The 115,343-nt window shown below is 74.3% G+C and carries 89 protein-coding genes and 1 pseudogene (2 of these 90 only partly in view); 48 read left to right on the top strand and 42 right to left on the bottom strand.

Features of this window, described 5'->3' with window-relative positions; all coding sequences use genetic code 11:
* Window positions 1-496, top strand: partial view of a GntR family transcriptional regulator gene (locus tag ACRRSS_RS14705; RefSeq protein WP_435971657.1) — the 3' portion only. It extends 260 nt beyond the left edge of the window; 496 of the gene's 756 nt are visible here — the last part of the coding sequence; its start codon lies off the left edge, out of view; the stop codon is at window positions 494-496.
* 165 nt (window positions 497-661) lie between these two features.
* Here the strand turns inward: ACRRSS_RS14705 and ACRRSS_RS14700 are convergent, their stop codons facing one another.
* Both ACRRSS_RS14700 and ACRRSS_RS14695 read right to left on the bottom strand, forming a co-directional pair.
* Window positions 662-2,191 (bottom strand): amino acid permease, encoded by a 1,530-nt coding sequence (locus ACRRSS_RS14700; RefSeq protein WP_435971656.1) that lies wholly within the window; start codon window positions 2,189-2,191, stop codon window positions 662-664.
* A gap of 157 nt (window positions 2,192-2,348) precedes the next feature.
* On the bottom strand, window positions 2,349-3,323 hold the full coding sequence (locus ACRRSS_RS14695; RefSeq protein WP_435971655.1) for a hypothetical protein: 975 nt from the start codon (window positions 3,321-3,323) through the stop codon (window positions 2,349-2,351).
* Window positions 3,324-3,626: 303 nt separating this feature from the next.
* Here ACRRSS_RS14695 and ACRRSS_RS14690 point away from each other — a divergent pair, with 303 nt between their 5' ends.
* The 5 genes and pseudogenes from ACRRSS_RS14690 (at window position 3,627) to ACRRSS_RS14670 (ending at window position 8,399) form a co-directional block, all read left to right on the top strand.
* The gene (locus ACRRSS_RS14690; protein ID WP_435971654.1) at window positions 3,627-5,168 is read left to right on the top strand and encodes an FGGY family carbohydrate kinase; all 1,542 of its coding nucleotides are present in this window, start codon (window positions 3,627-3,629) and stop codon (window positions 5,166-5,168) included.
* Window positions 5,165-6,586 (top strand): FAD-dependent oxidoreductase, encoded by a 1,422-nt coding sequence (locus ACRRSS_RS14685; protein WP_435971653.1) that lies wholly within the window; start codon window positions 5,165-5,167, stop codon window positions 6,584-6,586. The genes ACRRSS_RS14690 and ACRRSS_RS14685 overlap by 4 nt, the downstream gene beginning before the upstream one ends.
* Window positions 6,583-7,524, top strand: a pseudogene (locus ACRRSS_RS14680) (FAD-dependent oxidoreductase); the annotation flags it as partial. The gene ACRRSS_RS14685 and the pseudogene ACRRSS_RS14680, both read left to right, overlap by 4 nt.
* Before the next feature lie 90 nt (window positions 7,525-7,614).
* On the top strand, window positions 7,615-8,091 hold the full coding sequence (locus ACRRSS_RS14675) for an NUDIX domain-containing protein (RefSeq protein ID WP_435971652.1): 477 nt from the start codon (window positions 7,615-7,617) through the stop codon (window positions 8,089-8,091).
* A gap of 62 nt (window positions 8,092-8,153) precedes the next feature.
* Window positions 8,154-8,399 (top strand): hypothetical protein, encoded by a 246-nt coding sequence (locus tag ACRRSS_RS14670; RefSeq protein WP_435971651.1) that lies wholly within the window; start codon window positions 8,154-8,156, stop codon window positions 8,397-8,399.
* A gap of 39 nt (window positions 8,400-8,438) precedes the next feature.
* Here the strand turns inward: ACRRSS_RS14670 and ACRRSS_RS14665 are convergent, their stop codons facing one another.
* On the bottom strand, window positions 8,439-9,644 hold the full coding sequence (locus tag ACRRSS_RS14665) for a cytochrome P450 family protein (protein WP_435975333.1): 1,206 nt from the start codon (window positions 9,642-9,644) through the stop codon (window positions 8,439-8,441).
* A gap of 136 nt (window positions 9,645-9,780) precedes the next feature.
* A complete protein-coding gene (locus ACRRSS_RS14660; protein WP_435975332.1) occupies window positions 9,781-11,715 on the bottom strand; it encodes an NAD-binding protein in 1,935 nt (644 codons plus the stop codon).
* Between the two features lie 375 nt (window positions 11,716-12,090).
* Between ACRRSS_RS14660 and ACRRSS_RS14655 the strand changes: the two genes are divergently transcribed.
* Window positions 12,091-13,422: a D-alanyl-D-alanine carboxypeptidase family protein gene (locus ACRRSS_RS14655; protein WP_435971650.1), complete on the top strand. Its 1,332-nt coding sequence runs from the start codon at window positions 12,091-12,093 to the stop codon at window positions 13,420-13,422.
* A 129-nt stretch (window positions 13,423-13,551) separates the two neighbouring features.
* Here the strand turns inward: ACRRSS_RS14655 and ACRRSS_RS14650 are convergent, their stop codons facing one another.
* Both ACRRSS_RS14650 and ACRRSS_RS14645 read right to left on the bottom strand, forming a co-directional pair.
* Window positions 13,552-15,933, bottom strand: a complete 2,382-nt coding sequence (locus ACRRSS_RS14650) for an ATP-binding cassette domain-containing protein (RefSeq protein ID WP_435975331.1) — start codon at window positions 15,931-15,933, stop codon at window positions 13,552-13,554.
* 195 nt (window positions 15,934-16,128) lie between these two features.
* On the bottom strand, window positions 16,129-16,371 hold the full coding sequence (locus tag ACRRSS_RS14645; RefSeq protein ID WP_435971649.1) for a DUF5133 domain-containing protein: 243 nt from the start codon (window positions 16,369-16,371) through the stop codon (window positions 16,129-16,131).
* A 140-nt stretch (window positions 16,372-16,511) separates the two neighbouring features.
* On the opposite strand from ACRRSS_RS14645, the gene ACRRSS_RS14640 reads away from it, so the two are divergent.
* Window positions 16,512-17,549, top strand: coding sequence for an NAD-dependent epimerase/dehydratase family protein (locus ACRRSS_RS14640; protein ID WP_435971648.1), 1,038 nt, complete (start codon window positions 16,512-16,514; stop codon window positions 17,547-17,549).
* Window positions 17,550-17,581: 32 nt separating this feature from the next.
* Here the strand turns inward: ACRRSS_RS14640 and ACRRSS_RS14635 are convergent, their stop codons facing one another.
* Window positions 17,582-18,442 carry a glutathione S-transferase C-terminal domain-containing protein gene (locus ACRRSS_RS14635; RefSeq protein ID WP_435971647.1) on the bottom strand — a complete coding sequence of 287 codons (861 nt, stop codon included), beginning with the start codon at window positions 18,440-18,442 and terminating at the stop codon, window positions 17,582-17,584.
* Between the two features lie 519 nt (window positions 18,443-18,961).
* Between ACRRSS_RS14635 and ACRRSS_RS14630 the strand changes: the two genes are divergently transcribed.
* From ACRRSS_RS14630 to ACRRSS_RS14615, 4 genes are all read left to right on the top strand, one after another.
* Complete coding sequence (locus tag ACRRSS_RS14630) at window positions 18,962-19,417, top strand: RrF2 family transcriptional regulator (protein ID WP_435971646.1); 456 nt, start codon at window positions 18,962-18,964, stop codon at window positions 19,415-19,417.
* A 158-nt stretch (window positions 19,418-19,575) separates the two neighbouring features.
* On the top strand, window positions 19,576-21,039 hold the full coding sequence (locus tag ACRRSS_RS14625; RefSeq protein ID WP_435971645.1) for an acyl-CoA dehydrogenase: 1,464 nt from the start codon (window positions 19,576-19,578) through the stop codon (window positions 21,037-21,039).
* A 163-nt stretch (window positions 21,040-21,202) separates the two neighbouring features.
* Window positions 21,203-22,075: a universal stress protein gene (locus ACRRSS_RS14620; protein WP_435971644.1), complete on the top strand. Its 873-nt coding sequence runs from the start codon at window positions 21,203-21,205 to the stop codon at window positions 22,073-22,075.
* Between the two features lie 295 nt (window positions 22,076-22,370).
* The gene (locus ACRRSS_RS14615; RefSeq protein WP_435971643.1) at window positions 22,371-23,015 is read left to right on the top strand and encodes a CAP domain-containing protein; all 645 of its coding nucleotides are present in this window, start codon (window positions 22,371-22,373) and stop codon (window positions 23,013-23,015) included.
* A gap of 16 nt (window positions 23,016-23,031) precedes the next feature.
* On the opposite strand, the gene ACRRSS_RS14610 is transcribed toward ACRRSS_RS14615, so the two are convergent.
* The 5 genes from ACRRSS_RS14610 to ACRRSS_RS14590 all read right to left on the bottom strand — a co-directional run bounded on the left by ACRRSS_RS14610 (window position 23,032) and on the right by ACRRSS_RS14590 (window position 30,280).
* Entirely contained in the window at window positions 23,032-24,483 is a 1,452-nt protein-coding gene (locus ACRRSS_RS14610; RefSeq protein WP_435971642.1) for a sigma-70 family RNA polymerase sigma factor, read from the bottom strand.
* 92 nt (window positions 24,484-24,575) lie between these two features.
* Window positions 24,576-24,866 (bottom strand): hypothetical protein, encoded by a 291-nt coding sequence (locus ACRRSS_RS14605; RefSeq protein WP_435971641.1) that lies wholly within the window; start codon window positions 24,864-24,866, stop codon window positions 24,576-24,578.
* A gap of 97 nt (window positions 24,867-24,963) precedes the next feature.
* Window positions 24,964-27,183: an NADP-dependent isocitrate dehydrogenase gene (locus tag ACRRSS_RS14600; protein ID WP_435971640.1), complete on the bottom strand. Its 2,220-nt coding sequence runs from the start codon at window positions 27,181-27,183 to the stop codon at window positions 24,964-24,966.
* Window positions 27,184-27,228: 45 nt separating this feature from the next.
* Complete coding sequence (locus ACRRSS_RS14595; protein WP_435971639.1) at window positions 27,229-28,299, bottom strand: phosphatase PAP2 family protein; 1,071 nt, start codon at window positions 28,297-28,299, stop codon at window positions 27,229-27,231.
* Between the two features lie 139 nt (window positions 28,300-28,438).
* Window positions 28,439-30,280, bottom strand: a complete 1,842-nt coding sequence (locus ACRRSS_RS14590; RefSeq protein WP_435971638.1) for a glycoside hydrolase family 15 protein — start codon at window positions 30,278-30,280, stop codon at window positions 28,439-28,441.
* A 269-nt stretch (window positions 30,281-30,549) separates the two neighbouring features.
* Between ACRRSS_RS14590 and ACRRSS_RS14585 the strand changes: the two genes are divergently transcribed.
* The 9 genes from ACRRSS_RS14585 to ACRRSS_RS14545 all read left to right on the top strand — a co-directional run bounded on the left by ACRRSS_RS14585 (window position 30,550) and on the right by ACRRSS_RS14545 (window position 42,273).
* A complete protein-coding gene (locus ACRRSS_RS14585) occupies window positions 30,550-31,338 on the top strand; it encodes a glycosyltransferase family 2 protein (protein WP_435971637.1) in 789 nt (262 codons plus the stop codon).
* A 536-nt stretch (window positions 31,339-31,874) separates the two neighbouring features.
* Window positions 31,875-32,624, top strand: coding sequence for a glycosyltransferase (locus tag ACRRSS_RS14580; RefSeq protein ID WP_435971636.1), 750 nt, complete (start codon window positions 31,875-31,877; stop codon window positions 32,622-32,624).
* Window positions 32,621-34,069 carry a glycosyltransferase family 4 protein gene (locus ACRRSS_RS14575; RefSeq protein WP_435971635.1) on the top strand — a complete coding sequence of 483 codons (1,449 nt, stop codon included), beginning with the start codon at window positions 32,621-32,623 and terminating at the stop codon, window positions 34,067-34,069. Before ACRRSS_RS14580 ends, ACRRSS_RS14575 begins: the two co-directional genes overlap by 4 nt.
* The gene (locus ACRRSS_RS14570) at window positions 34,066-35,607 is read left to right on the top strand and encodes a lipopolysaccharide biosynthesis protein (protein WP_435971634.1); all 1,542 of its coding nucleotides are present in this window, start codon (window positions 34,066-34,068) and stop codon (window positions 35,605-35,607) included. Before ACRRSS_RS14575 ends, ACRRSS_RS14570 begins: the two co-directional genes overlap by 4 nt.
* Entirely contained in the window at window positions 35,604-37,433 is a 1,830-nt protein-coding gene (locus tag ACRRSS_RS14565) for a glycosyltransferase family 4 protein (RefSeq protein ID WP_435971633.1), read from the top strand. The genes ACRRSS_RS14570 and ACRRSS_RS14565 overlap by 4 nt, the downstream gene beginning before the upstream one ends.
* A complete protein-coding gene (locus tag ACRRSS_RS14560) occupies window positions 37,415-38,281 on the top strand; it encodes a PIG-L deacetylase family protein (protein ID WP_435971632.1) in 867 nt (288 codons plus the stop codon). Before ACRRSS_RS14565 ends, ACRRSS_RS14560 begins: the two co-directional genes overlap by 19 nt.
* A complete protein-coding gene (locus tag ACRRSS_RS14555) occupies window positions 38,278-39,924 on the top strand; it encodes an ArnT family glycosyltransferase (RefSeq protein WP_435971631.1) in 1,647 nt (548 codons plus the stop codon). The genes ACRRSS_RS14560 and ACRRSS_RS14555 overlap by 4 nt, the downstream gene beginning before the upstream one ends.
* A complete protein-coding gene (locus ACRRSS_RS14550) occupies window positions 39,911-41,002 on the top strand; it encodes a glycosyltransferase family 4 protein (protein WP_435971630.1) in 1,092 nt (363 codons plus the stop codon). Before ACRRSS_RS14555 ends, ACRRSS_RS14550 begins: the two co-directional genes overlap by 14 nt.
* Window positions 40,999-42,273, top strand: coding sequence for a beta-galactosidase (locus tag ACRRSS_RS14545; protein WP_435971629.1), 1,275 nt, complete (start codon window positions 40,999-41,001; stop codon window positions 42,271-42,273). Before ACRRSS_RS14550 ends, ACRRSS_RS14545 begins: the two co-directional genes overlap by 4 nt.
* Before the next feature lie 39 nt (window positions 42,274-42,312).
* Here ACRRSS_RS14545 and ACRRSS_RS14540 read toward each other — a convergent pair whose 3' ends face one another.
* The 5 genes from ACRRSS_RS14540 to ACRRSS_RS14520 all read right to left on the bottom strand — a co-directional run bounded on the left by ACRRSS_RS14540 (window position 42,313) and on the right by ACRRSS_RS14520 (window position 50,262).
* The gene (locus ACRRSS_RS14540) at window positions 42,313-43,107 is read right to left on the bottom strand and encodes a class I SAM-dependent methyltransferase (RefSeq protein WP_435971628.1); all 795 of its coding nucleotides are present in this window, start codon (window positions 43,105-43,107) and stop codon (window positions 42,313-42,315) included.
* Window positions 43,107-47,693: an aminotransferase class I/II-fold pyridoxal phosphate-dependent enzyme gene (locus ACRRSS_RS14535; protein ID WP_435971627.1), complete on the bottom strand. Its 4,587-nt coding sequence runs from the start codon at window positions 47,691-47,693 to the stop codon at window positions 43,107-43,109. Before ACRRSS_RS14535 ends, ACRRSS_RS14540 begins: the two co-directional genes overlap by 1 nt.
* 305 nt (window positions 47,694-47,998) lie before the next feature.
* A complete protein-coding gene (locus ACRRSS_RS14530; protein ID WP_435971626.1) occupies window positions 47,999-49,033 on the bottom strand; it encodes a LacI family DNA-binding transcriptional regulator in 1,035 nt (344 codons plus the stop codon).
* A gap of 92 nt (window positions 49,034-49,125) precedes the next feature.
* The gene (locus ACRRSS_RS14525; protein WP_435971625.1) at window positions 49,126-49,455 is read right to left on the bottom strand and encodes a putative quinol monooxygenase; all 330 of its coding nucleotides are present in this window, start codon (window positions 49,453-49,455) and stop codon (window positions 49,126-49,128) included.
* Window positions 49,456-49,500: 45 nt separating this feature from the next.
* A complete protein-coding gene (locus ACRRSS_RS14520; RefSeq protein ID WP_435971624.1) occupies window positions 49,501-50,262 on the bottom strand; it encodes an IclR family transcriptional regulator in 762 nt (253 codons plus the stop codon).
* 317 nt (window positions 50,263-50,579) lie between these two features.
* Here ACRRSS_RS14520 and ACRRSS_RS14515 point away from each other — a divergent pair, with 317 nt between their 5' ends.
* From ACRRSS_RS14515 to ACRRSS_RS14480, 8 genes are all read left to right on the top strand, one after another.
* A complete protein-coding gene (locus tag ACRRSS_RS14515) occupies window positions 50,580-52,343 on the top strand; it encodes a VanW family protein (protein WP_435971623.1) in 1,764 nt (587 codons plus the stop codon).
* Window positions 52,344-52,525: 182 nt separating this feature from the next.
* Complete coding sequence (locus ACRRSS_RS14510; protein WP_435971622.1) at window positions 52,526-53,557, top strand: serine hydrolase domain-containing protein; 1,032 nt, start codon at window positions 52,526-52,528, stop codon at window positions 53,555-53,557.
* A 124-nt stretch (window positions 53,558-53,681) separates the two neighbouring features.
* Window positions 53,682-54,323, top strand: a complete 642-nt coding sequence (locus ACRRSS_RS14505; RefSeq protein WP_435971621.1) for a GNAT family N-acetyltransferase — start codon at window positions 53,682-53,684, stop codon at window positions 54,321-54,323.
* Between the two features lie 76 nt (window positions 54,324-54,399).
* Window positions 54,400-55,845: a glyceraldehyde-3-phosphate dehydrogenase gene (locus tag ACRRSS_RS14500; protein ID WP_435971620.1), complete on the top strand. Its 1,446-nt coding sequence runs from the start codon at window positions 54,400-54,402 to the stop codon at window positions 55,843-55,845.
* Window positions 55,846-56,258: 413 nt separating this feature from the next.
* Window positions 56,259-57,080: a DUF817 domain-containing protein gene (locus tag ACRRSS_RS14495; protein WP_435971619.1), complete on the top strand. Its 822-nt coding sequence runs from the start codon at window positions 56,259-56,261 to the stop codon at window positions 57,078-57,080.
* A gap of 211 nt (window positions 57,081-57,291) precedes the next feature.
* Window positions 57,292-57,495, top strand: coding sequence for a cold-shock protein (locus tag ACRRSS_RS14490; protein WP_030218719.1), 204 nt, complete (start codon window positions 57,292-57,294; stop codon window positions 57,493-57,495).
* A gap of 231 nt (window positions 57,496-57,726) precedes the next feature.
* Window positions 57,727-59,172, top strand: a complete 1,446-nt coding sequence (locus tag ACRRSS_RS14485) for a DEAD/DEAH box helicase (RefSeq protein WP_435971618.1) — start codon at window positions 57,727-57,729, stop codon at window positions 59,170-59,172.
* Window positions 59,173-59,241: 69 nt separating this feature from the next.
* Window positions 59,242-59,604, top strand: coding sequence for a MazG-like family protein (locus tag ACRRSS_RS14480; RefSeq protein ID WP_435971617.1), 363 nt, complete (start codon window positions 59,242-59,244; stop codon window positions 59,602-59,604).
* A 135-nt stretch (window positions 59,605-59,739) separates the two neighbouring features.
* Here ACRRSS_RS14480 and ACRRSS_RS14475 read toward each other — a convergent pair whose 3' ends face one another.
* Window positions 59,740-60,147: a helix-turn-helix transcriptional regulator gene (locus tag ACRRSS_RS14475; protein WP_435971616.1), complete on the bottom strand. Its 408-nt coding sequence runs from the start codon at window positions 60,145-60,147 to the stop codon at window positions 59,740-59,742.
* 133 nt (window positions 60,148-60,280) lie between these two features.
* Here ACRRSS_RS14475 and ACRRSS_RS14470 point away from each other — a divergent pair, with 133 nt between their 5' ends.
* Window positions 60,281-60,685, top strand: a complete 405-nt coding sequence (locus tag ACRRSS_RS14470) for an STAS domain-containing protein (protein WP_435971615.1) — start codon at window positions 60,281-60,283, stop codon at window positions 60,683-60,685.
* On the opposite strand, the gene ACRRSS_RS14465 is transcribed toward ACRRSS_RS14470, so the two are convergent.
* Complete coding sequence (locus ACRRSS_RS14465; RefSeq protein ID WP_435971614.1) at window positions 60,679-61,065, bottom strand: ATP-binding protein; 387 nt, start codon at window positions 61,063-61,065, stop codon at window positions 60,679-60,681. The genes ACRRSS_RS14470 and ACRRSS_RS14465 overlap by 7 nt on opposite strands.
* 214 nt (window positions 61,066-61,279) lie before the next feature.
* Here ACRRSS_RS14465 and ACRRSS_RS14460 point away from each other — a divergent pair, with 214 nt between their 5' ends.
* On the top strand, window positions 61,280-62,182 hold the full coding sequence (locus tag ACRRSS_RS14460) for a SigB/SigF/SigG family RNA polymerase sigma factor (RefSeq protein ID WP_435971613.1): 903 nt from the start codon (window positions 61,280-61,282) through the stop codon (window positions 62,180-62,182).
* 172 nt (window positions 62,183-62,354) lie between these two features.
* Here ACRRSS_RS14460 and ACRRSS_RS14455 read toward each other — a convergent pair whose 3' ends face one another.
* Both ACRRSS_RS14455 and ACRRSS_RS14450 read right to left on the bottom strand, forming a co-directional pair.
* Window positions 62,355-62,882, bottom strand: a complete 528-nt coding sequence (locus ACRRSS_RS14455; protein WP_435971612.1) for an ATP-binding protein — start codon at window positions 62,880-62,882, stop codon at window positions 62,355-62,357.
* Window positions 62,883-62,916: 34 nt separating this feature from the next.
* The gene (locus ACRRSS_RS14450) at window positions 62,917-63,309 is read right to left on the bottom strand and encodes an STAS domain-containing protein (RefSeq protein ID WP_435971611.1); all 393 of its coding nucleotides are present in this window, start codon (window positions 63,307-63,309) and stop codon (window positions 62,917-62,919) included.
* A gap of 214 nt (window positions 63,310-63,523) precedes the next feature.
* Between ACRRSS_RS14450 and ACRRSS_RS14445 the strand changes: the two genes are divergently transcribed.
* Both ACRRSS_RS14445 and ACRRSS_RS14440 read left to right on the top strand, forming a co-directional pair.
* Window positions 63,524-64,036 carry a DUF6328 family protein gene (locus ACRRSS_RS14445; RefSeq protein WP_435971610.1) on the top strand — a complete coding sequence of 171 codons (513 nt, stop codon included), beginning with the start codon at window positions 63,524-63,526 and terminating at the stop codon, window positions 64,034-64,036.
* 56 nt (window positions 64,037-64,092) lie between these two features.
* Window positions 64,093-64,419 carry a plasmid stabilization protein gene (locus tag ACRRSS_RS14440; protein ID WP_435971609.1) on the top strand — a complete coding sequence of 109 codons (327 nt, stop codon included), beginning with the start codon at window positions 64,093-64,095 and terminating at the stop codon, window positions 64,417-64,419.
* Between the two features lie 17 nt (window positions 64,420-64,436).
* Here ACRRSS_RS14440 and ACRRSS_RS14435 read toward each other — a convergent pair whose 3' ends face one another.
* A complete protein-coding gene (locus ACRRSS_RS14435; RefSeq protein ID WP_435971608.1) occupies window positions 64,437-65,873 on the bottom strand; it encodes an amidase in 1,437 nt (478 codons plus the stop codon).
* A 238-nt stretch (window positions 65,874-66,111) separates the two neighbouring features.
* On the opposite strand from ACRRSS_RS14435, the gene rox reads away from it, so the two are divergent.
* On the top strand, window positions 66,112-67,539 hold the full coding sequence (rox, locus tag ACRRSS_RS14430; protein ID WP_435971607.1) for a rifampin monooxygenase: 1,428 nt from the start codon (window positions 66,112-66,114) through the stop codon (window positions 67,537-67,539).
* A gap of 41 nt (window positions 67,540-67,580) precedes the next feature.
* Here rox and ACRRSS_RS14425 read toward each other — a convergent pair whose 3' ends face one another.
* The 5 genes from ACRRSS_RS14425 to ACRRSS_RS14405 are packed head-to-tail and all read right to left on the bottom strand — an operon-like array spanning window position 67,581 to window position 72,404.
* Complete coding sequence (locus ACRRSS_RS14425; protein WP_435975330.1) at window positions 67,581-68,228, bottom strand: HAD family hydrolase; 648 nt, start codon at window positions 68,226-68,228, stop codon at window positions 67,581-67,583.
* A gap of 26 nt (window positions 68,229-68,254) precedes the next feature.
* The gene (locus tag ACRRSS_RS14420) at window positions 68,255-69,346 is read right to left on the bottom strand and encodes an ABC transporter ATP-binding protein (protein WP_435971606.1); all 1,092 of its coding nucleotides are present in this window, start codon (window positions 69,344-69,346) and stop codon (window positions 68,255-68,257) included.
* A gap of 3 nt (window positions 69,347-69,349) precedes the next feature.
* Complete coding sequence (locus ACRRSS_RS14415; protein WP_435971605.1) at window positions 69,350-70,297, bottom strand: ABC transporter permease; 948 nt, start codon at window positions 70,295-70,297, stop codon at window positions 69,350-69,352.
* Window positions 70,285-71,286: an ABC transporter permease gene (locus ACRRSS_RS14410; RefSeq protein WP_435971604.1), complete on the bottom strand. Its 1,002-nt coding sequence runs from the start codon at window positions 71,284-71,286 to the stop codon at window positions 70,285-70,287. Before ACRRSS_RS14410 ends, ACRRSS_RS14415 begins: the two co-directional genes overlap by 13 nt.
* On the bottom strand, window positions 71,286-72,404 hold the full coding sequence (locus ACRRSS_RS14405) for an ABC transporter substrate-binding protein (RefSeq protein ID WP_435975329.1): 1,119 nt from the start codon (window positions 72,402-72,404) through the stop codon (window positions 71,286-71,288). Before ACRRSS_RS14405 ends, ACRRSS_RS14410 begins: the two co-directional genes overlap by 1 nt.
* Window positions 72,405-72,667: 263 nt before the next feature.
* Here ACRRSS_RS14405 and ACRRSS_RS14400 point away from each other — a divergent pair, with 263 nt between their 5' ends.
* Window positions 72,668-73,450 (top strand): GntR family transcriptional regulator, encoded by a 783-nt coding sequence (locus ACRRSS_RS14400; protein WP_435971603.1) that lies wholly within the window; start codon window positions 72,668-72,670, stop codon window positions 73,448-73,450.
* Between the two features lie 258 nt (window positions 73,451-73,708).
* Window positions 73,709-76,507: a hypothetical protein gene (locus tag ACRRSS_RS14395; RefSeq protein WP_435971602.1), complete on the top strand. Its 2,799-nt coding sequence runs from the start codon at window positions 73,709-73,711 to the stop codon at window positions 76,505-76,507.
* Window positions 76,508-76,674: 167 nt separating this feature from the next.
* Here ACRRSS_RS14395 and ACRRSS_RS14390 read toward each other — a convergent pair whose 3' ends face one another.
* From ACRRSS_RS14390 to ACRRSS_RS14355, 8 genes are all read right to left on the bottom strand, one after another.
* Complete coding sequence (locus tag ACRRSS_RS14390; protein ID WP_435971601.1) at window positions 76,675-77,421, bottom strand: transcriptional regulator; 747 nt, start codon at window positions 77,419-77,421, stop codon at window positions 76,675-76,677.
* 88 nt (window positions 77,422-77,509) lie between these two features.
* Window positions 77,510-79,660: a SpoIIE family protein phosphatase gene (locus ACRRSS_RS14385; RefSeq protein WP_435975328.1), complete on the bottom strand. Its 2,151-nt coding sequence runs from the start codon at window positions 79,658-79,660 to the stop codon at window positions 77,510-77,512.
* Between the two features lie 494 nt (window positions 79,661-80,154).
* Entirely contained in the window at window positions 80,155-80,739 is a 585-nt protein-coding gene (locus ACRRSS_RS14380) for a GAF domain-containing protein (RefSeq protein ID WP_351900857.1), read from the bottom strand.
* 25 nt (window positions 80,740-80,764) lie between these two features.
* Window positions 80,765-81,598 (bottom strand): S8 family peptidase, encoded by an 834-nt coding sequence (locus ACRRSS_RS14375; RefSeq protein ID WP_435971600.1) that lies wholly within the window; start codon window positions 81,596-81,598, stop codon window positions 80,765-80,767.
* Window positions 81,595-84,921, bottom strand: a complete 3,327-nt coding sequence (locus tag ACRRSS_RS14370; RefSeq protein WP_435971599.1) for an adenylate/guanylate cyclase domain-containing protein — start codon at window positions 84,919-84,921, stop codon at window positions 81,595-81,597. The genes ACRRSS_RS14375 and ACRRSS_RS14370 overlap by 4 nt, the downstream gene beginning before the upstream one ends.
* A gap of 40 nt (window positions 84,922-84,961) precedes the next feature.
* Window positions 84,962-85,195, bottom strand: coding sequence for an aroma-sacti cluster domain-containing protein (locus tag ACRRSS_RS14365; RefSeq protein ID WP_435971598.1), 234 nt, complete (start codon window positions 85,193-85,195; stop codon window positions 84,962-84,964).
* Entirely contained in the window at window positions 85,192-85,854 is a 663-nt protein-coding gene (locus tag ACRRSS_RS14360) for an iron-containing redox enzyme family protein (RefSeq protein ID WP_435971597.1), read from the bottom strand. Before ACRRSS_RS14360 ends, ACRRSS_RS14365 begins: the two co-directional genes overlap by 4 nt.
* Window positions 85,851-87,092: a radical SAM protein gene (locus ACRRSS_RS14355; RefSeq protein ID WP_435971596.1), complete on the bottom strand. Its 1,242-nt coding sequence runs from the start codon at window positions 87,090-87,092 to the stop codon at window positions 85,851-85,853. Before ACRRSS_RS14355 ends, ACRRSS_RS14360 begins: the two co-directional genes overlap by 4 nt.
* A 562-nt stretch (window positions 87,093-87,654) precedes the next feature.
* Here ACRRSS_RS14355 and ACRRSS_RS14350 point away from each other — a divergent pair.
* The 6 genes from ACRRSS_RS14350 (at window position 87,655) to ACRRSS_RS14325 (ending at window position 96,047) form a co-directional block, all read left to right on the top strand.
* Entirely contained in the window at window positions 87,655-88,854 is a 1,200-nt protein-coding gene (locus ACRRSS_RS14350; protein WP_435971595.1) for a glycosyltransferase, read from the top strand.
* Window positions 88,826-89,788, top strand: a complete 963-nt coding sequence (locus tag ACRRSS_RS14345; protein WP_435971594.1) for a DUF6895 family protein — start codon at window positions 88,826-88,828, stop codon at window positions 89,786-89,788. Before ACRRSS_RS14350 ends, ACRRSS_RS14345 begins: the two co-directional genes overlap by 29 nt.
* Entirely contained in the window at window positions 89,785-91,122 is a 1,338-nt protein-coding gene (locus ACRRSS_RS14340) for a radical SAM protein (protein ID WP_435971593.1), read from the top strand. Before ACRRSS_RS14345 ends, ACRRSS_RS14340 begins: the two co-directional genes overlap by 4 nt.
* A 2-nt stretch (window positions 91,123-91,124) precedes the next feature.
* Entirely contained in the window at window positions 91,125-92,093 is a 969-nt protein-coding gene (locus tag ACRRSS_RS14335; protein ID WP_435971592.1) for a DUF6895 family protein, read from the top strand.
* A complete protein-coding gene (locus ACRRSS_RS14330; protein ID WP_435971591.1) occupies window positions 92,090-93,616 on the top strand; it encodes an MFS transporter in 1,527 nt (508 codons plus the stop codon). Before ACRRSS_RS14335 ends, ACRRSS_RS14330 begins: the two co-directional genes overlap by 4 nt.
* A 280-nt stretch (window positions 93,617-93,896) precedes the next feature.
* Window positions 93,897-96,047, top strand: coding sequence for a prolyl oligopeptidase family serine peptidase (locus ACRRSS_RS14325; RefSeq protein WP_435971590.1), 2,151 nt, complete (start codon window positions 93,897-93,899; stop codon window positions 96,045-96,047).
* 251 nt (window positions 96,048-96,298) lie between these two features.
* Here the strand turns inward: ACRRSS_RS14325 and ACRRSS_RS14320 are convergent, their stop codons facing one another.
* The 5 genes from ACRRSS_RS14320 to ACRRSS_RS14300 form a co-directional block, all read right to left on the bottom strand.
* Entirely contained in the window at window positions 96,299-98,203 is a 1,905-nt protein-coding gene (locus ACRRSS_RS14320) for a BTAD domain-containing putative transcriptional regulator (RefSeq protein WP_435971589.1), read from the bottom strand.
* A 231-nt stretch (window positions 98,204-98,434) separates the two neighbouring features.
* Entirely contained in the window at window positions 98,435-101,626 is a 3,192-nt protein-coding gene (locus ACRRSS_RS14315; RefSeq protein ID WP_435971588.1) for a helix-turn-helix transcriptional regulator, read from the bottom strand.
* A 142-nt stretch (window positions 101,627-101,768) separates the two neighbouring features.
* Window positions 101,769-101,969 carry a hypothetical protein gene (locus ACRRSS_RS14310; protein ID WP_435971587.1) on the bottom strand — a complete coding sequence of 67 codons (201 nt, stop codon included), beginning with the start codon at window positions 101,967-101,969 and terminating at the stop codon, window positions 101,769-101,771.
* A 120-nt stretch (window positions 101,970-102,089) separates the two neighbouring features.
* Window positions 102,090-105,266 (bottom strand): type 2 lanthipeptide synthetase LanM family protein, encoded by a 3,177-nt coding sequence (locus ACRRSS_RS14305; RefSeq protein ID WP_435971586.1) that lies wholly within the window; start codon window positions 105,264-105,266, stop codon window positions 102,090-102,092.
* A 130-nt stretch (window positions 105,267-105,396) separates the two neighbouring features.
* Window positions 105,397-106,539: an FAD-dependent oxidoreductase gene (locus ACRRSS_RS14300; protein WP_435971585.1), complete on the bottom strand. Its 1,143-nt coding sequence runs from the start codon at window positions 106,537-106,539 to the stop codon at window positions 105,397-105,399.
* Between the two features lie 157 nt (window positions 106,540-106,696).
* Between ACRRSS_RS14300 and ACRRSS_RS14295 the strand changes: the two genes are divergently transcribed.
* Entirely contained in the window at window positions 106,697-107,392 is a 696-nt protein-coding gene (locus tag ACRRSS_RS14295; RefSeq protein ID WP_435971584.1) for a TetR/AcrR family transcriptional regulator, read from the top strand.
* Window positions 107,393-107,566: 174 nt separating this feature from the next.
* On the opposite strand, the gene ACRRSS_RS14290 is transcribed toward ACRRSS_RS14295, so the two are convergent.
* The gene (locus tag ACRRSS_RS14290) at window positions 107,567-108,874 is read right to left on the bottom strand and encodes an ROK family protein (RefSeq protein ID WP_435971583.1); all 1,308 of its coding nucleotides are present in this window, start codon (window positions 108,872-108,874) and stop codon (window positions 107,567-107,569) included.
* Between the two features lie 171 nt (window positions 108,875-109,045).
* Here ACRRSS_RS14290 and ACRRSS_RS14285 point away from each other — a divergent pair, with 171 nt between their 5' ends.
* Genes ACRRSS_RS14285 through ACRRSS_RS14270 form a run of 4 tightly spaced genes read left to right on the top strand, consistent with a single transcriptional unit; the run spans window position 109,046 to window position 113,655 of the window.
* Window positions 109,046-110,350, top strand: a complete 1,305-nt coding sequence (locus tag ACRRSS_RS14285) for an ABC transporter substrate-binding protein (protein WP_435971582.1) — start codon at window positions 109,046-109,048, stop codon at window positions 110,348-110,350.
* An 11-nt stretch (window positions 110,351-110,361) separates the two neighbouring features.
* Entirely contained in the window at window positions 110,362-111,354 is a 993-nt protein-coding gene (locus tag ACRRSS_RS14280) for a carbohydrate ABC transporter permease (RefSeq protein WP_435971581.1), read from the top strand.
* Window positions 111,355-111,388: 34 nt separating this feature from the next.
* Complete coding sequence (locus tag ACRRSS_RS14275; RefSeq protein WP_351906032.1) at window positions 111,389-112,228, top strand: carbohydrate ABC transporter permease; 840 nt, start codon at window positions 111,389-111,391, stop codon at window positions 112,226-112,228.
* Window positions 112,229-112,263: 35 nt separating this feature from the next.
* The gene (locus tag ACRRSS_RS14270; protein WP_435971580.1) at window positions 112,264-113,655 is read left to right on the top strand and encodes a GH1 family beta-glucosidase; all 1,392 of its coding nucleotides are present in this window, start codon (window positions 112,264-112,266) and stop codon (window positions 113,653-113,655) included.
* A gap of 181 nt (window positions 113,656-113,836) precedes the next feature.
* On the opposite strand, the gene ACRRSS_RS14265 is transcribed toward ACRRSS_RS14270, so the two are convergent.
* A complete protein-coding gene (locus ACRRSS_RS14265) occupies window positions 113,837-114,856 on the bottom strand; it encodes a LacI family DNA-binding transcriptional regulator (protein WP_435971579.1) in 1,020 nt (339 codons plus the stop codon).
* A 170-nt stretch (window positions 114,857-115,026) separates the two neighbouring features.
* Between ACRRSS_RS14265 and ACRRSS_RS14260 the strand changes: the two genes are divergently transcribed.
* On the top strand, window positions 115,027-115,343 hold the 5' portion of the coding sequence (locus ACRRSS_RS14260; RefSeq protein WP_435971578.1) for a galactose-binding domain-containing protein. 1,882 nt of this gene lie beyond the right edge of the window; only the first 317 of its 2,199 coding nucleotides appear in the window; its start codon is at window positions 115,027-115,029; its stop codon lies beyond the right edge, outside the window.

Here is a 115,343-nt window from a genome sequence, read left to right as displayed (position 1 = left end):
GGCCCTGCCGGCCCGCCGGCCGACCTTCCCCGGCGGTCCCCGCGCGGCCGAGGCGCTGGTACGGGCCTCCCTCACCTGGGAGCCGCCGCCCGCCCCGCTGGCACCCCGGCTCCTGCTCGCCCCGGGCGAGCCGACTCTCGTCCACCGGCACGTGGTGCTCGGACCGCAGGGTTCGGCGCTGCAGCGGGCGGTGTCGTGGTTCTCCCGGCCGGCGGTCACCGAGATACCCCAACTGGCCCGCTACCGACGGGGCCGGGACTGCCGCCAGCAGCCCGACCTGCGACTGCTGTACCACTGGATGCACCAGGCCGGGCTCCGGATCACCCACCGGGAGTCGATCGGCGTCCCGCCGGTCCCGACCACGACGACGGCCGGCGGCGCCGCTCGGCTGGTCGTCCACCGGGTGGTGAGCGATCAGCACGGGCACGCGCTGGAGATCACGGACATCGATTTCTCGGCCCAGTCGGCGGCCTGGACGTACGAGTTCAGCGCCTGACGCCCGTCCGGTCCCCGACATCGCTGTCATGCGAGTCCGGGGAGGGTCCCGCGCCCTGACGCGCGGCCGTCGAGTGCGACGGAGGGCCCGGCTCCTGTCCGGTACGGGGACAGGATCCGGGCCCTTCTCCACACGGCGCCCTCCGCCGGAGGGCGCCCGCCGCGGTCAGACGATGCCCTCGGAGATCTCCGCCTCCTCGCGGGCCGTGCCGTACGCCGTCGGCGTGCCGTACGAGCGACGGGCGACGTACCACCAGACGCTGGCGAGGACGAGGACGACGGCGAGCGCGATCACGGCGTAGTTCATGGTGTCGACCGTCACCGGGGACTTCTGCGGCAGGCAGAACAGCACGGTCACGATCGCCACCCAGCCGACGGCCGTCCAGCCGATCGGCTTGCTCCAGCGGCCCAGGCTCCACGGGCCGGGGGTGAACCGGTCACCGGCGCGCAGCCGCAGGTAGATGGGGATGGCGTAGGCGGGCGTGATGCCGATGACGTTGATCGCGGTGACGGCGCCGTAGGCGGTCGCGGAGTACAGCGAGGGGACGGCGAGCAGCGCGGCCACCGCCACGGCGAGCCAGACCGCCGGCACCGGGGTCTGGGTGCGGCCGCTGACCTTCCGCCAGATCGCCGAGCCGGGCAGGGCGTTGTCGCGGCTGAAGGCGAAGACCATCCGGCTGGCGGCGGCCACCTCGGCGTTGCCACAGAAGAGCTGGGCGACGATCACCACGAGGAGCAGGGCGGTGGCGCCGCCGGAGCCGAGCGCGTCCAGGAGGATCTGGGCGGGCGGGACGCCGGTGGCGCTGTTCTGCGTGGCGGCGTAGTCCTGGATGGCGAAGCTCAACCCGGCGAGCAGGGCGAATCCGGCGATCCAGGAGACCCAGATGGCCCGCACGATGCCCTTGGCGGCGGCGACGGAGGCGTTGGAGGTCTCCTCGGAGAGGTGGGCCGAGGCGTCGTAGCCGGAGAAGGTGTACTGCGCCAGGAGCAGGCCGATCGCGGCGACGTAGAAGGGGTTGGCCCATCCGGTGTCGTTGACGAACTCGGTGAACACGAAGTCGACGGACTGGTGCCGGTCGGGGATGAAGGCGAGGGCTCCGACGATCACGGCCACGCCCGCCAGGTGCCACCAGACGCTGATCGAGTTGAGCACGCTGACCAGGCGAACGCCGAAGAGGTTCAGGACGGCGTGGAGCAGCAGGATGGCGAGGAAGATCAGGAAGGTGGAGCCCGCGGTGGGTTGGAAGCCCCACTGCAGGTTGAGGAAGGCGCCGGTGAAGAGCGCGGCGCCGTAGTCGATGCCGGCGATCGCGCCGAGCAGACCAAGCAGATTCAGCCAGCCCGTGTACCAGCCCCAGCGGCGCCCGCCGAGCCGGTCCGCCATGTAGTAGAGGGCGCCGGAGGTCGGGTAGGCGCTGGTGACCTCGGCGAGGGCGAGACCGACGCACAGCACGAAGAGCCCGACGCCCGCCCAGCCCCACAGCATGACGGCGGGGCCGCCGGTGCCCATGCCGAAGCCGTACAGGGTCATGCATCCGGAGAGGACGGAGATGACCGAGAAGCTGATCGCGAAGTTGCCGAAGCCACCCATGCGACGGGCGAGGACGGGCTGGTAGCCGAGCTCCCTCAGCCGCGCCTCCTCGTCCTGGACGGGGGGTGGCTTGCGTATCTCGTCGGTGGGGGCGGTGCGGGACATGGGTCCTCCGGGGACGGGGGGTTGAGCGGGGTCGGGGGAAGTGGAACAGGGGGAAGCGGAATCGGGGCGTGGGGTCGGGGACGGAAGGGTCGTGCGGGGTCGACGTACGCGTGCGGGGTGCCGCGGCGGTGGCCCGCGGTGGTGCGCGCCGGGGGCTTCAGCCGCTGAGACAGCGGGCGCGGGCGCGCAGGAAGATCTCTTCGGCGAGCACGCGGTTGTCCGGATGGGGGGTCCGGTACGCCCACGGCAGGGTGGTGTAGTACGGGCCGAGCGCCGCGAAGACCCGGGCCGCGTCGGCGAAGCGGAGGGCCCCGAAGAGGGCGTGCGCCAGGTAGTTCAGGTCGAGCAGGGAGGCCTGGTCGGTGGCGCAGAAGAGGAACCAGGTGTCGAGGGCCCGTTGGGCGTCGCGCACCGCGTCCTCGGCGACCCAGTGGAGGTCGAGGGCGCGCTCGTGGCCGCGCTCACGCCGGTAGCGCTCGACCCGCACGTAGAGCGGGAGGACGTGCAGGGCGGAGCCGACGGGCGCCGAGGAGGCCGCCCAGTGGGAGTAGTTGACGGCCTCGGAGAGCGGTCCGGTGCGCCGGGCGTAGACGAACTGCAGCATCCGGTGGTGCGCCTCGCGGTTGTGCGGGTCGCGCTTCTCGGCCTCGGCGAGCAGGCCCCAGGGTCCGGGCGCCAGCATGGGGGCGGGCGGGGTGAGCCGGTGCTCGGCCATGCGCTGGCGTCCGTCGAGGGCGGCGAGGGCGATCAGGCCCACCCAGGGCACGGGGTCGTCGGGGGCCTGGTCGGCGGCGTCGCGGCAGGCGGTCCAGGCCTCCTGCCAGAGTTCCCGGGTACGTCCGTGGCCCGCGCGGTGGGCGCGTACGGCCCGCTCCACGGTGACGCGGCTGTGCATCACGACGGCGGCGACGCTCCCGGGCTGCTCGGTCCGCCAGGTGTGCACGACGTCGGTGCCCGCGGCGACGGCGGCGAGGACCTGGGTGCGCCGGGTCCAGGCGTCCCAGTCCGCCGTCTCGTCGAGGAGTCGGGCCATCGCCACCCAGCGGCCGGTGCGTAAGTCCTGGACGGCGTTGCGCAGGGCGTGGTCGTGGCCCGCGGGGTGGTAGACGGGGCGGAAGCCTTGCCCGGCCATCAGGAGGTGGGGCGTGGTGTGGGTGACATGGGTCCTCGGTGGATGGAAGGGGGTGGTCAGTCCCCCGGCGGGCGTCCCGGCCGTTGATCGGCGATCACTATAGAGGGCTCTGGATGCGACCGGTCCACTTTCTCGACTGACGGTAACTATTGAGCCAACGACTGGATTTGACTGACTGTCAGGCAGGGGGGACGGACCTGACGGGGTCCTCCACCGAGGCTTGACGAAGGCTCCCGGCGACGGCACCCTGACCCTTTTCGGTGATCGGATGATCACCGACGGTCCACGGGCAGGAGCAGCAGGATGACGGGCGGCCCCGTACTCGCCGTCGACCAGGGCACCTCGGGCACCAAGGCCCTCGTCCTCTGCCCCGAGCGCGGGGTCCTCGGCAGCGGCACGGCCCCGGTGCGGCCCCGCCACCTGCCCGGCGGCCTGGTCGAGGTCGACCCACGTGAGCTGTACGACTCCGTGATCGCCGCGGGCCGCGCGGCGCTCGCCGAGGCGGGCACCCCGGTCGTGGCCATGGGCCTCGCCAACCAGGGCGAGACCGTACTCGCCTGGGACCCCGCCACCGGCGAACCACTGACCGACGCCCTGGTGTGGCAGGACCGCCGCGCGGCTTCCGTGTGCGCCGGACTGGAGCACCACGCGGAGGAGTTGCGGCACCTGACGGGCCTCCCGCTCGACCCCTACTTCGCCGCGCCGAAGATGGCCTGGATCCGCCGCCACGCCACCGGCGCGGGCGTCGTCACCACCAGCGACGCCTGGCTCGTCCACCGGCTCACGGGCGCCTTCGTCACCGACGCGGCGACCGCCGGACGGACCGGACTCCTCGACCTCGACACCGTCGCCTGGTCGGAGACCGCACTCGACCTGTACGGCCTGGGCGGCGAACGGCTCCCCCGGGTCGTCGACTGCGACACGCCCGTCGGCACCACGACCGCCTTCGGCCCGCCCCTGCCCCTCACCGGTCTCCTGGTGGACCAGCAGGCGGCGCTGCTCACCCAGAGCGCCGACGACCCGGCCGCCGCCAAGTGCACGTACGGCACCGGGGCCTTCCTCCTCGCGCGGACCGGCCCGGAGCCCCGGCGCGCCACCTCGGGCCTGGTCAGCTGTGTCGCCTGGCGGCTCGGCGGGCGGGTCGCCCACTGTCTGGACGGCCAGGTGTACACGGTCGCCTCGGCCGTGCGCTGGCTCACCGACCTGGGCGTCATCTCCGGGGCGGCGGAGATCGACCCGGTCGGCGGGGGCGTGCCCGACGCCGGAGGGGTCACCTTCGTGCCCGCGCTCGCGGGGCTCGCCGCGCCCTGGTGGCGGGGGGACGTGCGCGGCTCGCTCACCGGTCTGGGCCTGGACACCACGCCGGGGCATCTGGTCCGCGCCCTGTGCGAGGGCATCGCCGCGCAGGTCGTGGAGCTCGCCTCGGCCGTCGCGGCGGACCGGGGGGCGCCGCTGACCTCACTGCGGGCCGACGGCGGCCTGACCCGGTCCGCCCTGCTCATGCAGACCCAGGCGGACCTCCTGCAACTCCCCGTCGAGGTGTCGTCGTTGCCCGACGCGACGGCGCTCGGCGTCGGCGCGGTGGCCCGGCTCGGTCACGAGCCGGGGCTCTCGCTCCGCGAGGCGGTGCCGGAGTGGAAGCCGTCGGCCGTGTACGTACCCCGGATCCCGGGCGACGAGGCGGCGGCGCGACTCGCCCGGTTCCGTTCGGAGGTGTCGGCACTGGTCGGCAGGTCCGACACGGGCGCCGGCCAGGGCTCCGGGGCCGGTCCGAGTGCCGGCGTCGGCGGCGGCCCCGGCCCCTGCCCTGGCTCCGGCTCCGGCTCCGGCTCCGGCTCCGTATGAGCGTCACCCGGACGGGCCCCCTCCCCGCGGGCGCCGAGGAGTCGACGTACGACGTCGTGGTCGTCGGTGCGGGGGTCGTCGGCACCGCGATCGCGCGCACGCTCGCCCACCACCCGCTGCGGGTCGCGCTCGTCGAGGCCGCGAACGACGTCGGCGACGGTACGTCGAAGGCCAACACGGCCATCCTCCACACCGGTTTCGACTCCGCGCCCGGCACCCTGGAAGCGCGACTCGTCCGCGAGGGGCACCGGCTCCTCTCCGCGTACGCCCAGGAGACCGGCGTTCCCGTGGAACCGCTGGGAGCGCTGCTCGTCGCCTGGGACGAGCAGCAGCGCGCCGCACTCCCCCGGCTCGCGCGGAAGGCCGGACGCAACGGCCACCGCACGACCCGGCTCCTCACCGCGGCCGAACTGCGCGCGCGGGAGCCCCACCTGGGGCCCGGGGCGCTCGCCGCCCTTGAGGTGCCGGGCGAGTCGGTGATCTGCCCGTGGACGACCACCCTCGCGTACGCCACGCAGGCGGTCCGCTCCGGGGTGGACCTGCACCTCAACTGCCGGGTGGAGAAGGTCCGTCCGGGCGATCCGCACCACCGGCTGATCACCCGGCGCGGAGTGCTGCGGACCCGGCACCTCGTCAACGCCTGCGGACTCCACGCCGACGCCTTCGACGCGCTGCTCGGCCGCGAGGACTTCACCGTCACCCCGCGCCGGGGCCAGCTGCTCGTCTTCGACAAGTTCGCCCGCGACCTCGTCCGGCACATCCTGCTCCCCGTGCCCGGCCCGCTCGGCAAGGGGGTGCTCGTCACGCCGACGGTGTACGGGAACGTCCTGCTCGGCCCCACCGCCGAGGACCTGGACGACAAGACCGCCACCGGCACCACGGCGGAGGGCCTGGCCGGGCTCCGCGAGCAGGGCAGGCGCGTCCTCCCGGCCCTGCTCGACGAGGAGGTCACGGCCGTGTACGCCGGGCTGCGGGCCGCCACCGGGCAGGAGGACTACCGGATCGCCGCACACCCCGCTCTCCGGTACGTGACGGTGGGCGGCATCCGTTCCACCGGGCTCACCGCCTCCCTGGCCATCGCCGAGCACGTCCGCGGGCTGCTGGCCGACTGCGGACTCGACCCGGGACCCGAGCGCCCGCTCGCCCGGGTCCGGATGCCGAACATCGGCGAGGCCTTCCTCCGCCCGTACCGGGACGCCGCGCTCATCGCCCGCGCACCGGACTTCGGGGCGGTGGTCTGCCACTGCGAGCGCGTCACCCGGGGCGAGATCCGGGCCGCGCTCACCTCGACGATCCCACCGGGCGGCCTCGACGGGCTGCGGCGCCGCACCCGCGCGCGGGGCGGCCGCTGCCAGGGCGACCTCTGCGGCGCGGAGGTCCGCGCGTTGTTCGAGGAGTACGGGAAGGGGGCCCGGTGAACCGCTCCGTCGACGTCCTCGTGGTGGGCGCGGGACCCGCCGGGCTCGCCGCCGCCGCCCGTCTCGCGGCGGCGGGCGCGGGCCGCGTCGAGGTCCTGGAACGGGAACCGGCCGCGGGCGGCGTCCCCCGGTACTGCGCCCACCCGGGATTCGGCGCGGACGCCCTGGGCCGCCCCCTGGACGGTCCGGCCTACGCGCGCCGTGCGGTGCGCGCGGCGCTCCGGGCCGGGGCCACCGTCCGTACCGGTGTGTCGGTCACCGGCTGGGCGGGGCCGCTCACCCTCGACGTCACCGCCCCGACCGGGCTCGAACGCGTCCGCGCCCGCGCGGTGGTCCTCGCGACCGGGGCCCGTGAACGTCCGCGCAGCGCCCGGCTCGTACCGGGGTCGCGACCCGCGGGGGTGCTGACGACGGGCGAACTCCAGCGGACGGTGCTGCGGTTCGGTCCACGACCGGACCGGATCGGGCGGCGGGCGGTGGTCGTGGGCGGCGACCGCGTGGCCCGTGGGGCCGTGCGGACGCTCCGCGCCGCCGGGGTGGAGGTGGCGGCGGTCGTCGCCGAACTCCCCGTGCGCCGCACCGCGTTCGGCGCCCTGCCGGTGCTCACGGGCACGGTGGTGACGGAGCTCGTCGGACGCGGCCGGCTGACCGGGGTCGTGGTCCGGAGCGGCGACGGCCGCGCGGCCACCCTCCGGTGCGACACCGTGATCCTCACCGGCGACCGGATACCGGACCACGAACTCGCCCGCGCGCGGGGGCTGCCCCTCGCTCCGGACACCCGGGGCCCCGCGACGGACGGCGCCTTCCGGACCGCCGGGCGGGGCGTCTTCGCGATCGGCGACCTGCTGCGCGGAGGGGAGCCGGCACCGGTGGCCGCCGCCCAGGGGCGGGCCTCTGCGGATGCCGTACTCGACCTGCTCGCCGGGGGCTCCTGGCCCGAATGAGGCGCGCGGGCGCGCGGGCCAGGGCGTGCGACCCGGGGGTGCGCGCGGCTGCGGTGGCGCGCCCGTTCGGCCACACTGGACGGCATGCCGGACAAGCGCAGCGCGGGTCTCCTGGTCTTCCGCCGTACGACCGACGGTGGCGTCGAGGTTCTCATCGGTCATATGGGCGGGCCCCTCTGGGCGTCCCGGGAACACGCGGCCTGGTCGATCCCCAAGGGGGAGTACGAGCCGGACGAGGCCCCGGAGGCCGCGGCGAGCCGCGAGTTCCAGGAGGAGCTGGGCCTCCCGGCGCCGGAGGGCGAGTGGTGGGACCTGGGTGAGTCCCGCCAGCGCAACGGAAAGCTCGTCACCGTCTGGGCGGTCGAGGGCACTCTCGACCCGGCCGAGGTCGTGCCGGGCACCTTCACGATGGAGTGGCCGCCCCGCTCCGGCGTCCAGGGCGAGTTCCCGGAGATCGACCGGGTGGGCTGGTTCACCCCGGAGACGGCCTCGCCCCTGCTCGTCGAGGGCCAGCGGGTCTTCCTGGAACGGCTGGAGGACCGGCTCGACGGGCGGGGCTGAGGGCGATTGTCAGACCCGTACGAGAGGGTGGTGAGCGCCGAACTGTCGAGAGGGAGCCCGACATGACCACGATCACCGCCAGCGAGCGCGCGGCCGCCCAGGCGTACCTGCGGCTGCTCGAATCCACCCAGGCCGTGCTGACCGACCCCCAGCTCGCCCCGTACGCGGGAGTGATGCTCACCAACCCGATGGCCGAGGCGGACGAGGCGCTCCGCGCCGCGGGCCTCGCGGGGAACGAGGACCGGCTCCTGCGGCTCGTCTCCTCCCTGCGCGCCTCCCCCACGACGAGCGTGCGGGGGCGCGCCTGAGGAGTGCGTGAGGGGTCGGGCTTCCGCGGCCGTGGGCCGTCAGCCGCCCGGACGGACGGGGAGCGTCCGGACGCTGTTGCCGACGAAGCCCGCGTGCCGGGGCAGCTCGGACTCCGGGACGGCCAGGTCCAGGTCGGGGAAGCGGGTGAAGAGGGTCTCCAGGGCGATGGTGGCCTCCATCCGTGCCAGCGGGGCGCCCAGGCAGTAGTGGGGGCCGTGGCCGAGCGAGAGGTGCTTCACCGCCGCCGTGCGGGTCAGGTCGAAGCGGTCGGCGTCCGGGCCGTGGGCCTTCGTGTCCCGGCCCGCCGCCGAGTAGCCCGCCAGGACGGGGGTGCCGCGGGGGACGAGGGTGCCGTCGACGGTCAGGTCGCGGGTGGGGTAGCGGAACGGGAAGTAGCTGACCGGGCTGTCCCAGCGGAGGGTCTCCTCGACCACGTCCGCCCAGGTGGCGCGCCCTTCGACGACCAGGGCGAGCTGGTCGCGGTGGGCGCAGAGCGCCCGCACGGCGTTGGTGACCAGGTTCAGCGTGGTCTCGTGGCCCGCGATGATCAGCAGGAGCAGGGTGCCGATCAGCTCCGGCTGGCTCAGCCGGTCCCCGTCCTCGTCCCGGGCCGTGAGGAGGGCGCTGGTGAGGTCGTCACCGGGTGCCGCGGCCTTGGCCCCGGCGATGGAGGCGAGCAGTTCGACGAGTTCGCGGTTGGCGGCCACGGCCCGCTCGGGCTCGGTGTCGGTGGCGACGACCAGGCTGGAGAGGTGGTGCAGCCGGTCCTGGTGGGCGGGGTCGACGCCGAGGAGTTCGCAGATGACGCCGAGCGGCAACGGCAGGGCGAAGTGACGGCGGAGGTCGGCGACGCCGTCCCCGGCCCTGGCGGCCTCGGCGAGCCCGTCGAGGAGTCCGGCGGTGACCGCCTCGACACGCGGGCGGAGTTCCTCGACCCGGCGGGCGGTGAAGGCGCTGCTGACGAGGGTGCGGAGCCGGCGGTGGTCGGCGCCGTCCGCGGTCGTCATGCCGGGCACGGTGGCGAAGGTCCGCAGCGGCCAGCCTTCGGGTACGCGGCCCTCGCTGAGGGCGGTGAAGTGCCGGGCCCCCTTGGCGACGTCGGGGTGGGAGAGGAAGTCGCGGAGGGCGTCGTGGCCGAGGACCGCCATGCCCTCGATCCCGCCGGGCAGGATCACGGGCGCCACGGCGCCCTCGGCGAGGAGCCGGGCGTTCTCCGCGTGGGGGCAGCCGCCGGCCGGGTCCATGCGGTACGGCGGTCGGCCGGGGGCGGCTGCGCTGTGCGGTGCGTTCACGGAGGGGGCTCCTGACTGCGGGATGCGGGCCGGACCGGCGGTGGGGGCCGCTCCGGTGGGTCGGCGCGTGCGCGGTCAGATCCTACGGTCAACCCCGTTCCGTACGGGTGGAGTTGTCCGGTGCCGTGTTCTCGGCCGGGCGGGCTCCGCGCCCGCCGCGGCCGAGCAGTTCGGCCAGGCCGCGCCGGGTGGCGGCCACGACGACCCGGTCGCCGGGCGCGAGGACCCGTTCGGGGTCCAGACGCCAGGGCTGGTCCCGGTCGGCCGCGCCGCCCGTGCCCGTGGCGGATCCGTCGAGGGCGATGACCCGCCAGGAACCGGCCTGGAATGCGTCGGCGACGGTCAGGCCGTCCAGGAGCGGATGGTCCACCACGTCCACGGCGGCGAAGAGGAGCACCCGGCGCTCCACCGGGATGGCGCCGAGCACCTGACGGCCCAGCATGGCGCCCGCGAAGGCGGGTGCGGCGAGGTGGGAGACGCTCCGGCTGCGGGTGAGGGCCCCGGGATGGGCGGTGCGCAGGGTGCGGAAGACGGCGGTGGCGAAGTCGTCGTCGTACAGGCGCAGGACCACCCTCAGGTCGGGGGTGACGGCGCGGGCGGAGAGCGCGGCCTCCAGGTTGGTGATGTCGACGCTGGTCAGGGCGAGGAGGGCGTGCGCTCGGTCGATGCGGGCCGCTTCCAGGACGCCTTCCTCCGTGACGTCGCCGATGACGGTCGGGACGCGCAGCCGGCGGGCGACGGCGATGCCCCTGGCCTCCGGGTCGGACTCGACGCAGACCACGGGGATGTTGAGTCTGCGGAGCCGGGCCAGGACGCGGGTGCCGACCTTGCCGAGACCGAGGAGGACGACGTGCCCGGAGAGGCCGCGCGGTGGGCGGCGCAGGGCGGTCGCCGTACGGAAGGTGCCGAGGCCTTCGACGACGGCGGCGACGATGACCGGCAGCAGGAGGAGCCCGACGAATCCGGCGAGGATCTGGAGGACCTGTCGGCTGGTCGATTCCCCCAGGGCCGGGTCGCCGATGGCGAAGATGTCGAGGAGCGTCAGATAGGCGGCGTGCAGCGGGTGGTCGCCGGTGGTGAACGTGGAGGCGAGGGCGAGCGCGAGGACGGCGGCCGCCGCGCCGGCCAGGGACCAGCGGAGGCGTCGGGAGAAGAGGGAGGCGACCGGCAGCGCGGCGGCGGCGAGGCGGGCGGTCGACAGGGCGGGGCCCGCCGGGGTGACCGCTTCGAGGGTGACGGCCGCCCGGCCGGTGGCCTCCGCCACCGTCCGGTCGTCGGGCAGGAGGCGGGGGCCCGCGTCGCCGCTGCGTTCGGAGCCCTCGCAGCCCGCCGGGTCGCGGGCCGTCGCGGAGAGCAGGGCGAGCGTGCACAGCCCGGGGTCGGGGGCCTCGCCCGCGGCCGGCAGGCGCTCCACGGCGTGCAGCAGCAGTCCGCCGGCCTGGACGACCTTGCTGGTTCCGGCGACGGCGGCCGCGGCGAGCCCGGGAGCGGCCGTGTCGACGTCCGAGAGGACCGTGGTGGCGGCGTCGAGCTTCTCGGGGTCGAGTCCCGGTTCGGCGACGGCGGCGGCCTGGTCGAGGAGGGTTTCCAGGTGCTGGCCGAGCTTGCGGTTGTAGAGCCGGATGACGAGACGCAGCCGGGGGTTGAGGCGGCGGGCGGTGAGCGCGGCCCGGATGTTGGTCTCGTCGTCCTCGTGGACGAGGGCGAGCGCGGCGGCCCGCTCGACCCCGGCGTCCGTCAGGGCCCGGTCGTCGGCGTCGCTGGACTCGACGACCCGGAGGGTGCCGGTGGGCTCGCCGCCGTCCCCGCCCGCGCCGGCGGTGCCGGGGACGGCCGGGGCGGTGGTGCGGGAGACGGCTGCCGTGACCCGGCCGAAGAGCGCGAGCGCGCGCCCGGTGCGGGCGGTGGGGGTGCGGGGGGCGTCGGGCCGTACCGGTACGAGCAGGGTGACCCGCTCTCCGTACACCTCGTGGAGCTCGCCCGCGAGACGGTGGGCGAGGGCGTCGCCCCCGCAGACGATCATGTGCCCCGCGGGGGCCTGCCGGGGCTGCCGTTCGCTCCGGAAGGCGGGCGCGCCGAAGGGGCCGCCGGGGGTTCCGGCGGGCCGCGCGGGGGCCGGGACGGGCCGGGTGGCCGGTTCGACGGTCGGCGCTCCGGCGCTCTCGGCCGGAACGGCGTTGCTCTGGTACGGGTGTGAGGGCACGTCACAAGAATGCCCTGCGCCACCGACAGCGGGCCGAGGAGGTCCTGACCACCCGGGCGGGCGCACGACGCGCCCCGGCCGAGGAGGTCCTGACCACCCGGGCGGGCGCACGACGCGCCCCCGTACGCCACAACCGCTACGCCGGTCGGCGCACTCCGATCTGCGGGGCCCGCGCCTCCTTCCTACGGTGGCTGAATGATCGTCACGTCAGCTGTCCGTCATGCCGCCGCCGGTACCGCGGCGGTGCTGTTCGTGCTGTCCGCCCCGGCGGCCACGGCGTCTCCCGTCACCGCGTCCGCCACCGGCGCAGCGGTCTCCCCTGCCTCGGCCGCCTCCTCGTCCCTCCCGGTCTCCTCCGAGGGGGCCGGGTCCGTCCGGGAGCCCACGCCGCCCGCACGGCGGCAGGTCGACCGGGCGCGGCTCGACCGGAAGGGCACCCAGGTGCAGGCGCTCCCCGGCGCGCCCGACGCGCCCTCGCTCTCGGCACTCGCCTGGGTCGTGGCGGACGCGTCCACCGGCGAGGTCCTCGCCGCGCGCAACGCGCACCGGCGGCTGCCGCCGGCCAGCACCCTCAAGGCGCTGTTCGCCCTGACGGCGCTCCCCCACCACGACCCCTCCGAGCGGCACACCGTCGCCGATTCCGAGCTGACCGGGATCGGGGACGGGAGCAGCCTGGTGGGGCTGAAGGAGGGGTACACGTACAAGGTCTCCGACCTGTGGAACGGCGTGTTCCTCAGCTCCGGGAACGACGCGGTGCGCGTACTGGCCTCGATGAACGGCGGCTGGGAGGCGATGACCCGGAAGATGCAGGAGAAGGCCCGCTCTCTGGGGGCCACCGACACCCACGTGGTCTCCCCGGACGGCTACGACGCCCCGGGGCAGGTGTCCTCCGCGTACGACCTGGCGGTGTTCGGCAGGGCCGGTCTCCAGGACCCGGAGTTCGTCCGGTACTGCTCGACGCGGTACGCGGACTTCCCGGCGGGCTCCTGGTCGTACGGCATCGCCAACACCAACCGGCTCCTGACCGGAGAGGACGGCGTGTCCCGCTACCCCGGGCTCATCGGGATCAAGAACGGCTACACGAGCGGCGCGGGCAACACCCTGATCTCGGCGGCCCGGCGGGGCGACCGGACGCTCGTCGTCTCGGTGATGAACCCGCAGGGCGGCGGGGGGCTGGCCGTCTACGAGGAGGCGCGGGAACTCCTCGACTGGGGCTTCGAGGCGGCGGACCGGGTCCAGCCGGTCGGCTCCCTGCTGCCGGTACGGACGCGGGACGCGGACGCGGGCGCCAGGGCGGTGTCGGCCCGTGACAGCGGCGCCGCGGAGCCGGCCGGCCGGGCGCCCCGGGCCGGCGCCGAAGTGGGGGCACCGGACGGGGCTCGGGCCCCGGACGCGTCCGCGCAGGCCCCCGCGCGGGCTTCCTCGGACGCGTCGGCCGGTCTCCCGCTGACCCTGCTGGGCACGGCCTGCGCGGCGGCCCTCGCTCTGTGGGCCTGGCGGCGCAGGGCGGCCCGCGAGGCGAGCTGACCGGGGGCGGCGGGCGGGGTGGGCCGACCGGGCGTGCGGCGGGCGGGCGGACGCCGGGCGGGGTGGGCCGGGCGGCCAGGGGCCTCCGGCTCCCGCCCGGCCTGCTCCGCCGCCGCGACCTCGCCCTCCTCAGGCGCCCACGTACGCCGCCAGGTGCTCGCCCGTGAGGGTGGAGCGTGCCGCCACCAGGTCGGCGGGGGTGCCCTCGAAGACGACGGTGCCGCCGTCGTGTCCCGCGCCCGGGCCGAGGTCGATGATCCAGTCCGCGTGGGCCATGACCGCCTGGTGGTGTTCGACGACGATGACCGACTTGCCGGAGTCCACCAGCCGGTCGAGCAGGCCGAGGAGCTGCTCCACATCGGCGAGGTGGAGGCCGGTGGTCGGCTCGTCGAGGATGTAGACGCCGCCCTTCTCGCCCATGTGCGTGGCCAGCTTGAGCCGCTGGCGCTCGCCGCCGGAGAGCGTGGTGAGCGGCTGGCCGAGGCTGAGGTAGCCGAGGCCGACGTCGGCGAGACGGGTGAGGACGCGCCGGGCGGCCGGGGTGGCCGCCTCGCCCGAGGCGAAGAACTCCCCGGCCTCGGTGACGGACATCGCGAGGACCTCGCTGATGTCACGGCCGCCGAGGTGGTATTCGAGGACCGAGGCCTGGAACCGCTTGCCCTCGCAGTCCTCGCAGGTGGAGGAGACACCGGCCATCATGCCGAGATCGGTGTAGATCACGCCCGCGCCGTTGCAGGTCGGGCAGGCACCCTCGGAGTTCGCGCTGAACAGCGCGGGCTTCACGCCGTTGGCCTTGGCGAAGGCCTTGCGGATCGGGTCGAGCAGCCCGGTGTACGTGGCCGGGTTGCTGCGGCGCGAGCCGCGGATCGGGCTCTGGTCGATCGACACGACGTCGTCGCTCACCGGGATCGAGCCGTGCACGAGCGAGCTCTTGCCCGAGCCCGCGACCCCCGTGACGACGGTGAGGACCCCGAGCGGGACGTCGACGTCGACGTCCCGCAGGTTGTGGGTGTTCGCGCCCCGGATCTCCAGGGTCCCGCCGGGCTCCCGAACGGTGTCCTTCACGGAGGCCCGGTCGTCGAAGTGACGGCCGGTGACGGTGCCGGCGGTCCGCAGCCCCTCGACCGTGCCCTCGAAGCAGACGGTGCCGCCCGCCGTACCGGCGCCGGGGCCGAGGTCGACGACGTGGTCGGCGATGGCGATCGTCTCCGGCTTGTGCTCCACCACGAGGACCGTGTTGCCCTTGTCGCGCAGTTGCAGGAGCAGTTCGTTCATCCGCTGGATGTCGTGGGGGTGGAGGCCGACGGTGGGCTCGTCGAAGACGTAGGTGACGTCGGTGAGCGAGGAGCCGAGGTGCCGGATCATCTTGACGCGCTGCGCCTCACCGCCGGACAGCGTGCCCGCGGGCCGGTCCAGGGAGAGGTAGCCGAGGCCGATCTCCACGAACGAGTCGAGGGTCAGCTGGAGCGCCGTGAGCAGCGGCGCCACCGACGGCTCCTTCAGGCCCCGGACCCAGGCGGCCAGGTCGCTGATCTGCATCGCGCAGGCGTCGGCGATGCTGATCCGCTTGATCTTCGACGCCCTGGCCCCCTCGGCGAGCCGCGTGCCGTCGCACTCGGGGCAGGTGGTGAAGGTGACGGCCCGCTCGACGAACGCCCGGATGTGCGGCTGCATCCCCTCCTTGTCCTTGGCCAGGAACGACTTCTGGATCCGAGGGATCAGCCCTTCGTACGTCATGTTGATGCCCGCGATCTTCATGCGGGTCGGCTCGTGGTGGAGGAAGGCGTGAAGCTCCCTCTTGGTGTACCTGCGGATCGGCTTGTCGGGGTCGACGAGGCCGGACTCGGTGTAGAGGCGGTAGTTCCAACCGCCCGGCGTGTAGCCGGGGATGGTGAGCGCGGCCTCGGAGAGCGACTTGGAGTCGTCGTACAGCTGGGTGAGGTCGATGTCGGAGACCGAACCGCGGCCCTCACAGCGCGGACACATGCCGCCGGTGCGGTTGAAGGTGGCCTTCACGGCCTTCTTGTCGCCGCGCTCGACGGTGATGGCGCCGCTCGCCCGCACCGACGGCACGTTGAAGGCGTAGGCGCTGGGCGGGCCGATGTGCGGCTTGCCGAGCCGGCTGAAGAGGATGCGCAGCATCGCGTTGGCGTCGGTGGCGGTGCCGACCGTGGAACGGGGGTCGGCGCCCATCCGCTGCTGGTCGACGATGATCGCCGTCGTCAGTCCGTCGAGCACGTCGACCTCGGGCCGGGACAGGGTCTGCATGAAGCCCTGGAGGAACGCGCTGTACGTCTCGTTGATCAGCCGCTGCGACTCCGCGGCGATCGTGTCGAAGACGAGCGAGCTCTTGCCCGAGCCGGAGACGCCCGTGAACACCGTGAGCCGGCGCTTCGGGATCTCGATGCTGACGTCCTTGAGGTTGTTCTCCCGCGCGCCGTGCACGCGGATCAGATCGTGCCGGTCGGCCGGGTGCGGCGACTGCCTGTCCACCCTGGGGGCCTTGCTCATCATCTCTCCAGCTGTCGCGCGGGCCGAAACGTGGACCGGCACGACCGCTCGTCTGCGGCGGCCGTCGTGTCGCGGGTCCATGGCAGCCACGCTAGCGGCGGCCGGACGGCGACGCTTCTCACTTCCTGATCGACCCGTGGACCCCGGTCGGCCGCGGGACGCGCTCGGCCCTCGTGCGCCGACCGGCCCTCGCGGTCAGGCCCCGGGAAGGCCCTCCAGGGTCTGCCGGGGCGCGGGGCCGGTTCCGGCCACGTAGTGTTCGGCGGCGTGGACGGCCCGGGGTGCGGTGCGCTCTCCCATCAGGACGCACAGCGTGTACGCCGTGTCCTCGAAGCGCCGGCGCGCCGACAGGTCGCACGGCCTGGCCAGCACGGCCCGCTCCTGGGCGCGGTAGTGCCGGAGCAGCCGGTCGACCGTGTTCCTGTCGGGCAGCAGCATGGTGTCTCCTTCTCCTGAGTCGCTCCATACTCCCGGTCGTCGGCCACGCCCGCGACCGACACGGACACGCTGGGTGACGACTCTGGGCAGAGAAGCGTCCCGGAGTGCGCTTCCGCCCGCGATGCAGGAGGGTCGAAGACATGAACCCGAGCGCTGTTCGGCGGGTGGTTGTCACCGGCGCCACCGGCAACGTGGGCACCAGTCTGGTACGGCTCCTGGCGAGCGAGCCGCGCGTCGGCTCGGTCCTGGGTCTCGCCCGGCGGCGGCCGGGACTCGAACTCCCGGGGGTGGAGTGGGCCGAGGTGGACATCTCCCTGGAGCGGGACGAACCGAGGCTCGCGCGGTACCTCGCGGACGCGGACGCGGTCGTCCACCTCGCCTGGCGGTTCGGGCCGACCCACGACCCGGTGGCGACCTGGCGGACCAACGTCCTGGGGGCCGTGCGCGTCTTCGACGCGGTCGCGGCGGCCCGGGTGCCGGTGCTCGTCCACGCCTCCTCGGTGGGGGCGTACTCCCCCGGCCCGGAGGGTGGGGCGCCGGTGTCCGAGGCGTGGCCGACCCATGGCTGGCCGGGTGCCGCGTACACCCGGGAGAAGGCCTACCTGGAGCGGGTCCTCGACACCTTCGAACGGGACCATCCGCTGATCAGGGTCGTCCGGATGCGTCCGGCGTTCCTCTTCAAGGAGGAGTCGGCGAGCGGGCAGCGACGGATCTTCGCGGGCCGCTTCTTCCCCGGATCGCTGATGCGGCCCGATCTGCTGCCGATGCTCCCGGAGTTCGAGGGGCTCCGCTTCCAGGTCCTGCACACCGAGGACGCCGCCGACGCCTACCGGCGGGTGCTGCTGCGGGACGTGCGGGGGCCGTTCAACCTGGCCGCCGAGCCGGTGATCGACGGGGCGACCCTGGGCGAGCTCCTGAACGCCCGACCGGTCCGGGTCCCGGCGGGTGCGGTGCGGGGCGCCCTGTCGGCGGCCTGGCGCCTGCGGCTCGCCTCGGCCTCCCCCGGTCTCTTCGACGCGTTGCGGCACATGCCGCTCCTCGCCACGGAGCGGGCGCGGCGTGAGCTGGAGTGGGAGCCGTCGAGGAGTTCGCTCGACGCCCTGGAGGAGTTCCTGCGCGGGGTCCGCACGGGCGCGGGCGACGACACGGGCCCCTTGGCGGGACACCGCATCGGCTGACCGCGCCGAACGGCCCCGCCGTCCCCACCCCGTCAGCGTGCCGTGCCGGACCAGTCGACCAGGCGGATCGCCCCGCCGGCCGCCTCGCGGCCCCGGCAGTGGGCGCGGTGGCGTCGCAGGAGGGCCTCGATGTCGAGGTGCCGGGCGAACTCGGTGCGCGCGGCCAGGCGTCGGGCGTACGCCCACAGGGCGGGGTATCCGGCGACCCGGTCCATCGCGGCGGCGTCCAGGTGCCAGCGGTGCACGGTGTCGAGCTGGACCAGGGTGACCCAGACGTGGACGTCGGCGGCGGTCGGCGCGTCGCCGAGCACGTACGGGTTGCCGGCGAGCCTGTGCTCCAGGGAGCCGAGTGCCGCGAAGAGGACGGTGAGCGGGTCGCGGTGGGCCGCCTCGCCGTCGAGTCCGAGCTCGCCGGCGCGCTGGGCGGCCCGGTTGACGCTCCGCTCGCAGAGGTCGGCGATCGCCTCGATCTCGCCCCGGTGCTCCTCGGGCAGCAGCTCGGGTCCTTCGCCCCGGAAGCGCAGCGCGAGGTCCCGGATGATGTCGGGGACGTGGGTGCTGACGATCCGTCCGGTCCAGCTGTCGCTCAGGACGGGCGCGGCGGCCGGGCCGTCGTAGAGGTGCGCGCTCGCCTCGTACAGCGGGCGGAGGGCGGAGTACCCGCCGTCGGGCGTGTCGGGGGTCTCGGGCAGCACGGTGAGCGGGAGCGTGTCGTCGAGTCCGAGGAGGCTGTGGGTGAGGACGATGCCCAGACAGTCGGGGTCGTACGGGGCGACGTGGAGGCGGTAGCGGTGGGGCACGGCGTAGTGGCCGCTGTGCACGTCGCGGCCGATCCGGCCCCGGAAGGCGGGCACGGCGGAGGCGGGCAGCAGCGAGGACGGGACGACGGACATGCTTCTCCCTTGGAGGTGCTCGGTGCTGGGTCGGGGCGGCGCGCGGCGCGCCGGTCGCGACAGCGCGACGGCGGCACCGGCCGCACGGGGCCCGGAGGCAGCGGAGGTACGGGAAGAGGAGACGGGCGGGGCCCGACGGGGCGTCACGAGGGTCGGGAGGGGGGCTCGGCGGACGATCGTCCCGACGGGCGGGCTCCTCGAAGGACGGGCGCCGTGACGGACGGTCGTCCCGGCGGGTGGGACGCTCGGCCGGGCGGCTACGCGGCGCTGCAGACCCGCAGCAGATCGATGTGGCGGCGGGAGGTGAGGGGCAGGGAGCGCGGGAGGGGTGCGGCGAGTGCGGTGTTCCGCCGACCGCTGCGTCCCATGGTTCCCTACCTGTTCGCTCGGTTTCCTCGTTCCTGAGTGTCCGACCGCCCAGGGGTGGCGTCAAGGGTGCGGTACGGGTCACCTTTCCGAGGAGACGGCTCGCCCGGCGGGGGCGCGGTTCCCGTCACCCGTGTGCGGAATAATGCGCGCATGCGCATTTCAGCCAGGGCCGACTACGCGGTGCGTGCCGCCCTCCAGCTCGCCGCAGCCCGGGACTCGGGGCCACTGAAGGCCGAGGCCATCGCCGAGGGCCAGGGCATCTCGCACAAGTTCCTCGAAGGCATCCTGGGCGACATGCGCAAGGGCGGCCTGGTGCTGAGCCAGCGCGGCGGGAACGGGGGTTACTGGCTGGCCCGGCCGGCGGAGTCGATCTCGGTCGCGGACGTCATCCGGTGCGTGGACGGCCCGCTGGTCTCCGTGCGCGGCGAGCGGCCGCCGGACCTGTCCTACACCGGCCCCGCCGAGTCGCTGCTCACGCTGTGGATCGCGCTCCGGGCCGGGGTCCGCGAGGTGCTCGGGGTATCGCTCGCGGAGGTGGCGGCGGCCCGGCTGCCGGCCGGAATCGTCGACCTCGCGGACGACCCGGAGGCGTGGACCAACCCCTGACCGGCGGGGTCAACCGCGTGCGACCTGCGGCGACTTGACCGCGTCTCACTGATCAAGACGAGCTTGTCCATCTTTCGGACGCCCCTTGGGGCCGGACGCCCCCCTCTGCCACTATCCCTACTATTCCAGTGGGGATACTAGGGATCATGTGAGGTGACGTGAGTACGCCGAGGAAATCGCCGAAGAGACCCGCGATACGCACCGCCTCCGCACCATCGGGCCCAGCCGCCTCCGGAGCGGGCGCACGCCCGGCCGGCCGGCCCGTCGACCGCCCGGCCGACCGGCCCGCGGACGACGAGATCTGGCCCCGCGTCACCCGCGAACTCGCCGACGACCTCGCCGTCGACGCCCTCACCAGGGACCGGGCCGGCAAGGCACCGTTCGACGAGGTCGCCCGGCTCCAGGAGGCCGGAATCCCGGCCCTCCTCACGGCACCGGGGCCGAACCGGCGGGGCGCCGACTGGCGGGCCGCGTGTGCGGTCGTACGGGAGATCTCGGCGGCCGACAGCTCGGTGGGCGAACTCCTCGCCCACCACTACGCGCTGTCCTGGAGCAGCCGCTTCTTCGGCCCGCTGCGGGACGCAGGCCCCGCACCCACGAACGGCCCCGCGCAGCCGACCGGCCCCGCACGCACCTCCGGCACCTCAGGCACCTCAGGCACCTCGCACGCGACCGCACCCGAGCTCGACGCCCGTACGGCCGAGGAGCGGTGGCTGCTCGCCGGCGGCATCGAACCGCCGCGCAACGAGACCGAACCCGGCCTCACCCTCACCCCCGCCGACTCGGGCGGCGGCTGGTTCCTCGACGGGCGCCGCACCTTCGCCTCCGCGGTGACCGTCGCCGACCGGTTCGTGGTCGCGGCGCGCCCCGGCGGCACGGGCGACCTCCTCGTGGTCCTCGTGGACCCGGCGGGGTCCGGGGTGTTCACCGACGGCGGGACGGAGCGGGTCGGGCAGCGGCTCGCCGGTGCGGGCACCGTCACGTTCGACCGGGTCCCCGTGGCACCCGAGGACGTCCTCGGCGTCCTCCCGCACGACGAGCACGCGGTCGCGCCGTTCACCACCCTCGCCCCGCTCGCCCTGCGGCTGCTCCTGGTCCAGGTCGGGCTCGGCATCGCCGAGGGGGCGCTCGCCGAGGCCCGGGACATCAGCCGCGCCGAGCAGGCGGGACCGGGCGCGGGCGGTCACGTCGGGGGCCCCTCGGCCACGGACGGCTCCGCCCTGCTCGGCACCGGGGACGACCCGTACCTCCTCCTCGCCTACGGGGAACTGGCGACGGCCGCCCACGCCGCCGCCGCGGTGGTCGAGCGGGCGACGGACGCCCTGACCCACGGCCTGCTGGCCGGCTGGTCGCTCGGCGTGGAGGAACGGGCCGACATCGCCGTCCTGGTGGCGGCGGCCGAGACGGTCACCGGCCGGGCGGCCGTGCACATCACCACCCGGATCCTCGAACTGGTCGACGGCACCGCGGGCGCCGACGCCCGGGGCGGCGGGCCCGGCTTCGACCGCTTCTGGCGCAATGCCCGCGCGCTCACCGCCCCCACACAGGCGGCGCACCGGCTCCGCGACATCGGGGACCACTACCTCAACGGCACCCACCCCCGCCTCACCCTGCTGGCCTGACGGGGGGCGTCGTCCCGGGAACCCGGGGAAGGCGGCGAAGGGACGGACGGACCGGCATGTCGGGCCGTCCGGCCCTCCCGCCGGGCCGCCGATGGGCCCAGGCTGGGAGGAGAACGGCCCTGCCGACCGGCGGGCCCGACACCGCACTCGTGGAGGCAGCCTGATGAGTCGTGAGATCGTCGCAGGAGTGGACGGCTCCCCGGAGAGTCTCGCCGCGGCCGACTGGGCCGCCCGCGAGGCCCTCCACCGGGGGCTCCCGCTACGGCTCGCGCACGCCTGGCGCTGGGAACCGATCGACCTGCCCCTGGTCCAGGACCGGGAGACGCAGGAGCGCGTCGCGGACGCGGTCCTGCGCGAGGCGGAGACCGCGATCGCCGACCGCTACCCGGAGCTCGCCCTGACGGCCGAGGTGCTCCGCGACGCGCCCGTCGCGGCGCTGCTCGGCACCGGGGAACGGGCCGAGATGCTCGTCATCGGCTCGCGCGGCCACGGGGCCGTGACGGGCTTCCTGCTCGGCTCGTACGGGCAGCAGGTCATCGCCGAGGCCACCCGCCCGGTGGTGGCCGTCCGGTCCCGCGACGGCGAACCGGCCGAACCGCCCACCGGGCACGTGCTCGTGGGGCAGCACGGCGGTCCGGAGGACAGCGCCGCCGCCCTGGGCTTCGCCTTCGCGACGGCCGCGGCGCGCGGGGCCTCGGTGCGGGCCGTGCGCGCGTGGAGCCTGCCGCCCCTGTACGCGTACAGCCCGGCCTCGATGCGGCTCGCCGACGAGGCCGGCGGGCTCGTCCCGTACGAGGAGAAGGCGCTGCGCGAGGCCCTCGCGCCCTGGCGTGAGCGCTACCCGGACGTGCCGGTCACCGAGCACGTCGAGCTGGGCAGCGCCGGGCAGGTGCTGCTCTCCTCCTCGGGGGCCGCGCAGCTCCTGGTCGTCGGGCGGCGGGCCGGGCGGGGCGCCCTCGGGTCCCGGATCGGTTCCGTGGCGCACGCGGCGCTCCACCTCGCGCCCTGTCCGGTGGCGGTCGTCCCGCAGGACTGAAAGGGTCTCTTGTGGTTGACGCGTCAGGTTGACCCGTCGCGTTGACGAGGAGTGTCGGGGCGGCCGGGGCCGGACAGGGTTACCGCCGTCGCCCCGGTGGCTCTCTCCAGCGCCGGACCGTCCGGCGACCACGGCGAGAGAGCGGAGTTCCATGCGGCACCACGACCGTTCCGGTCACCCCGACCACCCCGGACACAGCTCACACCCCGACGGTTCCCCAGGGGACTTCGCGGCGGAGGCCGTACACGAGGACGGCCCTCCTCCACGTACGGCCGGCCGGCACCGCAAGGAGGGCGTGGCACGCCGACGACGCCGGTCGCGCCGGCCCTCCTTCCGTACCTCCGTCACCGTCGCCGGAGCCGCGGCCGCCGTGCTGACGGTGGCCACCGGGATGTACGTGGCCTCGTGGGACTCCGCCACCGCCGGGGCCGTGTCCGCCGCGCCGGAGACCGTACGGATGACGGCGCCGGTCCCCCCGCGCACCGCGGTTCCCGTCGTCGCGGAGGCCGGGCGGCGGGGCGCGGCCTTGGTGGCCGTGCCCCCGGCGGAGAAGGCCGCGCGGTTCGTGCGGGACGTCGTCGCCCTCGCCAACGCCGAGCGCGAGAAGTCCGGTTGCGGCCCGCTGCGCGCCGAGGGCCGTCTGCGGGCGGCCGCCCAGGGGCACGCCGACGACATGGCCGCGCGGGACTACTACGAGCACGCCGACCCGGAGGGCCGGGACGCGGGCGACCGGATGAGCGGCGCCGGGTACGACTGGAGCAGCTGGGCGGAGAACATCCACCGGGGGCCGAAGACCCCGGCCAGGGTCATGGAGGACTGGATGGGGAGTCCCGGCCACCGGGCGAACATCCTCAACTGTTCCTTCGAGGACGTCGGCGTCGGGGTGGCCCTCACCTCCGACGGCCCCTGGTGGGTGCAGAACTTCGGGGTGAGGCGCTGAGCACCGGCCGCCGATGTCAGGGAGCGGGGGCGGCCAGCTTCTGCACCCAGACCGTGCCGTCGGGACCGGGCGCCGAAGCCACGCCGGTGTCCCGGTACCGGCAGTCGAGCATGTTCCGCTCGTGCCCCGCGCCGTCCGTCCAGTCGTCGACGACGATCGCGGGGTCGTTCGCACCGCGGTCCAGGTTCTCGGCCCAGGCGCTCCAGTCGTACCCGGCGGCGGTGATCCGTGAGTCCGCGGCCTCGCCCTCGGGGCTGGCGTGTCCGTAGTAGCCGCGCGCGGCCATGTCCCGGGCGTATCCCCGGGCCGCCTCGGTGAGGCGGGGGTCGATGCGCAGCGGGGCGCAGCCCGCCGACGCCCTGAGCCGGTTGACGAGTCCGGTCACCCGCTCCTCGGCGGTGGGCGCCGGCCGGGTGGTGCGGCGCGGGGTGGGTGGCGGGGTCGTCGGCGCGGGGGTGGTGGTGGTGACCGCCGGGGCGGGCGGTGTCGTGGTCCGGGGGGAGGGCGCCGGGGGTGCGGCCACCGGCGCGGCGGGAGCCGGGCGCGCGCGTGGCTCCTGGGGTACGAGGAGGGCGACCGCCCCGAGGACGACGACGGCCGCGGCTCCGGCGACCCCGGCGCGGCGGAGCGGTGTCCACCGGGAGACGGTCTCGAAGGCGACGGGTTCTGGGGTGGGGCCGTCCGTGAACACGAGCGCGAGCGGGGGGACGAGGCCCAGGCCGACGAGCAGTCCCTCGACGGGGGTGAGGCCGCTCCGGCCGGTCACGCGGGCGGTGCAGGCGGTGCAGCCGCGCAGGTGGCGGGCGACACGCTTGCGCCAGAGCGGGGAGGGCCGGCCGTCCCAGGCGGTGACGGTCTCGGCGAGCCCGGGGCACCGGGGTACGGCGTCGAGGGCGCGGACGACGGTCCGGCCGGTTTCGAGGCGTTCCTTCATCCGCTGGATCCGGACGGCGGCGTGCTGCGGTGATATCCCGTCGAGGCCTTCGACGAGTTCGGCGCGGGTCAGCTCGCCGGCGGCCTCCAGCCACCACAGGGCGAGGAGTTCACGGTCGTCCTCGTCGAGCCACCGGGTGGCGCGGGCCACGTCGCGGCGCTGCCCGGAGAGGCCGAGCCGGAGGATGGTGACCTCGGTGAAGTCCCCGGCCGGGTCGGCGAGCTCCATGGCGCGGTCGAGGCCGGGCACGGGTGCCTGCTGGTGCTCGCGCCAGCGGCGGCGTATCCCGTTCATGGCGATGGCGACGAGCCAGGACCTGAAGCGGGCCGGGTCGCGGAGGCCGGTCAGGCCGTCGAGGGCGCGGACCATCGTCTCCTGGACGATGTCGTCCGTGTCGGCGTGGCCGTCGAGGGCGCGGCCGACGATGTTGTGGACGAGGGGCAGGTACGCGCGTACCAGTGCGTCCCTGGCCTGCGCGTCACCGGCCCTGGCCGCCTCCACCAGCGCGGTGGTGCGGCGCTCGTCGCTGTGCATGGATCGCTCCCTCATCCCTGGTACGAGTCCCCCGTCGTTCGGAGACCCACGGGCACGGGAGGGATAACACTTTTACACGGGTGGTACGGAAGCTACACGGGTGGTACGGGAAGCCTCGGGACCGTGGCCCCGTTCCCCTCCCGGACGGCCTCGACGACGGCGTCGTGCAGATCTCGGCTCTCTCCCTCCGACGCGCACGGAACGGGACTGCCCGACATGGTGAACCAGTCGGATGCGCCGCTGTACTGCACGGCCACGCGTGCCTCGGTCTCGGTCCAGGTCGTGTGCACGGTCACATCGCCCGTGACGACGCCTGCCTCGACGGTCAGCACCCCACCTCGCCCGGTGTAGACACCGGCGGTCGTCCAAGATGCCCAGCTCATCCATCCAGGTTCACACCCGAACGGCGGATGCGCCACCGACGGGACCGCCCCGGCCGGAGGAGTTCCGGCCGGGGCGGTACGCGGGGCGCTTACCGGGTCAGGCGAGGGACGCGACGGCCTCGTTGAACGTGGCGGACGGGCGCATCACGGCCGCGGCCTTGGCCGGGTCGGGCTGGTAGTAGCCACCGATCTCGGCCGGGGAGCCCTGGACGGCGACGAGCTCGTCGACGATCTTCCGCTCGTTGGCCGCGAGGGTCTCGGCCAGCGGCGCGAAGGCCTTGGCCAGCTCGGCGTCCTCGGTCTGGGCGGCCAGCTCCTGGGCCCAGTACAGGGCCAGGTAGAAGTGGCTGCCGCGGTTGTCGATGCCACCGAGGCGACGGGTCGGCGACTTGTCCTCGTTGAGGAAGGTGCCGGTGGCGCGGTCGAGGGTGTCGGCGAGGACCTGGGCACGGGAGTTGCCCGTGGAGGTCGCGAGGTGCTCGAAGCTGGCGGCCAGGGCGAAGAACTCGCCGAGGCTGTCCCAGCGGAGGTAGTTCTCCTTGACGAGCTGCTGGACGTGCTTCGGGGCGGAGCCGCCGGCGCCGGTCTCGAAGAGGCCGCCGCCCGCCATCAGCGGGACGACCGACAGCATCTTGGCGCTGGTGCCCAGCTCCAGGATGGGGAAGAGGTCGGTCAGGTAGTCGCGGAGGACGTTGCCGGTGACGGAGATGGTGTCCTCGCCGCGGCGGATGCGCTCCAGGGAGAACTTCGTCGCCTCGACCGGGGACAGGATCTTGATGTCCAGGCCCTCGGTGTCGTGCTGCGGGAGGTACTCCTTGACCTTGGCGATGAGCCGGGCGTCGTGCGCGCGGTTCTCGTCCAGCCAGAAGACGGCCGGGGAGCCGGTGGCGCGGGCGCGGGTGACAGCGAGCTTGACCCAGTCCTGGATGGGCAGGTCCTTGGTCTGGCAGGCGCGGAAGATGTCGCCTTCGGCGACCTCCTGCTCCAGGACGACGTTGCCCGCGGAGTCGACGAGGCGGACGGTGCCGGCCTGCGCCATCTCGAAGGTCTTGTCGTGGGAGCCGTACTCCTCGGCCTTCTGCGCCATGAGGCCGACGTTGGGTACGGAGCCCATGGTCGACGGGTCGAAGGCGCCGTTGGCGCGGCAGTCGTCGATGACGGCCTGGTACACGCCGGAGTAGCTGTGGTCCGGGAGGACGGCGAGGGTGTCGGCCTCCTGGCCGTCCGGGCCCCACATGTGGCCGGAGGTGCGGATCATGGCGGGCATCGAGGCGTCGACGATGACGTCGGACGGCACGTGCAGGTTGGTGATGCCCTTGTCGGAGTCGACCATCGCCAGGGCGGGGCCCGCGGCGAGCTCGGCCTCGAAGGAGGCCTTGATCTCCGCGCCCTGCGGGAGGGACTCCAGTCCCTTCAGGACCCCGCCGAGGCCGTCGTTCGGGGAGAGGCCGGCGGCCGCCAGCGTCTCGCCGTACGTGGCGAAGGTCTGCGGGAAGAAGGCGCGCACGACGTGGCCGAAGACGATCGGGTCGGAGACCTTCATCATCGTGGCCTTGAGGTGCACGGAGAAGAGCACGTTCTCGGCCTTGGCCCGGGCGACCTGCTCGCTCAGGAAGGTGCGCAGGGCGGCGGCGCGCATGACGGCGGCGTCGACGACCTCGCCGGCGATGACCTTCAGCGGCTCGCGGAGCTCGCTGGTGGTGCCGTCGGCGGCGGTGAACTCGAAGCGCAGGGTGTCGTCCGCGGTGACGACGACGGACTTCTCCGTGGAGGCGAAGTCGTTCTCGGCCATGGTGGCGACGTTCGTCTTGGACTCGGGGGTCCAGGCGCCCATGCGGTGCGGGTGGGCCTTGGCGTAGTTCTTGACCGAGCCGGGCGCGCGGCGGTCGGAGTTGCCCTCGCGCAGGACCGGGTTGACGGCCGAGCCCTTGATCTTGTCGTAGCGGGCGCGGACGTCCTTGTCCTGGTCCGTCTTCGGGTCGTCCGGGTAGTCCGGGAGGGCGTAGCCCTGCGCCTGGAGCTCGGCGACCGCGGCCTTGAGCTGCGGGATGGACGCCGAGACGTTCGGCAGCTTGATGATGTTGGCGCCGGGCGTCTTGGCCAGGTCACCGAGCTCGGAGAGGGCGTCGGCGATGCGCTGGCCCTCCTCCAGGAACTCGGGGAAGACGGCGATGATGCGGCCCGCGAGGGAGATGTCCCGCGTCTCGACCGTGACGCCGGCCTGCGAGGCATACGCCTGGATCACGGGCAGGAACGAGTACGTCGCCAGGGCGGGCGCCTCGTCAGTGTGGGTGTAGATGATGGTCGAGTCAGTCACCAGGGTTCTCCAGCTCCACGTCTGCGTATGCGAGATTGCTCGACATCAAGATATCTCGTGATCGAGGTCCTCCGTAAAGGGCCCCACGACCTCGTCGTCCCGGGGCACCCCGGCGGCTTCGACGAAGGGTCCGCCGAGCCGGTACGGGGCGGGGGCCCCGTCCACGTCGACGCGGCGCAGCAGGGCGAGCGGGACGAGCCCGGCGGCGGCGACCACACCCGCGGCGAGTGCCTGGCCGCAGCGGTGGGCGAGTCGGAGCTCGGCCGGGTCGTACGGGGCGGTGGCGGGCAGGGCGAGGGTGTCGCCGAGGAGCCAGAGGCCCGCGCCGAGCCCGGCGGCGGCCACCAGGACGAGGGGCACGATCGCCGGGAGGCCGGTCAGGGCGGGCCCGCGCCGGGCTCCGGGGCGCACCTTGCCCTTGCGGGCGAGGAGGGCGAGGAGCCCGCAGTGGACGGCCAGGACCACCAGTGCGGCGGCGATGACGTCGCCGGGCCGGTGCTGCCCGGCCGCGATCGTGTACGCGCCGACGGCGACGGCCCAGAGGGTGGCGGCGCCGACGACGAGGCCCCGGAGCCGGTACGGGACGACGAGGACCAGTCCGAGGGCGACGCCCAGGGCGAGGGTGGTCTGGACGCTGGGGAAGCCGCTCGGGGCGAGCCCGACGGTGTCCAGGAGGCGGGGGCGCGGCGCGTACCGCTGGAGCAGTCCGGTGAGGGCGAGGGCGGTGACGACCGCGCCGGCGGCGAAGCCGGTGAGGGCGTACCGCTTGCGTATCAGGCCGACAGCGACGAGGAGGACGCAGCCGAGGACCAGGGAGAGGGTGGTGAACCCGGCGAGCGACGGGTGCTCGCGGAGGACGGTGACGGCGGCGGAGTCGGCCCGCCGGCCGGTCATGGCGGCGTCGCCCCAGCGGCGGCCGGTCGCGGTGAGCACGAGGCCCGCGTAGACGACCGTGAGCAGGAGGACGGCCCCGAGGCAGGCGCGCCGGGTCCGGACGCGGACGCGGGTGCTGAACGATCCCGCGGCCTCGCCTGCCACGGCGGCGTACCACCAGGTGTCACCGGACTGCAGCGGCCTCGGGGGGCCGCCCGCGCGAGGCCTGTCGTAGGAAGCCATGTCCCGATTCGAACCCAGGCGCGGCCGCCTCGCCCGCTGGACGCACCCGAACGACACGCCGGGGAAGTCCGGGCGGTGTCCGCGCCCCGCGAGGCCGCTCACCGGCGGGTGCCGCCGTGCTCGGAGCCGGCCGCCGGGCTCAGGCCACCGCGGCGGGCCTCGGAGGCGTACGGTCGCGGCGGCGCGTCCCGTACAGCGTGAAGGCCGTGTTCACCAGGGCCACGTGACTGAGGGCCTGGGGCATGTTCCCGAGTTGACGGCCGGCCACCGGGTCCCACTCCTCGGCGAGGAGTCCGACGTCGTTGCGGACGGCGAGGACCCGCTCGAAGACGGCCCTGGCCTCGTCGCGGCGGCCGGTCAGGGCGAGCGCGTCGGCGTACCAGAACGTGCAGGCGAGGAAGGTCCCCTCGGTGCCGCCGAGGTCGTCGAGTCCGTGGGTGCCGCCGTCCCGGACGTCGCCGTAGCGGCGCAGGAAGCCGTGGTCGTCGAGCCGGGCCATCGCCCGCACGGTGCCGAGCACCCGGGGATCGTGGGCGGGCAGGAATCCGAGCCGGGGGATCAGCAGGGCGGTCGCGTCGACCTCGTGGCCGCCGTAGTACTGGGTGAACGAACGCTGTTCCTCGCTCCACCCCTGGGCGCAGACCTCCGCGCGCATCTCGCGGCGCAGGGCCTGCCAGCGGCGGAGGGAGCCGCGGAGGCCGGCGACCCGGGCCAGGCGGACCGCCCGGTCGGCGGCGACCCAGGCCATGACCTTGGAGTGGACGAAGTGGCGGCGCGGGCCCCGGACCTCCCAGATGCCCTCGTCCGGTTCCCGCCAGCGTTGGCCGAGGTACTCCAGGAGCGAGGCGACCAGGGCCCAGGCCGTGGCGTCGAGGGCGACCCCGGCCCGGACGGCCGAGTAGACGGTGCTGAGCACCTCGCCGTAGATGTCGAGCTGGAACTGGCCGACGGCCGCGTTGCCGAATCTGACGGGGCGTGAGTTCTCGTAGCCGGGCAGCCAGTCGGCGTACCGCTCGGGGAGGCGCCGCTGCCCCTCGACCCCGTACAGCGGCTGGAGGTCGGCGGGGTCGCCCGCGACGGCGCGGACCAGCCAGTCGTTCCAGGCGAGCGCCTCCCGGCGGTAGCCGCCGCGGAGCAGGCAGGAGAGGGTGAAGGTGGAGTCGCGCAGCCAGCAGAAGCGGTAGTCCCAGTTGCGCTCCCCGCCGATGGACTCGGGGAGCGAGGTCGTCGCCGCGGCGACGACTCCGCCGGTGGGGGCGTAGGTGAGGGCCTTGAGGGTGAGCAGGGAGCGGATCACGGCCTCGCGCGCGGGTCCCTCGTACCGGAGCGAGGCGGACCAGTCGTTCCAGAAGGCGAGGGTACGGGTGAGGGCGGCTTCGATCCCGGCGGGCGAGGCGGTGGGAGGCGCGGGGTTGTGCGAGGGGCGCCAGCCGAGGACGAACGCGACCCGCCGTCCCGCCGTGACGGTGAAGTCGACGGTGGTGCGGTCCGGGGTGACGACGGGTTCGACGCCGGGCCCGCAGGAGAGGTAGGCGGCGTCGGGTCCGGCGACCCAGGCGACGGTGCGGCGGTCGATCGAGCGGGTCCAGGGCACGATGCTGCCGTGGTGGAAGCGGACCCTCAACTCGCCCCGGACGTCGACCCGTCCGGCGATCCCCTCGACCACGCGGACGATGCGAGGGGCGTCCTCGCTCGGCGAGCGCGGGGGCATGAAGTCGGTGACCCTCACGGTGCCGCCGAGGGAGTCCCAGACGGTGTCGAGGACGAGCGTGTCGCCCCGGTAACTCCGGCGCGCGCAACGGACTCCTCCCACGGGTGCCAGGAGCCAGCGGCCGTGGCCCGGATCGCCGAGGAGAGCCGCGAGGCAGGCGGGCGAGTCGAAGCGCGGCGCGCACCACCAGTCGACGGACCCGTCGGTCCCCACGAGCGCGGCTGTCTCCAGGTCACCGACGAGGGCGTAGTCTTCAATTCGCCCTGCCATGACCGGATTGTATGCCTTACGGCATTCCCTTGCCGAATCGGCTGTCGTTTCGGCGGGGCCCGATCGAAATCCCGTCAGGAATTCACCCGTCACCGCTCGGCCACGCGCAGGTGATCGATCGGCGGCTCGTTCCGTGATCGACCGGCGCTTCGTTTCGCGGGTTGCCGCATACCCTTCCCCTTTTCTTGACGGGATCTCCGCCACGCAGGATCGTGGAGAACGCGGGTCATTCTGGAGAACGCGGGTCCGCCGCGCGGAAGGCCGTACGGATGAGCAGTGACGCACACCCCCTGCGCCGGTCGACCGACCACGCGCCCGGTCCCGGCACGCGGACGGTGAGTCTCGTCCTGACGGTCCGCCCCGACGGCGGCGACCCCGGACCCGCGCTCGACCCGCTCCTCGACCAAGTGCCGTCGAGCGTGCGGGAGGTGGTCCTGACCGGCGGGCCGGCCGGAGACCGGCGGGCACGCTCGGGGCTCACCGTCCGCGGGCTCGGCCCGTGGGACGCCTCCCGGGGTGACATCCCGCACGCGGGTCTGCGCGCCGCGACCGGCGATCTGATCGTGCTGATGAACGCCGACGGCACCATGTCGCCGCACGAGATCCCGCATTACCTGCACTATCTGGAGAGCGGTTACGACTTCGTCAAGGGCTCGCGTTTCATCGCGGGCGGTGATTTCGCCGACTATCCGCTTTCGCGGCGGCTCGGGCACCGCGCCCTGCTGCGGGTCGCGCGACAGCTCTACGGCCAGCACCTGACCGACCTCTGGTACGGGTTCTGCGCGTTCCGCCGTTCCTTCGTGGACCTTCTCGACCTGCGCGAGGACGGCGTCGAACTCGGGGCCGAGCTCGTCACGCACGCGCTGCACTACGGGCTGCGCGTCGCCGAGGTGCCGAGTCTCGAACTGCCCCGGCGTCACGACCCGTCGCATCCCCGCACGGTCCGTGACGGAGTCCGCATCCTCGGCACCCTGCTCGACGAGCGGCCCCACAACGCCCTGTCCCGGCTCGCACACCGCCCGCTCCCCCGGCGCGACGCCCGCACCCCCTCCGCTTGACGCCATACCCACAAGGGTGATAGCGCTGGAATAAGCATCATTTCAGGACAAAGTAGACCCTGAGCGCACATCCTCGGCAGGGTCGGTTGCCGGAAGAGGCTCATCGTGACCTCCACCCCTCACAACCGAACGCCGGAGGCATCCGTGGCGCATCCTCTGCGCCGGGTGACCGACTGGCCCCTCGCCGACGCCCGGCGCCGTTCACCCCACCGCCCGGCCGCCCACCCGGCCCGCCGGACGTCCGACCGGATCACGGCCGCCGTCGCCCCGTCCCGGAGCCGGTCGAGCAGGCCGCACGGCGGCGCGCGCCGGCGGCGCGGCCGGGCCGGCCGCACACGCGCCACCCGCCGCAGCCGCGGCTCCGGCGGCCCAGCGGGTCCGGCCGGATCCTCCGAACCGGCCGGTCCCGAACGACCGGTGCGGGGGATCCGGTCCCGCTGTGACCGCGCGGCCCGGCCGGTCCCCACCCCCGCACCGATCCCCCACGCGCCCGCGCGCCCCGCGCCCCGCGCCTTCCCCCGAGGAGGCGAGGCGTGATGACCGCCGCACGCGCGCACGCACCGCTCCCCCGCCGGCTCGTCCGACCGCCGGTGGAACTGGAACTGCTCATCCCGGCCTTCAACGAGCGGCGCCGGCTGCCGTCGACGGTGGCCGCCACGGTCGACTACCTGGCCGGACGGCCCTGGTCCTCGGCGGTCGTCGTGGTCGACAACAACAGCGCCGACGGCACCCTCGACGTCCTGGAGCGCTTCGCCGACTCCCCGGTCCCGGTCCACGCCATCGGCTGCAGCGACCAGGGCAAGGGCGCGGCGGTCCGGCGCGGCATCGAGACCTCCTCGGCCCGCTTCATCGGCTTCGCGGACGCCGACAACGCCACGCCCGTCGAGACCCTGGACCGGGTGATGGTGCTGCTCCGGGCCGGGCACGGCGCCGTCATCGCCTCGCGTCACGCACCCGGCGCACACCTGGACGTGGAGCAGTCGGCGCTGCGGCGCGGCGGCGGTCTGCTCTTCCGGACACTGGCGCACCTGTCGCTGCCCGGAGTCGCGGACACCCAGTGCGGGTTCAAGTTCTTCTCCGGTCCGCTCGCCCAGACGATCGTGCGTGACTGTCACATCGACGGCTTCGCCTTCGACGTCGAACTGCTGGCCCGTGTGGTGCGGGCCGGGCGGGACGTCGTGGAGGTGCCGGTGGTCTGGCACGACGTTCCCGGTTCGACCTTCTCGGCACGGCGCGACGGACTGCGCTCGATGGCCGACCTCCTGCGCATCTCCCTGGCCCGGTGATCTCCGTGACCGCTCTCGACCGGCTCGCCCGTACCGACCTCGCCTTCCTCAACTGGCGCGACCCGACCCACCCCGACGCGGGCGGAGCGGAGGCGTACTGCTGGGAGATCGCGCGGCGGTTCGTCGCGGCCGGAGCCCATGTCACCCTCGTCTCGTCGCGGTACCCCGGCTCGCGTGCCCGGGAGTACCGCGACGGGATCCGGATCGTGCGCGCCGGCGGCACCTTCGGCGTGTACGCGGCCGCCGCGGCGCACCTGCTGCGCCACCGTCACGGGTACGACGCCGTCGTCGACTTCCAGAACGGGATCCCGTTCTTCTCGCCGCTCTTCACGCCCCGGTGGACCGCGGACATCTGCGTGATCCACCACGTCCACCAGCGCCAGTTCGACACCCGGTTCCGGTGGCCGATGAACGCCGTGGGGCGGGTCCTGGAGAAGCAGGCCAGCCGGCGCGTCTACCGGGGGCGGCCGGTGGTGGTCGTGTCGCCGTCCACCCGTGAGGGCACCCGCCGCGAACTCGGCTTCGGCAACCCGATCCACATCGTGCCGAACGGGCGCCCGAGCTCCGCGCCGGCCGCCCCCGCCGGGCGGCGTTCCGCCGTCCCGGCGCTCACCGTGGTCAGCCGGCTGGTGCCGCAGAAGCGGGTCGACCTGATCCTGCGGGCCGTTCCCGCGCTGCTGCGGCGCCTGCCGGAGCTGCGGGTGGACCTCTGCGGGGACGGGCCGGAGGCCGACGCGCTGCGGAAGCTCGCCGCCACGCTGGGCATCGGGTCCGCCGTCGCGTTCCACGGGTACGTCACCGAGGAGCGCCGCCAGGAGCTGTTCCACCGGGCGTGGCTGACGGTCGTGCCGTCCGTCGCCGAGGGCTGGGGGCTCGCGGTCATCGAGGCGAACGCCGTGGGCACCCCCGCCCTCGCCTTCGACGTGCCCGGGCTGCGGGACGCGATCCGGCCGGGCGTCAACGGGTGGCTCCTCGACCCGGACGCGGATCTGGCGACCGGCATCGCCTCGGCCCTCGACGCGCTGTCCACGCCGGCGGCGCGGGCGCTCGCCGCGGACCGCTGCCGCACCTGGGCCGCGGCCTTCTCCTGGGACGCCAGCGCCGAACGGCTCGCCCGGGTCGTCGTCGAGGACCTCCAGCGCATCCACCGGCACCGCCGCTCCCGCCGCTCGGCGTCCGACCTGTCCGTCGTCACCCGCTTCACCTCCCCCGACCCGGACACCACCGAGCGCGCGGTGCGGACCTCGCTGCGGCAGACCGACATCTGGCACCGCAGCGGCGACGCGTTCCGGCTGCTGCTCCACGGCTGCGACGAGGTGCGGGCGCTCAGCGCGCTGCGCCGACTGGACGTCGCCGAGGCCGACATCGTCCTGGCGCGCGCCCACGACGTCCTGCTGGGTACGGCGGAGCCGGGCGACGGCTCCGCCCCCGGGGGGCGGCCGTGACCTCCGCCGAGCAGGCCGTGGAGCGGCCGCCCGTCCTCCAGGACGAGGTCACGGCCGTGCACGGCGCGCGCTGGATCGGGACCGCCGTGGTGGTGGTCGGCGCCCTGAACTACGCGTACACGCTGATCCTCACGCGTCTCCTCGACGTCTCCGAGTACGCCACGTTCGCCGCCGGGCAGGGGCTCATCGTGTGCACCGCGGCCGTGGCCGTGGTCACCGTGCCCTGGATGCTCGCGCAGGCCCTGGCCCGGGCCGGTTCGGACACCGAGCGCGCCGAGGCGGTTCGCTTCGCCGTCGTCACGGCGATCGCGGGCGGTACCGTCGCGGCCGTCGCCGTGGGCTGTGTGGCCATGGAGTTCGCGGGCGCGGTGACGACGTTCGTGATCGCCGGCGGCACCCTGGCCATCTACGTCACCCGGGTCTCCCCCGGGTGGCTCCAGGGCAGCGAGCGGCTGCGGACCCTGGCGGTCCTCACCGCCGTGGAGGCCGCCCTCAAGTTCGGTGTGGGCCTGTTCCTCGTCCGGGAGCTCGGACTCGGCGCGACGGGCGCCCTGGCGGCCTTCGCGATCGCCGTCCTGCCGTACTTCCTCTTCCTGCCGCGCCGGTACCGCGGCGGTACGCGCCGCCCGTGGCGGTCGGTCGGCGCCGACCGGGAGCTGTGGCGGCGCGCGGTCGGCGTCGCCTCGCTCCAGGGCATCGTGGCGCTGCTCGCCGCGACGGACATCGTCCTCGTCGCCATGCTCCCCACCGACCGTGCGGCGGCTGCCAGTTACCAGGCCGCGGTGATGCTCGGCCGGGTCCCGCTCTTCCTCGCCGGGGCCGTCTCGATCGCCTTCCTGCCCGCGCTGTCGCGGCGGCGGGCGGGTGATCCGCTGACGGCGAGCGCGCTGCGGATGTACCTCACCGTGGCGCTGCCCCTGACGGTGGTGGTGGCGACGACGCCCGGCGCGCTGCTCGCCGTGGTCTTCCCGCCGGGGTACACCATGGTCGCCACGCTCCTGGCCTGTACGGCGGCGGCGGGCCTGGCGCTCGGCGCCCTCGCCCTCCTCGTGACCTTCGCGCAGGCGGTGGACGACTACGGATGCCGGCGGACGCTCCTCGCCGGGCTCGCCCTGTACGCGACCGGGCTGGCGACCGGCTGGGCCGTCGGCAGCGTGCTCGGCATGGCGATCGGCGGGCTGTGCGGGACGGTCACCGCGCTGGCCCTGCTGTCCGTCCGGCACGCCCGTCGGCACGGATTCGGGGTCGCGGAGCGGCCGTTCGGCCGCGTGGTGCTGCCGCTGCTCGCGCTGGCCGCGGGCCTCGCGCTGCTCCGGCCCTACACCTACGTCTGGTTCGCCGCCGCGCTGACCGTGACGGTCGTCGCGCTGGGGCGGTTCTTCGGCCGGCACGGCTCCCCCGTCCCCGAGCCCCGGGAGGACACCGACGAGTCGCCCCCGGACGCGGGCTCCGGCCCGCCCGTCCGGGGTCCCGCTCCCGCTCGGCCGGAACCGGCCGGGGGCGCACCGGCCAGGAGACCGCGGAGGCGGACGCCATGACGACTCCACGAGGCCCGCTCCTGGTCGCCGTGTCCGGACCCGAGGGCGCCGTCACCTCCTCGCTGGCCGGCCGGCTCACGACGCTGCTCCGCGCGCGCGGGCACACGGTCGTCCCGGTCCACGGCGGCGGCTGCTTCCTGTGCCGCCGGTTCCCCGTTCCATCGGCGGCGGGGGAAGCGGCCGGAGACGTGGGGGCGCGGCGCGCGACGGATCGCGGGCGGCGGGGCGCGTGGCCGCGCCGGGCCCACGCGTTCCTCGACGCGGGCGAGCTCGCGGCCCGCGTGGCGGCGGCCGGGCTGCTGGCGCGGGCGCGGGGCGGGGAGGCGGTGGTCCTGACGGACCGGGGGCCGCTGGACGGCCTGGTGACGTTCGACCCGCCGGCCGGTTCGGCCGCGGCGTCGGTCTTCCGCCGGATCGCCGACCGCTACGGCTCGACCCTGCTCGTGGAGAGCGGGCCCGGCGCCCGTCGGGGCCGGGCGGACGCGGCGGGTCCGCGGGCCGTCTCGGCGACCCGCTACCGGAGCTGGTCGCGGCGGCTGCCTCGGATCACCCGGCTCGACGGAGCGCGGCCGCCGTCGCTGGTCGCGGCGGATGCCCTGGAACGGATCCACGACACGGTGCGGGAGCGGGAACGGTCCCGCGCGGTACGCGAGGAGCCCGGGGGCACGGGGCGGCGGCGGCACGTGGTGGTCTCCATCTACGACGACGCGGAGAACCCCGCCTACCGGGGCGGCGGCGCCGTGGTCATCGGCAAGGTGGCCCGCCGGCTCGCCGAGGACTTCCGGGTGACCGTCGTGACGGCGGGCCGGAGCGGCGGAAGCGAGGTCCGCGACGGCATCCGGTACGTCCGGCTGCCGGTCTGCCGGGCCGGACCGCGCGCCGGGCAGCTGCTGTTCCTGACGCTGCTGCCGTTCGTGGCCGGCCGGATCCGGCACGACCTGTGGCTGGAGAGCTTCACTCCCCCGTTCTCGACGAGCTTCCTGCCCCTGACGACCGGCGCCCCCGTCGTCGGCATCGACCAGGGGCGCGGCGCCGAGGCCCTGTGGCGGCGCTACCACATCCCCTTCTTCCTGGTGGAGCGGCTCGGGCTGCGCTGCTACCGGCACCTCGTGGTGATGAACGCCGCCGACGGCGCGGCGGTCGGGCGGCTCAGCCCCCGCGCCGAGGTGCAGGTGATCTCCAACGGGGTCGAGCAGCGCCTCCTCGACGAGACCACGCTCGGGGCCGGGCGGTTCATCCTGTTCCTGGGGCGGATCGACACCTGGGTCAAGGGCCTGGACCTGCTGCTCGACGCGTACGAGCGGGCCGCGCCGCCGATGGATCTGGTGCTGGCGGGCTCCGGCACCCCCGCCGAGGAACGCCGGCTCGCCGCGCTCGTCGCCTCCCGCGCCCCGGGGCCGCGGCCGCGGATCCACTGGGTGGGGTACGCCGGGGAGGAGCGCAAGCGGCAGCTCCTGCGCGACAGCGCGTTCCTGGTGATGCCGTCCCGCCACGAGACCTTCGGTCTGGTGGCCCTGGAAGGGATGACGTACGGCAAGCCCGTCCTCCACTTCGACCTGCCCGCCCTGCGGTGGATGCGCGACGGCGGGGACGTGGCCGTGCCGCCCTTCGACACGGTGGCGTTCGGGGAGCGGATGACCGCGCTCGCCACCGACCCGGCGCTCCGCCGCCGCCTGGGGCGGCGGGCCGGGCACGCCGCCCGGCACTACACGTGGGACGAGATGACGGGCCGCTATCTGCGCCTGGCCCACCGCATCCTGGACACGCCCGCCTCCGCACGGCGGCCGAGGAGGAAGAGGGGTGCGTCATGGCTGACGACCCGCTGACCGACTTCGTCCGGACCCTCGTCGGCTCCGGCGTCCCGATCCTCGTGCTCTCGCCGCACCTGGACGACGCCGTCCTGTCCTGCGGCGGGCTGCTCGGCTGGGCGGGGCGGCGGGCCCCGGTGACGGTCGCCACGCTGTTCACGGAGGCCGCGCCGCCGCCGTACACCCTCTCCGCCCGGCAGTACCTGAAGCAGACCCACGCCGGCGACGCCGAGGAGCTGTTCGCCGAACGACGGGCCGAGGACCGTCGGGTCCTGGAGCTGCTGGAGGTCGGCTCACGCCATGTCGGCCTGGTCGACGGACTGTTCCGGCGGCTGCCGCGGGCCGGCCCGGGTACGGAGCGGCTCGCCCGGCTGCTGCCCGAAGTCGCCCATGTGTATCCGACGTACCGGCTCCACCTGTCCCGGGGACGGGTGTCCGCGCACGACGCCGACACCCTGCGCGCGGTCGGGGAGACCCTGGACGCGCTGCTGCCCGCCCGCTCCGGCGGGGTGCTGCTCGCGCCCCTGGGCGTGGGCGGGCACGCCGACCACGTCCTGGTCCGCACCGCCGCCGAACTGAGCGGGCGCCGGATCGTGTACTACAGCGACTTCCCGTACAACCAGCGTGCCGCCGCCGACGCGGGGTTCACCCGTCGGCACCGGCTGGTGGCCCGCGCCTGGGAGCGCGGCCTCGACCGGAAGGCCGAGCTGGTCCGGGAGTACCGGACGCAGGCCGACGCCCTGTTCCCCGGGGGCCACGTCCCGCGCGCCCCCGAGGTGTACCTGCTGCCGGAGACCGGGGCCGTACCCCGGGTGCGGGAGCGTCCGCGCGGCGCCGGGGTCCGGACCCGCGGGGGTACGCCGTGACCCTCCCCCGCACTCTCGACGCGCCGCACGCCCCCGAGCCTGAGGCGCCTCCGCCGCGCCCGCGCCGGAGGTACCGCCCCGCGCCCCTCGTGGTCTGCGCGGCGCTGGCCGCGCTCCTCACGGTGACGCTGCGCCTGGTGCGGATCGACCGGGCCGGCGACCTGTTCATCGACGAGCCGATCTACTGGAAGCTCGGGGTCAGCGCCGCCGCGGGCGGCTTCCCCCGCACCGACGAGGGGCTGTTCTTCCTCCACCCGCCCGGCCTGTTCTACCTGGAGGCCGGCTGGGCGAAGCTGGTCGGGGAGCACGCGGACGTCATCGCGGGCGTCCACTCGGCGCGGGTGCTCAACGTGCTCCTGGCCGGTGTGACCGCGGCCCTCGTCGTCGTCCTCGTCGCCCGGGTGCGCTCGGTCGGCGCGGGCGCGGTCGCCGGGGTGCTGTTCGCCCTGGACCAGTACTGCATCCGGCAGAACGACCGCGTGCTCCTGGAGACCGCGACGATGATGTGGGTGCTCGCCGGCTACCTGGTCCTGGTGGGGCTCGCCCGGTCCGATCCGCCCGCGCGGCCGCGGTCCCGGGCGGTGCTCGCCGGCCTCTTCCTGGGTCTGGCGATCCTGACCAAGGACCACGCCGTCCTGATCACCGTGGTGCCACTCCTGGCCGCCCTGCTCCTGGGCTGGGGACCGCCCCGGCGGCTGCTGGCCCTGACGACCGCGGTGACGGTCCTCTCGTACGCCGTGTACGTGGCCCTGGTGGCCGTCCTCGGGCACTTCGAGGCCTTCTGGGAGGCGAAGACACAGGGGGTGCGGCGGCTCCTCGGACTCGTACAGGAGACCGGCTTCAACGCCGAGGGCACGCCCTCGCTCTGGGGCCGGATCCTGGCGGAGCTCTCGGGCTACGCGGGCACCTACCTGCTCCTCGCCCTGACCCCGGTGGCGCTGTGGCTGCTGCTGCGCCGCGGGGAGCCGGTGTACCGGCTGCTGACGCTCTTCCACGCCTCCGCGATCCTCACGCTGCTGTACGCGCTGAGCCTGGGAACCCTGGAGGAGCAGGCCCTTTACCTGCTGTTCGTGCCGAACCTGGTGGCGCTGGCCGTCACCTTCCCGATGCCGTCCCGGCACCGGCGCGGCAGGCGCCTGATGGCGGTCGGCGTCCTCGTGGCGGTCCTCGCCGCGCCCGCCGCGGTGTACGCCCGGGACCGGTGGACGCCCGACGACGGCTTCGAGCGGCTGCGGGCGTATCTGCTCACGCACGTGCCGGCGGGGAGCGGGATCGTCACGGTCGACGGGCAGCAGACCCGGGGGGTCAGCGAGTGGACGCTCGACGACTCCTACCGGATGGGGCCGTGGGTGACGCCCGCGGAGTGGCCGGAGCGGAACGCGACCTACCTGATCGTGCCCTGGCGGGTGATCGAGCAGGGGTACGGGCGCTTCCCGCTCGCCGAGGTGGAGCGGCTGACCGACGGTATGCGGCCGGTGTTCACCTTCCACGGGCCCATGTACGGCACGCTGGCCCTCTACCGGCTGCCGTCGCCCTCCGGCCCCGCCCCGGCCCCGGTCCTGGTACCCGGCTCCGGTGTGATCGGGCCGCTCGCTCCCGCGCCGGGACCGCCGGCCGCGGAGGTCCGCGATGCCCCGCGCTGAGCGTCCCCGCGTCCTGGTCCTGACCGGCGGTCCGCTGGACGGGGCGGACGGCTGTGACGTGCGGCTCGCCGCCGACGTCCTCGCCGTCCTGCCCGGCGCGGACTTCGTCTGGTTCACCCCGCGGTACGGGGCGCGGCAGCGCACGGGCGGGCGCGGGCGTCCCGTCCGCGTCCTCTCCGGCACCGGGACGCCCCACGTCACGGGGAGGGTGCAGGCCGCCCTCGCCGGGGCCGTGTTCGCCCGCCGGGTCGATCTCGTCCACGCCATCCTGACCGTGGGCCGGGGTTTCCCGGCCTACTCGTGGCTCCGCCCGCTGCTGCTCGGGGGCCACCCGGTCCTCCACACGGTGGCCGGGGTGAGGGACGGCCGGGACCTGGCGCGCGCCCGTCCGCTGGGGACGACGGTCGCCCTGTCCGAGTCGATGGCGCGGCGGCTGCGGGCCGCGGGCTTCGGGGACGTACGGGTCGTCCCGCCCATGATCGCCCTCGACGAGTGGCCGTACCTGCCGCGCCCCGAGGGGTTCCCGGTGGTCCTCTTCGCGGGGCACCACCATCCGGACGGCGGGGCGGAGACGGCGATCGACGCGGCGGCGGAGGCCCTGCGGGAAGGGGCCAGGTTCCGGCTGGTGCTCGCGATGCGCGGCCGCCCGGGACAGGACAGGGCCACGCTCGACGAGGCGCTCCGGGAGCGGGCCGGTGCGGCGGGTCTCACCGACGTCGAGGTGCGGGGGTACGTGGAGGACATGCGTGCCCTGCTCGCCTCGGCCCATGTGCTGCTGTTCGCACCGGCCGTCCTCGGCGCCAAGGCGTCCGTCCCGTTCACCGTGCTCCAGTCGCTGGCCTCGGGGCGGCCCGCGATCCTCAGCGACCTCCCCCAGTTCGCCGACTTCGGTCACGCGGTGCTCCGGGCCCCGGCGGGCGACGCGCGCCGCACCGGGCAGCAGCTGGCGTGGCTGCTGGACCGGCCGCGGTCCTGGGACGTGCTCGCCGAGCGGGGGCGGGCGCTGGTCGAGGACCACTACGGTCCGGAGCGGTTCGCGGCCCGTTACTCGGCGCTCTACCGGGAGTTGCTGTCATGACGGCGCGGGGGTGGCGTGGACGCCGGGGCGGGCCGGCCGTGCCGGCGGTGCTCGCGGTGCTCCTGCTGCTCGTGGGGGCGTTCGCGGCGCCGGGGCAGGAGGAGCCGGGCCCGGAGCCGTACTGGTACGGCACGCTCCAGACCGATCCGGACCGGGCGGCGACGGAGTACGAGCACGGCGTCCGGGTGGCCCACATGGAGCTCGACTGGGGCCGGTTCGAGCCGGAACGGGGCCGGTACGACGAGGAGTACGCGGGCGAGGTACGGGACCGGATCGGCGTCTTCCGTGACGCGGGGCTGCGGGTCGAGGCGGGGATCGGTCTCAACGACCCGCCTCCCTGGCTCGCCGAGACCTATCCGGACTCGGTCTTCGTGAACCAGTTCGACGAGGAGTCCACGGCCGCGCCGAACCTGGTGTTCAGCGAGCCCGTCCGCGAGCGGGTCGCCGACTACGTGGCGGCCGTGGACCGGCTGGTGGGGCTGGAGAACTTCTGGGCGATCCGGGTCGGGGTCAGCGAGAGCGGCGAGTTCACGTACCCGGCGCCCGTGTCGGAGGAGGGCGGGCCGGGCGAGTTCTGGGCGTACGACCGGCACGCCCAGGCGAGCAGCCCCTACCCGGGCTGGCGGCCCGGTGAGAGCACCTACCACGGGAGGCCGTTCACCCGGGAGCAGGTCGCCGACTGGTACGACTGGTACGTCGGGGAGCTGGCCGGGGCGGTGAACTGGCAGCTCGGCCTCTACACCTCGCTCGGGTACGAGGGCGCGCTCAAGGTCCTGGTGCCGGGGGCCGGTTTCTACCCCTCGGACCTGCGGGCGGCCCTCGGCAGCGGTCTGGTCGGGGGGCCGTCGGTCCGGCTCGTCGGGCGCGGCGCGGGCTTCTTCCTGACGCTCGGTCTGGTCGAGCACCGGGACACCGTCCGGATCGTCACCACGGCCCTGGTGGACGGGACGGGCCGGCCCCGTGACAACGGCTGCGCGTCCGGGGACGCGGCGGTGGACGTCACGGCCCCGGTCGACGCGGTGGTGCGCGCGTGGTCCTCGCCGCGGTGGGTGGCGGCGGTGGCCCGGAGCGAGGGCTTCACCGTGCTCACCGGGGAGAGCGCGGGACCGCAGGTCCACCCGTACGGCCCGGGGGTGACGGAGCGGGCGTTCCGTCAGATGGCGTCCTGCGGTCTGGAGGGCATGCTGTGGGCCTTCGACCGGAACCTGTACGACGGGACGCCAGGTTCCTCGCTCGCGGAGTACGCGGAGACGATCCGCCGTCACCCCTGATCCGCCGTCGGGCCTGATCGCCGCCGGGCCCGATCGTCGTCAGGCCTGTGGAGGTGCCGGTGCGGGGGTGCACGGCCGTTCGGCGGTGAGGAGCAGGACGCCGGAGTCCCCGTACTCGGGCAGGGTCCGGTCCTTCGCGACCCGGGTGATCCGCAGGCCGGTGGTGCGGGGGGCGAAGACGGCTCGCAGGGTGCCCTCGTCGACCGGGCACGCGGGCCAGACCGGCCCCTCGCCGATGCGGTAGCTCGGCATGCGCTCCATGAACGCGGCGAGGAGCCGGCCACCGGGCCGGACCGCGCCGACGAAGGCGGCGCAGAGGGCGGCGAACTCGCCGAAATCCTCGGTGACGCTCTCGGCGACGAAGTTCATCGAGGCGAGGTCGTAGCCGCCGGGGACCAGGTCCGCGGCGGTACCCGGGACGACCCGCACCGGGCGGAGCGCCTCCGTACAGCTCTCGGGGAGAGCGGGGTCGAGGGAGCGGCACAGGGTGTAGAAGGGGCGCCAGCTGGCGTCGGGGCCCGCTTCGAGCTGGTGGCGGAGGTAGCGGACGCAGGCGGCGCCCGGTTCGAGCGCGTCGATCCGGCGGCTCGCGGCGCCCGCCTGCATCAGCGGGTAGAGGTTGGGTCCCGCGCCCAGTTCGAGCGTGCGGGCCAGGGTGCCGGGGGCGTAGCCCCGGTAGACGGCGGCGTGGTGGCGGATGACGCCGATGTCGAGGGGGTGGAGGCGGCGGTAGTTCTCGGCGAGGTAGTCGGCGACGGGCCAGGCGTTCCAGTCGGCGTCCCGGTTGCGGCGCGCCCGGGTCGCTCCCGCCCGGGACGGTTCAGGCCGGTCCATCACGTCTCCGGGGTCCGGCCGGCGGCGACGGTGCCGGGGTGTTCGGTGTCCGCGGGCTGCAGGGGGAAACGGGCGGCGAGCCCCGTGAGGGCCTCGCAGAGTTCCTCGATCTCCCCGTCGGTGTTGGCGGCGGTGACCTGGACGCGGAAGCCGACCCGGTCGCGCGGGACGAGCGGGTAGGCGGCGAGCGTCACGTAGATGCCGTGGTCCCAGAGGTAGGCGGCGACCCGGTCGAGGTCGTCGGACGCGCCGAGGGGGATCTCGACGATCGGCAGGCCGTCGGTGTTCGGGGTGGAGATGCCCAGGCCGCGCACGTGGTCGAGGACCCGGGCCGTCTTGCGGTACAGGTCCGCCCGGATCTCTTCCCCGCGCACCTCGTTGACGTCGAGTCCGGCGAGCGCGGTGGCGAGGGAGGCCGTCGGGGAGGGGCCGGAGTAGAGGTAGGGGGCCGCCGCCACCTTGAGGTGGTCCTTGAGCCACTTCGGGACGGCGAGGAAGGCGAGCAGCGAGGAGAAGGCCTTGGAGAAGCCGCCGACCAGGACCAGGTCGTCGTAGGTCTCGCCGAGGTGGCGGACGATGCTGTTGCCGCGCGCGCCGTAGGGGCTGCTCTCCCCGGGGCGGCGTTCCCCGATGACGCCGAAGCCGTGGGCGTCGTCGACGTACAGCAGGGCGCCGTTCTCCCGGCAGACCGCGTGGAGGGCGGGCAGGTCGGGGAAGTTGCCGGTCATGCTGTTGACGCCGTCCATGCAGACGAGCCGGGGCGCGTCGCCGGGCGCGCCGCGCAGCAGCGCCGACAGCTCGTCGGGCCGGTCGGCGTGGAAGCGGTGCATCTCGGCGCCCTGGGCGCGGGCGGCGACGCAACCGTCGTACACGGTGCGGTGGGCCTGTGCCTCGACGAAGACCTGTCCGGTGCCGGCGAGGAGCGGGATCACCGACTGGTGGATGAGGGTGATGGTGGGCAGCAGCAGGGTGTCGGGGGCGCCGAGGAGTTCGGTGAGGCGCTCCTCGATGCGGGGGTAGAGCCGGGGGCTGCCGATGAGCCGGGACCAGCTGGGGTGGGTGCCCCACCGTCTGACCGCGGGGTCGATGGCGTCGATGACCGTCGGGTCGAGGTCGAGGCCCAGGTAGTTGCAGGAGGCGAAGTCGATGAGCCAGTCGTCGCCGACCCGGATGCGGCGGCCGTCGATCTCGTCGATGACGGCGTCGCACATGCGGCTGGTCCGGTGGAGGTGTTCGAGGTCGCGCCAGCGGGAGGCGCGCGGCGGGCGCCCCGCCCTGGCCGCCGGGCGGACGGCGGGGCGGACGGCGGGACCCGCGACCGGTCCGGCCGCCGGACGCCCGTCGGAGTGCGCGGCACGGTGCAGGTAGGAGTCGGTCTGGTGGGAGGTCATGGGGCGGGCGAAGAGGTACCCCTGGCCGTACCGGCAGCCCATGTCGGCGAGGAGCGCCCGCTGTTCCTCGTGTTCGATGCCCTCGGCGACGACCTGGAGGCCGAGGACGTCGGCGATGCGCACGATGCCTTCCACCAGCGCCACCTGCTGGGGGTCGGTGGTGATGTTGTCGATGAACGACTTGTCGACCTTGAGGACGTCGATGGGGAACTCGCGGAGGTAGCTGAGCGAGGAGAACCCGGTGCCGAAGTCGTCGATGGCGATGGAGACGCCCAGCTCCTTGAGGGCCGCCATGGTGGTCCTGATCTGGGCGTCCCTGCGCATCAGGACGGACTCCGTGAGTTCCAGGACCAGCGAGCCGGGGGCGAGCCCGGAGGAGCGGAGGGTACGCCGGACGCCTTCGAGGAACCCGGGGTCGCGGAACTGGCGCGCGGAGACGTTGACGCTGGCGTACAGCGGGGTCCGGTCGGGGCGGGCGCGCTGCCAGCGGGCGATGTCGAGCGCGGCGTGTTCGAGGACCCAGGCGCCGAGCGGCATGATGTGGCCGCTCTCCTCGGCGAGGGCGATGAACTGGTCCGGCGGGACCATGCCGCGGCGGGCGTGGGGCCATCGGATGAGCGCTTCGAGTCCGGCCGGGGCCCCGTCGCGCACCTCCACGATGGGCTGGTAGCGCAGGGCGAACGCGTGGTCGGCGATGGCGGTGTCCATGCCCGCCTGGAGTTCGTGGCGGGCGACGAGCCGGGAGTGGAACTCTGGGTGGAAGAGCCGCCACCGCTTCTTGCCGGCGGCCTTGGCCGCGTACAGGGCGAGGTCGGCGTGGCCGAGGAGTTCCTCGGCGTGGGCGCTGTCGAGGACGGTCGCGACGCCGACGCTGGTCGACACGGAGACCGCTCCGTCGGTGAGGTGGAAGGGCTGGCTGAGGGTGTGCACGATCTCCGCCGCCAGGGCCTCGGCGTCGCGGGGTTCCCGTGCCCCCTCGATGAGGACGGCGAACTCGTCGCCGCCGAGCCGGGCGGCGGTGTCGGAGAGCCGCAGGACGGAGGTGAGGCGCCGGGCGACGGCGACGAGGAGTTCGTCGCCCACCGAGTGCCCCATGGTGTCGTTGACGACCTTGAAGTCGTCGAGGTCGACGAAGAGCATGCAGGTCAGGGTGGATTCGCGGCGGCCCCTGAGCAGGGCGCGCTCGACCCGTTCGAGGAGGAGGACGCGGTTGGGGAGTCCGGTGAGCGAGTCGTGGAACGCCCGGTGGGTCAGCTCCCGTTCCAGTTTCCGCTGTTCGGTGACGTCACGGAGGGTGAGGACGAGTCCGTGCACGGTGTGCTCGTCCCGCAGGTTGCTGCACCGGACCTCGACCTCCAGGTCGACGGAGCCGGCGTGGACGAGTTTCCAGTCGGCGCGGGCGTCGACGGCGGGGCGGGTCCGCGCGTCGGCGAGGACCCGCAGCGCGGAGGCCGTGTCGGCGGGGGCGACGAGGTCGGTGAGCGGGGTGCCGGGGCGCAGGGAGCGGCCGAACATGGACTCGGTGGAGGGGCTGGCGTAGCGGACGGTGTCGTCGTCGTCGACGATGAGGATCACGTCCGACGTGTTGTGCACGAGGGTACGGAAGTAGGCCTCGCTGGTCCGGCGGTTGACCTCCTCGCTGAGCGCGAAGCGTTCGAGTGCCATGGCGGCCTGCGAGGCCAGCGACTGGGCGGAGCCCGAGATCTCGGCGAGCTTCTTCTCCGAGCCGGCCAGGAGCAGCACGCCGAGCAGGGGTTCGCCTCCCGTCGGGGCCTGCAGCTCCAGGGGGCAGAGCAGGGCGAACGGTTCGGGCGCGACCTCCGCGGCGACGGCGGGGTCGAGCCGGGCCACGGGGAGGAGCCGGCTGCCGTTCGCGATCGTCTCGGGCCACGCGGCCTCCGGGGGCCCGTCGGGCGGCTCGCCGGCGGGGCGTCCGCCCGGCCCCTCGGGGTTCCCGGTCGCACCGGTGGTGCGGCGGAGCGGCTCGCTCGCGGTGGGCCGGGTCAGTTCGTCGGTGCGGCAGCTCCAGGGGTGGCTCGGAGTGGCCACGGCGTCGAGGCCGCCGGCGCGGTCCCGGGTGAGGAGGAGGACCCGGTGGCCGGTGCCGGGGCCGAAGAGGGTCGCGGACGCCGTCTCGACGGCTCCGGCGACCTCGCGGGGGCTCAGCGCGGCGACGAGGGAGGCGGCGGCGATCCGGAGGCTGCGTTCGCGCGCCTCGGCCTTGCCGTGGTCGTTCATCATGCCCCAGAGCCGGGCGAGGACGAGCAGGAACATCAGCGCCGAGAAGATCGCGATGACGGCGATGTCCTGGTCCCGGTCGTGGCGCAGCGACTGGAACAGCAGCAGGGCGGGGGCGACGAGCGAGGCGCCGGCGAGCAGGGCGAGACGCCGCTCCGCGACGCGGGGGGCGGGTTCGGGGGCGCGTTCGGTGAGCCCGGTCATCGAGGGGTGGAGCGCGGCGAGGCCCCAGGCGGTGAAGAAGACGACCCAGCCCAGGTCCCAGGGGGTGCCGACCTGCCAGGTGCCGTTGAGCTGGAGGGTGCCGTAGATGACGTCCGAGGCGAGGATGCCGCAGGTGCCCAGGGTGAGGAGCTGCACGGACCGCGAGCGCAGGCCGCCGGGGACGAGGAGCCGGGCCAGCATCGCGAGCATCAGGACGTCGCCGAGGGGATACGCGATGGAGATGGCCTTCTCGGTCCAGCTCATGTCCTCGCTCCTGGCGAGCGGGGTGATGAGGTTGACCCAGGAGAGCAGGGCGAGGCCCGAGGTGAGGATCAGCGCGTCGAGGACGACGCCGAGGTCGCGGCCGACGGCCCGGTAGCGGATGAAGCCGAACAGGCCGAGGGCGAACAGCGGGTAGGTGACGAGGTACAGGGCGTCGGCGACGGACGGGAAGGGCCGGGTCTGGCCGAAGAAGGCCTCCAGCGCGTTGTAGGCGGTGTCGCCGCCCACGAAGGCGAGGTTGGCGGCGGCGAGCACCAGCCAGGGCCAGCGCCGGGAGGGCTTGTGCAGACGGACGCCGACGAGGATGGCGGCGACGCCGCCGAGCCCGACGAGAGCCCACAGGACGGTGTGCCGCTCGGGGAAGAGCAGGTAGGCGACCGTCAGGAGGGTCACGATGAGGAGGTACAGCCAGGTCCACCGGCGCAGGGCCCCGGTCGCGGTGAGCGGCCGGTTCGGCTGGCGCAGCGACATCGACGACCGCCCCCTTGGCGGGTCGGACGCCGTCGGGAGCGCCCTGGTCTCGGATACGGACCCCGTACGGTGTCCATTCTCCGGGGCGGGTGGTGGGGCTGCATCTCGGCGCCCGGGGTGGGGCCGGAGCGTGCGTCAGGGAGAGCTCCGCGGGGAGCGGGCCAGGAGGGCGCGCCCGCGCGGGAGGGTGCGTCAGGAGAGCGCCGCGGGAGAACGGGGCGGGAGGGGCGCGCCCGGGCGGGAGGGCGTCAGGAGAGCGCCGCGGGAGAGCGGGCCAGGAGGGCGCGCCCGCGCGGGAGGGTGCGTCAGGAGGAGGCGCGGACCACCAGTTCCGTCGGGAGGACGCGGCGGGGCTGCTCGTCCGGTCCGCTCGGTGCGGCGATCTCCTGGAGGAGCAGGCGGGCCATGGTGCGGCCCATCTCCTCGATGGGCTGGCGGACGCTCGTCAGCGGCGGGTCCATGTGCCGGGCGACGGCCGAGTCGTCGACGCCGACGAGGGCCACGTCCTCGGGGACCCGGCGGCCCGCCTCGCGCAGCGCGCCGCGCGCGCCCGCGGCCATGACGTCGGAGGCCGCGAAGACGGCGTCCAGGTCCGGCCTGCGGTCGAGGAGGCGGCGCATGGCCAGCCGCCCGCCCTCCTCGGTGAAGTCGCCGTTCGCGACGAGCGCGTCGTCGGCGGCGAGCCCGGCCTCCGTCAGGCCCTCGCGGTAGCCGTCGAGGCGGCAGCGGGCCACGTACATGTCGAGCGGACCGGTGATGGTGGCGATCGCGCGGCGGCCGCGCTCGGCGAGGTGGGCGACGGCGGTCCGACCGGCGCCGGTGTTGTCGGAGTCGACGAAGGCGACGCGCTCGTCCTCGGTGCGGCGGCCGTTGAGGACGGCGGGCAGGCCGAGGGCGCGGACCTGGTCGGGCAGCGGGTCGGCGCCGTGCACGGAGACCAGGAGGACGCCGTCGACGCGCTGGGCGGCGAGGTACTGCTCGAAGCGCTGGCGTTCCTGGTCGCTGCGGATCAGGGTGAGCAGCAACTGCTTGTCTGCGTCGGCGAGTTCACCGCTGACGCCGCGGATGATGTCGAGGAAGTAGGGCTCGGCGAAGAGCCGGGCCTCGGTCTCCGGGATGACCAGGGCGACGGCGTCGGTCCGGCTGCCGGCCAGGGCGCGGGCGGCCCGGTTGGGTACGTAGCCGAGTTCGGCGACGGCCCGTTCGACGGCGGCCTTGGCCTGTTCGCTCACACGGGGGGAGCCGTTGATGACCCGGGAGACCGTGCCGCGGCCGACTCCGGCCCTGGCCGCGACCTCCTCAAGGGTGGGCCTGCCGGTCTGCCGCCCGCTCGCCGCCATGTGCCGCTTCTCCCCTCGGGCCGCAGCCCCGCCTGCGTGTGCGAGCGAACCTATCAGGCGGGACGGCGGCGGCCCGGGGTGCCGGAAGGGGCTCAGGCGTCGGTCGGGGAGAGCTCCGCCATGGCGCCCCAGCCCTGCTGCGGGACCTCGACGTTGATGATCTCGGGGGTGGTGGCGATGGCTCCGGCCATGGCCGCGAGTCCGGCCGCGAAGTGGGGGGAGGAGACGTGGGCGGCGCCCGCGTCGGCGTCGGCGAAGGCCTCCAGGAGGACGAAGACGTTCGGGTCGTCGACGCCGCGGGACCAGTCGAAGAAGAGGTTGCCGGGCTCCGCGCGGGTGGCCTCGGTGAAGTCGGCGACCAGGTCGAGCCAGCGGTCGGCGTGGTCGGGGCGGGCGGTGAAACGGACGGCGATGAAGATCATGCCTCCAGCCTGCGGCCGCCCGCCGAGCGCCGCCAGCCGGTCGGTTCAGGATTCCGGCAGGGCCGGAAACTCCGGTACGGCCCGGGTGAGCGCGGCCCGGATCTCCCCCTGCCGCCGTCCGAAGCCGGCGGTCGGCAGCGAGACGGAGAGGGCGTGCACGATGCCGTCGCCGCGCTCGGGCAGCGTCACGGCGAGACAGGTGTACGCGAGGTCCGCCTCGCCCACCGACACGGCGAAGCCCTGGGCGCGCACCCGGGCGGCCTCCGCCTCGAAGCGTTCGGCGCCGGTGATCGTGCGCTCGGTGAAGCGGGCCATCCCGTGCTCGGCCAGATAGCGACGGCGGAGGGGGCGTGGCAGCGCGGCGAGCAGCGCCTTGCCGTGGGCGGTCGCGTGGGCGCGGTCCTCCGGGCCCGGCGCGAAGGGGTGGGCGGCGTCGGTGACGGGAGCGGTGGTGTCGACCACGGTGATCAGGCCGTCGCGGTAGGCCGTGTGGTACGCCTCCGCGCCCGTGGCCCGCCGGAGCCGGCCGAGGAGTTCGCCGGTGCCGGCGCCGAGCCCGTGGTGGCGCTGGTGGGAGCGGTGCAGGGCCGGGACGCGGGGGCCGGGGGCGTACCCGTCGGCCGTACGGACGAGATAACCGCGCGCGAGCAGGGGCCCGGTGACGTGGTAGACGGTCGAGAGGGCGCAGCCGAGCCGGCGGGCCAGCGCCTTCGCCCCGACGGGCCGGTCGGCGTCGGCGACGGCGTCGAGGACGGCGAGGGCCCGGTCGACGGACTGGGGCCCGGGACTCGGTGACGGGGCAGGCATCGGTCCAGCTTAGGCCGCGGCCGGACGGACGGGACGGGGGGCGAGCGCCTCGCGGTAGGCGCGGACGGCCGGGCGGGACGGGGGCGAGCGCCTCGTGGAAGCCGCGGACGGACGGGACGGGGACGAGCGCCTCGTGGTAACCGCGGACGGACGGGCGGAGCGGGGGCGAGCGCCTCGCGCCGACATCCGGGCCACGTTCCGTCGCTACCTCGCTCCCCTGCGTAACTTCGCAGGTCAGAACGGTCTTATGTGCATAAGACACTCTTTCGGCGTACCGTCGAGTGTCCCCCTCTCACCTCGAAGCCACGGGAGAGCGTGTGCCCCGCTCCACGACCGACCATGCCCCGACGCCCCGCGAGCGGCGCCGTCCGCGTCTCCGGACGGCCGCGATCGCGACGGGCGTGGTCGCCGTCGCGGCGGGCGGCCTGTACGTGGCGGGGCTGCTCGCGACCGGCGACGACATATCCGCCGGCACCCGGGTCGGCGGCGTGGACATCGGCGGCATGAGCCGGGCCGAGGCGCGGGCCCGGCTGGCGGCCGAGGCCCCGGCCTCGTGGAGCGCGCCGATCCCCGTGAAGGTCGGCGAGCGCGCCACGACCGTGGAGCCGGCCTCCGCCGGACTGACCGTGGACCTGGCGAGGACCGCCGACCTGGCGGCCGATCCCTCCCGCGACCCCTTCACCGTCATCGGGAGGCTCTTCTCGTCCGGTGAGCGCGAGATCCAGCCGGTCCTCGCGTACGACGACGCCAAGGCGAAGGCGACCGTGGCCGAACTCGCCGGGAAGAACGACCGCGCGGTGCGCGAGGGCGCCGTCGCCTTCCGCGCGGGCAAGGCCGTCGCCACCCAGCCGGTGACGGGCCAGAAGCTGGACACCGGGCGGGCCGTCGAGGCCCTGCGCGCCGCCTACCCGGCCACCGGCGCCGCCGCCGTGAGCCTCCCCGTCTCCGTGACCGAGCCGAAGCTGCCCGCGGCCGAGGTGAACCGGTTCCTCGACGCGTACGCGCACCCCGCGGTCTCCGGCCCGGTGACGCTCACCACGGGCGAGGACCGGCTGCGGATCTCCGCCGCCACCCTCGGCGACCACCTCACCGTCAAGAACGAGAACGGCCGGCTCACCGCCGCGCTCGACGCCGAGGCGCTGCTGCGGGACCCGGACGTGGCCCAGCCGGTCGCCGCCCTGTCGAACGCTCCGGTGGAGGCGCGGCTCGGGGTGCGGGACGGCAAGGTCGTCGTGGAGTCGGAGGGCCGGCCGGGGCACGAGGTGACCGCGAAGGCCCTCGGCGACGCCGTACGCCCGCTGCTCACCAGGTCCGGCGCGGCCGCGCGTACCGCCCCGGTGGCCACCACGGTCACCCAGCCCGACCTGACCTCGGACTCCCTCGCCCGCCTCGGCATCACCGAGCAGATGTCGTCGTTCACGGTGAACTTCCCGGCGGCGCCGTACCGGACGACGAACATCGGCCGGGCCGCCGAACTCATCAACGGCTCGCTGGTCCAGCCCGGCGCGGTGTGGAGCTTCAACAAGACGGTCGGCGAGCGCACCGCGGACAACGGCTTCGTCGACGGCACGATGATCCTCGACGGCCAGTACCGCTCCGCGCCCGGCGGCGGCGTGTCGGCCATGGCCACCACCGTCTTCAACGCCATGTTCTTCGCCGGGGTGAAGCCCGTCGAGTACGGGGCCCACTCCTTCTACATCGAGCGCTACCCGGCCGGCCGCGAGGCGACCGTCGCGTGGGGCTCGCTGGACCTGAAGTTCCGCAACGACTCCGGGAAGCCGATCTACATCAAGGCGAGCGCCACGGACTCCTCCGTCACCGTGAGCTTCCTCGGGACGAAGAAGTACGACTCCGTGGAGGCGGTCGCCGGTCCGCGCACCAACCTCACGGAGCCCGAGAAGCGCGAGGGGACCGGCGAGGCCTGCGTGCCGCAGCCGCCCGCGCAGGGCTTCGACATCTCGGTGGACCGGGTCTTCAAGGACGGCGGCGCCGAGGTCAAGCGCGAGACGTTCAAGACCCACTACACGCCGCGCGACGAGGTCACCTGCAAGCCGGCCGCCGAGGGCTCGGACGCCAGGTGAACCGCCCGTGACGGACGGGGCCACGGGCCGCGCGTGACCGACGGGGAGACGGACGACGGGTGACGCCGGCGTGACCGGCGGGACGAGGACCGACGGAAGGGTGTCTTCCCGTACGGCCGGGGCATGACTCCGGAGCACGGCCCACCAGGCCAGGGCCGCCCTCAACCCGTCGGAGGCACGCCTTGGCGCAGCGCAGCGACCCCTTCGAGCGGCTCCTCGGCGAGGCCGTGCGCGCGGGTGTCTGCCCGGGCATGGTGTGGGCCGTGGGCGACGCCCGTACGACCCTGTCGGAGGGGGCCGTCGGCCTGCTCGACCCCGCGCGTCCCGGCGAGCCGATGCGGGCCGACACGCTCTTCGACGTCGCGAGCCTCACCAAGATCCTGGCCGTCTGGGCCGTCACGGGCACCCTCGTCGACGCCGGGAAGCTCGACCTGACGGCCCCGCTCGGCGGCTACTGGCCCGAGGCCGCCGGACGGCCCCTCGCCGACGTGACGGCGCACCACCTGCTCACCCACACCGCGGGCATGCCGCTGCGCGCCAACCTCCGCCATCTGTACGGCTCCGATCCGCAGGACGTCCGGGACGGAGTCCTCGCCGAGCCGCTGCGGCACCGGCCGGGGGCGGCCGTCGCGTACACCGACCGGGCGGCGCTGATCCTCGGCTACCTCGCCGAGCACCTCACCGGGGAGCCGCTCCCCCGGCTCGCCGGGGACCGGGTCTGGTCACCCCTCGCCATGACGGAGACCCGGTACGGCCCGCTGCCCGCCCCGGTCAGGGAGCGGTGCGCGCCCACCGAGTACGACGAGGAGAGCGGCGCCCCGCTCAAGGGCACCGTCCACGACTTCTCGGCCCGGCTCCTCGGCGGCGCCTGCGGCATCGCGGGGGTTTTCACGACCGCCGCCGACACCGGCCGGTTCCTCCGCCACCTGCTGGCCCCGGTGCCCGGCACCTTCTCCGCCGACTGGACGGCCCTCTCGCTCCGCGTCCACACCGGAGCGCTCGTCCCGCCGCGCGGCCTGTTCTGGCATCCGGCGCCGGGCACGGAGCCGGCGGACGACGTCTGGTCCCACTTCGGCTTCACCGGCACGGGGCTGTGGGTGTCACCGGCCCGCGACCGCTGGGCGGTCCTCCTCACCAACCGTCTCCGGTTCACCCGCGACCCCGGCCCGCTGGCGCGCGTCCGGGACGTCTTCCGCGCCCTCGCCTTCCCGTGACGCCCTCCCCCGGCCGCCTCTCGTGACACCCGCGGAAATCCGCGTGCCGTCCGCCGGGGTCTCTGCGAACCTGCACCCCGTTCGAACGATCTCTGCCGGCTCGACGTGTACGGAGTACGAAGCGATGGCTCTCCCCCTTGAAGGACCGGTCCTGGAGGGCGCCCTGGTGCGCCTGGAGCCGCTGGGCCACCACCATGCGGCAGGTCTCGCCGAGGCCGCGTCGGAGAACCGCGCCACCTACGGCTTCACCTCGGTGCCGGGCCCGGACGAGGTCGGGGCGTACATCGACGCCCAGCTCGGCCGCGCCGCCGACGGCCTGCTCGCGCCGTACGCCCAGGTGTCCGCGGCGACCGGCCGCGTGGTCGGCCACACCTCCTTCTGGGACCCGCGCCCGTGGCCGGCCGGCGAGGGCCTCTGCGCGATCGAGATCGGCTTCACGTGGCTCGCGGCCTCCGCCCAGGGCACGGGGGTGAACACCGAGGCCAAGTACCTGCTCTTCCGGCACGCCTTCGAGGTCTGGGGGGTGGCCCGGGTGGACCTGAAGACGGACGCCCGCAACGCCCGTTCCCGGGCGGCCATCGCGAGCGTGGGCGCGACCTTCGAGGGCGTCCTGCGGAACTGGGGGCGCTCGTGGGCGCCGGGCGAGGAGGACCGCCTGCGGGACAGCGCCGTCTTCTCGGTCGTCGCCGAGGAGTGGCCCGAGCGCCGGGCGGCGCTGGAAGAGCGCCTGGCGGCCCGGAGGGCGGCCAGGGGCGCCCGCCCGTGAGGTTCGACACCCCTCTGATCGAGCAAACAGACCGGGGGTTACCATATGAGCGCCGCCTAGCTCGAAAGATAATCTTGTGACTGTCAATGACGACTCGTTCACCAGCTGGAAGAACCGCGAGGAGATCGCGGAGTCGATGATCCCGATCATCGGGAAGCTGCACCGGGAGCAGGACGTCACCGTCCTGGTCCACAGCCGCTCCCTGGTGAACAAGTCGGTGGTCAGCATCCTCAAGACCCACCGCTTCGCCCGGCAGATAGCCGGCGAGGAGCTGTCGGTCACCGAGACGCTCCCGTTCCTCCAGACGCTCACCACGCTCGACCTCGGCCCGTCCCAGATCGACATCGGCATGCTGGCCGCCGAGTACAAGACCGACGACCGCGGTCTCTCGGTCGCGGAGTTCACCGCCGAGGCCGTCGCCGGCGCCACGGGCGAGAACAAGACCGAGCGGCGCGAGGGTCGGGACGTCGTCCTCTACGGCTTCGGCCGCATCGGCCGCCTCGTCGCCCGCCTCCTCATCGAGAAGGCCGGTTCGGGCAACGGTCTGCGCCTGCGGGCGATCGTCGTCCGGGGCGGTGGCGAGCAGGACCTGGTGAAGCGCGCCTCGCTGCTGCGCCGCGACTCGATCCACGGCCAGTTCCAGGGCACCATCACCGTGGACGAGGCGAACAGCACGATCGTCGCCAACGGCAACACGATCAAGGTGATCTACGCCAACGACCCCTCCGAGGTCGACTACACGGCGTACGGCATCGACAACGCCATCCTCATCGACAACACCGGCAAGTGGCGCGACCGCGCGGGCCTCTCCAAGCACCTGCGCCCCGGCATCGACAAGGTCGTCCTGACCGCGCCCGGCAAGGGTGACGTGCCGAACATCGTGCACGGCGTCAACCACGAGACGGTCAAGCCGGACGAGCGGATCCTGTCCTGCGCCTCCTGCACCACGAACGCGATCGTGCCGCCGCTGAAGGCGATGGACGACGAGTACGGCGTGCTGCGCGGTCACGTGGAGACCGTCCACTCGTTCACGAACGACCAGAACCTCCTGGACAACTACCACAAGGCCGACCGCCGCGGCCGTTCCGCGCCGCTGAACATGGTGATCACCGAGACCGGTGCCGCCTCGGCCGTCGCCAAGGCGCTGCCGGAGCTGAAGGCCCCGATCACGGGCAGCTCGATCCGCGTCCCCGTCCCGGACGTCTCGATCGCGATCCTGAGCCTGCGCCTGGGCCGCGAGACCACCCGCGAGGAGGTCCTCGAGTACCTCCGTGACGTCTCGCTGCACTCTCCGCTGAAGCGTCAGATCGACTTCACCACGGCCCCCGACGCCGTCTCGATGGACTTCGTGGGCTCGCGCCACGCGTCGATCGTCGACGCCGGCGCGACCAAGGTCGACGGCGACAACGCGATCCTCTACCTCTGGTACGACAACGAGTTCGGCTACTCGTGCCAGGTCATCCGGGTCGTCCAGCACGTCTCCGGCGTGGAGTACCCGACCTTCCCGGCCCCGGCGGTCTGATCGCCGGACCCGCCCGACGGCACGGCCGCGCGCCGCACTTCCTCCCGGGGGTGCGGCGCGCCGCCGTACTCCCGTACGGATGACATCGGTTCCGGCAGCCGGCAGTCCCGCGTGGAGTGCACCCGGCGGCCGGAGCCAGGACCGACACCCGGTGACTGCGCCGTCACCCGGCGGTCCGCGCCCCCGCTCGGCCGGGCGTCCGGCGCCAGGACCGCGTGGACCGGCAGATCCGCCGCGTCGAGGGCGACCTCACCCCCGAGGAACCCACTCGCCTCGCGAAGGCCTCACCGCACCCGCCCCCGAGCTGACGGACGCGCAGCGCGCGGAGCGGCTCGGGCTCCTGACCGGGGTCGCCTTCGCCCCGGACGCCGCCCGGGGCGAACCGACCCCGCCGGTCCGGCGTCCCTCCCCGTATGAACACGTTCAGATTCGGTCTCGGCCAACTTCTGCGGTTCGCGGTGCTGGAGGCGCGCTGCTGCGCCTTCGCCGTCGCCCTCATCGGCGGCATCGCGGTCTCGGGCCTGCTGCCCGACCTGCCGATCGCCCGCTACGACCTGCTGTTGCTGTACGGGATCGGTCTCACCGTCCTCGCGTGGAAGGTCGGCTGGGACAACGGTCGGGACGTCGCCGTGACAGTCGGCTGCCATGTCATCGGCCTGCTCTTCGAGTTGGTCAAGGTGCGGATGGGCTCGTGGAGTTATCCGGAGGAGGCGCTGACGAAGATCGGCGGGGTGCCGTTGTACGGCGGGTTCCTCTACGCGGCCCTCGCCAGCTACGTCTGCCGCGCCTGGCGACTGCTCGACCTGCGGCTGACCGGCTACCGGCCCCGGGTGACGGCGGTCCTCGCCGGCGCCGTGTACGTCAACTTCTTCAGCCACCACTGGCTGCCCGACGCCCGCTGGGCGCTGGCCGCGCTGCTCCTGGCGGCGACGGCGGGGACCTGGGTGCGGTTCCGGGTCGGCGAGCGGGACCACCGGATGCCGCTGGCCCTGTCCTTCGTCCTGATCGGGTTCTTCCTCTGGGTCGCGGAGAACGCGGCCACGTACGTCGGTGCCTGGAGCTACCCGGACCAGCTGGACGGCTGGCAGCCGGTGTCCCTCGCCAAGTTCGGCGCCTGGGCGCTGCTGATCACCGTCACCTTCGTCCTGACGGCCCACGGCGCGAGGGCGGGCGCGCCCGCCCCGCGACGGGGAGCGGGCGGAAAGGTGCTCACCGCCGGGCAGCGGGGCGAATAGCCGATTCCGTGCACCCGCCTCCGCGACGTGCTACAGTCAACAGCAGTTGCAGTCGTGGTTCCCAAAGAAACTTACAAGTGCCTTTGACGATTCGACATCGTCAGGCACTTTCTGTGTTTTCGGTGCAGTTTTCCGGACGGGGCAATCATCACGGCGACGCCGGGATCCGCACAGTGCGGGTCCCCGGGCTACGCCCCGAAGGAGATTTGACATGGCTAACGGCACCGTGAAGTGGTTCAACGCTGAAAAGGGCTTCGGCTTCATCGAGCAGGAGGGTGGCGGCCCGGACGTCTTCGCCCACTACTCCAACATCGCCACCTCTGGCTTCCGTGAGCTCCAGGAAGGCCAGAAGGTGACCTTCGACGTCACGCAGGGCCAGAAGGGCCCCCAGGCGGAGAACATTCTCCCCGCCTGACGTTGACACGTCCGACGCAGCTGGGGCCCTCACCCGCGTGGTGAGGGCCCCGGCTCGTTGCATTTTCCAGACCTTTTCAAGCCTTTCCCGGCTTTCCCCCGGACCGGACGCCGCTTTTCGCCCCTCGGCGTGGCCGGATCCGCACGCATGGCGTTCGGTACGTTCCTGTAATTCATCGGGCCACGGCCCCTCGCGAATTCCTCGAAGCGCACCGTTTTCGAGGAGATCCCCATGAACAACACGCACAGCACCCCCCGTACCGACAAGGCGCGACGCGCCGCCGCGGCGAAGGACGAGCTGACGGCGCCGGCCTCCGGGACCCCCGCCCTCCCCCCGGCCGCCACCTTCGCCGAGCTCGACCTGCCGGCCGAGGTCCTGGCCGAGCTCGCCCGCCTGGGCGTCGACGAGCCCTTCCCGATCCAGTCCGCGACCCTGCCCGACGCCCTCGCGGGCCGGGACGTCCTGGGGCGCGGGCGCACCGGAACCGGGAAGACCCTCGCCTTCGGCCTGCCCCTGCTCGTCCGCGTCGCCGGACGCCGCGCCGAGGCCCGCAAGCCGCTCGCGCTGGTCCTCGTCCCCACCCGCGAGCTGGCCCAGCAGGTCCATGACGCGCTCGACCCCTTCGCCCGCGCCCTGAAGCTGCGCCTGGCGACCGTGGTCGGCGGCATGTCGATCGGCCGGCAGGCCACCGCGCTGCGCGACGGGGCCGAGGTCCTGATCGCCACCCCGGGCCGGCTGATGGACCTCGTCGAGCGCAAGGACTGCCGCCTCGAACGGGTCACCGCCACCGTCCTCGACGAGGCCGACCAAATGGCCGACATGGGCTTCATGCCCCAGGTCACCGAGCTGCTCGACCTGGTGCCCCCGGGCGGTCAGCGGATGCTGTTCTCCGCCACGCTCGACCGCAACGTCGACCTCCTCGTCGAGCGGTACCTGCACGACCCGGTCGTCCACTCCGTCGACCCCTCGTCCGCGACCGTCTCCACGATGGACCACCACGTGCTGCACGTGCACGGCGCCGACAGGTTCGCCGTCGCCACGGAGATCGCGGCCCGCGACGGGCGGGTCATCATGTTCCTGGCGACGAAGGCCTCCGTCGACCGGTTCACCCGGCACCTCCTCGGCAGCGGTGTGCGCGCCGCCGCCCTGCACGGCGACAAGTCCCAGCCGCTGCGCACCCGCACCCTGGGCCGCTTCCGCAGCGGCGAGGTCCCGGTGCTCGTCGCCACCAACGTGGCGGCGCGCGGCATCCACGTCGACGAGCTCGACCTCGTCGTCAACGTCGACCCGCCCGCCGACCACAAGGACTACCTGCACCGCGGCGGGCGCACCGCCCGCGCCGGCGAGTCCGGGGTCGTCGTCACCCTCGTCACCCCCGAGCAGCAGCGTGACGTGGCCCGGCTGATGGCGGACGCGGGCATCCGCCCCCAGGTCACCAAGGTCCGCTCGGGCGAGGCGGAGCTGAGCCGCATCACCGGTGCCCGCACCCCCTCGGGCGTTCCCGTCGACGGGGCGGCGCCGAGCCAGGAGGGCGTCAAGCGCGGCGGTGCGGCCTTCCGGGGCGTGGGCACCGTGCCGGGCCGCCCCGGCCGCGCCAAGAACGAGTCCCGCCGGGCCGCCGAGGCCCGCAAGACGGCCGAGGCCCGCCAGGCGGCGAGGATCCGCCGGGGCCGCTGACCCGCCCTCCCGCACCGGGGGACCGATCGGCCGCGCCCGTCCCCCGCGACCGCCCGCCCGAGGAGACCCGTGTCAGGCAACGACCCGTGGGACACGATCCGTACGCTCGCCGCGCTGTTCACGGAGCACGACACCGCCCAGGGGCTGACCGCCGAGGAGCAGTGGACGCTCCAGGTCCTCAAGCTCTCCGAGGAGGTGGGCGAGGCCGCGCAGGCCGTCATCGGCGCCCGTGCGACGAATCCGCGCAAGGGCCGCAGCCATGGCTGGGAGCATGTGCAGGAGGAGGTCGCCGACACCGTGATCACCGGCATGGTCTCCCTGGCCCGGATGCGCCCCGACGACGCTCGCGAGTTCCTCGCCTCCGTACTCGCCCGGAAGTCCGCGCGGTTCCTGCCGGGGGAGGCCGACGAGCCGGCGGTCACGTCGCGTTGAGTGCCACCGTCGCACCGCGGCGGCGCCTGGTCGCGGGTCGCGCCGCGGGAGCGGTGTGGGTCGATCTCCTGATGGCGCTCCAGGACAGCCCGTCGGCGAGCCCCGCACTCGGTCCCTACCGGTGGGCCGGGTTCCTCAACGGGTAGCACGGCCCGGAGACCGGGCGGGACGGGCGGGCGGGGCGCCGTCGCGCGCCTCGGTGTGCGGTACGGGGGCGCCGTCGCGCGCCTCGGTGTGGCCGTCGCCGGGCTCGGCCACGAGGAGGTCGAGGAGGCCAGCGATCTCGTAGTCGACCTCCAGGGGGTGCCGGAACCGTTTGCCGGCCGCCAGGCGGTAGCGGTTGCGGCGCCCCTCACGCGCGTGCGTGAGGTAGCCCGCGGCCTCCAGGTCGGCGACGATCGCCTGGACCGTCCGCTCGGTGACTCCGCACGCGGCGGCGACGTCACGCAGGCGGACCCCGGGATCCCGGGCGATCACCACCAGCACGCGGGCGTGATTCGTCAGGAACGTCCACGACGGACGGTCGCCAGGATTATCACCCATTGCCCCATTATGAGACCTCTCGATCGCGAGCCACAAGACCTGAAATCGATCTCATGTGATTCTTGACGTGTTATGACCCACAAGGGGACGATGGTCGCGAAAGACCTGGTTCGGCCGCCCTTGGGAGGTCACCGTGCGTCCCCCTCCGCACCACTCCACACAGCACCGGAAACACGTCGAGACCGCACCCCGGACGCCCCCGACGGACCCGGACGCCCGGATGACGGTGGAGGTCACACCGGGCGGCACCGTCGTGGTCGGCGGTGAGATCGACGGCACCACCTCCTCCCGCCTGTACCGGACCCTGGTCGAGGCCCAGCGCGCGCACCCCGAGGGCGTCGGGCTCGACCTGTCCGCCGTCAGCTTCTGCGACTGCGCCGGACTGCGCGCCTTCCTGGCCGCCCGGCGGGACCACCACGGCGGCGCGTGCCACCCCCTCACGCTGGGGCCCGTCAGCCCTCGGATGGACCGGCTGCTCGCCCTGACCGGCACACGGGGCCTCTTCGCACCGCCGGAGACCGGGGGGACGGGTCAGTGAAGCGGCAGCCGCACCTCGATGATCTTGCCGCCCTCCCTCGGCAGGCACAGCCTGACGTCGAGCGCCAACAGCCTGATCAGGGGCCAGCCGAAGCCGCCCTCCGCCGTCCCGTCGGCGCGTCGTGCCCCCCGGGCGTCCACGAGCTGCGGCAGTCGGCCGCTCGCGTCCGCGACGGTGACCGTCAGGGCGCCCCGTTCGAGCACCACGCCGAAGCCGGTGAGGCCGCCCCCGTGCCGCTGCGCGTTGGTCACCAGCTCGGACGTCACGAGCAGGGCGTCCCCCACGGCGGTGGGGGTCGGCCGCGTGCCCGTCCGGGCCTCGGCCGCTTCGAGCACCCGCGCCACCCGGACGCGCGCCTCGGCCGCGTCACGCGGGGCCACGTGCGGGTGCCTCTCGGGGATGCGATGCCCTGTGTCCACTGCCCTTCCCACCCAGCCTCTGCTCGTTCCAGCCCGTCCGGTCTCGTTCCTCAGCAGGCGCCTGCCCCGACGATCCGGTCGCATTCCCCCCGCTTCGCCCGTTCTGCGCCCATATGGCTTGGGCATCCACTGATCGGGTAGATAACAAGAGGGATGTCCCGCCCGAGGAGCCTTCATGTCGAACCTCCGCACCACCGTCCCGGCCCGCCCGAGCGTCGACCGTGATCCGGAGCGGCCGGCCGGCCTTCCGGAGATCGCCGATCCCCTGGCGGTGAGCACGACGGACGCCAGGGTGCTCTCGACGGTCCTGTTCGAGCGACTGCGCTCGCTCGATGAGGGCACGGCCTCCTACGCGTACGTACGGAACACCCTGGTCGAGCTGAACCTCAGCCTCGTCAAGTACGCGGCGACCCGGTTCCGGCGTTCCAGCGAGTCCTGGGAGGACATCGTCCAGGTCGGCACCGTCGGCCTGATCAAGGCGATCAACCGCTTCGACCCCGACCGCGGGAACGAGTTCATGTCCTTCGCCCTGCCCACGGTGCTCGGCGAGATACGGCGGCACCTGCGGGACACCAGCTGGAGCGTCCACGTCCCCCGCCGTCTCCAGGAGCTGCGCCTGGACCTGGCGAAGGCCAACGACGCACTCGAACAGGAACTGGGCCGCCCGCCGACGGACGCGGAACTCGGCGCCCGCCTCCACATCACCGCGGCGGAGCTCGTCGAGGGACAGATCGCCGCGAACGGCTTCTCCAGCCGCTCCCTCGACCTGCCCGTCGACGACGAGGACAGCGGGCCCGGCACGCTCGCGCGCAGCCTGGGCACCGACGACGGCTCCTTCGAGAAGGTCGAGAACCTCGCCTCGCTCAAGCCGCTCCTCGCCTCGCTCTGCGCGCGCGACCGGACGATCCTTGCGCTGCGTTTCGGTGACGAGCTGACCCAGGCGGAGATCGGCGAGCGCCTCGGTCTCTCGCAGATGCACGTCTCCCGGCTGCTCAACCGCGTCCTGGGAGAGCTGCGGAGGGCCCTGACCTCGGAGGAACCTCCGCGGTCGGGGCCGGTCGCCGGGCCTGAGCCGTAGCGTACGGGCGGGAGCCCTGCCGTACGGTACGGGGGGCGGCCTCGCGCGGGGCGGCCACCGCTCCTGCCTGACGGCCTTCCGTTCGGCGGCCGCCCGGTACCTGACCCCTGGCCCCTGGCCCCTGGCCGTGCTGCGGCTGCCTGGCCTCGCCGCGGCTGCCCGGGCCCTCCCCCTACCGTTCCGTCGGCGGTCCGCCGCGCAGGGCCGGCCGGGCTTCGGGTGCGGGGGTGGGGACCGGGGCGGGGATGTCCATCCAGACGGACTTGCCCGTCTCCGTGGTCACCGCTCCCCACGCGCGCGTGAGGCGGTCGATCACGATGAGGCCGTTGCCTCCCGGCTGTCCCGGGGCGCCCCGGGGCCGGATGGCCGGGACCTCGCCGCTCGGGTCGCTGACCTCGATCCGCAGGTCCCCCACCACGCCGGTGCCGCCCGGCTCGGTGGGGACGAGCCGGACCACCAGCTCCGTCGGGCCGCCGGCGTGGAGGCAGGCGTTCGTCACCGCCTCGGAGACCACGAGCAGCACGTCCTCGACGGCGTACTCCCGCTCCTCGTCCGTGAGTTCCGTGGCGCCGGCCGGTGCCGGCCAGCCCCAGTCGACGAGAGCCACGTGGCAGAAGTCGCGGCAGCGTGCCACCACCGCCTCGGCGCTCCGCAGGCCGAGCCGCCTGATCTGCCCCCTGGACCGGACCGGTTCGCTCATCGACGGCTCCACGGTTTCCGGCTCCGCGTCACGTTCACGGATGCTCTCCTTCGACGAGGTCCCCGGGCAGCTCGTCGTGGATCCTGAAGACGGCCACGACGCCGGTGATGTCCAGCAATCGGTCCACCGGCGGTCGTACCGCGGCGAGTTCCACCCGACTACCCGCCTCCAGGGCGTCCAGTCGCGCGTTCAGCAGCAGGTTGAGCCCGGTCGAGTCGCAGAACGTCAGCCGCCCGCAGTCCACGACGACTCGCTCGGCGTGCCGTGCCAGGGACGCCGACAGGGCCTCGCGCAGGGGCTCCTGGTTGTCGCGGTCGAGCTCTCCGGCCACCGTGACGACGGCCGTGGTGCCGCTCCAGCGGACCGTGGCCGCCAGTCGTGCGCCGACCGGCCCGTCGCCCCCCGTGCCCCTCACGTCCCTTGGCATCGCGCTCCGGTTCCCGTCGGCGCAGAGTTCCGTGCTGGGGCCGACGATACGCCGGGCTGCCGGGGTGCGCGACAGGGCATGGGCACGGCGGCCGGGCCGTTCTCGTGTGATGCCACCAAGCGCGTCCGCGGTACGGATGGGACCGGGCGGACCGGGCAGAAGCGGCGTACGGCCCTCCGCCCCGCGCGGGGCCCCGGACCTGAGGGTGAGACGCATGACTGACCGCGAGAACGGACGGGCCACGGCGAACGGGCGGGGACGCGACGAGACCGCGGACGAGCGCGCCGACCGGCAGTGGCAGGACCTCATGCAGGAGATACGCGTGGTCCAGACGGGGGTGCAGATCCTCTTCGGATTCCTGCTGACCGTCGCCTTCACGCCGCGCTTCGAGAGCCTGGGCTCGACCGACAAGGGGATCTACGTCCTCACGGTGATCCTCGGATCGCTGGCCACCGGCGCGCTCATCGGCCCGGTCTCCTTCCACCGCATCGTCGCCGGGCGGCAGATCAAGCACCGGGCGGTCGTGTGGGCCTCCCGGCTCACCTTCATCGGGATCCTCCTCCTCCTCGCCACCCTGACGAGCTCGCTCTTCCTCATCCTGCGGGTGGCCACCGACGACGCGCTCGTTCCCTGGCTCGTGGGCGGGGTCCTGGCCTGGTACCTGCTGTGCTGGTTCGCGCTGCCGCTGTGGGCCCGGGAGCGTCACGCGGGCAAGGGCGACGACTGACCGCTCGGGTGGCGGGTAGCCGCCCGGGAGACCGCAACCGGAGAGAGGGGAACGTCATGCCTCGCGGATCGAGCCCGAAGCGGGAACGGCAGTACGAGCACATCAAGGAGAGCGCGGAGGAGCGCGGCGAGAGCGAGGAGCGCGCCAAGGAGATCGCCGCCCGCACCGTGAACAAGGAACGGGCGCGGCACGGCGAGTCCGAGACCGCGAGTCGGCTCTCCCTTGAGGACATGTCCTCCGGCGAGCGCGGCGGCCGCCGCTCCCACAGCGGGGCCCGGGGGCGCACGTACGACCAGCTCTACGAGGAGGCCAGGCGCCGCGGCGTCGACGGCCGCTCGAAGATGAACAAGGCGCAGCTCCTGCGCGCCCTGGGCGACGCCTGACGCCCTGCCCCCGGGGTTCACCTGGCCCGGACGTCCTCCACGTCCTGGATCCGCCGGAAGGGGCGGTCCGCCTCCAGCGCGAAGGCGACCTCCAGGAGCGTCCGCTCACTCCCGGGGCGGCCGGAGAACATGACGCCGATCGGCAGTCCGTGCTCCGTCGCGCTCGCGGCCGGTACGGAGATCGAGGGCGTGCCGACGACGTTGTTGACGGGTGTGAAGGCGACGTACGCGAGGATCCGCTCGATCAGCGTCGGGTAGGGGACGGTCGGGCTGAGGTGACCGATCTCGGGCGTGGTGTGGGCGAGGACGGGCGTGAGGACGAGGTCGAGCCCGCGGAACGCCGCCGCGTACGCCTCCCTCGTGCGCTTGAGTCGCCGCAGGACGGCCGGGGTGCGGCGCCAGCTCTTCAGGTACTCCTCGCGTAGCCCGCGGCTGAGACCGTCCGTCCGGCCGCGGTCGAAGTCCTCGCCGAGGGTCCGGCCGGTGACGCCGAGGAGGAACGACAGCATCCCCCAGTAGGTGAGGAAGTCGTCGGTGAAGCGCGGGTCGAGGGCGAGTTCCACCGGCTCCACGGTGTGGCCCAGCCGTTCGAGCGTCGCCACGGTCTCGGTGACGGCCGCGCGGGTGGCGGGGTCGGCCGGGACGCCGTTCGGCGAGTCCAGGAGGAAGCCGACGCGCAGGCGGCGCTCCGAGGGGCCCTCGACCAGACCGACGGGCGGCAGCTTCGGGTTGCGCCAGTGCGTCTCGGCGGCGGCGAGGAACGCGGCGGTGTCCCGCACGGATCGGCTCACGATGCCGTCGGAGACGATGTCGAGGGGTAGTCGGCCGCTCTGGGCGTTCGTCACGACCCGGCCGCGGGTCGGCTTGAGGCCGACGAGTCCGCAGCAGGCGGCGGGGATGCGGATGGAGCCGCCGCCGTCGTTGGCGTGCGCGATCGGGACCGCCCCGGCGGCGACGAGCGCCGCGCTGCCGCCCGAGGAGCCGCCCGCCGAGTAGCCGGTGTTCCACGGGTTGCGCACCGGTTCGCCACCGTCGTACTCGGTGGTCGGGCTGAAGCCGAACTCGGGCAGCCGGGTCTTGCCCAGCACCGTGACGCCGGTGCTCAGGAGCTGCCGGGCGAACGGCGCGTGGCGCCGGGCGGCCTTCGGTGCGAAGGCGGCGCTGCCGTGGCCGGTGGGCAGCCCCCGGAAGTCGGTGTTGTCCTTGACGAAGGTCGGCACGCCGGCGAAGGCGCCGCCGCCCGCCCCGGTAGTGCGGGCGGGAGCGTCGAGGTGCACCTGCACGGCGTGGAGTCGCGCCTCGACCTCCCGGACCCGCTCGGCGGCGTCCCTCGCGGCCTCGTCCGCGCCGACCTCGCCCCGCCGGATCGCCGCCGCGAGCCCGACGGCGTCGTGCTCCCCCAGGGCGTCGTCCCGGAAGGCGTGCACCGTGGCCCGTTCCTCGAAAGTCGTCACCGCTACCTCAGCCCCCGGCCGTGTGGATGTTGGCCGCCAGCATGCCCTACCAGCGAGTAACACGCGAGGGGGCCGGGCCGCCCGCAGGGGGGCGAAAAAACGAAGGGCAAGGAGATGAACTCTCCTCGCCACTCTCAAGATATAGCGCACTGGGGGCCTTGCGGCAAGGCCCCCACACCGGTGCACAATCGCCACTCACAGCTTTGACCTGCAAGAACACTGGAACGGGGCAACACTCATGGTGGACGTGATCATTGTCGGCGGCGGTCCCACCGGCTTGATGCTGGCGGGCGAACTGCGGCTGCACGGCGCTCACGTACTCGTGCTGGACAAGGAGACGGAACCGACCCGGCAGTCGCGCGCGCAGGGCCTGCACGTGCGCAGCATCGAGGTGATGGACCAGCGCGGTCTGCTGGAGCGCTTCCTGCCGCTCGGCCAGAAGTTCACGGTCGGTGGATTCTTCGCGGGCCTCGGCACCTCGTGGCCCGACGATCTGGACACGGCGCACTCGTACGTCCTCGGCATTCCGCAGACCGTCACCGAACGCCTGCTGACCGAGCACGCCTCCGAGGTCGGTGCCGAGATCCGGCGTGGCGCGACGGTGGTCGGGCTGGGCCAGGACGACGAGGGGGTGACCGTCGAGCTGGCCGACGGCGAGCGGCTGCGCGCGCGCTTCGCCGTCGGCTGCGACGGCGGCCGCAGCACGGTGCGGAAGCTGCTGGGCGTCGGGTTCCCCGGCGAACCCTCCCGGGTGGAGACACTGCTCGGCGAGATGGAACTGACCGTCTCTCCGGAGGAGCTGGCGGCCACGACGGCCGAGGTCCGCAAGGTGCAGCAGCGGTTCGGCGTGATGCCGCTGGGGGACGGGGTCCACCGCGTCGTCGTGCCCGCCGAAGGGGTCGCCGAGGACCGCACGACGCCGCCGACCCTCGACGAGTTCCGGGAGCAGCTGCGGGCGCACGCCGGCACCGACTTCGGCGCGCACTCACCGCGCTGGCTGTCCCGCTTCGGCGACGCCACCCGGCAGGCCGAGCGCTACCGGGTCGGCCGGGTGTTCCTCGCCGGCGACGCGGCGCACATCCACCCGCCGACCGGCGGCCAGGGTCTCAACCTCGGCATCCAGGACGCGTTCAACCTCGGCTGGAAACTGGCCGCCGCGCTCGACGGCTGGGCGCCGGAGGGCCTTCTCGACACCTACCACTCCGAGCGGCACCCGGTGGCCACCGAGGTCCTGGACAACACACGCGCGCAGATCCAGCTGATGTCGACCGAGCCGGGGCCGCGGTCGGTGCGCCGCCTGCTCGCGGAACTGATGGACTTCGAGAACGTGAACCGCCACCTGATCGCGAAGATCACGGCGATCTCGGTCCGTTACGACTTCGGGGACGGGCACGAGCTCCTCGGGCGGCGGCTGCGGGACGTGGGCCTCAAGGGCGGTCGTCTCTACGAGCTGACGCGCAAGGGCCGCGGACTGCTCCTGGACCCCGCCGGCCGGCTCTCGGTCGAGGGCTGGGCGGACCGGGTCGACCACGTCGTGGACGGCAGCGACGAGCTGGACGTGCCGGCGGTGCTGCTGCGGCCCGACGGGCACGTGGCGTGGGTCGGTGAGGACCAGCGGGAGCTGCTCGCGCAGCTGCCCACGTGGTTCGGCGCCGCCACCGGCTGAGCCCGTACCGCACCGGCCCGGGGTCCCGGAAGGGGCGTGTCTCACCCCCGGCCGGGGGCCGCTCCCCCGGCGGCGACACCACGGCGGAGGTCCGCGAGGGTCACCTCTTCCAGGCTGCTCGCGAAGATCCGTCCCGGCCCCGGGGGCACGGGCAGCAGGGAGGGGACGACCAGGACGGCGCAGCCGGCCGCCTCGGCCGAGGCGGCTCCGTCCGGTGAGTCCTCGACGGCCGCGCAGGCCGCGTCCGGCACCCCGAGCCGCCGGGCGGCCGCCCGGTACGGATCGGGGTGCGGCTTGGTGCGCGCGGTGTCGTCGGCCGAGAGCGTGAAGGCGAAGGGGACGTGCGCGAGCGCGCCCCCGATCACCGAGTCGACCACCGACCGGGGCGAGGCGCTCACCAGGGCGAACGGCACGCCCTCCCGCTCCAGTTCGGCGAGGAGCCGGTCCGCGCCGGGACGCATCGGCGCGCCCCGGTCGACGCGTTCCTGGAAGGCGCCGGTCAGCTCGGCGGCGACGCCTTCCGCGTCCGGCGCTCCCGTGACGCGTACGAGGTGGGCGGCGGTGTCCTCGACGGCGCGTCCGACGACCTCGGGGGCGTCGGCGTCCGTCAGCCGGTGGCCGAGCCGGGCGGCTATCTCCTCCGTCGCCTCCCACCAGAGGACCTCGGTGTCGACGAGGGTGCCGTCCATGTCGAAGAGGACGGCGGCGAGTTCGGTCACCGCTCCGCCCTCGGTGCGACGAGCGCGGGGTGCGGGGCGATGCCGAGGGCGACCCGGGTGCCCGGGGCGAGCGGGCCCGCGTCCCGTGAGGGCAGGTCGGCCTTGACGGGCGTACCGGCGTGGTCGACGTGGACGCGGGTGACGGAGCCGAGGAAGGACGTGGAGACCACCGTGGCGTCGCCGTCGGCTGCCTCGGTCAGGGTGACGTTCTCGGGTCGGACCAGGACGTCCACCTCGCGGTCCTTCGGGGCGTCGCCGTCGACGGGCAGGCGGCCGCCCGCCACCTCGACGTGGCCGGAGCCGGTCAGAACGCCCGGGAGCCGGTTCATGGTGCCGATGAACTCGGCGACGAACGGGGTCGCCGGGCGCCGGTAGAGCTCGGCCGGGGCCGCGCACTGCTCCAGCCTTCCGGCGTTGAGGACGGCGACGCGGTCCGCCATGGACAGCGCCTCCTCCTGGTCGTGGGTGACGAAGACCGTCGTGATGCCGAGCGAGAGCTGGAGTCGCCGGATCTCCTCCCGCAGGCTGAGCCGGACCTTCGCGTCGAGCGCGGACAGCGGCTCGTCGAGGAGCAGCACCCGGGGCCGCAGGGCCAGCGCGCGGGCGAGCGCGACCCGCTGCTGCTGGCCGCCCGACATCTGGTGCGGGTAGCGGCCCGCGTGCTGGGGCAGGCCGACCAGGTCGAGGAGCTCGTCGGCCCGGGCCTTCCGCTCGGCGGCCCCGACCTTCCGGACGCGCAGGCCGAAGGCGACGTTGTCGGCGGCGGTGAGGTTGGGGAAGAGGCTGTACGACTGGAAGACCATGCCGGCGTCGCGCCGGTGGGCCGGCACGTGGGTGATGTCGGCGCCGTCGACGAGGACCTCTCCCGCGTCGGGTCGTTCGAATCCGGCGAGGACACGAAGCGCCGTGGTCTTGCCGCAGCCCGACGGGCCGAGGAGCGCCAGGAGTTCGCCCGGCTCGACGGTCAGGTCGAGCCCGTCGAGGGCGGTGGTGGAGCCGAACACGCGGCGCAGGCCCCGGAATTCGACGCGGGCCCCGCCGGCCGCGACGAGCTCCGTCCGCTCCGCGGTTGCTGAGGACGAGGACATGGGTCAGGACTCCTTGGGCGACGTGCGGGAACCGCGTGCGGTGCGGGGGGAACGGGCGGTGCCGGGTGCCCCGGCCTGCGCCGTTCCGGCCCGGGAGAGGGCGAGCAGCAGCAGCCACGTGATGACGAGGCTGAGCAGGGAGACGGCCACCGACATCCGGGCGTGGGCTCCGGAGATGGAGACGATCCAGACCGCGAAGGGCCGGAAGCCGAGGAGCGAGGCGATGGTGAACTCGCCGAGCACCAAGGCCAGGGTGAGGAAGGCGGCGCCCGCGAGCGAGGAGCGCAGGTTGGGCAGGACGACACGGAGCAACACGTGGAGCCATCCCGCCCCGCAGTTGCGGGCGGCTTCGACGAGGGTCGGGACGTCGACGGCGCGCAGTCCGGCGTCGAGGGACCGGTAGACGAACGGCAGGGCCATGACCGTGTACGCGAGGACCAGGACCACGGGGAAGTTCTCGTCCTGCACGGCGAGGAAGGTCTGGTAGAGCGGGGTCCGCGCGAGGTGGTCGGGCCCCCAGCGCAGGACGGTGCTGATGCCGGTGACGAGCGCGATCGGCGGCACGACGAGCGGCAGCATGCACATCACCTCGACGACCGGCCCCAGCCGGGGTGTGCCGAGCCGTACCGCCACGAGGGCGGGCACGGCGAGCAGCAGGGCGAGCACGATGGTCGCGGCGGCGAGGCCGAGGGAGAGCAGCAGGCTCTCGGCGAAGCCGTCGGCGGAGAGCAGCGCGGTGTACGCCTCGAAGGAGACGCCCTGGCCGGGGGTGTGCACGGTGAAGACGAACGAGGCGACCAGCGGGATCAGGAAGTAGGCGCCGCCGAGGCCGAGAACGGCGCCGCGCCAGACGCGGGGCCGGCGCCGGGTCCGCGCGGGGGCGGCCGCCGGGGCCGTCCCCCGCGCGGGCTCCTGGTCCGCCTCCCGGACGGTGGGTGTCATCGCAGCCATCGGGCGCTCCTGCGCTGGAGGGGGAGGTAGACGGCCATGACGAGTCCGGCGATCAGGATCATGTCGAGGCCGAGGGCGAGGGCCACGTTCTCCTGGCCGACGAGGACGTTCCCGGAGAGCGCGTCCGCGATCTTGAGGGTGACCAGGGGGACGGAGCCGCCGACGAGGGCCGCCGCGGTGGCGTGCGCGGCGAACGCGCTGCCGAAGAGCAGCACGAACCCGCCGAGCAGGGAGGGCGCGAGGACGGGGATGCCGACGTGGCGCCAGTACTGCCATCCGCGGGCGCCCGCGTTCCGCGCGGCCTCGCGCCACTGGGGGCGCAGTCCGTCCAGGGCGGGGAGGATCACCAGGACCATGAGCGGCACGAGGAAGTACAGGTACACGACGGTGAGGCCGGTGAACGAGTACAGGTTCCAGCCGAGGCCGCTCAGGTCGGCGAGCTGGGTGACGACGCCGGAGATGCCGAGGGTCGCGATGAACGCGAACGCGAGGGGGACGCCGCCGAAGTTGGCGAGGACCCCGGAGGCCGTCAGGACGGCGTCGCGCAGGGCCCGGGAGCGGGAGGTGACGACGGCCTGGGCGATGAGGACGCCGAGGACGGAGCCGATGAGCGCGGTGAGCGCGGAGAGCTGGACGCTGCCGACGAGGGAGCCCAGGTAGGGGCCCTGGAGGGAGCGGCTGAGGTGCTCTCCGGTGAGGGAGGTGGCGCCGGAGGCGGGGTCGGTGCGGGTCACGGCGCCGTACAGGAGGGCGCCGAGCGGCAGGCCGAAGCACAGTCCGGTGAAGGCGATCAGCGGGAGGGCGGCGAGCCAGGTGCGCGGGCCGCGCCGCCGGCGGCGGGTGCCGCCGGCGGTTCCCGTGGCGGGGGCGGCCGCCACGGCCGGGGCGGCGCCGGGGGCGCTTCCCGTGCCGTCGGCGGCTCCCGTGGCGGGGGCGGTTCCCGTGGCGGGGGCGGTTCCCGTGGCGGGGGTGGAGGAGGCGGAGGACATCAGGAGACGGCCTTGTCCCACTTCTCGGCGAGGGTGGCCTTGGCCTTGTCGAGGTCGGCGGAGGCCGGGAAGGCGGGGGTGCCGGCGACGACGGGCAGCTTGGCGACGAAGGTCTTGTCGGCGGTGCCGTCGGCGGTCATGGCCGGGAGCAGCACGGGGCGGGCATATCCCTTGAGCCAGAGGTTCTGGCCCTCGGTGCTGTAGAGGAACTCCATCCACAGGCGGGCGGCCGCCGGGTGCGGGGCGTCCTTGTTGATGGCCTGGGAGTAGAACTGGGCGTACACGCCGTCGGTGGGGACGGCGACCTGCCAGTCGACGCCCTTGTCCTTGAACTGGTCGGCGTACCCGGCGTTCAGGTAGTCCCAGTCGATGCTGATGGGCGTCTCGCCCTTCTCGACGGTGGCCGGGGTGGACTCGACGGGGATGAAGTTGCCGCTCTTCCTCAGCTTGCCGAAGAAGTCGATGCCGGGCTGGATGTCGGCGAAGGAGCCCTTGTTGGCGAGGGCCGCCGCGTACACGCCGCCGAAGGCCGAACCGGACTTGGTGGGGTTGCCGTTGAGGGCGACCTTGCCCTTGTACTCGGGCTTGAGGAGGTCGGCGAAGCTCTTCGGGCAGTCGGGGACGCGCTTGGCGTCGCAGCCGATGGAGACGTAGCCGCCGTAGTCGTTGTACCAGCGCCCGGCCTCGTCCTTCTGGGCCGCCGGGATCTTGTCCCAGGCCTCGACCTTGTACGGGGCGAAGAGGCCCTCCTGGGCGCCGCTGCGGGCGAAGGCGATGCCCAGGTCGAGGACGTCGGGGGCGCGCTTCTGGCCCTTGCGGGACTTGACGGCGGCGATCTCGTCGGCGCTGGCGGCGTCCGGGTTCTCGCTCTCGATCTCGATGCCGTACTTCGTCTCGAACGTCTTGATCAGCTCGCCGTAGTTGGCCCAGTCCGGCGGCAGCGCGATGACGTGGAGGGCGCCCTCCTCCTTCGCCGCCTTGACCAGGGCGTCCAGGCCGCCGAAGTCCTTGGCCGAGGCGGCGGTGGCCGCCTTCGCGCCGTCGCCCTTGGCGCCGGCCTCGCCCTCGGGGGCGGCACCGCAGGCGGTGACGGTGGTGAGGACGGCTGCGCCGAGCAGGGCGGCGGCAGCGCGGACGGGGGTTCTGCGCACGGGTTCTCCCGAGGTGAGTGAGGGAACTTGTCTGAACAAGCCGCCCTTAGTTCGCCCTTACACCCTGTCCGCGAGATGAACGGGGCATGGCGGTCTCCACACGACTGCCGGAAGAGCCGGTTGCGGTGAACACCAGGTGAATGCCGTGCACTTGGACTGACCTGGCGACCCACCTCGGAGCCAGGCGGCCGGGTTAGGGTGATCCTTCGCACCGCACACACCGTGACCGGATGTGCACAGCCACCGGGGAGAAGGGGGATGCCGTGACGGCGCTCTACGTGGAGATCGCGGAGGGACTCCGCCGCTCGATCCTGAGCGGCGAGTACGCCGTCGGCGCCCGCCTGCCCTCCGAGAGCGACCTCGCCACGCGCTGGTCCGCCTCGCGCGGCACGGTGCGACAGGCCGTCGCCCTGCTCACCTCGGAAGGACTCATCGGCTCGCGCCAGGGAGCCCGCCGCATCGTGCTCCGCAGGGAGCGCCGGCACAGCTTCGCCGAACTCCACAGCTTCGCCCAGTGGGCGCGGGCCATGGGCTACCAGGCGACGAGCCGCTTCCTGCACCGGGAGCGGCGCGGTGCCACCCCCGAGGAGGCCCGCCGGCTGGTCCTGCCGGAGGGGGCCGGGGTGCTGGACGTGCTGCGGCTGCGGCTCCTGGACGGCGAACCGGTGATGGTGGAACGCACCGCGTACGCGGCCTGGGTCGCCCCCACGGTCGAGGCCCTGCCCGTCGACTGCGCCTCGATCATGGACAGCATGGCGGAGGAGGCCGGGATCGTCGCCCACTACGGCGAACACCTCATCGACGCCGTCCCCGCCGGCAGCGACGACGCCCGCCTGCTGCGCGTCCGCCGGGGAAGTCCCCTCCTGCGCCAGCGCCATCTGACGAGCAACCCGGACGGCCGCCCCATCGAATGGACCGAGGACCGCTACCGGGCGGGCAGCGTCACCTTCAACGTGAGCAACTCGGTGGGCACCGCCCCGCTGGTCCGCGATCCGGGCTCGCTGCTCATGTGACGCCCGTCGCACGGCGGTCGGCGGGCGCCGTGGGACGGACCGACGGCGTGTCACGAGGCAACCCCGACCCATCGGTTGCCGTCCTCCGGAGGCGAGAGAGGCACCAGCGAGCCGGGGAAGCCCGGAGACCGGGACACCCGGAACACCCGAGCGCGCCCGGGACACCGGGCCGTCCGGGACACCGGGCCGTCCGGGACACCGGGATCCCCGGTGACGCGCCCGCGGTGCCTCACGAGACCGATCGTGAGGATGAACGCTTTGATACGTGTCACACGCGGCGTGGCCACCGCCGCGGCGTTACTCGCCCTGACGGCGGTGTCACCGGGGGCGGCGTACGCCCAGCCGTCACCCGGAGCACCGTCGACGGCCTCCCCCGGGAGCCCGTTCGGGAACCTCGACCTCCCGGAGGGCTGGCAGGTCACCGGGGCCGGTGCGGGCAGGCGGCTGATCTGGACGTCGCCCTCGCCCGTCCCCATGGGCGACGCCCGAGTCGAGTTCCACGCCGGCGACCGGCTGCTCGGCCGTCCGGTCGCCCAGAAGGACGGCCGTTCCTTCCAGTTGCCGCTCGGGGACCTCCGGCTCACCGAGGGCACCGAGCTGCGGGTGACGGCCGGCGGCCGGCGGCTCGACGCGGCGGGCCCGGCCCGCTCCGCGCGTCTGAGCCCCCGCGCCCCGTCCGCCCTGCCGGAGGCCCCGCCGCCCGCCAACCCGGTGGACCCGGGAGTGCCCGGCCGCTACCGCGCCGTCAGCGGTGAATACGCCCTCGAATCCGTCCGGTTGCCCGGTCTCCCCGAGCCGGTCGAGATGCGCGCCACGGTCGTGGGACCGGCCGACGCACCGGGGAAACGGCCGGTGGCCCTCTTCCTCCACGGCCGCCACGGAACCTGCTACACCCCCGGCACCGAGGACGTGACGGGCGACTGGCCCTGCGCCCCGGGCTCGCTGCCGATACCGAGCCACCGGGGATACCTCGACGCCCAGCGGCTCCTGGCCTCCCAGGGCTACCTGACGCTGTCCATATCCGCCAACGGCATCAACGGCCAGGACTACCGCGTCGAGGACGGCGGGGCCCAGGCCCGCTCCTCGCTCGTACGCCACCACCTCGCCCGCTGGGCGGACTGGTCCGCGAACCGTTCCGCCGCACCGGCCGCCGTACGCGGCACCTCGTCCGCCGACCTGTCGCGCGTGCTGCTCGTCGGCCACTCCCGGGGAGGCGAGGGCGTCAACCGGGCCGCGGTCGACAGCCTCACCCCGCCGCCCGCCGACCAGGACGGCTACCGGGGCCCCGTCCGGTGGAAGATCCGCGGCACCGTCCCGATCGGGCCCACGATCTTCGGCAACAACCCGGCCCCCGACGTGCCGTCCATGACCATCCTGCCGGGCTGCGACGGCGACGTGTCCGACCTCCAGGGCCAGAACTTCGTCGACGGCACCCGCGGTGTCAGCCGGGGTGCCGCCCTGCACAGCGCGGTCTACATGGTCGGCGCCAACCACAACTACTTCAACAGCGAGTGGACGCCGGGGCAGGCACAGGCACCGGCCTTCGACGACTTCTCGTCCGAGGACGGGACCGACCCGGTCTGCTCCCCGGGCACGGCGACCCGCCTCACCGCCGCACAGCAGCAGACCGCGGGCGCCACCTACGTCGCGGCGGCCGCCCGGCTGTTCGTCGCCGGTGACGACCGGGTCCGTCCGCTCCTCGACGGCACCGGCCGCCGAGCCCCCTCCGCCGGTCCGGCGCGGGTCCTCAGCCACGCCGTCGGCGCACACCGCACCCCGGCCTTCCTGCCGGACTCCTCGGTGAGCGTGACCGGGGGCGGCAGGCTCTGCGCCCAGGTCGACCCCGACGACGCCCGCGCCTGCCTCTCCCGCGAGGCGGGCGGCGCGTCACCGCACTTCGCGAGGTGGGAGGCCTCCACCGAGGCGGGCCGCGACGCCGTCGCGCTGGAGTGGACCGCCCCCGGAGCCCCGGTCGCGGTGCGCTCCGCGCGGCCGGTGTCCCTGGCCGGATCCCACGCCCTCGCCCTGCGGCTGATCGTCCCGCCCGACACCACGGGCACCGAGCTGGACGTCGCGGTGACCGACGCCTCGGGCCGCCGCGCCCAGCTGGGCCGTACCCGGATCGACGGACTGCCCGGCACCGAGCGGACCGCGTCCTACTGGGCGCGCGAACTCCGCGTGCCGCTGACCGCGGCGGCCCGGTCCGGCCTGGACCTCAAGCGGATCACGACACTGGAGCTGACCCCGCGCGGCGGCTCCGGCCGCGCCTGGCTGATGGACGCGTGGGGCTGGCGTCCCGGTACCCCGGCGGTGCGCCCCGCTCCCCTGGCCCGGGTCGACATCGGCCGTCTGACGGTCGCGGAGGGCGACTCGGGTGTCCGGACCTACCGGGTGCCCGTGACGGTGTCCGGTCGGGGCGGCGGCCAGGTCCGTATGTTCGTCCCCCGTCCGGACACGGGCGAGATCACGTCCCGCACGGTGACGGTCCGTCCGGGCCACCACGACATCGACGTCCGGGTCGAGGTGACGGGCAACACCCGCTACGGCTACGACCTGTCGCACGACGCGTTCGTGAAGGCGGTGCGGGGCACCGTGGTCGGCGCCCACCGGGGCGGTGTGACCGCCCGCGAAGACGACCCCATGCCCCGGGTGAGTCTGACCCCCGTCGCGGACGACGTGACCGAGGGTTCCGCCCTGACCTGGCGGGTGACCCTGTCCGAGGCCTCCGACGTCGACGTCATGGGCTACGTCTCGTTCCTGACGCCGGCCGGCGGCACGGAGCTGTCCACGGCGGACGTCGACCGGGCGTGGCTGGAGGAGAACCTCGGCGAGGTGCCGGACCCGGCCACGCCGCTCTCCCTCATCGGGAACGGCGGCCTGTACCTGGGCGTCACCGTCCCCGCCGGCGAGACGAGCGCGGAGGTGCGCGTGCCCACGGTCGCGGACGGGCTGAGCGAGGCGGCGGAGTCGCTGCGGGCCCGGCTGACGACGTTCGACGCGTCCTGGGAGCCCGTGCCGGGCCCGGAGTTCACGGGAGCGGTACGGGACTCCTCGTGACGGGACGCCTCGTGACAGGTCACCCGCGAACTGACGCGCCGCTTCGGTGAATCGGGGCGGACACCGGTCCCCGCATGGCCGGGGGCCGGTGTCCGCATGGCCGGGTGCCGGTGTCCGCATGGCCGGGGGCGGGTGTCCGCATGGCCGGGGGCGGGTGTCCGCCGTCCTCACTCCGCTTCGGTCGTCCCCGTGCCGCTCGTCCCCTCGGGCGTCGTCCCCTCGGTCGGGCGGCGCGAGCCCGGCGGGGGCTCCTCGCCGCGCGCGATGCCGAGCGTGGCGAGGAGGTCCTCGTGGAGCTCCATCCACACGGTGTGGCAGGAGTCCTCCCTGACGCGGTCGACCCAGGACAGCTCGCCCCGCCGGACCCGCGCGAGTGCGCCCGTGAACCGCGCGCCGTACCCGCGGAAGCGGACGAGCCGGGTGCCGAGCTCCTCCGACAGGGGCTCGATGACCCGCCCCAGGGCGGTGAGTTCGTCGAGTACGCGCCCGTCCCACGCCGCGTCGCCGTGGTCGTTGACGATCAGGCGCCCGGTGCCGTCCGGCCTCACCTGCCAGTTCGTGCAGGCGCGGAGGCAGCGGGCGTTGTCGGCGAGGAAGGTCTCGTACCGCTCGCGCACGAAGGGTCCGAGCCCCGCCCCGGCCAGTTCCTCGGCGAGCCGCCGCTCCCCCTCGGTCCTGCCGGCGTCCGTGAGGCTCCAGCCGCGCGTCCCGGCGAACGCGCGCCGGGTCACCCAGCCCCTCGCCTCGTGGTCGAGCAGCGCCTCGCGCACGACCTCGGGGTCGAGCCCGTAGCGCCCCGCCGCCCGCTCGTCGTCGGCCATGCCCGCGAGCCGTACGGCGTGCAGGGCGAGCAGCTCGGGGTCGGAGACGACGGGTCCGGCCGGGGAGTCCTGGAGATCGGTAGGGTTCGCCACGCGTCCGAGCATAGGTCCGCCCCGCCGCCAGGGCAGCCGCCTCGGCTCCCGGATCGGCCGTACGTGCCGCCGCCGGGCCGGGAGGCCTCTACGCCGGAGACGACGGTCGGCGTACGAGGAGGAGGGCGACGTCGTCGGTGCGGTGGGCCGCGATCCTGACGTGCAGGGTCAGTTCGTCCGCGAGCTGTTCCAGGTCCCCGGCCCGGGACACGGCGAGCCGCTCCGCCAGGTCCGCCATGGCCGTACCGATGTCGAGCCCGGGGGCCTCGACGAGACCGTCGGTGTACAGGGCGAGGACGGATCCGGGGTCCCAGGGCAGCTCCGTCGTGCTGTACTCGACGTCCGGGGCGATCCCGAGGAGGAGCCCCGGCGGGACCTCCAGGATCTCGGTGCTGCCGTCGGCCCGCCTCAGGATGGGGGGCGGATGACCCGCGGTGGCCAGCCGGAGACGGTGGTCGGCGAGGTCGAGTTCGGCGATCAGGCAACTGGTGAAGCGGTCCGCGTCGAGGTCGTCGAGCAGCCGGTTGGTGCGCGCCAGGATGTCGCCGGGCGACGCACCGGCCGTCGCGTGGGCGTGCACGGCGGTCCGCACCTGCCCCATGAGCGCGGCGGCGGTCGTGTTGTGGCCCTGGACGTCGCCGATGACCGCGATGACGGTGGTGGGGGTCGCGCGGATGAGGTCGTAGAAGTCCCCGCCGATGTCCGTGCCGTGGCCGGCCGGCAGATAGCGGGCGGCGACGTCGACCCCGGGCAGCGAGCTCAGCCCGTGCGGCAGCAGCCCGGTCTGGAGGCTGCGCGCGAGGGAGTGCTTGGCGTCGTAGAGCCGGGCCCTGGCCAGCGACTGCGCGATCAGCCCGGCCAGGGAGGTGAGCAGCGCCCGCTCGGCCGACGGGAAGGGACGCGGCCGGTCGTACGAGAGGACGAGCGAGCCCACGGGACGGCCGGAGGCGATCAGCGGAAGGAACGCCCAGGCGTTCCGGCCCTCGTAGCGCGGCGCCCGCGGGTGGGCGCGGTGGAAGTCCTCGTACGTGGGGAAGAAGGCGGGGACGCCGGTGGCGAGCACCTGGGCGTCGGCGGCCGGTGCCGTGAGCGGTCTGCCGTCGAAGCTCTCGACGAACTCCTCGCTGTAGCCGCGGTGGCCGATGACGCGCAGCCGCCCCTCGTCGACGCTCATGAGGACGAGTCCGTGCGGGCCGAAGGCGGGCACGGTCTGGTCGGCGACGAGTTCGACGACGTCGTGCACGCCGGCCGCCTCGGCCAGGGAGGCCGCGAGGTTCGTCAGCTGGTAGACGGCGGTGGCGCCGACGGGCTCGGCGGGCGGCGGTGGCGCCGCGCGGGCGGGAGCGGCGCCGGGCGTCGTGCCCGCACCGGGCGGCACGGGGTCTCCCCCGTGCGCCGGTCCGGAGCCGTGCGCGGTGCGTTCCGCCCTCGGGAAGATGAGGACGCTGATGCCGGTCTCGTCGGGGTAGAGCTCGAAGAGCAGCGAGGTCGCCGGATGCCGTACGGCGGTGAACGACGTCGGCCGGCGGCTGACGACGGCGGCGCGGTAGCGGTCCTCGAAGGCGGGGTCGTTCAGCCAGAACAGCGCCTCCCACGGCCGTCTGCCGACCAGCGTCGCCGCACCGGCGTTCACCAGCTCGGCGCCGGCGGTGTTGATGAAGGTGACGCGCCCGTCGAGGTCCAGGGCGCAGCACCCCACGGGCAGCCGCTCGGTGAGGTCGAAGGCGGCGGCGGCGAGGACCGGGTCGGCCTCGGAGGGCCGTTCCGGGTGGACCACGCGCGGCTCCGTGGGGTGCGGCGGTGGCGGGTCCTGGTCGGCGGCCCGCCGTAGCAGCAGGGCCGCGAGACGGCAGTGGGCGTCGATCGACTCGCGTTCGCGCGCGTCGAGCTGGGGCGGGTGCGTGACCGGCCAGAGCAGGACGACGCCGCCCCACACGGTCGTGTCGTCGGCGATGGGGGCGGCCGCCAGCATGAAGTCGTACGGCAGGACGATCCCGATCCTCGGGTAGTGGTGGGCGATCTCCTCCCGGCCGCCCAGCCACACGAACCTCCGTTCCCGGATGGCTTCGGCCACCGGGATCGGGGCCCCGGCCGGGATCCGGACCCAGGGAGCGGCGATCTCCCGCGACAGTCCCGAGACGAGCACGAGGCGCAGCATCCGGTCGCCCGGGACCAGGAGGTAGACGAGCCCGACCGACGCCCCGGCGTCCCGCATGAGGCCGGTGAGGACGGCGGCCATCCGGCCGTCGGCGAAGACGTCCTCGCCCTCGGCGCCCGTGGTCCCGTCCGCCGGGGCCCCTTCCACCGGGCTCACCCGCCCGCCGCGGCCGGCCGGGCCCGGCACGGGTCCGGGCGCGTCGCGCTCGGCGGCGCACCGGCCCCCGTGCCGGGGCCGGGCGGCCCGGAGCGAGGTCGGCGGCGGCGCGGGTCACGCATAGTCGGACCCTACGTCGGCCGTCCCGCGGCCGCGCGACAGGCCTTCGGGGCCCTCGTGCACCGGCGCCCGCGGCTCCCCCGCGAGGGCCGGTCGCCACCTGGGGAAAGCGCAGGTCAGAGGTGGTGGCAGCGGCGTCATCGCACCGGCGCCGGGCGTCCTCCCGGACACCCGGGGCCCGCGTCCTCGTTCTCCCCGGCCCCCGGTTCCGTACTCCATCGGGTGTACGCCGTACGCGGCCGGGCGACGGACGGCCGTCGGCCGTCCGTACCGTCACGGCCCACACGTGGAGGGGCCCGTCACTCCTCCAGGAGGCGGCGGGCCTCCGAGAGGAGGCGGAGCAGCTCGGTGCGCGAGGGGTCGTCGGGGGCGTCCGGGGCCGCACCGCGGGGCGCGTGGGTGGTGAGGACGTGCAGGGCGACCGCGGCCTGGCGGGCGAACAGGCTCAGCAGGTCGAGCTCGGACAGGCTGGACCGGGCCTGCGGGGACGGGTCGAGCACCTCCAGGACCCCGAGGACGCGGTCGCCGTGGATGAGGGGGGCGGCCATCAGCGCGTTCGGGACGTAGCCGGTGGACTTGGCGACGTCCCGGTCGAAGGACGCGCTGTCGTGGAGGTCGTCGACCACCATCGGCTCGCCCGAGGCGGCCACCCACCCGGCGATCCCCCGGCCCGCCGGGAACCGCCGGCCCACCAGGAACTCCTGCCCCTGGCCGGAGACGGCTTCGAAGATGAGCTCGTCCGCCGCGGCGTCCAGGAGCAGGATGGAGCTCGCCTCGGCGCCGAAGATGGCGCGCGCGGTGTCCACCACCGACCGCAGGAGCTCGGCCATGGCCGGATCGGGCCGGGGTGCTGCGGACATGGCGGGGACGATCGTCTGAGCCATGGGGATTCCCTTCCGGCGCCGGTCGTTACCGGCTTCCGTGGACACGGACGTTGGCTGCGGACAGGTACAGGGCGTTCTTCAGCTGGAACGGCGTGAGCCGGGGGCGGCTCGACAGGATCCGCGCGCAGAGTCCCGCGACGAACGGGGTGGCGAAGCTGTTGCCGGAGCTGCGGATCGACGTGCCGCCGAGCCACGCCACCTGGACGCGCTGGCCGGGGGCGAAGAACTCCACCGGGGGCTCGGGGTTGTAGAGGTGGAGGTCCTGGTCGTCCTCCTGGTGGCTGCCGACGGAGATCACCGAGGAGAAGCGCCAGGGGAAGCTCTCCACGTGCGTGTTGTGCGCCGAGGCGACGATCACGGTCTGCTGGAAGTACGCCTCGTCCGCCAGTCGGCGCAGCTCCTCCACGAACCGGTCACGGCTGGTGGAGAGGCTGAGGTTCACCACGTCGAACCGCTGGCGCACGGCCCACCGGATCCCTTCGAGCAGGACGTCCCCGCTGCCGGAGAACCGTTCGCCGAGCACCCGGACACTGGAGATCTCGCACTCCGGCGCGGTGCGCCGGATGATCCCGGCGCAGGCGGTGCCGTGGCCGCAGAAGTCCCCCTCGTCCGTCTCCTCGACACGGACCCCGTCCTCGTCCTTGACGACGCGCCACGCCTGGGGCACCGGGCCGACCAGGGGGTGGTCCCGTTCGACCCCGGAGTCGACGACACAGACGCGGACGCCACGCCCGGTGCCGCCGGGAAGACCGCCCGCCGGGGGGTCCGGCGCACTGTCGGCCTCCACGGGTACGTCCTCGGGGCCCCGGCCCCGAAGTCCCCAGGTCAGTCCCGGCACGGGTCGCTGCCCGGTGGTCATCGCGTTGTCTCCCTTCCTGCTCCGGCGGCTCGTCCACCGGTGGGGCCGCGCTCCGGCGGACGTGCGCCGCAGCGGGCGGCGACGGCCTCGGCCCGGCGTACGGCGGGCAGATGGCCCTTGGCCGCGAAGTGCCGCCGTGCCCGGGCCGCGGCCTCCGCCGCGTCGGCCGGGCGGCCCAGGGCGAGCGCCGTGCGGGCGTGGTCGAGGGCGGCGAGGCCCTGGACGATGGGCGAGTCGGTCCGGGCCGCCGTGGCGAGCGCCCGGGCGGCGAGCCGGTCGGCGGTCGCCACCTGGCCCTGTACGGCCGCCATCCGGGCCCGCAGACCGTCGAGGTCGGCGGCCTCGGCGTGCGGGCGCCCCTGTTCCGGCCGTTCCGTCGCCAGTTCGGCGAGGGTGTCACGGGCGGTGCGCCGGTCGCCGAGGTCGAGTCGGATACGGGCCGCGTCCAGCAGGGCGCCCCGCAGCATCGCGGTGGCGCCCAGCTCCCGCGCGGCGGCGATGGCCCGCTCCAGGTTCAGGAGCGCCTCCTCCCGGCGGCCGGCCAGGTCGGCCACGGTGGCGGTGAAGATCGGCAGGAAGACGTCGGCCTCCGCGTAGCCGAGCCTCTTCGCCAGCTGCTCCGCCTCGGCGAGGCGGGCCAGGGCGCCGTCGTGGTCGTCGTGGAGGGCCAGTACCACCGCGAGCGGGCAGTTGAGGGTCAGCCGGACGGCCCGGCGGCCGGCCCCCTGTTCGGCGAGGAGCGCGCGGCAGCGGGCCACGGCCTCCACGACCGGCTGGGGGCCGCGCCAGAGCGAGACGCCCGTCGCCCCGAGGGCGGCGGCCCGCTCCGGCTCCGCGTCGGCGCGCACCGCGTGGTCGAGGGCGCGGGCGAGCAGCTGCTCCGCCGCCCGGTGCAGTCCCTCCTCCTGGGCGGCCTGCGCGAGCCGCAGACAGGCCCTGGCCTGACCGAGCTCGTCACCGGCCGCCGCGAAGACCGGCAGGGTGGCGGCGGCGGCTTCGCCGGGGGTCTCGTCCACCCCTCGGGAGTGGCCCGCGGACGCCAGGCCGAGGCGGGCGTGCGCGGCCTCCACCGCGACCGGACCGCCGTCCGGGCCGCCCTCCGGGGCCTCGGCCAGGACCTCTTCGAGGAGTTCCGTGCCCTCGGCGCTCCGGCCCAGGTCGAGGAGGGTCTGGCCGAGCCGTCGTCGCGTCGCCGCGCTGCCCGGCTCGCCCGCCGTGTACCGGGCACTCGCACGGGAGAGAAGGTCGGCGGCCCACACGGGGTCCGCGTGGGCCAGCGCGAGACGCCCGGCCTCGGCGAGGGCGTCGGCGGCCCGCCGGCGCAGACCGTCGGTGTGCGCGTCCTGGGCGCCCAGCTCGACCCGGTAGCGGTACGCCTGCTCCAGGTGGGCGCCGACGGCCGCGCCGCCCCGCTCCCGCACCGATTCCAGCCGGACCGCCCGTTCGTGCCGGTCGGCCCGGTCCTGCTTGGACTGGCTGGCGTAGACGACCTCCTGGATCAGGCCTCCGGCGAAGCGGAACGCGCCGCCGTCCGGCCTGATCAGGCGGTGCCGTACCAACCGGTGCAGGGTGGTGCGGAGTTCGGCCCCGGTCCACGTCTCCGCGGCGGGCCCGGCGAGTGCGGCCAGCTCGGCGGCGGTGAAGTCGCCGCCCAGGACGGACGCCAGGCCCAGGGCCCGGTGCTCGGGCACGTCGAGCGCGTCGATCCGGGCGCCGATCAGGGCCTGGAGCGGCAGTGGCACGCTGTCCGCGTCGACGGGATGCCCGGCGACCAGCAGCTGCTCCAGGTGCAGCGGGTTCCCGCCCACCCGTGCGAGGACCTGCGGGGTGAGCGGCTCGACGTCCGCCGTGCCCCCGGCCAGCTCGGCCGCGAGGAGCCGCGCCTCCGCGTCGGAGAGTCCGCCGAGCGGTACGGCGTCCAGGGCGAGTTCGGGGCGTACGTCGAAGAGCTCGGGGCGGGTGAGCAGGACGGTCAGGACGGGGGCGTCGGAGAGGGCGCGCAGGAGCCGCTCGAGGGCGTCGAAGAGCGGCTGCGCGGCCCACTGGCAGTCGTCGATCACCAGCACGACGGGCTCCGTCCCGGCGAGGTCGGCGAGGACCTTGGCGAGCGCCGCGCAGGTGTCCGCGGGCGACGGGTTGGGCGTCCCGTCCAGGAGCAGGCCCTGGTGGAGCAGGTCCAGTTCGGGGGAGGGCGCGGCCGTGCCGACGGTCTTCAGGAGGTCGGCCACGGCGTCGGCGAGCGGCCCGAGGCTGGGCTGTTCGCCCCGGGCGCGGCACCGCCCGACACCGTGGCGGGGGCGGCCTTCGGTGGAGGGCGGGGCGGGGGTGGCGGTGGCCTTTATGGCAGTGGTCCTGGTGACGGTGGTCGCGGGGGCCGTGGTCGCGGGGGCCGTGGTCCCCACCGTCGCTGTCGTCGGTGCCGCTGCCGTCGCCGCTGTCGCCGTTCCCGTCGCGGTCGCCGTTCCCCTCGCAGTCGCTGTCGTCGTCGCCCGCTGGAGCCATTCGCGGACGAGTCTGGTCTTGCCCTGGCCCGCCTCCCCTCCGACCACCAGACGATCGCCCCGGCGAGTCCTGACCACGCGGTCCAGCGCCTGTTCCATCAGGGCGAGTTCGCGGGTCCGGCCGACGAATCCGAGGTCGAAGCGGCGCAGCGCCTCCGGGCAATCCTCCTCGTCCAGACCGCGCAGGCGGTGGGCCGCCACCCGGTCGCTCTTGCCCTTGAGCAGCAAGGGGCCGGTCTCCGTCGTCCGGACGCCCGGCCCGGCGGCCGCCAGCGTGTCGGGGCCTATGAGGATCTCCCCGGCGGCGGCGTTCTGTTCGAGGCGGGCGGCGATGTTGACCACCTCGCCGGAGACCATGGCCTGCCGCAGGGTCGCCGCACCCGTGACCGCCTGACCGGTGTTGATACCGATGCGCATCTCCAGGCGTACCCCGACGGCCTCCTCCAGACGGACGTTGAGCCCGGTCAGCGCCTCCCGCATGGCCAGGGCGGCGGAGACCGCGCGGCGGGCGTCGTCCTCCCGCACGGTCGGCACGCCGAAGACGGCCATCACGGCGTCCCCGATGAACTTCTCGACGGTGCCGCCCTGTTCCTCGATCCGGAGCCGCATCAGGTCGAACCAGCGGAGCGTCACCGAGCGCAGGGTCTCGGCGTCCAGGGCCCCGGAGAGCGCCGTGGAGCCGACCAGGTCGCAGAAGAGGACGGTCACGACCTTGCGGCCGGTCGGTCTGGCCGTCACCGGTCCCGCGGCGCACGGGGTGCCGCAGGAGGGGCAGAACCGGGCGCCGTGCGGCAGTGCGCTCCGGCACGAGGCGCAGGACATGGGTTCCTCCGGTGGGCAGGGGGCCGAGGGCCGGCCGGGGTCAGAAGAGGGCGCCGCCGGCCACGTCCGCGTGGGCCTGCACCTCGGGGGCCGCGGCGTCGAGCCGTCCCCTGATGTCGACGAGCAGGGCCAGTTCGTCGGGGGTGAGCGCGCGTACGACCGCCTGCTGCTCCTCGCTGAGGGCGTCGACGTCGAACCCGGCGGCGGCGAGCGCCTCGAGCGTGGGCTCGGAGGGGGCGCTGTCGTCGGGCGGGGTGGCGGGGTGGTCGGTCACGGGTGTCCTCCGGGGTCGGCGGCGAGGGAGAGGAAGAGCCGGGTGAGCAGGTTGGCCGTGTGCAGGGCGCTGACGGAGACGGCGGTCTGCCGGGCCGGGGTCGGGGCGAGTTCGTCGAGCACCCGGTGCAGGTCGTCGAGGTGGCCCCCGTCGAGCTCCGCGTGTTCCCTGAGGGTGCGGAACGCGCGGTCGGGGAGCCCGGTGGCCTCGGTGAGCCGGTCGGCGAGGCGGGGCCCGGGCGCGTTGCCCTCCAGGACCGCGATGTAGCCGAGGAGCGCGACGGGGTGCTCGTGCTCGATCCGGTAGTACTGCGCCCCGGCGAGTTCCACCACGACGGGGTGCGGCACGGCGGCGGGCCCGGCTCCGGCGGCGGCGAGGTCGTCGAGGAGCCAGGCGTCGTGGTCGCGTTCCTCCTCGGCGTGGCGGAGGCAGTACGCCGCGAGGCGCCGCGAGGCCGGGTCGCCCAGCTCGGCGCACCGCTCGGCCGCCCGTTCCAGGAGCGGCACCGAGGCCCGTACGAGCGGATGCATGGCGGCCAGGTAGCGCACGTACCGCTGCCGGAGTCCGTCCGGCCGCCAGAGGGCGGCGGTCGCGGCTCTCAGGACGGGGGTGGTGGGCGTGAGTTTGGTCCTGAGCGCGAGGGATGCGGTGGCGTTCATCGGCAACTCCTCTTCTCTCCGGGAAGCGACTCGATCAGGGGAAGCGGATCGACTACGGCGGCGGGCGGGAGCGGCCGGGCGGCATGCGGGAACGGCTCGACACCGGGCTGCGGTCCGGCTCCCCCGGGGCGCTCGCCTCCCACCGCCGGACCGCCGGCCGTGGGTGGTTCGTCCGGAGGAGGCGACTCGACCAGGTGCGCGTAGCGGGCGCAGCCCATGCGGCGTACCAGCGCGGCGGGTCCAGCGGCGAGCTGTTGGTCCGTGCTCAGCCGGTCGAGGAGTGCGCCGACCCGGCCGCCCGCGTCGCGGGCGGCGCCCGCGAGGACCTCCGGACGGTCGGCGAGCGCATGGCAGCTGCGGCAGTAGCCCGCAGGGGCCGGCTCGCTCTCGTACCGTTCGTGGAGGCGCCGGGGGCCGACCGCGCGCAGCATCCGCAGCACCGGGGAGCCGAGGGAACGGGCTCGCACGGCCGGCCAGTCGTCGTCGGCGATGTGCCCGAGCCGCAGGTGCGGGGGGACGGGGCGTCGGTCCACCGTCCACTGGTTGCAGCAGGCGGCCACGGTGCCGTCGAAGGCGACCACCGGCCAGGCCGCGAGCGCGCAGGGCGCCGCGCGGGAGCCGTCCGGCCCGGGGGGTGTCGGCAGGGCGAGGCGCGCGGCACGGCCGAGCGGCCGGACCTCGTTGACCAGCAGGGGCATCCCGGTGCCGAAGACACGGCGGACGTCGGCGACGACGTCCGCCAGGTACGGGTCGTCGGCGCCTGCGCCCGTGAGGTGGATGCTGGCGGGGACCCCGGCGTCGAGTACGGCCCGGAGGGCGCTCAGCACGTCCGCGCGCGGGACCTCCCGCTCGTGGTGGACGTCCAGGCTGGCCGAGAAGTGGTCGAGGGCCGTGATCGCCCGCATGGTCCGCTCCGGGACGCGTCCGCCGCGGGCGAAGAACATCCCGCTGAGCAGCGCCACCCGGGACCCCTTGGCGCGTGCGAGTCCGGCCAGGCGGGCGGCCAGCTCCGGCAGCAGCAGTGGTTCGCCGCCGGTCAGCATGACCACCTCGGGGCGGTCCTCCGTACCGAACGAGCCGATGAACCGCAGCAGTTGGCCCGAGTCCGGCTCCTCGGAGACGGAGAGGGAGGATCCGGTGGAGCAGTGCGCGCAGCTCATGGGGCAGCGGCGGGTGAGCGCCACCAGGAGGCCGCCGCAGGGCACCGGCCGCAGGCCGATGAGCTCCGCCAGGTCCATGGTTCCTCCCCCGTGTTCGTGTCGCGCGCGGACATGACCTGGAGCGTGCCCGTGGCGGGCAGACTTCCGGTTCGGGAACGCCTGGGGATCGGTTGGTCCCCAGCTCCGGGTGGGTGGGAGCGGGCGCGGGACGGCCGGGCGCGGAGGTGTGACAGGGGGCCCGGGCGGGTCGCGGGGCCGTGCCACGCCCGCGTCGTCGGCGTTTACCGGCGCACAACCGGCGGTCAGGCGTTCCCATACCGCCGATCCGTACGTTTCTTCTCAGCCGGCGCAGCGACGCCGTCCAACAAGGAGGACGAACATGCCCGAGAACACGAACCCGAAGCCGATCGAGGACGAGGACATCGAGGTCGTGGCGCACGGCGAGGACGAGGAGGCCGAGGCCGGCTGCATCGTCAACAACTCGAGCGACATCTCCTGACGCGACGCATCTCGACCTGAGTACCTCGCGGGCCACCCGGTTCTCGGCAGAACGTGCCAGGACCGGGGGGCCCGCGGCCACCTCACGCGGGCGCGGCACCATCCGCCGCCGCCCACCTGATCCCGAGGGAGCGCGCACGTCGTGAAGATCCTGCTCTGCCCGCTCAGCGACGGCGGCTACCTCTACCCGGCCCTCGCGGCCGGGCGTGAACTTCGGCGCCGGGGCCACCAGGTCAGCGTGCTGGCCAGGGCCGGCGCCGGGCCCGTCGTGGCCGGGGCCGGGCTGCCGGTGGCGACGGCGGAGGAGTTCGGCGGCCATCGGGCGTTCTCCGCCACGTGGTGGGGGAAGACCGGTGCGGCGCAGTACCGGGCGACGCTGCGCGCGGCCCGGGAGGCGGGGGCCGATCTGCTGGTCACCTCCGTGCTCTGCAACGGCGCCCTGCTCGCCGCCGAGACGCTGGACATCCCGGTGGTCGTGATCGGGCTCTCGGTCCATCTGTGGGACTACCGGAGGGGCGGCGAAGGGGAGCCGCGCCTGGGCAGGACCCGGGAGAGCCGGACCCTCGACTGCCTGCGGATCCACGCCGAGACGCGGGAGGAGACGGGTCTGGCGGGCCGTGCCTCCCGGTGGGCGGACAGCCCGCTGTACGGTGAGGCGCTGCTGCTCCGCGGGGATCCGGCCCTGGAGTACCCGGGTGCGGAACTCCCCGAGCGGGTCCGGCACGTGGGACCGCTGGCCTGGGAGCCGGCTCCCGGCCCGGGTGAGGTCGAGGCGGTGGCGGATCGGCTGGCCCGGTCCGGCAAGCCCGTCGTCTACGTCCATCTGGGCCGCTTCTTCGGGGGCGGGAGCCTGTGGCCGCGACTCAACGAGGCGTTCACCGGCGGCCGGTTCCAGGCCGTGGTCGAGCAGGGCCGGTCCACGGACCCGCGGCCCGCTCCCGGCGCTGACGTCCTGCTCGTGCGCAAGCCCTGGATGGGTCCGCTGGTCGACCGGTCCACGATGGTGCTCGCCAACGGCACCTCCGCCCCCGTGCTGGCCGCCCTGCTGCGCGGCCGTCCCCTCGCGCTCTCGCCCAACGGATCCGAGCAGCCGCTGCTCACCGGCGCCTGCGTGCGGGCCGGCGTGGCCGTGCGCGACCCGAAGACCCCGTCCGTGGAGCTGTCGGCGCTGCTGGAGTCGGTGGGGCGCGACGACTCCCTGCGGACCCGCGCGCGTGCCCTCGGCGGCGGGCTCGCCGCCGGGAACAGCGCCGCGCGCGCGGCCGACATCGTCGAGCGGGTGGCCCAGGCCTCCGCACCCCCGAAGGAGGACCATGAGTACGCGATCAGTCGGCCTCGATGAGGCCGTGGCGAGTCTGTCCGCGGGTACGCGGCGGTGGATCGCGGCGCGGGCGGGGTACCTCGACTCGCCCGCCGGCCACGCCGACCTGCCGGTCACCCCACGCGTCAAGGCCCTCCTGCAACTCGCGCTCCTGCGCCGTTCATGGAGCAAGGCCGGACCGGCGGACGCCGCCCTCGGCGACGTCACCGAGCTGGTCGAACGGGCCCTGCAGCGACCGGACTTCCCGCATCTGCTGACCCTCGACCGGAGATACGCCCGGCAGTTCGAGCTGATGTACGCGGCGCTGACCCCCGCCGGAGCCGTCACCGACGGCCCCCGCACGGTCCTCGCCCGGTCGGCGGCCGACGGCTACCTCGCGCCGCGCGGGAAGTCCCCGTACGTCCATCTGGAGGCCCGGTACTACGCCGATCTCGCGGGCGCCGAGCACCGGTTCGCCTCGTACGAGGAGTTGTACGCGGCCAGCCTGCCCGCCCGGGCCGCCACGCTGCCCGTGGCCGACCTGGACGTCTGCGTGGTCGCGCACACCGTCTTCTACCTCAGCGACTTCGGCCTCCGTGACCCCGGCCTGACCGAGGACGCCCGGGAGCAGGCGCTCCAGGTGGTGGAGCGGCTCACCCACCACTGTGTGGGCCTCGGCGAATGGGACCTCGTCGGCAAGCTCGTGCTCGCCCAGTACTGCCTGGGCGCCGATCCCCTGCGTACGCCCTCCGGGGCGGCCGGCATCCGGATGCTCGCGGAGGTCCAGGCGCCCGACGGCGCGATCCCCGGCAAGTCCGTCGTCCGGCGTGCCCCGGCGGACGCGACGCCCGTCGACTACTTCCGGAAGTCCTACCAGGCGACCCTCGTCACGGCCCTGGCGACGCTCGTCGTCGGCGCCGGCCGGGCCTGCGGGGTCTCCACCACAGCGGCATCGGCAGCGCGGGAGACGCGATGAGCATCGACCAGGCGACAGCCGTGGACCAGACGGCGGGCATCGGACAGGCGGCGGCCATGGACCAGGCGGCGGGCGTCGCCCCGGATGCGGGCACCGGACAGGCGAGCGCCATAGCCCGCGTGCCGGGCCCCGAGGACGTGTCGACGACCGGGCCCACCGCGCTCGCGGCGGCCGGAGCGCGTCTCCTCCGGGGCGAGCGGAACTGGTGGTTCCTCGGCCCGGGCGGGGTCGCCCGGCTCGGCGACCGGCACGTCACCGCCGACGGAGGCCTGTACCCCGAGGCGGAGCAACGGCTTCGCCAGAGCGGCATGTTCGCCCCCGCCCGGGTCCATGCCTACGCGCTCACCGTCCTCACCAGCACCCACTGCAACCTGGGCTGCGGGTACTGCTTCCAGAACACCGCCCAGGACCTGGCGGGCGGCAGCCGGCCGCCCCGGATCGCCCGGACCCGCCTGAGCTCGGAGACGATCACCTCGATCCTCGGCTTCACCGAACGGCAGATGGCCGCCGCCGGTCTGGCGAAGCTGAGGATCCTGCTCTTCGGGGGAGAGCCCCTGCTCAACCCGCGCGGCTGCGTGGAACTCCTGGAGCGCGCCGCGGAGATCGCGCCGACCTCCGCCTGGATGATCTCCAACGCCACCCTGCTCACCCCGTCGCTGGCCCGGCGCCTCACCGACCGCGGGCTGACGTCCGTCCAGGTCACCTTCGACGGCGACCGGGACGACCACGACCGGATCCGGGTCGGCAGGGCGGACGGCAGCGGGACCTTCGACAAGATCGTCCGCAACATCGTCAGGGCCTCCGAGGCCACGCCGATCCGGTGGACGCTGCGGGTGAACGTCTCCCAGGAGACCTTCCACGGGGTCGACGCCCTGGTCGACCGGCTCGGGGCCGCCCTCGACCCCGCGCGGTGCACGCTGTACTTCGCCCGGATCGGCGACGTGGGCGTGGGATACGCCAACAGCCTCCTGCACACCGGGGAGCTCTCGGCCGCCTTCACCCGGTGGCAGCGCCGGGCGCTCGGACTCGGCTTCACCGTGAGCCGCCCCGGCGGCAGGAAGACCTGTGTCACCTGCGGTCACGCCGACGGCCGCTACGGCGCCGTCGTGAGCGCGGACGGGACGCTGGCCAGCTGCTGGGAGACCGCGGGCAAGCCCGACTGGGAGGTCGGCACGGTCACCGACGGCTACCTGCCCAGCGCGGTGACCGGCGACCGGTGGATCGCCTGCCAGGACCTGTACAGCTACGACGAGGACGCGCGGACCCTCGCCCGGTTCCGCGACACCGTCGACACGGCCCTGCTCGACCACCTGCACGAGACGGGGCGCCTGTAGCCATGCCCTCTCCCCTGGAGCAGCTCTCCGCCGGCGCGCTCGGCTGGCTGGGAAGGAACCTCGACCACTTCGACCCGTTCTCGGCGAGCGCCCCGGCGGCCACGCACGGAAAGGCGAAGGCTGCGCTGGAACTGGCGCTGCTCTGCCACCGCGCGGGCGGCCCGAACGGCACCCCGGAGGCGCTGGGCGGGGCGACGGCCCTGGTACGGAAGCTCTGGCAGGACCCGGACCTCCCCCGGCTCTTCGACGACGTGCCCGGGTACGCCTCCACGTACGGCCTGATCTACGCCGCGCTGGCCCCCGACGGGATCGACGACACACAGTGCCGGGGCGCGCTCGCACGGCTGGACCCCGCCTTCCTCTCGCCGCGGGGGAAGTCGGCGTACCGGCGCGTCGAGATCCGCTACTACGCGGACAAGGCCGGTGTGCGCCACACCGTCGAGCCGTACGCCGAACTCCTCCCGCGGAGCCCGCTCGTCGCCTTCCGCGCCGCGGAGCCCGAGGGGGAGGCGATCGCGGCGGACGCGGCACCGGGGAGCGGCACGCGGACGCCGGAGAGCACGGCACCGCTCACGACCCCGCAGGCGTACGCCCTGACGCACACCGCCTTCTATCTGGGCGACTTCGGCCGCGCCGCCACCGGCCTGGCGGAGGACGTCCTCTCCCCCGCGCGGGAGCTGGTCGACCAGATGCTGCTCCACTGCGTCGCGCACGACCGGTGGGACCTGGCGGCGGAGCTCGTCCTCACCCAGTTCATCCTGGGCGTCGATCCGCTGCGGACGTCCTCGGGCGCGGCGGCGGTGGAGTGTCTCGTACGGGCCCAGCGGCCCGACGGGGCGATTCCGGCACGGTCCGCGGCACTCACGGCGCCCCCGTCCACGACGGGCGGCGCGTTCTTCCGCAAGGCGTACCACACGACCCTGGTGACCGCCCTCATGGCGTCCGTCGTCCCGTCGCCGAGGCCGTCATGACACCACGCCTCACGCTCATCAACCCCGACTACACCCGGCTCTGGTTCGGCCAGGCCGTCTCGTCCGTCGGTGACGCCGTCTTCAGCACCACGCTGGTGCTGTGGGTGGCCACCGTGCTGGCGAAGGACGAGGCGTGGGCGCCGATGGCGGTGAGCGGCGTCCTGATGGCGTCGAGCGTCGCCGTCCTGGTCATCGGCCCGCTCGCGGGCGTGTTCGTCGACCGCTGGGACAAGCTCCGCACCCTGCTCGGCACCGAGGTGCTCCGCGGCGGGCTCGTGGCCCTGCTGACCGTCGTCTCCTTCCTGCCGGCCGACGCCCTCCCGGCGGGCGCCTGGCTCGGCGTCGTCTACGCGACCGTGCTGCTGCTGCACGCGGCGGGCCAGTTCTTCTCCCCCGCGCGCTTCGCGATCCTCGCGGACCTCGTGACGGGTGAGGCCGACCGTGCCCGGGCGGCCGGTATCGCGCAGGCGACCGGGGAGACGGCCTGGATCATCGGCCCGCCGCTCGCCGCGCCGCTGCTGTTCACCGCCGGCCTGCAGTGGGCCCTGCTCTTCAACGCGCTGACCTACGCGGTGTCGTACGTGGCCATCCGGTCCATCGGGATACGCGCGACGGCCGCGGGCACGACCCGGCCGGGCGGCACCAGGAAGTCCACCGGCAAGCGACAGGGCGGGCTGCGCGCGGAGTTCGTGGCCGGTGTGCGCTTCTTCGCGCGGAGCAGGTTCCTGGTCGCGCTCCTCCTGATCGCCGTCATCGGCCAGTTCGGGATCGGGGCGCTGAGCACGCTCAACGTCTTCTTCACCACCGACAACCTCCACGCCTCCGCCCATCTCTACGGATACATCGGCATGGCCATGGGAGCGGGCGGCATCACCGGGGCGCTGTGCGCGGGCCGGGTGGTGGAGTGGCTCGGGGCACGGCGGAGCACCTGGGTCAGCCTGCTGGTGAGCGGCGTGCTCCTGGTCGCCTACTCGCGCCAGTCCGGCTTCCTCGGCGGCGTCGCCCTGCTCTTCGTCTTCGCCGTTCCGCTCACGGTGCTGAACACCGCGATGGCACCGCTGCTGCTCGCGGCGGCGCCCCCGGACTTCCGGGGGCGGGTGATGGCCGTGTTCTATCCGGTGACGAAGCTGGCGTCGATGCTCGCCGCGGTCCTCTCCGGCTGGCTCGCCGGCTCCGTGCTGCGGGACGTGGCGGGCTCCGTGGGCGGCGTCCGGTTCGGACCCATCGACACGATCTTCGCGGTGTCCGGGGCGGTCGTCGTCCTGGCCGGCGTCTACGCCTGGCTCGCCCTGCCCGGCACGGAGACGGCCGAGGAGACCGGCACGGAATCCGGCACGGAGACCGGTGCGGGGGCCGAGGCGAAGGGCGGTGTCGGGCACGAGGCGGAGGCGGGCGTGGAGGCCGACGTGGAGGCCGGTTCCGGGGCCGACGTGGAGGCCGACCTGGAGGCCGACGTCCGAGCCCATGCGTCGCATACCGGTTCCGAACCCCCGGCCGACCGTTCCCCAACCGAGGGTCCGTAGGTTCGCGCCGAGGCGGCGCGACCGACGCCGTCGACCGAGGAGGACGGACATGCCCGAGCCCACGAACCTGGAGCCGGCCGAGAGCGAGGACCTCGAAGTCGTCGCCCACAGCGACGAGGAGGAACTCGCCGCCTGCGTGATCAACCGTTCCAACGACCTCTGACGCGTTGACCGGGCGCCTCGCGCCCCCAGCGGCGAGCGGGCCCCGGCCGTCGGCAGTTCGTGCCGACAGCCGGGGCCCGCCTCCACCGTCCGCCCCACCACGACCGAGGGAGCCCGAGTGACCACCGACGCCCGACCGACACGGCGCCAGTACCCGCACGCGGAGCGGCAGGACGTCGTCCAGGAGCTCCACGGGCTGCGCGTCCCCGACCCGTACCGCTGGCTGGAGCACGCCGGGTCCGCCGCGACGATCCGCTGGAGCGCGGAGCAGGAGACCCTCTACGCGGCGGAGCGCACGTCCTGGCCCGGGCTGGAGCGGTGGGAGGCGGAGGTGGCGGCGCTCAACTCCGTCGACCGCGTCTGGTCGCCCAAGGTGCGCGGCGACAGGGTCTTCTGGCTGCGCCAGGACGCCGGCCGGGAGCATCCCGTGCTCGTGGTGGCCGGGGCCGGGGCGGGCACGGCGGAGCGGGTGCTGCTCGACCCCGGAGCCCTCGACCCGTCGGGACGGACGGTGCTCGACTCCTGGGAACCCTCCGTGGAGGGCGATCTGCTGGCCTTCCAGGTGTCCCGGGACGGCACGGAGGACTCGGTGCTGCGGGTGCTCGACGTGGCCACCGGGGCGGTGGTCGACGGGCCCGTGGACCGCGTGCGGAAGTCGTCGATCGGCTGGTTGCCCGGGGGCGGGGCCTTCTACTACGTCCGCTACCTGGACCCGCGGCTGCACCCGGGCGAGGAGCGCTACCACCGCAGGGTCCAGCTGCACCGGCTCGGGACGGCACCCGAGACGGACGCCGTGGTCTTCGGGGAGGGGCGGGACAGAACGGAGTTCTACAGCGTCTCCGTGACCGCCGACGGCCGCTGGCTCGCCGTGACGGCCACTCTCGGCACCGGCCGCGGCACCGACCTCCACCTGGCCGACCTGGCCACGGGCCCGCTCGACCGCCCGGCGCTCCGGCCGGTCCAGGAGGGCAGGGTCGCCGCCACCCGCCTGCACGTGGTGCCCGGCACCGGTCCGGGAGACCTGGTGTGGCTGCGTACCGACCGCGACGCCGCCCGGGGGCGCGTCGTCGCGTGCCGGCCCGCCGAACTCCACCTGGGGCCCGGCGCCTGGCGCGAAGTGGTCCCCGAACGGCCCGGCGCGGTCCTCACCCACCTGGTCGTGCTCTCGGGTCCCGAGCTGAAGCACCCGCTCGGGCTGGCCGCCTGGACCCGCGACACGGTGGCCGAGGTGACCGTGCACGACCTGGTCGAGGGCCGGCAGGTGGCCACGGTCCCGCTGCCCGGCACCGGCGCGGTGGGCGACTTCACGGCCGGGCCGCCCGGCGGTCACGAGGCCTGGTTCGCGTACACCGACTTCGTCACGGCGCCCCGGGTGCTCCGCTTCGACGCGCGCACGCTGCGCGTGACGCGCTGGGAACGCGACGCCCCGGACACCCGCGCGGTCGGCGGTGCGGTGACCCGCCAGGTCGCCTTCCCCTCGCGGGACGGGACGACGGTACGGATGTTCGTGATCTCCCCGGCCGGGCGCCCCGACCGTCCCCGCCCGGCCCTGCTGACCGGGTACGGCGGCTTCGGCCGCACCATGTCCCCCCGGTACCGCGCCCAGGTGCTCGCCTGGGTCCGGGCCGGCGGAGTGTTCGCCTGGGCGGGGCTGCGCGGCGGCGGCGAGGAGGGCGAGGCCTGGCACCGGGCGGGCAGCGGGGAGCACAAGCAGAACACGTTCGACGACTTCGCCGCCGCCGCCGACCGGCTGCTCGCGGACGGCTGGACCGAGCCCGGCGGACTCGCGGTCATGGGCGGTTCCAACGGCGGACTGCTCGTCGGCGCGGCCCTCACCCAGCAGCCGGAGAAGTACGCCGCCGTGGTGTGCATGGCCCCGCTCCTCGACATGGTCCGCTACGAACTGTCCGGCCTCGGCCCCAGCTGGACTCCCGAGTACGGCAGCGCCCAGGACCCCGCACGACTGCCGACGCTGCTCGGCTACTCCCCCTACCACCGCGTCACGCCGGGGACCGCGTACCCGGCGGTGCTGCTGACCGCCGCGGACGGTGACACCCGGACCGATCCGCTGCACGCCCGCAAGATGTGCGCCGCGCTGCAGCACGCCACGTCCGGTGACGGGCCGGTCCTGCTCCGGCTGGAGCGCGGTGTGGGGCACGGCGAACGCTCGGCGTCCCGCGCGGTGGCGCTCCAGGCCGAGTGCCTCGCCTTCCTGGCCTCCCGGGTGGGCCTCCCCGCCCCGGAGCGCCCCGGCCCCGCGTCCCCCTGAACCGCCGGCTCCGGCCGCCCGACGGGGGTGGGCGGCCGGGGCCGGCGAAGGGGCGCCGGGCGGCCCTCGGCGCTTGACCCTTCGCGCCGGACGCCGAACACGCCCGACGCCCCCGCCCGACACCCTTCGCGTCCGGCGCCAGGCGCCCTGTGCGTTCGGCGTCAGGCGCGCTTCACACTCGCTGTGCGGCGCCAGGCGCCTGGGTGTTCGGCGTCCGGCGCCAGGCGCCCCTCGCCCGCCGCCTCCGGACCTCAGCCGGCGGTCAGGACCGGGGCTCCGTGCCACGCGCCGCGCGCGTACAGCCGTATCAGGTGCGGCATCTCGTACTGGGCGGCGTGCGCCACGACCTCGCCGCCCGGTGAGGTCACCATCCCGGCGTCGATGAGCGCCTCCACCACCCGTACGGCGTGCCGCTCGTCGCACCCCAGGGCCTCCGCCGCCTCGGTGAGACCGAACGGCCCGTCCCCCGTGCCCGCGGCCAGCCGTCCCGCGTCCCGGCCGCACTCCTCCGGCAGCGCCTCCCAGCCGCGGTCCAGCCATCGCCGTACGGACACGTCTCCCGAGGTCAGTTCGTCCAGGGCTCCTTCGGGGTCGGCGAGCCGGTCCGCGAACTCCCGCAGCGGTACGTGGCGGAGCACGGCGAGCCGCATGCCGCTCACCCGGACCGCCAGCGGCGACCCGCCGCACGCGCGCACGATGCGCAGCGCGGCCTCCCGGTCCGCCCGCACGCGCGGCAGGCCGACCAGCCCGGCGAGCAGTTGCACGGCCTCGGCGGTGCCCAGCGGCGGGACGGAGACCCGGTGGACGGGTGCGAGACCGCCCAGTTGGCCGCGTGCGGTGAGCAGCACCCTGCTCCGCCCGCCGCACGGCAGCAGCGGCCGTACGGCGCTCTCCTCGGGCACGTCGTCCAGGATCACCAGCACGCGGTGTTCCGCCAGCCACTCGCGCCACGCGCCGGGCCCGGAGAACCCGGGCCGGCCGGTGCGTTCGCCGAGCTCCGCGAGCACGTCGGTCAGGGGGCGCGGACAGCCGTCCGCGCCCCGCAGGGAGACACAGAGCCGTCCGTCGGTGAACCGGCCGCCGAGCAGATGGGCGGCCCGCACCGCCAGCGTGGTCTTCCCGGCCCCGGCCGGTCCGGACAGCAGCACGACGCCACCGGGGCCGCTGTCCTCCATCAGGTCCAGCAGGTGGCGCAGTTCCTCGCCGTGCCCGGTGAAGTCCACGAGGTCGGGGGGCAGGGAGGCCTCGGCGGCGCTCTCCTTCCCCCGGCCCGCGCCGCCCCCGGCCGGAGCGCCCGGCGCGACCGCTCCGGCCGGCCCGGACGGCCCGACGCGTCCGGCCTGAGCGGCCGGGGAGGCCGGGGAGGCCGGGGCGACCTGGGCGTCACCCGCGAGGATCGCCCGGTAGCGGGCCGCCATGGCGGCGCTCGGCTCCAAGCCGAGTTCCCGGGCGAGGAGCTGCCGGTAGTCGTCGTACACCGCGAGCGCCTCCGGCTGTCGGCCGGAGCCGCTGAGCGCGCGCATCCAGGCGGACCGGAGCCGCTCCCTCAGCGGGTGCCGCTCGACCAGGTCGCTCAGCCCCTCCACGACCAACGGCGCACCCCCCAGTTCCAGCTCCGCCTCCGCCCAGCTCTCGTACGCCGTCAGATGGCGCAGCCAGAGCCGCTCGGCCTCCTCCGCCAGCCGGGGCGACTGCCGCAGGTCGTCACCGAGCGGCGGACCCTGCCACAGGTCGAGGGCCTGCCGCAGGAGCCGGGCGGCCGGGCCGGGCGGCTGCCCCTCGGCGGCCCGCACGAGGGAGCGGAACGCCAGGAGGTCGAACTCGTCCTCCGCCACGCGCAGGACGTATCCGCCCCCGGTGTGGACGAGCCGCGGCCGCTCCCGCTCGTCCTCCGCGAACAGCGCGCGCAGGGCGCTGACGTACACCTGGATGTTCTTGCGGGCCGTACGAGGGGGCTCCTCCGGCCAGACCGCGTCGGTCAACGCGTCGACGGACACCGGCGCGTTGGCGGAGCCGAGCAGCATCGCGAGGACGATGCGCTGCTTCAACGGCCCGATGTTCAGGGCCTGTTCGTCCCGGTGGACCGCGAGCGGGCCGAGGACCGAGAACCGGAGCGTGCCGGGTGACGCGGCGGGTGGCGCGGACGGACGCGGCATCGGGCGAACCTCCGGATGGTGACGGGAGTGGGTCGGTCCGCTCGATGATCCGACCCCCGCCCCCCTCCACACATCGGTACCGGACCCGCACAGTTCCCTCACCGACGAGCGCGCCCTGGGGGCCCGGACCCCCATGCCGACGGGGACCTCCCCCACTCCGGCCCCGCCGGGCCCCCATACAACCCCCGTTCCGGCAGGCGGCGGCCCGGACGGCTCGGACGGCTCGCCGCCTCAGGCCGGCGAGGCCCGCGGGGAGGCGCCGGACGGGTCCTGGTCCTCCGCCCGCTCCGCCGACAGCGCGCACAGCGCCGAGCGGTCCGCGCAACCGGTCTTCGCCATCAGGTTCGCCATGTGCTTCTCCACCGTCCGGGGCGAGATGCACAGGCGCCGGGCGATCTGCTGGTTGCCGGGCCGCTCCGGGAGCAGGACGAACACCTCGTACTCGCGCGGGGTGACGCCCGCGGTGCGCAGCTCCGCGGGGATCCGCTCCCGGCCGCCCCTGCGCTGCGGGACGCTCATCCCCGCCTGCCGCAGGACGGCCCGGCAGGCACCGGCCACCGGCTGCACGCCCGCCTCGTGGAAGTACTCCTCCGCCTGCCGCAGCCAGGCGACCGGCTCGCCCCAGGAGTCGTGGAGCGCGGCCTCCGCGGTCAGCCGCAGGGCGAGGTGCCAGGCCTGCGGGAACACCGCCGCCGCCGCGCGACCGGTCTCCTCCACGGCGCGCCGGGCGCCTTCCGGGTCGCCGTCCCGGCCGCGTAGCACCGCGTCCGCCATGCCGAGGAACATCCGGTTCCAGGCCAGCTGCGCGCCGGGCGAGGCGAGCGCCTCCCGGTACGCCTCACGGCCCGCGTCCTGACCGCCGTGATCACCCCGGGGGTGTCGGTCGCCGTCGAGGATCCGCAGCAGGGGGCGGAGCCCGTAGCGGCCACTGAGGTAGAAGAAGCTCGGGTGCTCCCGCTCCCAGGCCAGGGCCGCGTCGAGCTCCGCGTTCGCCCGCGCCCTGTCCTCCGCCATCAACGCGCCCACGGCCTGACACAGTCCGCGCTGCAGGGGCACGAGCATCGACTCCTCGCCGCCCGCCCGGCGGAACCGGGCGAGGGCCCGCTCCTGCTCACGGACCCGGCCCTGGTGGGCCGCGAGCGTGGCGTCGACGAGCAGCAGATAGCGGTGGGCCGACAGGTTCTGGAGGCGTGCGCTGGCCTCCACGGACCGCTCGGCGATCTCCCGGGCCCGCTCCCAGCGCCCGCCCAGCACGCTCTGCATGGCGAGCAGTCCGTCCACGGTCTGGAGCACGGCAAGGGAGCCGAGTTCGTACGCCGCCGCGCGTGCGGTCTCCAGCTGGGTCGCCTCTCCGGTCCGCATGAACGCGTTGGTGCCGAGCCGTACGAGCGCCTCGGCGCGGCTCACCGCCAGCCGGTGCTTCTCGGCGACCGCGAGCATCCGCACCAGGCAGGCGTCGGCCTCGTCGAAACCGCGCTCCCGGGACAGCAGGGCGAGCAGTTGCCAGGCCTGACAGGCCACGACGGGGCGGCCACGTTGCTCGGCCGTGAGCGCGGCGCTCCTGGCGGAACGTTCCGCCTCCCTCAACCGCTCACGCCCGTCACGACCCCTGTCACGCCCCCCGTCACGACTGCCGGAACCGATACCGAAGGCCTGACCGCGCCGCCCGGCGCCTCCGTCACCCCCGGCGTCTCCGTCACCCCCCTCGTGTCCGTCGCCTCCGTCACCCCCGTGGCCTCGGTCGCCCTCCGGGCCGCCGTGGTCGTCCTGACCGCCGCGGCCGCCCGGACGGTCCCGACCGTCCCGCTCCGGCAGCAGCGCGAGATGGCCCTCGACCACCACGAGCGCCGCCTCCTGCTCCGGACGTGGGGCCGCCCCGAGCAGCGCTCGGGCCGCCCGGATCCGGCGGCGCGCCTCCTCCTGCCGCTCCGCCATGGTCGCGACCCACGCGACCTGCGTGTGCGCCTGGGCCCGCTCCTCCGCCGCCCGCGAACCGGCGGGCGCCGGCGGGAGGTCGTCAAGCAGTCCGGCGGCCTCGTCGAGCCGGCCCGACTCCGCCTGGGCGATGGCCAGTTGCACCGTGATGTCGTCGCGCTCCCCGCCGGAGGACAGCCCCCGGGCGCGTTCGAGGAGTACGGCGGCCGAGCCCGACGCACCGGCGTCCAGCATCTGCCGCCCGACCTGGGCGAACTGCCGTGAGGCCGCCGCCTTGTCGCCCGCCGCGAGGCGCAGCGTGGCCACCAGCTGGCTCTGCTCGCCGGAGAGTTCCTCGGCGCACTCCTCGATGGCCGAGGCGGCGCGCCGGGCCAGCGCGGCCTGTTCGGCGGGCGGCAGGGAGGCCCTGAGGGCGTCCGCCGTGAGCACGTGCCGGAAGGTGTAGTGGTCGTGGGCGGCTCCGTCCGGGGCGATGATCCCCGCCTCGGAGGCCGACCGGAGGTGGGAGAAGAGCGCGCGGTCGTCGAAGCCGGTCACCGCTCTGAGCGCTCCGACGGAGAACCGGCCGCCGAGGGTCGCCGCGATGAGCAGCAGTTCGCGCACCGGCTCGTCGAGCCGGCCGAGCCGGCGCGCCCAGCTGCGGACGGCGCCCGTGGGCACCGTCGCCTCGCCGTGCTCGGCGAGGAGCCACCCGTCGTCGGCCCTGCTCAGCCGTCCCATGTCCAGCAGGTCGGCCAGAAGCACCTCGACCAGGTACGGGTTCCCGCCCGCCCGTTCCGAGAGGTGCCGATGTGCGGCCGGGGGCACCTCACCCGGTCCGGCGTCCAGGCAGGCGTCCACCATGCTCCGCACGGCGGCCTCGTCGAGCGGCTCCAACTCCCTTAACGACGCGGTGCCGCGGAGTTCGGCGGCCAGCGCGAGGTCCATCGCCGGGCCGGGGTCCGGCCGGAGGGTGCCGACCAGCAGGACCGGCAGGTCCGCCACGTTGTCGACGACGTACTCGACGACCGCGATGGTCTCGGTGTCGGAGTCGTGGAGGTCCTCGAGGAGGATCACGCATCCCCGCTCGCGGCCGAGCACCGCCAGCAGCCTCAGCAGCGCCTCGGCCAGCTCGACGAGGGAGATCGCGTAGCCGGGCGCCGTCGCGGTGGCCCGCCACTCCGGCACCAGGCCGGCCAACGCGGGCCGGTAGGGGTCGAGTTCCGGATCGTCCGGCGCGCCGGCGGCGCGGAACCGCGACGACAGCGCCTCGACGAGCGGCCGGAAGGGCACGACGAGCCCGGTGGACGTGGCGCGGCCGCGCAGCACCGGCACGTCCCGGTCGTACGCCCGGAGCGCGCACTCGCCGGCCAGCCGGGACTTGCCGATACCCGCCTCGCCGACCAGGAACACCGCCCGTCCGGAGCCCCTCCGCACGCTCTCCAGGGCCTCGTCCAGCACCCCGATCTCGGCGTCCCGCCCCACTATGACCGACGATGTCGCTCGCATGGGCGCAGGCTACTTGAACCTTTTCGCGCGCGGCAGTGGGCCGGGGACCACCCCGGCCCACTGCCGTCGGGCCCGGCCCACGCCCGCTCCGTCACGGCGTCGTCCCTGACACCTCCCCCGGCGGGGTGTCAGGGCCTCCGCCTCAGGACAGGGGGATGGTGCCGGTGGTGAAGGGCAGGTCGAAGGTGGCGGCGGCGTCCAGGCCCGTCCCTCTGAGGAGCCGGCTGCGGAGCCCGAGCGTCCCTCCGGCCCGGAGCGTCACTTCGCCCACCGGGTCGTCGTGCACCGAGGTCTCCGCGCCGGCTCCGCCGTCGACGTACTGCACCGAGTCACTGATCTGCATGGGTCCTCACTCGTCCTTCGTGTTCGCAGGAGTGGTGGTCGTACCGAGCCGTGCGGGTGGAGCGGTGGGAAGGGTGGAGCGGTGGAACAGTCCGGAGGTCCCCGGAGGTCGTGGCGCCGGTCAGCCCGGTTCGGGGCCCGAGCCGGGCGGGCTCAGGAGGAGCAGCGACGGTACCCGCTCCGGGAACCCCGCCCTGAGGAGCCCGTGCCCGATCCCCGCGAGACCGGTCAGCAGGCCGGGGTGCGGAACCCCGTCCGGGGCGCCGCTCCGGGCATCGTGCTCCTCGACGGAGGCGAGGAGCGCCCCGGCCCGGCGGATCCAGTGCGGGCGGGCCTCCGGGAGCGCTCCGTGGCCCAGGAGTTCGCAGACTCCGGCCTCGCCGTGGCACAGGCTGTCGTCGGGAGCCGGCCGGTCACGGCCCAGCTCCTCGACGGCCCCGCGGGACCAGGCCGCGAGGTACGGGTCGTCCAGCGCTCCCGGCGCGTCCAGCACGGCGAGGGCGACACCGGCGTCCCCCCGGCACCAGGCCGAGCCCCGGCTGCCGTCCGGGCCGGCGCCGACGGCCGTACGGAGGGCGGACAGACCCGCGGTCCTGTACCGCTCGACGGCCTCGCCCCCGTACGCGGACCCGTCTCCGGCCCAGGGCTCCGTCTCGGCCCGGGCGAACCGCAGCAGGGCCCAGCCGATGCCGGCGGCCCCCTCGGCGAAGCCCCGCCCGACACCCGTGACATCGACCTCGGCGAGCCGGTCCGCGCACTCCCGTGCCGTCCGCCGGAGGTCCCGGTCCGTGTGCTCCGCCCCGCCTCCGACACCGGCCCCGTGGACGGCCAGCAGGGAGACGAGGCCGCCGGCGAGCCCCGCGCCCACCCCGTACTCCCGCTCCGCCCGGGTCGCGGCGGTGGCCAGGCGCAGCGCGTTGGCGGCCCAGGAGGCGACCTCCGGGTCGTCGAGCAGCCGGGCCGTCCCGGTGAGCGCGTAGGCGATGCCGCCGAGACCGGAGAAGGCACCCGAGCCCACGGCGCCGAGGTCCTCGGGCCGGGCGCTCAGCGCGTCGAGCAGGACGGGCACCGGCGCCAGGGCGGTTCGGGCCGCCTCCGCGTAGTGCCCGGCCCCGGTCAGCGCCGCCAACTGGGCCAAGAACAGCGCCGGTCCGGTGTAGCCGCCGGCCAGATCGGCCGGCATCGGGCCGATCCGCCAGTAGCGGTCGTCCAGGAGTTCCAGTCCGATCCAGTTGCTGCGCGGTCCGTCGCGGTACGCGAGGGAGACGAGCTGGTCGCCGACGGAGCGGGCCGCCGACAACAGCCGCTCCGGCTCCGGGGCGCGGTCCGCGGTGCTGGTGCGCCGGCCCTCGGCGGGCCGGTGCGCGGCGGCACCGGAGGTCGTGGCCATGGCGGCCCGCACGATCCATTCCTGGTCCTGCCGGTCGACGGTGTCCAGGGCGCCGATCTTCGCGGCGACGCGCTCGGTCCCGGGCAGGTCCGTGCGTCCGGTCGGCAGCCGTTCCGGCGCGCCCCACAGATGGTCCCGGCCCGGGCGGGCGGTGAACAGGGGCACGTCTCCCGACCAGAGCTGGGCGATCTCCTCGTCGACCAGGCCGGGTTCGAGGACCGCGCCGAACGGGTCGGTCCGCAGGGTCTCCAGGACCCGCTGGCGTTCGTCCGCGTCCTTCAGGAGTCCGGGGTGCGTCGACTCGTCGAGCAGCATGCTGTAGATCCAGGTGGGACGTACCACCACCCGCACCTCGTCCTCGGCGAAGTCCTTCAACAGGCGGGTCCCGTGCAGGAGTTCCTCCCGGGCCGCCCCGATCGCCGTGTACGCGGCACGGAACCCGGCGCAGAGCGCCTCGACGTGGGCGCCCGGCTCGACGGGCCCGCCGCCCGCCAGGTGGGGCCTGTTGGCGGATTCGCCGAACGTCCCGGCCCTGCGCACCAGACGCATCCGGTCGGTGCCGGCCTCGGCCCAGTCGGGCCGGTCGACGGGCGACACCGCCTCGTGGCCGCCGCCGACCGCCGACACGTCCAGAGCGCTGTGGTCACCCACGAGGAGCTGCGGCAGCAGTCCGACCCGGTACACCGAGTCGTGGAGCGCGCGGCCCGCCGGATCCTCCGTGGCGGCGACCGGCAGCGGCGGGTGGAACAGGGTCTCCACGTCGACGAGGACCGGGTGGGCGCCGACGGCGATCAGGTTCTCGTGGTGCAGGTCGGTCCCGTCGAGCAGGTGCAGCAGGGCGAGCAGCGCGCCCTGGCGGCGGTAGAACGTCTCGACCTCCTCGGCGGAGGCGCAGGGGTGGGCGACGACGAACTCCACCCACCCGTAGTCGCCCCGGTCGAGCAGCCGCAGGGTACGGAGGTCCACGGCGCCGGGCAGCGTGTTGTACCAGGTGACGAGGGCGTTGAAGTGGCGGTGGACGGCGAGAGGCCTCGGCTTGTACACCAGCCGGGTCCCGTCGGCGAAGCGCAGCAGCATCACGCTCCGGCCGTTCCGGTGTCCGTCGCCGGCACCGGGCTCGATCCCGACGAGCAGTCCCGGCCCCTGCCGTCCGGACGCACCAAACTCATCGGGCTCGAAGCCCTCGTCAGCCGCGTCGGACTCACCGGACGCGGGGGACACACCGGACGCGGACGCATGAGGTTCACAGGACGCAGGGGGTTCACCGGACGCATGGGGTTCACCGGACGCGCCCGACGGGTCCGATGCGCTGGACGCGCCGAGAAGGCCGGCGGTCACTCGGGGGCGGTCGTCCGCCCACCGCTCCAGGGCCTCCGCCACGGCGTCCGCCGAGTCCAGCACCGCCCGCCCCAGGATCCGCGCGAGGACCGGGCGCCCGGCCAGCAGGGCGGACAGACCGCGCCGGGACGCGGTCCGGGCCAGGAAGTCCCGGAACCGGGCCCGCGTGTCGTCCCCTTCGAGCAGCCCCGCGGTCCGCGCCTCGTGCAGCTCCAGGACCAGCGTCCGCGCGGCCGCCCGTGCCAGCCTGCCGCTGAGCTGCCGCTGCAGGTCGTCCCGTACGGCGGCCAGGTCCACGAGCTTCCGGGCCCGCTCCGACAAGCGCCGTTCCAGCCGCTCCCCCGCACGGACGGTGAACGGCCTCAGGACCCACTCGAAGCCGCTCAGTCCCGGATACTCCCCCTCGGGCGCCACGGCCTCTCCGGGCGCGGCGGCCACGGCATCCTCGGCCAACACGGCCCAGTCGGGGCGCCCTTCGCCCGCTTCGCCACGGACGAGACCGGCGCCCCACCACCGTACGGCCGCCGACAGCGAAGCCTCGGCCCGCCCGTGTCCGACCTGCACCGCCATCCCCCCTCCTCCGCCACCGGGCCCATCGCTCCGCGACACGTCCGATCCTGGTACGGGGGGCGCCTCCTCGGCATGGGGAACAACCCCCCATGTTTGTGCCCTCGAACGAATTCCGGCCCAGGACCTGGCCCTAACCCTGCCCCTGCCCCTCGCCGAAGAACCGGATCATCCCCTCAAGCCCCTGCTCGCCGAACATGGTCTCCAGGGCTGCGGCGGACGCGGCGGCGGACTCCTCGGCGCGCGGGAACAGCGCCTCCTCGTACGCGGCCAGGGCGGCCTCCCCGTCGCCGGGGTGGGCGGCGATCGCCCGGCCGAGTTCGGCTCCGTCGAGCATCGCCAGGTTGGCGCCCTCGCCCGCGAACGGGGACATCAGGTGGGCGGCGTCGCCGAGCAGCGTCACGCCCGCGACCCGGTCCCAGCGGTGTCCGACCGGCAGGGCGTGGACACGGCGGGGCACGAGCGCGCCGTCGGCGTCTGCGACCAGGCCGCGCAGGCTCTCGTCCCAGCCCTCGAAGAGGGACAGGACGGCGGCCTTGGCGGCGGCGGTGTCGCCGAAGTCGATCGTGTCGAGCCACTCCTCGCCGGTCCTGAGCGCGGTGTAGACGTGGAGGCTGCCGTCGGTCTCCCGGTGCGCGAGGAAACCGCGCCGGTCGCCGAGGGAGAGGAGGAATCCGCCTCCGACGATCTTGGTAGCCCGCGGGTGGCGGGCGTCGGCGTCGAGCAGGTCGGTCTCGACGAAGGAGATGCCCGCGTAGGCGGGGGTGGCGGCCGAGACCAGCGGCCGGACGCGTGACCAGGCTCCGTCGGCGCCGATCAGGAGGTCGGTGGTGAGGGTCGATCCGTCGGCGAACGTCACCTCGTGACGCCCGTCGCCGAGCGCGCGGGCGCCGACGGCCTTCCGGCCCCAGCGGATCGAGTCGGCCGGGATCGAGGCGAGGAGCAGGTCGCGGAGTTCTCCCCGGTCGACCTCGGGCCGGTCACCGGTGCCGTCGTCCTCGTGGGAGACGTGGACGGTGCCGTCGGGGCCGACGAGACGCATGGCCTGGCCGCCCGGGTGGACGAGGGCGCGGAAGCGGTCGTGGAGCCCGGCGGCGCGGAGCGCCCGCTGTCCGCTGTCCTCGTGGATGTCGAGCATGCCGCCCTGGGTGCGGGCCTCGGGTGAGGCCTCCCGTTCGAAGAGGGCGGCCTCGACGCCGTTGACGTGCAGGACCCTGGCAGCGGTGAGGCCGCCGAGGCCTCCACCGATGATCGCGATCGGGACGTGGGTGCTCATCCGGTGCCTCCAGGGGTTCGTGTCCGTGTGTCGCTCCGACCCCTCCAACCTAACGAACATGTTCGTCACGAACAAGTTCGGGAACGTCGAGGCGCGGTTGCGGGGAGGGGTGAAGGGTGGAGTGACCTGCGGCGAACGTGTTCGTTACGATCGAGGCATGGACGTCGAGCGAGCACCGATCAGCCGCCGGGAGCGCCCGGCCAAGCCCGCCCTGACCCGGCGCGGGATCGTCGACACCGCCGTGCGGGTGATGCGCGCCGAGGGGCTGGACAGACTGACCATGCGCCGCCTGGCGCAGGAGCTCGACACCGGACCCGCCTCGCTGTACGTCTACGTGGCCAACGCCGCCGAGCTGCACGCGGCCGTCCTGGACTCGCTCCTGGGCGAGGTCGATCTGGCCGTCGAGGAGGCCGGGGAGGGGTGGCGCGAGCAGCTCGCCGCGGTGCTCGCCTCGTACACCCGCGTCCTGTTCGAGCACCCGCCGCTGGCCCGCTCGGCCCTGGTGGCGCGGCCCAGCGGCGAGAACTACCTGAACCTCGTCGAGCGGGTCCTGGGTCTGCTCTCGCGCAGCGGCGCCGCCGCCGACCAGGTCGCCTGGGGGGTGGACCTCCTGCTCCAGTACGCCACGGCAGGCGCGGCGGAGCACGGGACGCAGCACCGTGAACCGTCGGCCCAGGAGGACTGGAACGCCCTGACGGGCGCCGTGCGCGCGGCGGACGCGGCCACCCTTCCGATGATCAGCGCCCATATGCCGGCACTGCTCTCCGGCCCTCCCGAGCACCGGCTGTCCTGGGGCTTCGACGTGCTCGTCAACGGCATCGTCGGCACACCCCTCCCCCACACGGCGGACTGACCCGCCCGCCGCGCCCGCCCGCCGCGCCCGGAAGACACGCCCGGGGAAGCGCACACCCAGGGCAGGTCGGCCCCCGGGGTAGCCGCGCCCGGGGAATCGCGTGCCCGGGGGCTCAGGCGAAGGCGCACCCGGGGAAGCGCGCGCCCCGGGCTGGGCGCGCCCAGTGGACACGGATCAGGAGGACACCCGGTCCTGGAGGGCCGACTTCCAGGCGGGGGCGGGGGCGGTGGGCTTGCTCTCGGGGCGTCGGCCGCCCTGGGCGAAGAAGTCGACGAGTGGCAGCAGGGCCGCTCCGACGGTGACGGCCTCCGGGCCGAGGGTGCCGAGGCCGACGGCGGTGCGGCTTGCCGGGTACTTCAGGGCGTACTCCTTCGCGTATCCGGTCACGGTCTCCAGGAAGCGGGTGCCGAGCTGGAGTCCGGCCCAGCCACCGACGAGGATGCGCTCGGGCTGGAAGAGGTTGATGAGGTCGGCGAAGCCGGCGCCCAGGTACTCGGCGGTCTCCGCCAGGACGGCGAGGGCGGTCACGTCGGGCTCCGCCCCCGGGTCCGGCGGATAGGCCGCCGCCAGCATCGCGGTCAGGGCCGTCTCCTCGTCCGCGCCGGCCGGGGGCCGCCCGCCCGCCTCCCGCCACCGTTCGAGGAGGGCCTCCGCGCCGGCGTACGCCTCCAGGCAGCCCTGGGCGCCGCAGCGGCAGCGGCGCCCCCGGACCCGTACCGTCAGATGACCCCATTCGAGCGCCCGTCCGGGCCCCATCGGGTCCGTGAGCACACAGGCGCCGACGCCGGAGCCGAAGAGGACGACCACCGCGCTGCGGGCGCCCCTGCCCGCGCCGAACCACATCTCGGCCTGGCCGAGGGTCTTGGCCCCGTTGTCGATCCAGTACGGCACGGACTCGGGCAGGTCGACGGCGGCGCGGAGGAGGCGCTCGAAGGGGACGGCGTCCCAGCCGACGGTCTGGCCGTGGACGACGGCGCCGTCCTCGGCGTCGCGGGCGACGATGCCGGGGACGCCGACGCCGACCCCGATGAGGCGGTCGGCGGGTACCTCCGCGGTACGCAGCACCTCCGCGATGCCCTCCCGGAGGTGGTCGACGACGAGGGCGACGTCGTAGCGGGCCGTACGGGGTCCGGAGCAGGCCAACGGGCGTTCGGCTCGGGCGAGTTCGGTGAGGGTGAGGTCGAACAGCTCGATCCTGACCCGGGTTTCGCCGATGTCGACCCCGATCATGAAGCCGCTCGCGGGGGTGATCCGGACGAGGGTGCGGGGGCGTCCGCCGGCGGAGTCGACGCTGCCGGCCTCCTCGACGAGGCCGTCGGCGACGAGTTCGGCGACCACGTTGCTGACGGAGCCCGAGCTGAGTCCGGTCGCGGGACCGAGCGTGAGGCGGCTCATCGGTCCGTCGAAGTACAGCCTGCGCAGAACGGCGGTGCGGTTCTCGCGCCGCAGGTCACGCACCGTACGGCCAGTTCTCGCGTGCACTTTGGTCCCCGTCTCTGAAGTCGTTCGTTGCAACATACCCGCAGCACAAGCCTTGACGCGACCTTCTCATGGGGTTTAACTCACATCCTAAATTAAGCCGATGTTACGGCGAGGCCTCCAGAAGCCCACCCTCATCGGCAGCCCCCTCGTCCCTGAAAGGGCCCAGGAGCCATGCGCAGAATCAGAGCCGCTGTCACCGGTGCCGTCTCCCTCTCCCTCGCCTTCACCGCCACCGCCTGCGGCGGTGGTGAAGGGAGCGAGTCGTCACCGAAGACCCTCACCTACTGGGCCTCGAACCAGGGCGCCAGCCTGGAGGTCGACAAGAAGGTCCTGCAGCCCGAGCTCGACCAGTTCGAGAAGGAGACCGGGATCAAGGTCAAGCTGGAGGTGATCCCGTGGTCCGACCTGCTCAACCGGATCCTCACCGCGACCACGTCCGGCCAGGGCCCCGACATCCTCAACATCGGCAACACCTGGAGCGCCTCGCTCCAGTCCACCGGTGCCCTCCTGCCGTGGGACGCGAAGAACCTGGAGGCCATCGGCGGCAAGGACCGCTTCGTCGACTCCGCGCTCGGCTCCACCGGCGTCGCCGGCGAGGACCCGGCCGCCGTTCCGCTCTACTCCATGGCGTACGCGCTCTACTACAACAAGCAGATGTTCAAGGACGCGGGCATAGCCAAGCCGCCGACCACCTGGGACGAGGTGATCGCGGCCGGCAAGAAGCTCAGCAAGGACGGCAAGGCGGGGATCGGGGTCGAGGGCTCCAACCTCTCCAACAACATCCACCAGGTCTTCGTCCTCGGCAAGCAGCACGGGGCGGACTTCTTCACCGCCGACGGCAAGCCGGACTTCACCTCCGACGGGGCCGTCGCCGCCGTCAAGCAGTACATCGACCTCATGGCCGTCCACAAGGTCGTCGCCCCCGGCAACGCCGAGTACGCGCAGAACCAGTCCCTCAGCGACTTCGCCAAGAACAAGACCGGCATGGTCCTGTGGCAGACGCCGTCGCAGACCTTCTCCGCGCAGGGCATGGGCCCGGAGGAGTGGGGCGTCGCCCCGGCCCCGGTCCCGTCGGGCAAGCCCGGTCAGGGCGCCCAGACCAACTCGATGGTCGCCGGCATCAACCTGGCCGTCTTCAAGAACACCAGGAACCTCGACGGCGCGCTGAAGTTCGTGAAGTACATGACGAGCGACGAGGAGCAGATCGTCCTCAACAAGGCGTACGGCTCGGTCCCGCCGGTCAAGAGCGCCCAGAAGGACCCCGGCTTCTCCGACCCGTCGCTCGCCGTCATCCGCGACACCCTCGCCACCAGCGCCGCCGCCCTGCCGCAGGTCCCCGAGGAGTCGCAGTTCGAGACGGTGGTCGGCACCGCGGTCAAGGAACTGTTCGCCGACGCCGCCGCCGGTCGCCCGGTCACCACGGAGTCCGTGAAGGCCAAGCTCGAAAAGGCCCAGCAGCAGATGCCCAAGAAGTAGGCCGCCCCACCATGACCGAGACCGCCGTCGCTCAGCCGACCGAGCCGGCGGTGCGCAAGGCCACACCCGGAGAGGCACCCGCACCGCGCCGCTCCGGGCGTCGCCGCATCGCACTGCCCTACCTGCTGCTCCTCCCCGCCCTGCTCCTCGAACTCCTCGTCCACCTCGTCCCGATGCTCATGGGCATCACGATGAGCTTCAGGGAACTCACCCAGTTCTACATCCGGAACTGGTCCGAGGCTCCCTGGTCGGGTCTGGACAACTACACCGTCGCGATCGACTTCGACGCCCCCGTCGGCCAGGCGCTCCTCAAGTCCTTCCTGACGACCTGTCTGTTCACCCTCCTCTCCGTGGGGCTGTGCTGGATCCTCGGAACGGCCGCCGCGATCTTCCTCCAGGAGAACTTCCGGGGCCGCGGCTTCCTCCGGACCCTGTTCCTCGTCCCGTACGCGCTGCCCGTCTACGCCGCCGTCATCACCTGGGCGTTCATGTTCCAGCGGGACAACGGCCTCATCAACCACGTCCTCCACGACCAGCTCGGCATCGGCGACAGCCCCGCCTTCTGGCTCATCGGGGACAACAGCTTCTGGGCCCTGCTGATCGTCTCCGTGTGGAAGGGCTGGCCCTTCGCCTTCCTCACCGTCATGGCGGGACTTCAGAACATCCCCCGGGACATGTACGAGGCGGGCGCGCTCGACGGCGCCGGGGTGTGGAAGCAGATCCGGCACATCACCCTGCCGTCGCTGCGCTCCGTCAACCAGGTCCTCGTGCTCGTCCTCTTCCTCTGGACGTTCAACGACTTCAACACGCCGTTCGTGCTCTTCGGCAAGGCGGCACCCGAGGCCGCCGACCTGATCTCCCTGCACATCTACCAGTCGTCCTTCCAGACGTGGAACTTCGGCACCGGCTCGGCCATGTCCGTGCTGCTGCTGCTCTTCCTCCTCGTCGTCACGGGCGTCTACCTCCTGCTCACCAGCCGCGGAAGGAAGACCTCCGATGTCTGAGCACGCATCCCGGCGCGCGGCCCCGCGCTCCCCCATGGCGGCGCCCCGCTCGTTCCTCTGGACCCGGCGGATCTTCCTCACCCTGCTCACCGGCTTCGTCGTCCTGCCGGTGTACGTGATGATCTCCAGCTCCCTCAAACCGCTGAAGGACGTCTCGGGGAAGTTCGAGTGGATCCCCTCCGGGCTCACGCTCCGCCCGTACGTCGACATCTGGGAGACCGTCCCGCTCGCCGACTACTTCGTGAACTCGATCGTCGTCGCGGGCGCGGCCACGGTGTTCTCGGTGGTCGTCGCGATCTTCGCCGCGTACGCCGTCAGCCGCTACAGCTTCCGCGGCAAGCGGGTCTTCACGGTGACGGTCCTCTCCACGCAGATGTTCCCCGGCATCCTCTTCCTGCTGCCGCTCTTCCTCATCTACGTCAACATCGGCAACGCCACCGGCATCGCCCTGTTCGGCTCCCGCGAAGGCCTGATCCTCACCTATCTGACCTTCTCGCTGCCGTTCTCCATCTGGATGCTGACCGGCTACTTCGACTCGATCCCGCGCGAGCTCGACGAGGCCGCCAAGGTCGACGGCTGCGGGCCGATCAGCGCGCTGTTCCGCGTCATCGTCCCGGCCGCCTCCCCCGGCATCATCGCCGTCGCCGTCTACGCCTTCATGACGGCCTGGGGCGAGGTCCTCTTCGCCTCGGTCATGACCAACGACACCACCCGCACCCTCGCCGTCGGTCTCCAGGGGTACGCCACCCAGAACGACGTCTACTGGAACCAGGTGATGGCCGCCTCCCTGGTGGTGAGCGTCCCCGTCGTCGTCGGTTTCCTGCTCCTCCAGCGCTACCTCGTCGCCGGCCTCACCGCGGGTGCGGTCAAGTGACGTCCCTCTCCACACCGATCACGAAGAGGTTCTCCGTGTCCGAATCCACCGACTCCTCCACCTCGCTCGACCTGGAGGCCTTCCCTCCGGAGTTCGCCTGGGGCACCGCGACCTCCGCCTATCAGATCGAGGGCGCCGTCGCGGAGGACGGCCGGGCGCCGTCCATCTGGGACACCTTCTCGCGCGTCCCCGGAGCCATCGACAACGGCGACCACGGCGACACCGCCTGCGACCACTACCACCGCTGGCCCGAGGACATCGCGCTGATGAAGGGCTTCGGCACCGACGCCTACCGGCTGTCCGTCGCCTGGCCGCGCGTCGTGCCCGGCGGTGACGGCCCCGTCAACGCCGCCGGCCTCGACTTCTACGACCGGCTCGTCGACGGCCTCCTCGACGCCGGGATCACCCCCTCCGTCACCCTCTACCACTGGGACCTCCCGCAGGCCCTCCAGGACCGGGTCCAGGACAGCCACGGCGGCTGGACCGAGCGGGCCACCGCCGAACACCTCGCCGCGTACGCCTCCGTCGTCGCCGAGCGCCTCGGCGACCGGGTCACCCAGTGGGCCACCCTCAACGAACCGCTCTGCTCGGGCTGGATCGGCCACCTGGAGGGCCGCATGGCCCCCGGCCTGACCGATGTCACGGCCGCCGTCCGCGCCTCCTACCACCTCCTCCTCGGGCACGGCCTCGCCACCCAGGCCATCCGCGCCGCCGCCCCCGGGGCCCAGGTGGGCCTGGTCACCAACCACTCCACCGTCGAAGCGGCCTCCACCCGGCCCGAGGACGTCGCCGCCGCCGCCCGCGCGGACGGCCACACCAACCGCTGGTGGCTCGACCCGGTCTACGGCCGCGGCTTCCCCACCGACATGCGCGAGCTGTACGGGGTCGAACTCCCCGAGAGGCCGGGCGACCTGGAGACCATCGCCGCGCCGCTCGACTGGCACGGTCTCAACTACTACTTCCCGGTCACCGTCGCCGACGACCCGTCGGGCCCGGTCCCGTACGCCCGTGAGGTACGCCTCCCCGACGTGCCCCGCACCGGAATGGACTGGCAGATCGACGCGGGCGGCCTGGAGGCCTTCCTGCTGCGGCTCACCGACGACTACGGCGTGCGGAAGCTGTACGTCACCGAGAACGGCTCGGCCTTCCCCGACACCGTCGGTCCCGACGGCGCGGTCCACGACCCGGAGCGCACCCGCTACCTGGAGGAGCACATCGCGGCCTGTGCCCGCGCCGTGCGCAAGGGCGCCCCGCTCGCCGGGTACTACGCCTGGTCCCTGCTCGACAACTTCGAGTGGGCGTACGGCTACGACAAGCGCTTCGGCCTCGTCCACGTCGACTACGCGACGCAGAAGCGGACCGTGAAGACGAGCGGCCACCGGTACGCGGACATCGTCCGCGCCCACCGCGAGGCGACGGCCGGCTGACGTCAGAGCCACGTCATGACCGTCGTGAAGGCCGCTCCGCCATGGTGGTTTCCAGGGGACGTCGCAACACATGGTCGTGTCGATCAGGCCGCGAGCAGTCCACGCAGGCGCTCGGCTGGGGATTCCCGGCCGAGCGTTTCGCGTGGACGGCGGTTGAGCCGGCCGGCGACGGCGGCCAGGGTCAGGTGGAGTCGCGGACGACGAGTACCGGCTCGAACACCTTCGAGGCCGGCTCGGCGCCGCCGGCGTCGAGCCGCTCCACCAGGAGTCCGGCCATCGCCGCCGCCATGGGCTCGACCGGCTGACGCACGGTGGTCAGCTGCGGCCGAGGCCTGCGCGCGGCCACGGAGTCGTCGAAGCCGACGACGGCCACCGCGCCGGGGACGGCCACCCCGTGCTCGCGCAGGTACTGGCAGGCACCCCGGGCCATCAGGTCGTTCGCGGCGAACACCGCGTCGGTCTCCGGGTGTTCCCTCAGCAGCCTCGCCATCGCGCGCCTGCCGCTGTCGACCGTGAACCGGCCCCGTACGACGGGGACCGACGTCACCCCGTGGGCCGCGAACACCTCGCGGAAGCCGTCGAGGCGTTCGCCCGCCGTGGGGGCGGTGGCCGGTGCGGCGATCGTGGCCGGGCGCCGCCGGCCGGTGGCCCACAGGTGCTCGGCGGCGAGGCGCGCGCCCGCCGCGTTGTCGAGGTCGACGAAGCCCACGTTCTCGCCGTCGCGGGGGCGGCCGAACAGCACGGTGGGGAGACCGGCCGCCACGAGCATGGCGGGCAGCGGGTCGTCCTCGTCCAGCGGCACCACGAGGGCTCCGTCGGCACCGCCCTGCCGCAGGTACTCGACGAGCTGGGCCCTGGCCTGCTCCGACTCCGCGACGAGGAGCACCGGCTGGATCGCGCGCTCGCGCAGGACCGGCAGGACGCCGTCCACGACCCGCCCGAAGAAGGGGTCGGAGAACACGCGCGTGGTGAAGCCGCTGCCCGTCGCGGAGAGCACGAGGGCGACGGTTCCGGTGCGCCGGGTCACGAGGGAGCGGGCGGCCTGGTTGGGCGTGTAGCCGATGCGGGCGATCGCGTCGCGCACGCTGCGCTGGATGTCGGGCGCCACGTTGCGCACGCCGTTGACGACGCGGGACACCGTGGCTCGCGATACTCCCGCCTCGCGTGCGACGTCTTCCAGTGTCGGTCCTCGATTCCCCACCCACGCACTGTAGCCGCGGCGTTCCCCCAGGCCCGCGCGGGTTCGGGTCGACACTTAATGAAAGCCAAAAGAAAAGTCGTGTCACACGCCTTGACCGTCAACTCGCCCTGCGGGCAAGGTTTCGGGAGAGCGCTCTCCCACGTTTCCCCCATGTATCCAGAGGAGACCCCATGTCTTCCGTCGGGTCCCCGCCGGTCTTCCGGCGACCCGCCTCACGCGTCCGTCGGGCCACCGTCGGCGCACTTGTGACGTCACTGGCCGGCAGCCTGCTCGCCCTCGCCCCCGCCACGACGGCACAAGCGGCCCCCACCCTGCTCTCCCAGGGAAAGACCGCCACCGCCTCCTCCACCGAGGGCGGCGCCTTCACCGCCTCCGCCGCCGTCGACGGCAACCTCACCGGCACCCGCTGGGCCAGCGCCTGGCAGGACGCCCAGTGGATCCAGGTCGACCTCGGCAGCAGCGCCACGCTGAGCCACGCGGTCCTCAC

Source organism: Streptomyces sp. Qhu_M48 (genome assembly GCF_051305195.1).
Classification (GTDB): domain Bacteria; phylum Actinomycetota; class Actinomycetes; order Streptomycetales; family Streptomycetaceae; genus Streptomyces.
This window is presented reverse-complemented; position numbering and strand designations above follow the sequence as displayed.

Bases quoted from the DNA above. Each gene is read 5' to 3' on its own strand.
- ACRRSS_RS14700 (WP_435971656.1), bottom strand. From the start codon at position 2,191: ATGTCCCGCACCGCCCCCACCGACGAGATACGCAAGCCACCCCCCGTC.
- ACRRSS_RS14695 (WP_435971655.1), bottom strand. From the start codon at position 3,323: ATGGCCGGGCAAGGCTTCCGCCCCGTCTACCACCCCGCGGGCCACGAC.
- ACRRSS_RS14690 (WP_435971654.1), top strand. From the start codon at position 3,627: ATGACGGGCGGCCCCGTACTCGCCGTCGACCAGGGCACCTCGGGCACC.
- ACRRSS_RS14685 (WP_435971653.1), top strand. From the start codon at position 5,165: ATGAGCGTCACCCGGACGGGCCCCCTCCCCGCGGGCGCCGAGGAGTCG.
- ACRRSS_RS14675 (WP_435971652.1), top strand. From the start codon at position 7,615: ATGCCGGACAAGCGCAGCGCGGGTCTCCTGGTCTTCCGCCGTACGACC.
- ACRRSS_RS14670 (WP_435971651.1), top strand. From the start codon at position 8,154: ATGACCACGATCACCGCCAGCGAGCGCGCGGCCGCCCAGGCGTACCTG.
- ACRRSS_RS14665 (WP_435975333.1), bottom strand. From the start codon at position 9,644: ATGGACCCGGCCGGCGGCTGCCCCCACGCGGAGAACGCCCGGCTCCTC.
- ACRRSS_RS14660 (WP_435975332.1), bottom strand. From the start codon at position 11,715: ATGATCGTCTGCGGGGGCGACGCCCTCGCCCACCGTCTCGCGGGCGAG.
- ACRRSS_RS14655 (WP_435971650.1), top strand. From the start codon at position 12,091: ATGATCGTCACGTCAGCTGTCCGTCATGCCGCCGCCGGTACCGCGGCG.
- ACRRSS_RS14650 (WP_435975331.1), bottom strand. From the start codon at position 15,933: ATGAGCAAGGCCCCCAGGGTGGACAGGCAGTCGCCGCACCCGGCCGAC.
- ACRRSS_RS14645 (WP_435971649.1), bottom strand. From the start codon at position 16,371: ATGCTGCTGCCCGACAGGAACACGGTCGACCGGCTGCTCCGGCACTAC.
- ACRRSS_RS14640 (WP_435971648.1), top strand. From the start codon at position 16,512: ATGAACCCGAGCGCTGTTCGGCGGGTGGTTGTCACCGGCGCCACCGGC.
- ACRRSS_RS14635 (WP_435971647.1), bottom strand. From the start codon at position 18,442: ATGTCCGTCGTCCCGTCCTCGCTGCTGCCCGCCTCCGCCGTGCCCGCC.
- ACRRSS_RS14630 (WP_435971646.1), top strand. From the start codon at position 18,962: ATGCGCATTTCAGCCAGGGCCGACTACGCGGTGCGTGCCGCCCTCCAG.
- ACRRSS_RS14620 (WP_435971644.1), top strand. From the start codon at position 21,203: ATGAGTCGTGAGATCGTCGCAGGAGTGGACGGCTCCCCGGAGAGTCTC.
- ACRRSS_RS14610 (WP_435971642.1), bottom strand. From the start codon at position 24,483: ATGCACAGCGACGAGCGCCGCACCACCGCGCTGGTGGAGGCGGCCAGG.
- ACRRSS_RS14605 (WP_435971641.1), bottom strand. From the start codon at position 24,866: ATGAGCTGGGCATCTTGGACGACCGCCGGTGTCTACACCGGGCGAGGT.
- ACRRSS_RS14595 (WP_435971639.1), bottom strand. From the start codon at position 28,299: ATGGCTTCCTACGACAGGCCTCGCGCGGGCGGCCCCCCGAGGCCGCTG.
- ACRRSS_RS14590 (WP_435971638.1), bottom strand. From the start codon at position 30,280: ATGGCAGGGCGAATTGAAGACTACGCCCTCGTCGGTGACCTGGAGACA.
- ACRRSS_RS14585 (WP_435971637.1), top strand. From the start codon at position 30,550: ATGAGCAGTGACGCACACCCCCTGCGCCGGTCGACCGACCACGCGCCC.
- ACRRSS_RS14580 (WP_435971636.1), top strand. From the start codon at position 31,875: ATGACCGCCGCACGCGCGCACGCACCGCTCCCCCGCCGGCTCGTCCGA.
- ACRRSS_RS14565 (WP_435971633.1), top strand. From the start codon at position 35,604: ATGACGACTCCACGAGGCCCGCTCCTGGTCGCCGTGTCCGGACCCGAG.
- ACRRSS_RS14560 (WP_435971632.1), top strand. From the start codon at position 37,415: ATGGCTGACGACCCGCTGACCGACTTCGTCCGGACCCTCGTCGGCTCC.
- ACRRSS_RS14550 (WP_435971630.1), top strand. From the start codon at position 39,911: ATGCCCCGCGCTGAGCGTCCCCGCGTCCTGGTCCTGACCGGCGGTCCG.
- ACRRSS_RS14545 (WP_435971629.1), top strand. From the start codon at position 40,999: ATGACGGCGCGGGGGTGGCGTGGACGCCGGGGCGGGCCGGCCGTGCCG.
- ACRRSS_RS14540 (WP_435971628.1), bottom strand. From the start codon at position 43,107: ATGGACCGGCCTGAACCGTCCCGGGCGGGAGCGACCCGGGCGCGCCGC.
- ACRRSS_RS14535 (WP_435971627.1), bottom strand. From the start codon at position 47,693: ATGTCGCTGCGCCAGCCGAACCGGCCGCTCACCGCGACCGGGGCCCTG.
- ACRRSS_RS14530 (WP_435971626.1), bottom strand. From the start codon at position 49,033: ATGGCGGCGAGCGGGCGGCAGACCGGCAGGCCCACCCTTGAGGAGGTC.
- ACRRSS_RS14525 (WP_435971625.1), bottom strand. From the start codon at position 49,455: ATGATCTTCATCGCCGTCCGTTTCACCGCCCGCCCCGACCACGCCGAC.
- ACRRSS_RS14520 (WP_435971624.1), bottom strand. From the start codon at position 50,262: ATGCCTGCCCCGTCACCGAGTCCCGGGCCCCAGTCCGTCGACCGGGCC.
- ACRRSS_RS14505 (WP_435971621.1), top strand. From the start codon at position 53,682: ATGGCTCTCCCCCTTGAAGGACCGGTCCTGGAGGGCGCCCTGGTGCGC.
- ACRRSS_RS14495 (WP_435971619.1), top strand. From the start codon at position 56,259: ATGAACACGTTCAGATTCGGTCTCGGCCAACTTCTGCGGTTCGCGGTG.
- ACRRSS_RS14490 (WP_030218719.1), top strand. From the start codon at position 57,292: ATGGCTAACGGCACCGTGAAGTGGTTCAACGCTGAAAAGGGCTTCGGC.
- ACRRSS_RS14485 (WP_435971618.1), top strand. From the start codon at position 57,727: ATGAACAACACGCACAGCACCCCCCGTACCGACAAGGCGCGACGCGCC.
- ACRRSS_RS14475 (WP_435971616.1), bottom strand. From the start codon at position 60,147: ATGGGTGATAATCCTGGCGACCGTCCGTCGTGGACGTTCCTGACGAAT.
- ACRRSS_RS14460 (WP_435971613.1), top strand. From the start codon at position 61,280: ATGTCGAACCTCCGCACCACCGTCCCGGCCCGCCCGAGCGTCGACCGT.
- ACRRSS_RS14455 (WP_435971612.1), bottom strand. From the start codon at position 62,882: ATGAGCGAACCGGTCCGGTCCAGGGGGCAGATCAGGCGGCTCGGCCTG.
- ACRRSS_RS14450 (WP_435971611.1), bottom strand. From the start codon at position 63,309: ATGCCAAGGGACGTGAGGGGCACGGGGGGCGACGGGCCGGTCGGCGCA.
- ACRRSS_RS14445 (WP_435971610.1), top strand. From the start codon at position 63,524: ATGACTGACCGCGAGAACGGACGGGCCACGGCGAACGGGCGGGGACGC.
- ACRRSS_RS14440 (WP_435971609.1), top strand. From the start codon at position 64,093: ATGCCTCGCGGATCGAGCCCGAAGCGGGAACGGCAGTACGAGCACATC.
- rox (WP_435971607.1), top strand. From the start codon at position 66,112: ATGGTGGACGTGATCATTGTCGGCGGCGGTCCCACCGGCTTGATGCTG.
- ACRRSS_RS14425 (WP_435975330.1), bottom strand. From the start codon at position 68,228: ATGGACGGCACCCTCGTCGACACCGAGGTCCTCTGGTGGGAGGCGACG.
- ACRRSS_RS14420 (WP_435971606.1), bottom strand. From the start codon at position 69,346: ATGTCCTCGTCCTCAGCAACCGCGGAGCGGACGGAGCTCGTCGCGGCC.
- ACRRSS_RS14415 (WP_435971605.1), bottom strand. From the start codon at position 70,297: ATGGCTGCGATGACACCCACCGTCCGGGAGGCGGACCAGGAGCCCGCG.
- ACRRSS_RS14410 (WP_435971604.1), bottom strand. From the start codon at position 71,286: ATGTCCTCCGCCTCCTCCACCCCCGCCACGGGAACCGCCCCCGCCACG.
- ACRRSS_RS14400 (WP_435971603.1), top strand. From the start codon at position 72,668: ATGTGCACAGCCACCGGGGAGAAGGGGGATGCCGTGACGGCGCTCTAC.
- ACRRSS_RS14385 (WP_435975328.1), bottom strand. From the start codon at position 79,660: ATGGCCGCCGTCCTCACCGGCCTCATGCGGGACGCCGGGGCGTCGGTC.
- ACRRSS_RS14380 (WP_351900857.1), bottom strand. From the start codon at position 80,739: ATGGCTCAGACGATCGTCCCCGCCATGTCCGCAGCACCCCGGCCCGAT.
- ACRRSS_RS14375 (WP_435971600.1), bottom strand. From the start codon at position 81,598: ATGACCACCGGGCAGCGACCCGTGCCGGGACTGACCTGGGGACTTCGG.
- ACRRSS_RS14370 (WP_435971599.1), bottom strand. From the start codon at position 84,921: ATGTCCTGCGCCTCGTGCCGGAGCGCACTGCCGCACGGCGCCCGGTTC.
- ACRRSS_RS14360 (WP_435971597.1), bottom strand. From the start codon at position 85,854: ATGAACGCCACCGCATCCCTCGCGCTCAGGACCAAACTCACGCCCACC.
- ACRRSS_RS14355 (WP_435971596.1), bottom strand. From the start codon at position 87,092: ATGGACCTGGCGGAGCTCATCGGCCTGCGGCCGGTGCCCTGCGGCGGC.
- ACRRSS_RS14345 (WP_435971594.1), top strand. From the start codon at position 88,826: ATGAGTACGCGATCAGTCGGCCTCGATGAGGCCGTGGCGAGTCTGTCC.
- ACRRSS_RS14340 (WP_435971593.1), top strand. From the start codon at position 89,785: ATGAGCATCGACCAGGCGACAGCCGTGGACCAGACGGCGGGCATCGGA.
- ACRRSS_RS14335 (WP_435971592.1), top strand. From the start codon at position 91,125: ATGCCCTCTCCCCTGGAGCAGCTCTCCGCCGGCGCGCTCGGCTGGCTG.
- ACRRSS_RS14330 (WP_435971591.1), top strand. From the start codon at position 92,090: ATGACACCACGCCTCACGCTCATCAACCCCGACTACACCCGGCTCTGG.
- ACRRSS_RS14320 (WP_435971589.1), bottom strand. From the start codon at position 98,203: ATGCCGCGTCCGTCCGCGCCACCCGCCGCGTCACCCGGCACGCTCCGG.
- ACRRSS_RS14315 (WP_435971588.1), bottom strand. From the start codon at position 101,626: ATGCGAGCGACATCGTCGGTCATAGTGGGGCGGGACGCCGAGATCGGG.
- ACRRSS_RS14310 (WP_435971587.1), bottom strand. From the start codon at position 101,969: ATGCAGATCAGTGACTCGGTGCAGTACGTCGACGGCGGAGCCGGCGCG.
- ACRRSS_RS14305 (WP_435971586.1), bottom strand. From the start codon at position 105,266: ATGGCGGTGCAGGTCGGACACGGGCGGGCCGAGGCTTCGCTGTCGGCG.
- ACRRSS_RS14300 (WP_435971585.1), bottom strand. From the start codon at position 106,539: ATGAGCACCCACGTCCCGATCGCGATCATCGGTGGAGGCCTCGGCGGC.
- ACRRSS_RS14295 (WP_435971584.1), top strand. From the start codon at position 106,697: ATGGACGTCGAGCGAGCACCGATCAGCCGCCGGGAGCGCCCGGCCAAG.
- ACRRSS_RS14285 (WP_435971582.1), top strand. From the start codon at position 109,046: ATGCGCAGAATCAGAGCCGCTGTCACCGGTGCCGTCTCCCTCTCCCTC.
- ACRRSS_RS14280 (WP_435971581.1), top strand. From the start codon at position 110,362: ATGACCGAGACCGCCGTCGCTCAGCCGACCGAGCCGGCGGTGCGCAAG.
- ACRRSS_RS14275 (WP_351906032.1), top strand. From the start codon at position 111,389: ATGGCGGCGCCCCGCTCGTTCCTCTGGACCCGGCGGATCTTCCTCACC.